The 111,950-nt window shown below is 55.3% G+C and carries 116 protein-coding genes and 1 other RNA gene (1 of these 117 running past the window's edge); 33 read left to right on the top strand and 84 right to left on the bottom strand.

Features of this window, described 5'->3' with window-relative positions; translation table 11 throughout:
- Nucleotides 1-116: 116 nt before the first annotated feature.
- The 26 genes from pqqF to ACFL9S_RS08365 form a co-directional block, all read right to left on the bottom strand.
- On the bottom strand, nt 117-2,501 hold the full coding sequence (pqqF, locus tag ACFL9S_RS08240; protein WP_405261364.1) for a pyrroloquinoline quinone biosynthesis protein PqqF: 2,385 nt from the start codon (nt 2,499-2,501) through the stop codon (nt 117-119).
- A gap of 3 nt (nt 2,502-2,504) precedes the next feature.
- Nucleotides 2,505-3,653 (bottom strand): pyrroloquinoline quinone biosynthesis protein PqqE, encoded by a 1,149-nt coding sequence (gene pqqE / locus ACFL9S_RS08245; RefSeq protein WP_405261365.1) that lies wholly within the window; start codon nt 3,651-3,653, stop codon nt 2,505-2,507.
- The gene (pqqD, locus tag ACFL9S_RS08250) at nt 3,640-3,897 is read right to left on the bottom strand and encodes a pyrroloquinoline quinone biosynthesis peptide chaperone PqqD (protein WP_238337039.1); all 258 of its coding nucleotides are present in this window, start codon (nt 3,895-3,897) and stop codon (nt 3,640-3,642) included. Before pqqD ends, pqqE begins: the two co-directional genes overlap by 14 nt.
- 20 nt (nt 3,898-3,917) lie before the next feature.
- Nucleotides 3,918-4,673 carry a pyrroloquinoline-quinone synthase PqqC gene (gene pqqC / locus ACFL9S_RS08255; protein ID WP_405261366.1) on the bottom strand — a complete coding sequence of 252 codons (756 nt, stop codon included), beginning with the start codon at nt 4,671-4,673 and terminating at the stop codon, nt 3,918-3,920.
- On the bottom strand, nt 4,670-5,581 hold the full coding sequence (gene pqqB, locus ACFL9S_RS08260) for a pyrroloquinoline quinone biosynthesis protein PqqB (protein WP_405261367.1): 912 nt from the start codon (nt 5,579-5,581) through the stop codon (nt 4,670-4,672). The genes pqqC and pqqB overlap by 4 nt, the downstream gene beginning before the upstream one ends.
- A 230-nt stretch (nt 5,582-5,811) precedes the next feature.
- The gene (gene pqqA / locus ACFL9S_RS08265; protein ID WP_072166356.1) at nt 5,812-5,883 is read right to left on the bottom strand and encodes a pyrroloquinoline quinone precursor peptide PqqA; all 72 of its coding nucleotides are present in this window, start codon (nt 5,881-5,883) and stop codon (nt 5,812-5,814) included.
- A gap of 199 nt (nt 5,884-6,082) precedes the next feature.
- Nucleotides 6,083-7,117, bottom strand: a complete 1,035-nt coding sequence (locus ACFL9S_RS08270; RefSeq protein ID WP_405261368.1) for a dipeptidase — start codon at nt 7,115-7,117, stop codon at nt 6,083-6,085.
- Between the two features lie 99 nt (nt 7,118-7,216).
- The gene (locus tag ACFL9S_RS08275) at nt 7,217-7,435 is read right to left on the bottom strand and encodes an ogr/Delta-like zinc finger family protein (RefSeq protein WP_405261369.1); all 219 of its coding nucleotides are present in this window, start codon (nt 7,433-7,435) and stop codon (nt 7,217-7,219) included.
- A gap of 112 nt (nt 7,436-7,547) precedes the next feature.
- Nucleotides 7,548-8,612: a contractile injection system protein, VgrG/Pvc8 family gene (locus ACFL9S_RS08280; RefSeq protein ID WP_405261371.1), complete on the bottom strand. Its 1,065-nt coding sequence runs from the start codon at nt 8,610-8,612 to the stop codon at nt 7,548-7,550.
- The gene (locus ACFL9S_RS08285) at nt 8,612-9,082 is read right to left on the bottom strand and encodes a phage tail protein (RefSeq protein ID WP_405261372.1); all 471 of its coding nucleotides are present in this window, start codon (nt 9,080-9,082) and stop codon (nt 8,612-8,614) included. The genes ACFL9S_RS08280 and ACFL9S_RS08285 overlap by 1 nt, the downstream gene beginning before the upstream one ends.
- A gap of 6 nt (nt 9,083-9,088) precedes the next feature.
- Nucleotides 9,089-10,570 carry a phage tail tape measure protein gene (locus tag ACFL9S_RS08290; RefSeq protein ID WP_405261373.1) on the bottom strand — a complete coding sequence of 494 codons (1,482 nt, stop codon included), beginning with the start codon at nt 10,568-10,570 and terminating at the stop codon, nt 9,089-9,091.
- A 2-nt stretch (nt 10,571-10,572) separates the two neighbouring features.
- A complete protein-coding gene (locus ACFL9S_RS08295; RefSeq protein ID WP_405261374.1) occupies nt 10,573-10,695 on the bottom strand; it encodes a GpE family phage tail protein in 123 nt (40 codons plus the stop codon).
- A 14-nt stretch (nt 10,696-10,709) separates the two neighbouring features.
- Complete coding sequence (locus ACFL9S_RS08300) at nt 10,710-11,006, bottom strand: phage tail assembly protein (protein WP_405261375.1); 297 nt, start codon at nt 11,004-11,006, stop codon at nt 10,710-10,712.
- A gap of 93 nt (nt 11,007-11,099) precedes the next feature.
- A complete protein-coding gene (locus ACFL9S_RS08305) occupies nt 11,100-11,609 on the bottom strand; it encodes a phage major tail tube protein (protein ID WP_405261376.1) in 510 nt (169 codons plus the stop codon).
- Between the two features lie 12 nt (nt 11,610-11,621).
- Complete coding sequence (locus ACFL9S_RS08310) at nt 11,622-12,791, bottom strand: phage tail sheath protein (RefSeq protein WP_405261377.1); 1,170 nt, start codon at nt 12,789-12,791, stop codon at nt 11,622-11,624.
- A 242-nt stretch (nt 12,792-13,033) separates the two neighbouring features.
- Nucleotides 13,034-14,080, bottom strand: a complete 1,047-nt coding sequence (locus ACFL9S_RS08315; protein ID WP_405261378.1) for a phage tail protein — start codon at nt 14,078-14,080, stop codon at nt 13,034-13,036.
- Between the two features lie 10 nt (nt 14,081-14,090).
- Complete coding sequence (locus ACFL9S_RS08320; RefSeq protein WP_405261379.1) at nt 14,091-14,618, bottom strand: phage tail protein I; 528 nt, start codon at nt 14,616-14,618, stop codon at nt 14,091-14,093.
- Complete coding sequence (locus ACFL9S_RS08325; protein ID WP_405261380.1) at nt 14,611-15,519, bottom strand: baseplate J/gp47 family protein; 909 nt, start codon at nt 15,517-15,519, stop codon at nt 14,611-14,613. Before ACFL9S_RS08325 ends, ACFL9S_RS08320 begins: the two co-directional genes overlap by 8 nt.
- A gap of 2 nt (nt 15,520-15,521) precedes the next feature.
- Nucleotides 15,522-15,869 carry a GPW/gp25 family protein gene (locus ACFL9S_RS08330; RefSeq protein WP_405261382.1) on the bottom strand — a complete coding sequence of 116 codons (348 nt, stop codon included), beginning with the start codon at nt 15,867-15,869 and terminating at the stop codon, nt 15,522-15,524.
- Nucleotides 15,866-16,456, bottom strand: coding sequence for a phage baseplate assembly protein V (locus ACFL9S_RS08335; protein ID WP_405261383.1), 591 nt, complete (start codon nt 16,454-16,456; stop codon nt 15,866-15,868). The genes ACFL9S_RS08330 and ACFL9S_RS08335 overlap by 4 nt, the downstream gene beginning before the upstream one ends.
- A 19-nt stretch (nt 16,457-16,475) precedes the next feature.
- Nucleotides 16,476-16,934 carry a phage tail protein gene (locus ACFL9S_RS08340; RefSeq protein WP_405261592.1) on the bottom strand — a complete coding sequence of 153 codons (459 nt, stop codon included), beginning with the start codon at nt 16,932-16,934 and terminating at the stop codon, nt 16,476-16,478.
- Nucleotides 16,867-17,181 carry an Rz1-like lysis system protein LysC gene (lysC, locus tag ACFL9S_RS08345; RefSeq protein WP_405261384.1) on the bottom strand — a complete coding sequence of 105 codons (315 nt, stop codon included), beginning with the start codon at nt 17,179-17,181 and terminating at the stop codon, nt 16,867-16,869. Before lysC ends, ACFL9S_RS08340 begins: the two co-directional genes overlap by 68 nt.
- Before the next feature lie 273 nt (nt 17,182-17,454).
- Nucleotides 17,455-17,964 carry a lysozyme gene (locus tag ACFL9S_RS08350; RefSeq protein ID WP_405261385.1) on the bottom strand — a complete coding sequence of 170 codons (510 nt, stop codon included), beginning with the start codon at nt 17,962-17,964 and terminating at the stop codon, nt 17,455-17,457.
- Complete coding sequence (locus ACFL9S_RS08355; RefSeq protein WP_405261386.1) at nt 17,948-18,175, bottom strand: hypothetical protein; 228 nt, start codon at nt 18,173-18,175, stop codon at nt 17,948-17,950. The genes ACFL9S_RS08350 and ACFL9S_RS08355 overlap by 17 nt, the downstream gene beginning before the upstream one ends.
- A 3-nt stretch (nt 18,176-18,178) precedes the next feature.
- Nucleotides 18,179-18,382 (bottom strand): tail protein X, encoded by a 204-nt coding sequence (locus ACFL9S_RS08360; RefSeq protein ID WP_405261387.1) that lies wholly within the window; start codon nt 18,380-18,382, stop codon nt 18,179-18,181.
- Between the two features lie 325 nt (nt 18,383-18,707).
- Entirely contained in the window at nt 18,708-18,896 is a 189-nt protein-coding gene (locus tag ACFL9S_RS08365; protein ID WP_405261388.1) for a hypothetical protein, read from the bottom strand.
- A 466-nt stretch (nt 18,897-19,362) separates the two neighbouring features.
- On the opposite strand from ACFL9S_RS08365, the gene ACFL9S_RS08370 reads away from it, so the two are divergent.
- Nucleotides 19,363-19,971 (top strand): phage repressor protein CI, encoded by a 609-nt coding sequence (locus ACFL9S_RS08370; RefSeq protein WP_405261389.1) that lies wholly within the window; start codon nt 19,363-19,365, stop codon nt 19,969-19,971.
- 57 nt (nt 19,972-20,028) lie between these two features.
- Here ACFL9S_RS08370 and ACFL9S_RS08375 read toward each other — a convergent pair whose 3' ends face one another.
- The 6 genes from ACFL9S_RS08375 to idnD all read right to left on the bottom strand — a co-directional run bounded on the left by ACFL9S_RS08375 (nt 20,029) and on the right by idnD (nt 26,837).
- A complete protein-coding gene (locus ACFL9S_RS08375; protein ID WP_405261390.1) occupies nt 20,029-21,507 on the bottom strand; it encodes a SulP family inorganic anion transporter in 1,479 nt (492 codons plus the stop codon).
- A complete protein-coding gene (locus ACFL9S_RS08380) occupies nt 21,504-22,127 on the bottom strand; it encodes a carbonic anhydrase (protein ID WP_405261391.1) in 624 nt (207 codons plus the stop codon). Before ACFL9S_RS08380 ends, ACFL9S_RS08375 begins: the two co-directional genes overlap by 4 nt.
- A 442-nt stretch (nt 22,128-22,569) precedes the next feature.
- The gene (locus ACFL9S_RS08385) at nt 22,570-23,565 is read right to left on the bottom strand and encodes a LacI family DNA-binding transcriptional regulator (RefSeq protein WP_405261392.1); all 996 of its coding nucleotides are present in this window, start codon (nt 23,563-23,565) and stop codon (nt 22,570-22,572) included.
- Nucleotides 23,566-23,652: 87 nt separating this feature from the next.
- Complete coding sequence (locus ACFL9S_RS08390; protein WP_405261394.1) at nt 23,653-24,972, bottom strand: gluconate:H+ symporter; 1,320 nt, start codon at nt 24,970-24,972, stop codon at nt 23,653-23,655.
- A gap of 59 nt (nt 24,973-25,031) precedes the next feature.
- Nucleotides 25,032-25,796 carry a gluconate 5-dehydrogenase gene (idnO, locus tag ACFL9S_RS08395; protein WP_405261395.1) on the bottom strand — a complete coding sequence of 255 codons (765 nt, stop codon included), beginning with the start codon at nt 25,794-25,796 and terminating at the stop codon, nt 25,032-25,034.
- A gap of 9 nt (nt 25,797-25,805) precedes the next feature.
- Nucleotides 25,806-26,837: an L-idonate 5-dehydrogenase gene (gene idnD, locus ACFL9S_RS08400; RefSeq protein WP_405261397.1), complete on the bottom strand. Its 1,032-nt coding sequence runs from the start codon at nt 26,835-26,837 to the stop codon at nt 25,806-25,808.
- A gap of 240 nt (nt 26,838-27,077) precedes the next feature.
- On the opposite strand from idnD, the gene ACFL9S_RS08405 reads away from it, so the two are divergent.
- On the top strand, nt 27,078-29,075 hold the full coding sequence (locus tag ACFL9S_RS08405) for an FAD-dependent oxidoreductase (protein ID WP_405261398.1): 1,998 nt from the start codon (nt 27,078-27,080) through the stop codon (nt 29,073-29,075).
- On the opposite strand, the gene ACFL9S_RS08410 is transcribed toward ACFL9S_RS08405, so the two are convergent.
- The gene (locus ACFL9S_RS08410) at nt 29,072-29,608 is read right to left on the bottom strand and encodes a YagU family protein (RefSeq protein ID WP_405261399.1); all 537 of its coding nucleotides are present in this window, start codon (nt 29,606-29,608) and stop codon (nt 29,072-29,074) included. The two genes, ACFL9S_RS08405 and ACFL9S_RS08410, sit on opposite strands and share 4 nt — an antisense overlap.
- 176 nt (nt 29,609-29,784) lie before the next feature.
- On the opposite strand from ACFL9S_RS08410, the gene ACFL9S_RS08415 reads away from it, so the two are divergent.
- On the top strand, nt 29,785-30,498 hold the full coding sequence (locus ACFL9S_RS08415) for a polyphenol oxidase family protein (protein WP_405261400.1): 714 nt from the start codon (nt 29,785-29,787) through the stop codon (nt 30,496-30,498).
- A gap of 63 nt (nt 30,499-30,561) precedes the next feature.
- Here the strand turns inward: ACFL9S_RS08415 and ACFL9S_RS08420 are convergent, their stop codons facing one another.
- The 3 genes from ACFL9S_RS08420 to rlmG form a co-directional block, all read right to left on the bottom strand.
- Nucleotides 30,562-30,888: a hypothetical protein gene (locus ACFL9S_RS08420; RefSeq protein ID WP_405261401.1), complete on the bottom strand. Its 327-nt coding sequence runs from the start codon at nt 30,886-30,888 to the stop codon at nt 30,562-30,564.
- A 3-nt stretch (nt 30,889-30,891) separates the two neighbouring features.
- Nucleotides 30,892-31,713, bottom strand: a complete 822-nt coding sequence (locus ACFL9S_RS08425) for an RNase A-like domain-containing protein (RefSeq protein WP_405261403.1) — start codon at nt 31,711-31,713, stop codon at nt 30,892-30,894.
- A gap of 260 nt (nt 31,714-31,973) precedes the next feature.
- Complete coding sequence (gene rlmG / locus ACFL9S_RS08430) at nt 31,974-33,101, bottom strand: 23S rRNA (guanine(1835)-N(2))-methyltransferase RlmG (protein WP_405261404.1); 1,128 nt, start codon at nt 33,099-33,101, stop codon at nt 31,974-31,976.
- An 82-nt stretch (nt 33,102-33,183) separates the two neighbouring features.
- Between rlmG and ACFL9S_RS08435 the strand changes: the two genes are divergently transcribed.
- Nucleotides 33,184-33,687: a M48 family metallopeptidase gene (locus tag ACFL9S_RS08435; RefSeq protein ID WP_200641806.1), complete on the top strand. Its 504-nt coding sequence runs from the start codon at nt 33,184-33,186 to the stop codon at nt 33,685-33,687.
- Nucleotides 33,688-33,706: 19 nt separating this feature from the next.
- Here ACFL9S_RS08435 and ACFL9S_RS08440 read toward each other — a convergent pair whose 3' ends face one another.
- The 3 genes from ACFL9S_RS08440 to ACFL9S_RS08450 form a co-directional block, all read right to left on the bottom strand.
- Nucleotides 33,707-34,639: a TPM domain-containing protein gene (locus ACFL9S_RS08440; RefSeq protein ID WP_405261405.1), complete on the bottom strand. Its 933-nt coding sequence runs from the start codon at nt 34,637-34,639 to the stop codon at nt 33,707-33,709.
- A 9-nt stretch (nt 34,640-34,648) separates the two neighbouring features.
- A complete protein-coding gene (locus ACFL9S_RS08445; RefSeq protein WP_405261407.1) occupies nt 34,649-35,263 on the bottom strand; it encodes a LemA family protein in 615 nt (204 codons plus the stop codon).
- A 76-nt stretch (nt 35,264-35,339) separates the two neighbouring features.
- A complete protein-coding gene (locus tag ACFL9S_RS08450; protein WP_405261408.1) occupies nt 35,340-37,040 on the bottom strand; it encodes a chloride channel protein in 1,701 nt (566 codons plus the stop codon).
- Nucleotides 37,041-37,172: 132 nt separating this feature from the next.
- Between ACFL9S_RS08450 and ACFL9S_RS08455 the strand changes: the two genes are divergently transcribed.
- The 3 genes from ACFL9S_RS08455 (at nt 37,173) to sstT (ending at nt 40,799) form a co-directional block, all read left to right on the top strand.
- Nucleotides 37,173-38,156, top strand: coding sequence for a Gfo/Idh/MocA family protein (locus ACFL9S_RS08455; RefSeq protein ID WP_405261409.1), 984 nt, complete (start codon nt 37,173-37,175; stop codon nt 38,154-38,156).
- Nucleotides 38,157-38,406: 250 nt separating this feature from the next.
- The gene (locus ACFL9S_RS08460; RefSeq protein WP_405261410.1) at nt 38,407-39,369 is read left to right on the top strand and encodes a TerC family protein; all 963 of its coding nucleotides are present in this window, start codon (nt 38,407-38,409) and stop codon (nt 39,367-39,369) included.
- Nucleotides 39,370-39,560: 191 nt separating this feature from the next.
- On the top strand, nt 39,561-40,799 hold the full coding sequence (sstT, locus tag ACFL9S_RS08465) for a serine/threonine transporter SstT (protein WP_405261411.1): 1,239 nt from the start codon (nt 39,561-39,563) through the stop codon (nt 40,797-40,799).
- Nucleotides 40,800-40,904: 105 nt separating this feature from the next.
- On the opposite strand, the gene ACFL9S_RS08470 is transcribed toward sstT, so the two are convergent.
- From ACFL9S_RS08470 to uxaC, 3 genes are read right to left on the bottom strand one after another with little or no spacing between them, the layout of a single operon-like run.
- On the bottom strand, nt 40,905-42,395 hold the full coding sequence (locus ACFL9S_RS08470; RefSeq protein WP_405261412.1) for a UxaA family hydrolase: 1,491 nt from the start codon (nt 42,393-42,395) through the stop codon (nt 40,905-40,907).
- The gene (locus ACFL9S_RS08475; protein WP_405261414.1) at nt 42,379-43,854 is read right to left on the bottom strand and encodes a tagaturonate reductase; all 1,476 of its coding nucleotides are present in this window, start codon (nt 43,852-43,854) and stop codon (nt 42,379-42,381) included. The genes ACFL9S_RS08470 and ACFL9S_RS08475 overlap by 17 nt, the downstream gene beginning before the upstream one ends.
- A 21-nt stretch (nt 43,855-43,875) precedes the next feature.
- Nucleotides 43,876-45,285 carry a glucuronate isomerase gene (gene uxaC, locus ACFL9S_RS08480; protein ID WP_405261415.1) on the bottom strand — a complete coding sequence of 470 codons (1,410 nt, stop codon included), beginning with the start codon at nt 45,283-45,285 and terminating at the stop codon, nt 43,876-43,878.
- A gap of 354 nt (nt 45,286-45,639) precedes the next feature.
- Between uxaC and ACFL9S_RS08485 the strand changes: the two genes are divergently transcribed.
- The 11 genes from ACFL9S_RS08485 to ACFL9S_RS08535 all read left to right on the top strand — a co-directional run bounded on the left by ACFL9S_RS08485 (nt 45,640) and on the right by ACFL9S_RS08535 (nt 52,868).
- A complete protein-coding gene (locus ACFL9S_RS08485) occupies nt 45,640-46,953 on the top strand; it encodes an MFS transporter (protein ID WP_405261416.1) in 1,314 nt (437 codons plus the stop codon).
- A 242-nt stretch (nt 46,954-47,195) separates the two neighbouring features.
- Nucleotides 47,196-47,972 (top strand): transcriptional regulator ExuR, encoded by a 777-nt coding sequence (exuR, locus tag ACFL9S_RS08490; protein ID WP_405261417.1) that lies wholly within the window; start codon nt 47,196-47,198, stop codon nt 47,970-47,972.
- A gap of 317 nt (nt 47,973-48,289) precedes the next feature.
- A complete protein-coding gene (locus ACFL9S_RS08495) occupies nt 48,290-48,964 on the top strand; it encodes a DedA family protein (RefSeq protein ID WP_405261418.1) in 675 nt (224 codons plus the stop codon).
- Between the two features lie 11 nt (nt 48,965-48,975).
- Nucleotides 48,976-49,353: an EnvZ/OmpR regulon moderator MzrA gene (mzrA, locus tag ACFL9S_RS08500; protein ID WP_405261420.1), complete on the top strand. Its 378-nt coding sequence runs from the start codon at nt 48,976-48,978 to the stop codon at nt 49,351-49,353.
- Nucleotides 49,354-49,526: 173 nt separating this feature from the next.
- Complete coding sequence (locus tag ACFL9S_RS08505; RefSeq protein ID WP_405261421.1) at nt 49,527-49,898, top strand: DUF1090 domain-containing protein; 372 nt, start codon at nt 49,527-49,529, stop codon at nt 49,896-49,898.
- A gap of 47 nt (nt 49,899-49,945) precedes the next feature.
- Entirely contained in the window at nt 49,946-50,251 is a 306-nt protein-coding gene (locus ACFL9S_RS08510) for a YqjD family protein (protein WP_133842500.1), read from the top strand.
- 1 nt (nt 50,252) lies between these two features.
- Entirely contained in the window at nt 50,253-50,645 is a 393-nt protein-coding gene (locus ACFL9S_RS08515) for a phage holin family protein (RefSeq protein ID WP_405261422.1), read from the top strand.
- Nucleotides 50,646-50,927, top strand: a complete 282-nt coding sequence (locus ACFL9S_RS08520; protein WP_200641817.1) for a YqjK-like family protein — start codon at nt 50,646-50,648, stop codon at nt 50,925-50,927.
- Between the two features lie 211 nt (nt 50,928-51,138).
- On the top strand, nt 51,139-51,528 hold the full coding sequence (locus ACFL9S_RS08525) for a DoxX family protein (protein ID WP_405261593.1): 390 nt from the start codon (nt 51,139-51,141) through the stop codon (nt 51,526-51,528).
- 77 nt (nt 51,529-51,605) lie between these two features.
- Nucleotides 51,606-52,592, top strand: coding sequence for a glutathione S-transferase family protein (locus ACFL9S_RS08530; protein WP_405261423.1), 987 nt, complete (start codon nt 51,606-51,608; stop codon nt 52,590-52,592).
- 141 nt (nt 52,593-52,733) lie between these two features.
- Nucleotides 52,734-52,868, top strand: coding sequence for a hypothetical protein (locus tag ACFL9S_RS08535; protein WP_405261424.1), 135 nt, complete (start codon nt 52,734-52,736; stop codon nt 52,866-52,868).
- Nucleotides 52,869-52,891: 23 nt separating this feature from the next.
- Here ACFL9S_RS08535 and ACFL9S_RS08540 read toward each other — a convergent pair whose 3' ends face one another.
- Complete coding sequence (locus ACFL9S_RS08540; RefSeq protein WP_133842505.1) at nt 52,892-53,794, bottom strand: LysR family transcriptional regulator; 903 nt, start codon at nt 53,792-53,794, stop codon at nt 52,892-52,894.
- A gap of 126 nt (nt 53,795-53,920) precedes the next feature.
- On the opposite strand from ACFL9S_RS08540, the gene ACFL9S_RS08545 reads away from it, so the two are divergent.
- Nucleotides 53,921-54,625, top strand: a complete 705-nt coding sequence (locus ACFL9S_RS08545; RefSeq protein WP_405261425.1) for a pirin family protein — start codon at nt 53,921-53,923, stop codon at nt 54,623-54,625.
- An 83-nt stretch (nt 54,626-54,708) separates the two neighbouring features.
- Here ACFL9S_RS08545 and ACFL9S_RS08550 read toward each other — a convergent pair whose 3' ends face one another.
- Complete coding sequence (locus tag ACFL9S_RS08550; protein WP_405261426.1) at nt 54,709-55,323, bottom strand: LysE family translocator; 615 nt, start codon at nt 55,321-55,323, stop codon at nt 54,709-54,711.
- Nucleotides 55,324-55,440: 117 nt separating this feature from the next.
- Here ACFL9S_RS08550 and ACFL9S_RS08555 point away from each other — a divergent pair, with 117 nt between their 5' ends.
- The gene (locus ACFL9S_RS08555) at nt 55,441-55,896 is read left to right on the top strand and encodes an Lrp/AsnC family transcriptional regulator (protein WP_405261427.1); all 456 of its coding nucleotides are present in this window, start codon (nt 55,441-55,443) and stop codon (nt 55,894-55,896) included.
- A gap of 16 nt (nt 55,897-55,912) precedes the next feature.
- Here ACFL9S_RS08555 and ACFL9S_RS08560 read toward each other — a convergent pair whose 3' ends face one another.
- The 4 genes from ACFL9S_RS08560 to rsmI form a co-directional block, all read right to left on the bottom strand.
- Complete coding sequence (locus ACFL9S_RS08560; RefSeq protein WP_405261428.1) at nt 55,913-57,037, bottom strand: JmjC domain-containing protein; 1,125 nt, start codon at nt 57,035-57,037, stop codon at nt 55,913-55,915.
- 91 nt (nt 57,038-57,128) lie between these two features.
- On the bottom strand, nt 57,129-58,664 hold the full coding sequence (locus tag ACFL9S_RS08565) for a methyl-accepting chemotaxis protein (RefSeq protein ID WP_405261429.1): 1,536 nt from the start codon (nt 58,662-58,664) through the stop codon (nt 57,129-57,131).
- Nucleotides 58,665-59,658: 994 nt separating this feature from the next.
- Nucleotides 59,659-60,038, bottom strand: an RNA gene (rnpB, locus tag ACFL9S_RS08570) — RNase P RNA component class A.
- A 32-nt stretch (nt 60,039-60,070) separates the two neighbouring features.
- Nucleotides 60,071-60,934: a 16S rRNA (cytidine(1402)-2'-O)-methyltransferase gene (gene rsmI, locus ACFL9S_RS08575; RefSeq protein WP_227535167.1), complete on the bottom strand. Its 864-nt coding sequence runs from the start codon at nt 60,932-60,934 to the stop codon at nt 60,071-60,073.
- A gap of 62 nt (nt 60,935-60,996) precedes the next feature.
- Here rsmI and ACFL9S_RS08580 point away from each other — a divergent pair, with 62 nt between their 5' ends.
- Genes ACFL9S_RS08580 through dolP form a run of 4 tightly spaced genes read left to right on the top strand, consistent with a single transcriptional unit; the run spans nt 60,997 to nt 64,569 of the window.
- Entirely contained in the window at nt 60,997-63,006 is a 2,010-nt protein-coding gene (locus ACFL9S_RS08580; protein ID WP_405261430.1) for a penicillin-binding protein activator, read from the top strand.
- On the top strand, nt 62,964-63,356 hold the full coding sequence (locus ACFL9S_RS08585) for a YraN family protein (RefSeq protein ID WP_405261431.1): 393 nt from the start codon (nt 62,964-62,966) through the stop codon (nt 63,354-63,356). Before ACFL9S_RS08580 ends, ACFL9S_RS08585 begins: the two co-directional genes overlap by 43 nt.
- 39 nt (nt 63,357-63,395) lie before the next feature.
- Nucleotides 63,396-63,986: a DnaA initiator-associating protein DiaA gene (diaA, locus tag ACFL9S_RS08590; protein ID WP_405261433.1), complete on the top strand. Its 591-nt coding sequence runs from the start codon at nt 63,396-63,398 to the stop codon at nt 63,984-63,986.
- 10 nt (nt 63,987-63,996) lie between these two features.
- Nucleotides 63,997-64,569: a division/outer membrane stress-associated lipid-binding lipoprotein gene (gene dolP, locus ACFL9S_RS08595; RefSeq protein WP_405261434.1), complete on the top strand. Its 573-nt coding sequence runs from the start codon at nt 63,997-63,999 to the stop codon at nt 64,567-64,569.
- Between the two features lie 90 nt (nt 64,570-64,659).
- On the opposite strand, the gene ACFL9S_RS08600 is transcribed toward dolP, so the two are convergent.
- The 11 genes from ACFL9S_RS08600 to pmbA all read right to left on the bottom strand — a co-directional run bounded on the left by ACFL9S_RS08600 (nt 64,660) and on the right by pmbA (nt 74,716).
- On the bottom strand, nt 64,660-66,570 hold the full coding sequence (locus ACFL9S_RS08600) for a BglG family transcription antiterminator (RefSeq protein WP_405261435.1): 1,911 nt from the start codon (nt 66,568-66,570) through the stop codon (nt 64,660-64,662).
- Nucleotides 66,571-66,668: 98 nt separating this feature from the next.
- Nucleotides 66,669-67,409: a KDGP aldolase family protein gene (locus tag ACFL9S_RS08605; protein WP_405261437.1), complete on the bottom strand. Its 741-nt coding sequence runs from the start codon at nt 67,407-67,409 to the stop codon at nt 66,669-66,671.
- Nucleotides 67,406-68,527 (bottom strand): DgaE family pyridoxal phosphate-dependent ammonia lyase, encoded by a 1,122-nt coding sequence (locus ACFL9S_RS08610; RefSeq protein WP_405261594.1) that lies wholly within the window; start codon nt 68,525-68,527, stop codon nt 67,406-67,408. Before ACFL9S_RS08610 ends, ACFL9S_RS08605 begins: the two co-directional genes overlap by 4 nt.
- Nucleotides 68,511-69,644 (bottom strand): amidohydrolase/deacetylase family metallohydrolase, encoded by a 1,134-nt coding sequence (locus ACFL9S_RS08615; protein ID WP_405261438.1) that lies wholly within the window; start codon nt 69,642-69,644, stop codon nt 68,511-68,513. The genes ACFL9S_RS08610 and ACFL9S_RS08615 overlap by 17 nt, the downstream gene beginning before the upstream one ends.
- Nucleotides 69,645-69,689: 45 nt before the next feature.
- On the bottom strand, nt 69,690-70,340 hold the full coding sequence (locus ACFL9S_RS08620) for a DUF4310 family protein (RefSeq protein ID WP_405261439.1): 651 nt from the start codon (nt 70,338-70,340) through the stop codon (nt 69,690-69,692).
- A 7-nt stretch (nt 70,341-70,347) separates the two neighbouring features.
- Nucleotides 70,348-71,124 (bottom strand): DUF4311 domain-containing protein, encoded by a 777-nt coding sequence (locus tag ACFL9S_RS08625; RefSeq protein ID WP_405261440.1) that lies wholly within the window; start codon nt 71,122-71,124, stop codon nt 70,348-70,350.
- A 91-nt stretch (nt 71,125-71,215) separates the two neighbouring features.
- On the bottom strand, nt 71,216-71,515 hold the full coding sequence (locus tag ACFL9S_RS08630) for a DUF4312 family protein (protein WP_405261441.1): 300 nt from the start codon (nt 71,513-71,515) through the stop codon (nt 71,216-71,218).
- On the bottom strand, nt 71,515-71,874 hold the full coding sequence (locus ACFL9S_RS08635; protein WP_133842519.1) for an SFCGS family glycine-rich protein: 360 nt from the start codon (nt 71,872-71,874) through the stop codon (nt 71,515-71,517). Before ACFL9S_RS08635 ends, ACFL9S_RS08630 begins: the two co-directional genes overlap by 1 nt.
- Before the next feature lie 84 nt (nt 71,875-71,958).
- Nucleotides 71,959-72,279 carry a glycine dehydrogenase gene (locus ACFL9S_RS08640; protein WP_405261442.1) on the bottom strand — a complete coding sequence of 107 codons (321 nt, stop codon included), beginning with the start codon at nt 72,277-72,279 and terminating at the stop codon, nt 71,959-71,961.
- Between the two features lie 617 nt (nt 72,280-72,896).
- Nucleotides 72,897-73,280: a cytochrome b562 gene (cybC, locus tag ACFL9S_RS08645; RefSeq protein WP_405261443.1), complete on the bottom strand. Its 384-nt coding sequence runs from the start codon at nt 73,278-73,280 to the stop codon at nt 72,897-72,899.
- Between the two features lie 95 nt (nt 73,281-73,375).
- The gene (pmbA, locus tag ACFL9S_RS08650) at nt 73,376-74,716 is read right to left on the bottom strand and encodes a metalloprotease PmbA (RefSeq protein ID WP_405261444.1); all 1,341 of its coding nucleotides are present in this window, start codon (nt 74,714-74,716) and stop codon (nt 73,376-73,378) included.
- Between the two features lie 163 nt (nt 74,717-74,879).
- Here pmbA and yjgA point away from each other — a divergent pair, with 163 nt between their 5' ends.
- Nucleotides 74,880-75,425: a ribosome biogenesis factor YjgA gene (gene yjgA, locus ACFL9S_RS08655; RefSeq protein WP_133842523.1), complete on the top strand. Its 546-nt coding sequence runs from the start codon at nt 74,880-74,882 to the stop codon at nt 75,423-75,425.
- A gap of 49 nt (nt 75,426-75,474) precedes the next feature.
- On the opposite strand, the gene mpl is transcribed toward yjgA, so the two are convergent.
- On the bottom strand, nt 75,475-76,827 hold the full coding sequence (gene mpl / locus ACFL9S_RS08660) for a UDP-N-acetylmuramate:L-alanyl-gamma-D-glutamyl-meso-diaminopimelate ligase (protein ID WP_405261445.1): 1,353 nt from the start codon (nt 76,825-76,827) through the stop codon (nt 75,475-75,477).
- A gap of 166 nt (nt 76,828-76,993) precedes the next feature.
- On the opposite strand from mpl, the gene fbp reads away from it, so the two are divergent.
- The gene (gene fbp, locus ACFL9S_RS08665) at nt 76,994-77,992 is read left to right on the top strand and encodes a class 1 fructose-bisphosphatase (protein WP_405261446.1); all 999 of its coding nucleotides are present in this window, start codon (nt 76,994-76,996) and stop codon (nt 77,990-77,992) included.
- An 88-nt stretch (nt 77,993-78,080) separates the two neighbouring features.
- Here fbp and ACFL9S_RS08670 read toward each other — a convergent pair whose 3' ends face one another.
- The 6 genes from ACFL9S_RS08670 to ACFL9S_RS08695 all read right to left on the bottom strand — a co-directional run bounded on the left by ACFL9S_RS08670 (nt 78,081) and on the right by ACFL9S_RS08695 (nt 85,363).
- A complete protein-coding gene (locus ACFL9S_RS08670; RefSeq protein ID WP_405261447.1) occupies nt 78,081-79,646 on the bottom strand; it encodes a methyl-accepting chemotaxis protein in 1,566 nt (521 codons plus the stop codon).
- A 396-nt stretch (nt 79,647-80,042) separates the two neighbouring features.
- Entirely contained in the window at nt 80,043-80,432 is a 390-nt protein-coding gene (locus ACFL9S_RS08675; RefSeq protein ID WP_405261449.1) for a hypothetical protein, read from the bottom strand.
- A gap of 115 nt (nt 80,433-80,547) precedes the next feature.
- Nucleotides 80,548-83,061 carry a fimbria/pilus outer membrane usher protein gene (locus tag ACFL9S_RS08680; protein WP_405261450.1) on the bottom strand — a complete coding sequence of 838 codons (2,514 nt, stop codon included), beginning with the start codon at nt 83,059-83,061 and terminating at the stop codon, nt 80,548-80,550.
- Nucleotides 83,062-83,185: 124 nt separating this feature from the next.
- Entirely contained in the window at nt 83,186-83,887 is a 702-nt protein-coding gene (locus tag ACFL9S_RS08685) for a fimbria/pilus chaperone family protein (protein WP_405261452.1), read from the bottom strand.
- Between the two features lie 73 nt (nt 83,888-83,960).
- On the bottom strand, nt 83,961-84,623 hold the full coding sequence (locus tag ACFL9S_RS08690; protein ID WP_405261453.1) for a DUF1120 domain-containing protein: 663 nt from the start codon (nt 84,621-84,623) through the stop codon (nt 83,961-83,963).
- A gap of 74 nt (nt 84,624-84,697) precedes the next feature.
- Nucleotides 84,698-85,363, bottom strand: a complete 666-nt coding sequence (locus tag ACFL9S_RS08695; RefSeq protein WP_405261454.1) for a DUF1120 domain-containing protein — start codon at nt 85,361-85,363, stop codon at nt 84,698-84,700.
- A 400-nt stretch (nt 85,364-85,763) separates the two neighbouring features.
- Here ACFL9S_RS08695 and ppa point away from each other — a divergent pair, with 400 nt between their 5' ends.
- Complete coding sequence (gene ppa / locus ACFL9S_RS08700; protein WP_133842529.1) at nt 85,764-86,294, top strand: inorganic diphosphatase; 531 nt, start codon at nt 85,764-85,766, stop codon at nt 86,292-86,294.
- Between the two features lie 71 nt (nt 86,295-86,365).
- Here ppa and ACFL9S_RS08705 read toward each other — a convergent pair whose 3' ends face one another.
- The 3 genes from ACFL9S_RS08705 to ACFL9S_RS08715 are packed head-to-tail and all read right to left on the bottom strand — an operon-like array spanning nt 86,366 to nt 92,201.
- On the bottom strand, nt 86,366-86,713 hold the full coding sequence (locus ACFL9S_RS08705; protein ID WP_405261455.1) for a gamma-glutamylcyclotransferase: 348 nt from the start codon (nt 86,711-86,713) through the stop codon (nt 86,366-86,368).
- A 2-nt stretch (nt 86,714-86,715) separates the two neighbouring features.
- Nucleotides 86,716-90,489, bottom strand: a complete 3,774-nt coding sequence (locus ACFL9S_RS08710) for a translocation/assembly module TamB domain-containing protein (RefSeq protein WP_405261456.1) — start codon at nt 90,487-90,489, stop codon at nt 86,716-86,718.
- Complete coding sequence (locus ACFL9S_RS08715) at nt 90,486-92,201, bottom strand: autotransporter assembly complex family protein (RefSeq protein WP_405261595.1); 1,716 nt, start codon at nt 92,199-92,201, stop codon at nt 90,486-90,488. The genes ACFL9S_RS08710 and ACFL9S_RS08715 overlap by 4 nt, the downstream gene beginning before the upstream one ends.
- A 575-nt stretch (nt 92,202-92,776) precedes the next feature.
- On the opposite strand from ACFL9S_RS08715, the gene ACFL9S_RS08720 reads away from it, so the two are divergent.
- Nucleotides 92,777-94,108: a hemolysin family protein gene (locus tag ACFL9S_RS08720; protein ID WP_405261457.1), complete on the top strand. Its 1,332-nt coding sequence runs from the start codon at nt 92,777-92,779 to the stop codon at nt 94,106-94,108.
- 44 nt (nt 94,109-94,152) lie between these two features.
- On the opposite strand, the gene ACFL9S_RS08725 is transcribed toward ACFL9S_RS08720, so the two are convergent.
- Complete coding sequence (locus ACFL9S_RS08725) at nt 94,153-94,359, bottom strand: DUF1107 domain-containing protein (RefSeq protein WP_133842540.1); 207 nt, start codon at nt 94,357-94,359, stop codon at nt 94,153-94,155.
- A 316-nt stretch (nt 94,360-94,675) separates the two neighbouring features.
- Between ACFL9S_RS08725 and ACFL9S_RS08730 the strand changes: the two genes are divergently transcribed.
- A complete protein-coding gene (locus tag ACFL9S_RS08730; RefSeq protein ID WP_405261458.1) occupies nt 94,676-95,233 on the top strand; it encodes a YtfJ family protein in 558 nt (185 codons plus the stop codon).
- Between the two features lie 71 nt (nt 95,234-95,304).
- Here ACFL9S_RS08730 and cysQ read toward each other — a convergent pair whose 3' ends face one another.
- Nucleotides 95,305-96,051 (bottom strand): 3'(2'),5'-bisphosphate nucleotidase CysQ, encoded by a 747-nt coding sequence (gene cysQ, locus ACFL9S_RS08735; protein ID WP_405261459.1) that lies wholly within the window; start codon nt 96,049-96,051, stop codon nt 95,305-95,307.
- Between the two features lie 340 nt (nt 96,052-96,391).
- Between cysQ and ACFL9S_RS08740 the strand changes: the two genes are divergently transcribed.
- Nucleotides 96,392-98,326, top strand: a complete 1,935-nt coding sequence (locus ACFL9S_RS08740; protein WP_405261460.1) for a bifunctional 2',3'-cyclic-nucleotide 2'-phosphodiesterase/3'-nucleotidase — start codon at nt 96,392-96,394, stop codon at nt 98,324-98,326.
- Nucleotides 98,327-98,485: 159 nt separating this feature from the next.
- Here the strand turns inward: ACFL9S_RS08740 and ACFL9S_RS08745 are convergent, their stop codons facing one another.
- Nucleotides 98,486-98,722 carry a hypothetical protein gene (locus ACFL9S_RS08745; RefSeq protein ID WP_405261461.1) on the bottom strand — a complete coding sequence of 79 codons (237 nt, stop codon included), beginning with the start codon at nt 98,720-98,722 and terminating at the stop codon, nt 98,486-98,488.
- A 260-nt stretch (nt 98,723-98,982) separates the two neighbouring features.
- Entirely contained in the window at nt 98,983-99,603 is a 621-nt protein-coding gene (gene fklB, locus ACFL9S_RS08750; protein WP_405261462.1) for an FKBP-type peptidyl-prolyl cis-trans isomerase, read from the bottom strand.
- A gap of 340 nt (nt 99,604-99,943) precedes the next feature.
- On the opposite strand from fklB, the gene ACFL9S_RS08755 reads away from it, so the two are divergent.
- Nucleotides 99,944-100,486: an OapA family protein gene (locus ACFL9S_RS08755; RefSeq protein ID WP_405261463.1), complete on the top strand. Its 543-nt coding sequence runs from the start codon at nt 99,944-99,946 to the stop codon at nt 100,484-100,486.
- Nucleotides 100,487-100,696: 210 nt separating this feature from the next.
- On the opposite strand, the gene rplI is transcribed toward ACFL9S_RS08755, so the two are convergent.
- The 5 genes from rplI to yjfP all read right to left on the bottom strand — a co-directional run bounded on the left by rplI (nt 100,697) and on the right by yjfP (nt 103,124).
- Nucleotides 100,697-101,149 carry a 50S ribosomal protein L9 gene (gene rplI / locus ACFL9S_RS08760; protein WP_405261464.1) on the bottom strand — a complete coding sequence of 151 codons (453 nt, stop codon included), beginning with the start codon at nt 101,147-101,149 and terminating at the stop codon, nt 100,697-100,699.
- 38 nt (nt 101,150-101,187) lie between these two features.
- Entirely contained in the window at nt 101,188-101,415 is a 228-nt protein-coding gene (gene rpsR, locus ACFL9S_RS08765; RefSeq protein ID WP_062745644.1) for a 30S ribosomal protein S18, read from the bottom strand.
- A 4-nt stretch (nt 101,416-101,419) separates the two neighbouring features.
- On the bottom strand, nt 101,420-101,737 hold the full coding sequence (gene priB / locus ACFL9S_RS08770) for a primosomal replication protein N (RefSeq protein ID WP_133842547.1): 318 nt from the start codon (nt 101,735-101,737) through the stop codon (nt 101,420-101,422).
- Between the two features lie 5 nt (nt 101,738-101,742).
- Entirely contained in the window at nt 101,743-102,138 is a 396-nt protein-coding gene (gene rpsF, locus ACFL9S_RS08775; RefSeq protein WP_034891402.1) for a 30S ribosomal protein S6, read from the bottom strand.
- A 236-nt stretch (nt 102,139-102,374) separates the two neighbouring features.
- On the bottom strand, nt 102,375-103,124 hold the full coding sequence (gene yjfP / locus ACFL9S_RS08780) for an esterase (RefSeq protein ID WP_405261466.1): 750 nt from the start codon (nt 103,122-103,124) through the stop codon (nt 102,375-102,377).
- Between the two features lie 198 nt (nt 103,125-103,322).
- On the opposite strand from yjfP, the gene ACFL9S_RS08785 reads away from it, so the two are divergent.
- Nucleotides 103,323-105,260, top strand: a complete 1,938-nt coding sequence (locus ACFL9S_RS08785) for a methyl-accepting chemotaxis protein (RefSeq protein ID WP_405261467.1) — start codon at nt 103,323-103,325, stop codon at nt 105,258-105,260.
- Between the two features lie 43 nt (nt 105,261-105,303).
- Complete coding sequence (gene bsmA / locus ACFL9S_RS08790) at nt 105,304-105,630, top strand: biofilm peroxide resistance protein BsmA (protein WP_405261596.1); 327 nt, start codon at nt 105,304-105,306, stop codon at nt 105,628-105,630.
- 38 nt (nt 105,631-105,668) lie between these two features.
- Here the strand turns inward: bsmA and rlmB are convergent, their stop codons facing one another.
- From rlmB to hflC, 6 genes are all read right to left on the bottom strand, one after another.
- Nucleotides 105,669-106,406 carry a 23S rRNA (guanosine(2251)-2'-O)-methyltransferase RlmB gene (gene rlmB, locus ACFL9S_RS08795; RefSeq protein WP_062745656.1) on the bottom strand — a complete coding sequence of 246 codons (738 nt, stop codon included), beginning with the start codon at nt 106,404-106,406 and terminating at the stop codon, nt 105,669-105,671.
- A gap of 124 nt (nt 106,407-106,530) precedes the next feature.
- The gene (gene rnr / locus ACFL9S_RS08800; RefSeq protein WP_405261468.1) at nt 106,531-108,981 is read right to left on the bottom strand and encodes a ribonuclease R; all 2,451 of its coding nucleotides are present in this window, start codon (nt 108,979-108,981) and stop codon (nt 106,531-106,533) included.
- A gap of 16 nt (nt 108,982-108,997) precedes the next feature.
- Nucleotides 108,998-109,441 (bottom strand): nitric oxide-sensing transcriptional repressor NsrR, encoded by a 444-nt coding sequence (gene nsrR, locus ACFL9S_RS08805; RefSeq protein ID WP_405261469.1) that lies wholly within the window; start codon nt 109,439-109,441, stop codon nt 108,998-109,000.
- 186 nt (nt 109,442-109,627) lie between these two features.
- Nucleotides 109,628-110,926 (bottom strand): adenylosuccinate synthase, encoded by a 1,299-nt coding sequence (locus ACFL9S_RS08810; RefSeq protein ID WP_133842553.1) that lies wholly within the window; start codon nt 110,924-110,926, stop codon nt 109,628-109,630.
- Between the two features lie 133 nt (nt 110,927-111,059).
- Nucleotides 111,060-111,260, bottom strand: a complete 201-nt coding sequence (locus ACFL9S_RS08815) for a DUF2065 domain-containing protein (RefSeq protein ID WP_405261470.1) — start codon at nt 111,258-111,260, stop codon at nt 111,060-111,062.
- 84 nt (nt 111,261-111,344) lie between these two features.
- Nucleotides 111,345-111,950, bottom strand: the 3' portion of a protein-coding gene (gene hflC / locus ACFL9S_RS08820) for a protease modulator HflC (protein ID WP_405261471.1). 399 nt of this gene lie beyond the right edge of the window; the window shows 606 of its 1,005 coding nt (coding positions 400-1,005); its start codon lies off the right edge, out of view; its stop codon occupies nt 111,345-111,347.

Here is a 111,950-nt window from a genome sequence, read left to right on the forward strand (position 1 = left end):
GGAGGACTCAGCCCGGTGGAGTACCGGACTGAGTATCAGGCGACTTGTTAACTAAACCGTCCAGGTTTTGGGGTTCAGTTCACGATGGTGGCCCGTTTTACATTACGTCATGCCCATCAGGATAGCGGCTGGTTAACCAGATACAGGGCGCGCTGACGGTCGGCCAGCAGGCGCTGATGAAATGCCAGCACGCCGCCAGGCGTCAGCGCCCGCAGGTCGTTGATGTCAGGCTGAGGGGGGATCTGCTGCGCACGCAGCCAGCGATAGCGGCTGGCCTCGAGCAGCCCGGCTGGCACCTGCTGCTGTTCCGCCAGCAACGCCTGACCTGTTTCCCACAGCGCCTTCGGGCTGAGTGCCGCCAGCTCGCTATTCATCTGCACTAAGAAGTGGTCAATGCGCGCCGCCAGCTCTGCCGTTGTCAGATGCGGAGATTGCAGCGCAAACAGGATGCCTGCCTGCCCCGCCGCCTGATAAAAACGACAGCTCACCACATAGCCAATATTCTGCTCCACGCGCAGGCGCTGGAAAAACAGCGGCGCATACATCATCGCCAGTAACTGCCAGGCGGCCAGACAAGCCGTGCTCTCTTCCACCAGCGGGCAGAAGCGCAGCAGTGCAGCTTCCGGGCTGCGTGTCGCCACCCGGTATTCAGCCTGAGGTGGCAAGGGTTGCGGCAGCGCACGTATCGCGGGATTGATCGCCGCCGGAAAGGCACTCAGCAGGCAGGCCAGCTGCTGGTGCAGCTCGCGGTCGCCGCCCTCCAGCACCGCCCGCCAGGGGAGATTAAGCGGCATCTGCTCCCCTGCGGGAGCGTGCAGCAGCTGCAACCGTTCCGGCAACGCAGCCAGTAGCGCCCGCACCGCAATATCATCGTGTAGCGCCTGCCGCTGGCGCAGAAACTCACGCTCACCACGTGCGATCGCCGCAGGCGGGATATCCGCCAGCAGCGCGTTGAGCGATGCCAGCGTGCTGACCATCAGCGCCGCCTCGCCCTGTATCTGGATCAGCCAGCGTCCCTGCGGGCAAGCGATCGCCAGCTCGCCCCCGTGATGGATGCAGCCCGCCGCCAGCGCCCGCAGACGAGCCTGCACCACCAGCCCCCAGTGTGCAGGCAGATCCCCTTCAGGGCTGAGCAGCAGCACAGCGGGAGCTTCATCACGGCGATGATGGGGCAGCGACACCTGACGCGCTGGCAGCGCGGGGCTGACAGACGCCTGCGGCTGCGGGAAGAACACCAATGCCTCACCCGCTGCATCCGGCTGCACCGCCGGACGCCTGCCCGGCTGGCAGGCCAGCGTCCAGCCCTGCACGTCGAGCAGCGCCAACGGGGCGCTATCCGTGATCGATAGCCGCGATAAGGGCGCGGCTAAAAGCTGCGTGAACAATGCAGCGCCGTCGTCGCCCCCGGTGCGGGCTGGAGCAAAACCAAAAGCCTTTTCACGCAGCTGATCCATCGCGGGCAGCTGCGCGAAGTGGCGGCTGGACAACTGCGCATAATGAGCGCGCTGCGCTGGCGAGAGCCGCGCCAGCTGTGCCAGCCAGTGATGCACGCGCGCTTCAACCCGATCGGCATCCCCGGCATCCACCAGCACCAGTTCAAGGGTGATTACCGTCTGCTGCGCGCTGCGGTACGGCAGTAGCAGGCGGGCACCGTCGCACCGTTCCTGCTCACGCAGCGTGGCCATCAGGCTGCCCGGCGCTTCATCCAGCAGCAGCTGGCGCAGCAACGCCAGCCCACTGTCGATCCGCTGATCCAGCAGAAAGGAGAGGCGCAGGCGTGGTGCGCCGCTGAGTTGCAGGGCGATATCGCGCTGAGCAGCAGGCACTACGGCGGGCAATTCGGGCGGCATGACCGCGCCCACCGGGAAGACGTCGGCAGCCTGTTGGGCCAGCTGCCACAGCGCCTCGATCGGCTGCGGTCCCTGCACCCACAGCGTCACGGCATACGCCTGGTAATAGCGCTGATGGAACTGTTGCAGCGCCGCGCGCAACGCGCCGTCATCGTTGCCGAAACCCGCCGCGTTGCCCGTCTGGAAGCGCTGCCAGGGATGGGAAGCGAAGGCGGCACTCAGCGCCGCATCACACAAGGTATCCTGATGATCCGCCAGCAGGCGGCACTCGGCATCAATGGTTGCCACTTCCTGGCGGATGGCGGTGGCAGACAGCAGCGGCGCCACCAGCATATCCGTCAGACGGGGCAGCGCTTCCGGCAGGTGTTCAGGGGCGCACTCGAAAAAATAGGCACTGCTGCTGCCGAGGGTGGTGGCGTTCAGCCGTCCTCCCCGCGCGGGCAGCCAGGCCATCAGCCGCTGGTCATCCTGAAAAGCCTGGCTGCCCGCAAACAGCAGGTGCTCAAGCAGATGCGCCAGCCCCGGCCAGGCATCCGGCTCATGATGGCTTCCCACCTCCACCTGCATCAACGCGGCGGCACGCGTGGCCTGCGGGTCTGAGATCAACTCAACCCGTAAACCGTTGTGCAAGCGCCGCTGCTGATGCTGCATGCGTCAGACCTTAAAGATCAGCTGGGCGTTAACCCGCTCAGAGTTGGCGCGGTTGCGGAACTGCAGCTGGCTGACCTGAATATTGGTGCAGTTGGCCTGTTCGCGTGCTGCCAGGATCTGATGGTGATGCTCTGATTTGCTGCACACCGGGTCGGCATTATCCGCATCGCCGGTCAGCATAAACGCCTGACAGCGGCAGCCGCCGAAGTCCTTCTCTTTTTCAGAGCAGGAACGGCAGGGTTCCGGCATCCAGTCAAAGCCGCGATAGCGGTTAAAACCAAACGAGTTAAACCAGATATCCTGTAAGCTCTGCTCCAGCACCGACGGGAACTGCACCGGCAGCTGGCGCGCACTGTGGCACGGCAGCGCCATCCCTTCCGGCGTCACGCTGAGGAAGATTGCTCCCCAGCCGCCCATGCAGCCTTTGGGGCGTTCTTCGTAATAATCAGGCGTGACGAACAGCAGGTTCGCGAGGTTATCGCTGGCGGCCATTTTCTCGCGATAGCGGTGTACCACGGCTTCCGCCCGCTCAATCTGGTCACGCGTGGGCAGCAGCCCTTCACGGTTGAGCTGCGCCCAGCCGTAGAACTGACAGGTCGCCAGCTCAACGTCGTCCGCTTCCAGTTCGATGCAGAGTTCGATAATCCGGTCGATCTGGTCGATATTGTGGCGATGCAGCACAAAGTTCAGCACCATCGGATAGCCGTGCGCTTTGACGGCGCGCGCCATCTCCAGCTTCTGCTGGAAGGCTTTCTTCGATCCGGCCAGCGCCGCATTCAGCACTTCATCGCTGGCCTGGAAGCTGATCTGAATATGATCTAACCCGGCTTCGGCAAAGGCATCGATCTTCTTCTGCGTCAGGCCGATCCCGGAGGTGATCAGGTTGGTGTAAAAGCCCAGATCGCGGGCGGCTTTGATCAGCTCAGGCAGATCCTTGCGTACCAGCGGTTCCCCGCCGGAGAAGCCGATCTGCACGGCACCCATCGCCCGCGCCTGTTTAAACACCTCGATCCACTGCGCGGTGCTCAGCTCTTTTTCCTGCTGAGCAAAGTCCAGCGGGTTAGAGCAGTACGGGCACTGCAACGGGCAGCGGTAGGTCAGCTCGGCCAGCAGCCACAGCGGCGGTTTTACGGCAGGATTAAGCGGGTTCACGGAAAATAATCCACTTCTGTTCACGCGCCGCAGCGAAGAAATCTTTCACATCATCATCCACGCCGCCCGCTTCCGGGAAGCGGGTGTTCAGTGCCTGGATAATCTCTGCCAGCGTGCGCTGCCCGTCCACCAGCTCCAGGATCATCGTGGCGCTGTCGTTCAGTTTTGCCATGCCTTCCGGGTAGAGGATCACATGGCAGCCCTGCACTTCTTCCCACTGCAGGCGGTAACCACGACGGAACATCGGGGTAGTTTGTTCATTGATCACAGCAGTTTTCCTTTGTGCCAGACCGGCTGATCCGTGACGGTGTGGTACGGCGGGCGGTTGAGGGCGTAAGCCATGGTCATGGCGTCCAGCATGCTCCACAGAATATCGAGTTTGAACTGCAGGATTTCCAGCATACGTTGCTGTTTTTCCACGGTATCGCAGTATTCCAGCGCCAGTTGCAGGCCATGTTCCACATCGCGGCGTGCCTGGCTGAGACGACCACGGAAATAACCGTAACCCTCTTCTTCAATCCAGGTGTAGTGCTGCGGCCAGCTATCGAGGCGCGACTGGTGGATCTGCGGGGCAAAGAGTTCGGTCAGTGAGCTACAGGCGGCTTCCTGCCACACCGCACGGCGGGCAAAGCTAACGTAGGCATCGACGGCAAAACGCACGCCGGGCAGTACCATTTGTTCAGACAGCAGCACATCGCGATCAAGGCCAACCGCCTCACCCAGACGCAGCCAGGCTTCGATGCCGCCATCGCTGTCACCCTGACCATCATGGTCGAGGATGCGCTGCACCCATTTACGCCGGGTCAGCGGGTCCGGGCAGTTCGCCATAATCGCCGCATCTTTCAGCGGGATGCTGGTCTGGTAATAAAAGCGGTTCGCCACCCAGCCCTGGATCTGCTCACGCGTCGCCTCGCCGTTATGCATGGCGATATGGAACGGGTGATGGATATGGTAATAGGCACCGCGATCGCGCAGCGCCTGCTCAAACTGTTCCGGGGTCATCAACGTCGGATGGATCATAGTTCAATACTCATGCCGTCATAACTGACCTCAATGCCACGCCGGGTCAGCGCCTGGCGCTCGGCTGAGGATTCATTGAGGATCGGATTGGTGTTGTTAATGTGGATCAGGATTTTGCGCTTCGCGGGCAGACCGCTGAGTACCGCCATCAGCCCCTGCTCTTCGCCCAGCGCCAGATGGCCCATATCACGGCCGGTATTACGCCCGACACCGGTGGTGGCCAGCTCATTGTCCTGCCACAGCGTGCCGTCGATCAGCAGGCAGTCGGCCTGCGCCATCAGCGCCAGCAGCGCGGCATCCGGTTCACCCAGGCCTGGTGCATACAGCAGCTTGCTGCCGCTGGCGGTGTTTTCAATCATCAGCGCGATATTGTGGCCGGGCAGCGGCCGCCCGCGATACGGCGAATACGGCGGTGCATTGCTGAGGATTGGGATGGCGGTGAAACGCAATGCCGGGCAGACGTCCACGGAAAAGGCTTCCGCAGGCGTGATGGCGTGATGCACTAATCCGCCGTTCCAGTGCTTCAGCATGGTAAAGATCGGGAAGCCGCTGGTCAGATCCGCATGCACTTCCGGGGTACACCACACGGCATGCGGGCAGCCTTCACGCAGGTTCAGTAATCCAGTGCAGTGATCGATCTGGCTGTCGGTGAGGATAATCGATCCAATCGCCGTGCCGCGCAGCACGCCCTGTTTATGCAGCTCAGGGTTGGCCGCAATCTGGTGGCAGATATCAGGCGAGGCATTACACAGCACCCAGTCGGTGCCGTTATCGCTGACCGCAATCGAGGACTGGGTGCGTGCGGTGGCCGGAATGCTGCCATCGCGCACACCCTGGCAGTTGGGGCAATGACAGTTCCACTGCGGGAAACCGCCGCCTGCCGCCGAGCCAAGAACTTTGATTTTCATGGGTAAACCGGGAGAAGGAGTAAAAATGCCTGCTACAACGCAGGCATCCACATTACTTGCCTGAATCGTTCGAGTTACAGTTCGAAGTATGATCATCAGGCTTAATTGCCTAAATAATTCGTGCTGTAACAAGGCGGCAACGCAGCACATCCCCGGGAGCTTACATTAGTAAGTGACCGGGGTGGGCGAGGAAAGCCAACGCAGTAACAGCGCGAAGTATGACGGCAATTTTAGCGGTTGGAGATATATAGAGTCACTTCCAGACCCAGACGCATATCGATAAAGGTTGGTTTAGTCCACATAGTGATGTCCTCAAGGTGTTTGAAAAACAGCCAGCACACTTTAGTTTCGGCAAGTGATCGGCATGTTGTCAAATTCTTCCCGTGTATTGGGAATGTATAAATTTGGCGGCACAGATGTTGCGCCTATGATAAATCGATATCAACCCTAAAATCTGCGCGGTTTATGCTATTTTGAACTATTTGGTTCAAAAATCAGGCGTTATTCTTTCCAGGTTTTTCGCAATACCCGCAGCCAGTTAGCGCGGCACAGTTTGTTCAGCAGCGCATCGTCATAGCCCGCCTGGCGCAGTGCGGCCAGCAGACGCGGCAGCCCGGTGACGTCACCCAAATCATCGGCCAGGTTAATGCCGTCGAAATCAGAACCGAAGGCGACGCGGTCTTCCCCCAGTTTCTCCAGCAGGTAATCAAGGTGCTGCACCATCACGCTGAGTGGCATATCGCCGTCACGTTTGCCATCGCTGCGCAGAAAAGCCGTGCCGAAGTTCAGCCCGACCAGCCCGTCACTGTCGGCAATCGCGGCCAGCTGGGCATCCGTCAGGTTACGCGGCTGCGGGCATAAGGCATGCACGTTGGAATGGCTGGCGACCAGCGGTGCGGTACTCAGCTGCGCCGTTTGCCAGAAGGCTTTTTCATTCATATGCGACAGATCGATCATCAGTCCGCGCTGATTACAGGCGCAGATCAAGCGTTCTCCCGCTTCCGTCAGCCCTTCGCCGGTATCCGGCGAGCCTGGGAAGCGGCCGTTGATCCCAAAGCCAAAACGGTTCGGCAGATTCCAGAACGGCCCGATGCTGCGCAATCCGGCCTGTTGCCAGCGATCTAACTGGCTCAAGTCATCATCCAGCGCTTCTGCCCCTTCTATATGCATCACCATCGCCAGCACGCCATTTGCCATGCAGTGTTCAATCTCGCTGACGCTGCGGCAGATTTTCGCCTGGCCTGCCGACCGGGCTTCCAGCTGCTGAAAAATGGCGATCTGCTGTTCGGTGATCGCCAGCGGGTCATGCGCTTCTGCCTGGCGCGTGGGGAATGTCGCCACGTAGTCAGCGGGTGGCACAAAGACGGCAAACAACCCTCCGGCAAAACCGCCCTCACGCATGCGCGCCAGGTCAAGATGGCCGCTCAGGCGCTGATGCAGAAAGGCATCTGCCGGTTTTGCAGGGTGATGCAGCCACAGGTGCAGCAGCAGGTCGTTATGGCCGTCGAAGATGGGGGTCGGAGAAGTGTGTGTCATGGGTGCGCCAGCGATGTCAGGAAGACGGATGATGATAGCGCAGATTAGCCGGGACCGGGGAATGCAAAACCAGGGCGGGCGTGAACCCGCCGCTGGCGGTTAACTTCCAAGACGGCTGGTGCGGGTTTTAGCCGGAGCCGCAGGCGGCGGCGTGGCCTCCAGCGGACGGGCAACAATCCCGGTGATACTCTCCATCGACTTAAAGGTGCAGCTACAGTTGAGGTTCTGGCACTGGTGGTAACGTTCCTTGGTTTCGCTGCTGAGAATCCGGCTGGAACGGGCGTGGCTGTTATGTTGGCAAATCGGGCATGGCATCATGGTTGACCTCCAATGGTCATTAGTTAAACTCACACTTTGTGAATAAAACTAATTATATTCACTTTAAGTGAATCATCAAGTTGTTTTTTCACTTTTGGGAAAGTTACTATGATTAAACCTGCATCTTCAACGTCACATCTAAGAGGAGCTCAAGCGTCACATTGGAGATTAACCCCCCGTCTGCATCAATGGTATGGTCCACATTGGTAATCACCCATGTAAACTTGTCTATCAGATCCTTAAATCCCTCAACGTTTACCAGCATTTCCGGGATCAGCTCCGGTCTTCCCCTGGCCAGCGTGAAGGTCAGCGTCGCACTCATCCTCTGGCTCTTTCTCCATTCAGCCTCCAGAGCTTGTATCGCTTCCTCCTGACTGGTAAACAGGGTCGTTAGCACCAGATAGCCTGATCCCCGTGTCTCAAACACCTTGCCAGGCGGCTCGAATACTGCATCCATCGTCACACAAAATGTAGTGGCTTTGTCGAGATGGTACCAGCTAGCCTTTGCGCCGATATAATCAACGTTTCCTTGATAAACAAAGTTATGCTTATCACCTTCACGGCGACGGATCGTTACCCGCTCCAGAGATTCACCCTGAGCGGTGGCCCCTTTACCCGGCCTAATCAGCATCAGTCGGTCATATTTGATGGTAGCAATCGCGTCGTAACGCTGTGCCAGCCGGGAAATAAACTGCAGATCGGTCTCATCGGTTTGATCAAAATGCACCACAGGAATGGCCGCCAGCTCTTTTGACAATAAGGGTTGCAGCCCATTTTTCTCAGCGATACGCTGCACAATCTCGCCCAGATTTTTCCCGTCATAGGATGTCGAGCGTTTCTCTTTCAGAGTGCCTGCCAGCTCAGTGCTGAATCCGGTCAGGGTCAGCGTATCAGGGGAGCCACTGTGGTGGATCCCGCCAATCTTAAATGTCCCTTTCTCAATCAGATCCTCACCGTGCCAGCCAATCGCGATACTCAGCGCACTCCCCCGCTGCGGCAGAATGATTTGCCCGTCACTGTCATCGAGGACCAGCGTAAAAGTATCCACTTCCAGGCTAAGCTTATCGTTAATCACCAGTCTTATTAGACGCGAACGAAAGTTTTCGGTGATGTCGTGATTATCTATTTCAATGCGAAAATCCGGCCCCATCTGTGAACCAATACCCACGCCGCTCATCACAAACTCCCTATCAGCTGCGAGGCGTTTTTACCGACTTGATTGATCACGTCCTCTGCCTGCTGTTTCAGGTCACCGAACATCTCCAACATCGATGGGTCCACACGCTTAAGCGTGATATCGAAGGTAATTTTACGTGCAGTACCGTTCTGAAGGAGATCGCTGTGCGTGCCGTTCACGCTGGTAATCACAAACATCCCGTAGGGGATGCCGTTGCCACTCAATAAAGGCCAGGCACGTCCTTGCGTTGCCATGATATTCAGCGCGAAGAGTGAAGCCACTCCTCCGGTGATTTCCGGACGCAATTCACCAGACAGCGTAATCGTCTCATCCCCCACGCCGAGAAATTGCTGTGACGGACGCGTGCCAATACGGCTGCCGCTGGCCCAGCGATAATCACTGGTTTGCTTCATCGTCTGATAGGGCAACGTTCGCCGTTCAAAGACCATCATGCCTAAAATCATCATCATGGTTTATTACCTCCACACGCTGCTGCGTTGTTTCAAATCAGCATTGAACTGTTCCTGCTGTCTGTTTTTTTCCATAATGGCCAGCACGTCAGCCTGGCTCATGCCGTCATGGGCGTTGATCACATAGCTGCTGTTAAAGGTGTTCTGCTGGCTATTGCTGATGCTGCCTGCCGTAACGGGTTTATAGCTGCCCCCCCCAAAGGCGACAGGGGAAGGGCCATCCGGCGAAACATAATCTGCGCCCCCGAGGAAAACCGAGGAACGTTGTGCTGGCGGATCGTCATTCACTGAGGCTTTGGCATCGGAAGATTTTTTGTCGACGATCCCGAGTTTTTCCAGCAACCAGACCACCTTACTGGTTAATGAGTTAATGATTTTTGTCGGCACCATAAAGGCAGATGCCAGCACTTTTCCTACAACTTCACCGACGAATGCGACTTTGTTCAGAGTCTCCCCTGTCAGAGTAACCGGCTCCAGGAGTTTCCAGAAAGCGTCGTACATTCCGCTAAGTACATTGCTGACGTTGTCAAAGAGCGCCCCGACCGGAGTAAACATCTCACCAACTGGGCCGAGGGTTTCACTCATCCCTTTCACCAGGCCCGCAAAGAAGGCACTGATCGGCTCCCAGTAGTAATAAACCGCCATCGCCGCACCAGCAATCGCAGCAATCACAATCCCGATGGGCAGCGTTATCGCCCCCAGAGCAGCAGCAATCGCCCCACCGGCAAAGGTAAACACGCTACTGAGGATCCCGGCTCCCGCCATCAGCAGATTCAGGCCGCTGAGTACCGGAACCACCACGGAACCGATCCCGCCCAGGGCCGCAATCAACAACCCGCCACCCGCCACCAATTGGGTAATCCCGCCCGCCAGCGTCGGGTTATCCTTAATCCACTCGTCAACGCCGCTTAACATCCCGGTGGCGGTCTGCGTTAGCGAACGCAGCGTGCCGTCCAGTTGGGTAAACACCGTCAGACTGATGCTGTCGATCGCCGAGTTAAGCTGGCCGATATCCCCTGCAAGGTTGTCAGCCTGCGGTGCCACAGCAGCATCTGCCGCCTCACTCACCTGAGCCGTGCCGGTCGCCTGCTCATAGCCCGGTTTCAGCAGTTTGGCCCCAAAAGAAGCCACGCTCATGGCCCGGCTGCTAACACTGCTCACTTTATCCACTACCGCCTTACCGGCCTGATAACGTTGGCCGACATTATCCAACCCTTTGCTAAGCGTCTGCCGCCGGGCGCTGGCCTGCTGACGCCGCTCGTCGGACCGCTGACGATCGATCTGCTGTAGACGCTCCTTGCTGGCTTTCAGCGCAGATTTGTCATTGCGTGTTTGTGCCCGCGCCCGATTGACGCTGGCCAGCAGTTCCACGCGCTGCTGAAACATCGCATTACCCAGGGATTTAGTTTCCCCCGGTAAATCATTGAGAAACAGATTCGACCGAATCACCGCTTTACGCAGGCCATCCAGTCCAAGATTAATACTCATCGCTATTCTCCACTCTGCATGCCGCTGCGCAGGATCGCCTTGTGCCGCCAGTCGATCAGTTCCACCAGCGACATGGGGTTCATTTCTGATGGCGGCCAGTGAAAAACGGTCGCAATGTCGGCCATCAGATCATCCACCGTCAGGTCGTCGGGCCAGCGGACGTGTCCGGCTTCGCGGATAAAAAACCAATCACCCTGCCACCCAATTCGATCAGATCAACCGGGTCCAGATTCAGGCATTCCGACTTTGTCAGGTTCGGCAATGTGATACGTGGCAGCACGGTGATCAGCGCTTCAACATCCGATCCGGCCAGATCCACCAGCCGGGTTCCGCGCAGTGCGCCTGCGTTAGGTTTGGTCACCTCGACGCTGTTAATCAGGGTTTCACCACGGGCAATCGGGGTCACCAGGGTGACCAGGTTATCTTGCTGTTGCATGAACTTTCCTTACGTTTAGAGAGAATGCGGGTCGGGCATGCCCGACCCCTACGGGTTGACCGAGATGGGGCGGGCAGGCCCGCCCCCTGCGGGTTACGACAGACCGATGTTCTGACGGTGCTGCGCCAGACGATCAACGCCGTTCACAATCTCAACCATGTTGATGGTGTCGATTTCGATCAGTGCCTTGCCGTTCCAGGTCAGCTTGTAGTAAGTGCATTTGGTGGTGATTTTGGTTTCACTCTCCTCACCCTGCTTGCTCTCACCGAAGTCGAACTGCTGGTGCTTACCGCGCAGTTCCACCTCGACCGCCACCGTTTCATCGGTGTCGTCACGCTGATAGGAACCCATAAAACGCAGCGGCACCGTTGCCCCGCCCCACTGGCTGAGAATGCGGTCATCCAGCCCGGCAATGGTCCATTCCAGATCCAGCGCATCGTCTTCCAGACCGTTATCAATGTGCGCCACGCCGCTCATACCGCCGCCGCGATACGGGTCGAGCTTGCGTGCCAGTTTTGGCAGCGTCAGCGACGTCACCACGCCCTGGTAGCTGTTGGCATCGTTAAACAAATTCAGGTATTTCAGTTTTTTTGGCAGTGCCATAAGTGTGTCTCCTTAGCTGTTTACAGAAGCGGCAAAGTTCGCCAGGTAGCTGTCAGTAATACGCTGACGCAGCGTCATATCTTCCAGCGGCGGCACCGGGGTGTAGTCGTAGTCGATAAACAGTTTGCCCGCCTTCAGGGTTTCCTGGGTGTTGGCGCTTTCGTCGTACCAGCAGTTGGCGCCCAGCAGATAACCGGCGTTGATCAGCTCGCGGAACTTGGCGTTGATGCCGGCAATAATGTCGCGCACCAGCGTCGGTGACAGCGGCTTATCGTTGGCCCACATATGCGCATCGGCCATCGTGTCGGCAATCACCTGCGCCGAGCGGGTGTAGTTTTCAAAGGCGAACAGCGGGTCATCGCTACAGGTGCGGTTGCCCCAGAAGCGGAAGCCGTCTTTGCGGATCAGCGTGGTAACGCAGGCTTCGTTCAGCAGGTCGGCATCGGTGCCTTCCTGTTGCAGATCCCAGAACACCGATGCGGAGACGCCCGTTACGCCGTTAACGCCAACGTTGGACAGGGTTTTATGCCAGCCCGTGTCGTTGTCGATTTTGGCGCGCAGGCCCAGCGCGCGTGCGGTGGCATACGCGGTATCCGCCGCGCTGGTGGTGGTGTTCCAGGCCACAAAGTCCGGCCAGATCACCATCAGCTCACGCTGGCTGAAGTTCTCGCGGTAAGCGATCGCCTCGGTAATGGTTTTGCAGCCGTACGCCGAGATATAACCGAAGGCGCGCAGCTGCTGGCAGACCGTTGCCAGCGCGGTTGCCACTTCAAGAGAGTCATGGCCCGGCACGCCGAGGATGCGCGGCTTAACGCCGAGATCGGTCTGCGCACTGAGCAGGGCTTTCATGCCGGTATAGCGGCCGTTGGCATCGCTGCCGCCGATGATATTGCTGGTCGTCTCGGCAGCATCTTTACCTTCCGCGACACGAACGACCACGGTGACCGGCTTGCTCTGGTCTGCAATGGCGCGCAGCGACTGTGCCAGCGTGCCTTTGGTGCCTGCTTTGCCCAGGGCGGCCAGCACATCGGTGATCAACACCGCTTTATTCAGCGGGAAGGTGTTGGCATCGGCATCTTCTGCGGTACAGATCATGCCGACAATTGAGGTGGAAACCGTTGAGATACTGCGGGTTCCGTCATTCACTTCTACGACGCGTACGCCGTGGTGATAATTAGCCATCTTTATTTCACTCCGTTGTTGGGGTGAGATAATAATGACAAGAATTTAATCAGCAGGCATGCGATGGGCGTTGTGGGGAGTAAGGGACAACGTGGAATTTAAAAAGCGTTTAAAAACAAATAATTAAAAAGATATAAAAATAAAAAAGACCTGATTTTACCTGTCAAAAAGCCAATAAAAAGGCTCCCCTGTGTTGCCAGCAGGGGAGCCTGATTTAAATCATCAGCTTTAGGTGAAATATATTATGCGCTGCGATACCAGCCCATGAGTTTAATAAATGAGTTAGTGACAGAAAATTCAGTCCCCCCCCCTACATTAGCCGTTGTTCCTGATATCGAGTGCGAGTGCGCTCCAATTCCAATAGTGTGATTATGTGCGCCTATGCCAACATTATGCACATGGGCACCAGCTGTAGATGTCGCACTTCCTTTGATGATGGTTTGCCAATTACCGCCAATATCAAAACCAGAACCGCCGCGAGGTATCACTTCATTATACGTGTGTGTGTGGTTGCCTTGTGTGTCAGTTTGTCTGGTTCCGTAATCGAAGGTACTCGTTGCCTTGCTACCATAATCAAACGAACTGCTGGTTCCCGAAAACGTATGACCATGCGCAGGTAAATTCGCCACAGATAGGCTGACCGTATCTGCTCCGCCAGTGGTGAAGATATCGCTGCCGTCCGCTTTTGCCAGGCGAATGGTTTTATTCTCACCGATATAGTTCCAGGTGGTATTGGGGAACAGCGTGTTCGGGTTTTTATTCTGCGCAAACCAGGTAACGATGCCGACAGGATAAATTTCATCAACAACATTTCTGGCAGCAACCTGCTGATTCACATACTCTTCTGTTGCGAAAACCAGGCTATCATCCAGCGTCAGCGCTATTGCCTCGCTGCCGCTGACGGCGATCACCATGCGCAGCGTTTGCGTACGGCCAGAACCCTCTTCCAGCGCAGGCTTATAGGTATCCGCCATATTACACACCGCCAGCAGCGTACCGTCTCCCGCCAGCAGCCCCAGCTCACGCATCCAGAAACCGCCTGCACTGGCCGGGATCATCACCTCCGTCACCAGCCAGTTTTTGTGCGTCTTATCCACTTTGACGGAGTTTACTGCCTTGCGATACACCTCATGGACCAGCGTGGTCTGGCTGGCGACGGGCGTGGTGGGCTGGCCGTTGCCATCACCCACCACCATTGTTTTGATATCGACCTGAGTGCCGCCCTGCATCGCTGCGGCGATACGTGCCTGCCCTGCCGTTGTCACGACAGATTTATATTTTACAGCCATTTAATACCTCTCAAGCGGGAAAAATAGTGACCGTTTCAGCGTCATACTGAACGGCGCCTGTCCAGACGACACCCTGAATATCCTGGGTGATCGTCAGGGCGGTTAAGTGACGGCTGACCGCTTTTGCATCCGCAATCAGTCGTTCCATCTCGTTAAACATTGCTTCATCAATACCGGAGTCCAGCACGCCGATATCCAGGCGGAAGGTGCCGGGTGACTCACCGGTTTGCCACCATTCATGCACGTTGATCACATACCCCAGCGGCTCCACCACGCGCCGGATCGCGGCGATCGTGCCTTTACGGCGGTGAACGAACTGCGAGGCGGCGACCACCGCGCGTTTTGTCTCCTCCGGCCAGGTTTGATCCCAACGGTCAACCGACCACGCCCAGGCCAGATAAGGCAGCAGCGCAACCGGGCAGGTTTGGGGGTTCCACAGGGTGCGCAGCGGCACCGGCAATTGCTGGAGGCTGGCGCAGGCTTCTGCGGCCGCCACTTCCAGCGCCGATGACCCGACGGGCAGCAGACGATCACTCATCGGAGCCTCCCACGCTGATCACACGCCCGGTGCACCAGCCCGCCTGGGTTTTATCCAGCACCACATCCTGCGCAGGCTGGGTCAGTTCCACGCGCTGCACCCCTTCCACATGCAGGGCGGCGAACAGCGCTGAGCGGCGGATATCACGCCCCAGACGGCTCTGCGCGGTGACAAAGGCCGCCAGCCGGGCTTCGGCTGCCGCACGGATCGGTTCGGCTTCCGGCCCCGGATAAAGGAACAGCGTGGCATCAACGCTGTACTCAACGATGTTGGCGGACTGCACGCTGACGCGATCGGCCACCGGGCGCACATTCTCATCGTTAAGGGCAATATTGACGGCGGAGAGCAGCCCGCCGCTGGCCTCCCCATGCCCTTCACGCGACAGCACGGTGATCAAGACTTCCGCCGGGGCCGGGCTGGTGGCGCTCACGTCAGCAATGCGGCCATCGGCACTGCGGGCATGGTATTCATAAGCCCCCGCCGGGCCAGCCACGCTCAGCCCTTCAAAGGCCTGGGCAATACGCAGGCGGAAATCCTCATCTTTTTCCATCACGGCGACGGTCGGCGGCAGCGTGCTGTTGTCGGCCGGGGTCAGTACCAGCCGGGTTACGCCGTTGTTCATTCCGAGCTGATCGAGATCCCCCCCGGTGGCCCAGGCCACCATCGTGGCTTTCGCCGCTTCATTAATGCGTTGCCGCAGGATCAGCTCGCGGTAGGTGTTCTCCTGCAACAGCTTGACGATCGGCTCCGACTCAAGCTCAAGGGTGCGGGTTATCGCCGCCTGCTGGTCAGCCGGGTAAAGCGCCACCAGCGCGGCTTTACGCGTCTGCAACAGGGTTTCATAATCCAGCGCCTCAACAACGTTCGGCGCAGGTAGCTGACTTAAATCAATCGTGGCCATAATCATTCACTCACTGGAATGGAAAGAGAAAAAGGGGACTGGCTGAGGCTGCCCTGCAGCGCCACCACCATGCTGCCGTCGAACCCGGGCTGGTAACTGATGCTGTCCAGCGCAATGCGCGGTTCCCACTGCAGCAGCGCCACATAACAGGCCGACATAATTTGCAGGCGCAGCGCCGCGTTTTGCGGCTGGTCGATCAGCATCGACAGCAGCGATCCATAGTTGCGCCGCATCACCCTGGTGCCCTGAGGGGTGAGCAAAATATCGCGTACCGACTGGCGGATATGATCCAAATCCGTCAGGGCCAGGCCGCTGTCACGCTGCATACCGAGATAGTTTTCTGTACTCATTGCGGCCCCGCTGTTTTGCTGCCGCCACTTTGCACACCCGCATGGACGTGGCTGTGAACGGCAATACCGTTAGATGACAGGCTGCCCCCGCTGTGGCTGATATTGCCCTTCAGGGTGCCGCCTTCGGCCAGTTCAAACGTCGCGGCTTTCAGCTTCTGCGTACACTCCACCAGCGGGGCATCAAGGGTGATGCTGACCGCCGCCGTGACACGCGCAGACTGAATGCCGCTGGCCGTCAGTACCCCGTTTTCCGGTTCATAGGCCAGCTGTGCGCCGTCGGGAAACGTCCAGTGCACCGCATTCGATGATGCCGAAGGGGCCGGAAAGGCGTCCGAGAAAATACCCGGCAGCACAAACGCGGTATTCAGCTCTCCGCCCAGGGCGAGCAGCAGTACCTGCTCACCGGGTGAAGGGGCATGCCAGCTGCGGACCTGCCCTGCACTGCTGCTTAACCAGGGCAGCCAGGTGGTGAGGTTGCCTTCGCTTTGCACCCGACAGCGTGCGCGGGCGGTATCCACCTCGCTGACGGTGCCAATACGCAGCAGGTTGTGCAGCTGGCGCCGGGTCTCTACGACAAATTCATTCATAACGTTTTCCTCCGTCTTCTCAGATAGCGGGCCATTCATGGACCAGTTGATGGTTGATATAGAGCTGCCACGGACGGGAAACGGCCTCCGGCGGCAGCGGTTCCGGGACGTGCGTGACGTGCAGCGCCCCGTCGTTTTCACTGACCAGTACCCGTTCGGTCAGCAGGATCACCACGCTGAAATCGCCGTTCAAACTGCTGCTGAACACCATGCCGTTTTCGCGCCGGGCGGGGGTGGTCATCAGGTCGGGCTGGTTCTCCCGCAGCCACAGCAGCAGGGAAACCACCAGGGCGTCGATGTCACCACCGGACTCGCTGAGGGTGATACGTAGCGGGTAACGATATTCAAAACTCAGTGAGGCGGCAGGCGTGCAGGCCACCGTTCCCTGTTCCAGCGAAATCGTTAGCCGTTCAGGGTGATCCTTGAGTTGCGGTACGCGGGCCAGTAACGCCTCGCGTAGCTGGTTGGGCTTTAACATCATGTTGCTCCTGACACTGTTTAAGGGTTTCGACTTGCAGGCCGCACGTCAGCAGTGCCTGCTCCAGTTGGCGGATCGTGTACAGCAGATCCCCCTGTGTTTCCGGCTGACTTGCCGGGATCGAACAGCTGCTGACGATCGGACAACCACGCCAGATAATCGTCGGGGGTGGCGAAGGCGGGATGCTGCTGCAACCGGATAATCCCGTCAGGCAAAGCAGCATCGCTCCAGTGTTGAAGTGCTTCATCGCTGCGTATCATCCTTTGGTCATTAAGTTGTTGTTTCATCGTGAGATCGCGGGCGTTCAGCAGTGACTGACGCAGTGTGCGTTCTGCCTCTGCCTGGCGGGCGATCTCGCCCTGAAGCTGCGCGAGCACCTCATCGCGCTGTGCCATTGCCGTTGTGAGCTGCGCGTTCGTCCGTTGCAGCACCCTCTGCTCGCTGTGCAGGTGGGTCAGATAGAGGGAGAAGCCACCCAGAATCCCCACCAACAGCAGGAGCAACGCTATCCACAGGCGACTCATTGCGCCCCCCTCAGGCACAGAGCGCGTTCCGCCGTGCGCCGCGTTTCAATGCCCTTATTGCGCACCCCCTTTACATAAACCCAGCGCATCAGCTGATCGCAGGCCGCCGGCCACTGCTGTTGATTGATCAGCCGGGCGTAAGTGGAGCGACAAACCGCGCCGACGCCGACGTTAAAAGCGAAAGAGACGGTGGCGTCATACACCCCCTGCGGCATGGCAACGGGCATACAGCGCGCAATACCGCTCTCCACCCGCTGCACGTCATCAATCAGATTTACCGCGATCTGCCGTTCATTCACCTCCGTCACCGGTGTGACGCCCCGGGTATGTCCAATTCCGTTGGTCCAGACACCGGCGCTGCACTGATACGGCGAGGTACGACAGCCTTCGGCGTTGGCCAGCAGCAACAATCCTTCGCTGGAGATCGTTAGCGTGGAGAACGATGGCAGTGAGATCGCCAGTGCCATCACCACCAGCACCGCACATTTCTTAGCTGTTGAATTCATCCACATTCCTGCCCGTTTGCCGCTGTTGCATCAGCCGCCAGGTCTTACGGCGGTAATGCCAGTTGATAAAGAAATTCGCGATGTTGATGCACAGCGTGATAACCGCCACCAGCGCACCCACCACAAAGGCGATGTCCTGCACCGTGTGACGCCCTGACCACATCATGATCGCGCTGACCAGGTACCCAATCAGGGAACTGCTTTTTTCCATCGGTCAGCTCCACAAATTCAACGTTTCATGCGTGGCTGAAAGCGAAAGCGTCGGCAGTTCTACCGGGTAACCATGAGGCAGCCGCCCCCCCTGTTCAGCCAGCCCGGGGTTAGCGGCATAAACCGATTCCACGACCTGCCGCGTGCGGCCATAGTGGCGAAAACAGATCTCGTCGACGCTGTCGTCCTGCAGGGCATAAATTTTCATGTTTCACTCCCCCGTAACGGGTATTGCGTTAATAGAAACGGCAAAGAGTGGGAACGGTTACCTCACCGCAATCTCACTCTGCCGGGTAAGCACAATCAGTGTGCGTTTTCGACTATCGCGGCTCAATCCGGGGCTGTTGTAGGGAAGGTGTGACAACGCAAGGCATCAGGCAGGTGAGGTGAAGCACCTCGGAACGGCGGAAAAAAGACAAAAAAAAACCCCCAAACGGGGGCATCAGCAGAACATCGCGCAGAGGGGGCGGAATCCGTTCCGGGTACGCGAGGGTCTGTACCTGCGGGAACCCTGTGTACCCGCCAGGGAAGCGTTACTGCTCGGGCGGCGGCGAAAAAACCACCGAAAATTGCGCGTTTTTAAGCTCGACGCCACGGGCAATATCGGCGATCAAATGCAGTGCTATCTCGCGGTCACGCTCCCGGCAGGTGCCTTCAGAGGTTAATCTTGCTATCAATTCCACGCGTTCCAGAATGACTCGTTCAGCTAATTCTTTGTCCACAACTCCCCCTCCATATCACTGTACATGCATACAGTATCATAGCGCTTAACAATAAGAAAAGTTTTTTACTTGTATCGCATGTAATCATTATCACCATGATAATTATCAAATTATTGTGATTACTATAAAGAAGGAACCTGACATCGCTGGCCGGGTTTATGTCTGGCCGGCATGTCCGCCATTGGGCTTTCAGCGTATAAAAATGGCGTTTGTACGGGCTAAATAAATTAGCGTTCCTCACGTTATGCGAGTGCGGGCGGGCTTTTTATCCCCGGATCAGCCCGACTATTCACTAAAGATGAATGTTATGACCGGGATGGCAAAGACAACGGGTTTTCAGGTTGTAAAAACGCCCATCATCGGGCAAAATCTTTGATAATTGATGTGCTCGCCGTCCTGATGTGCCCATAAAGCTACAATTCAAATTGCACACTCCCCAAAAAATGAAATAACCAGGAGTTTGAGCGTGAGCCTAAAAATTGATTTTCAAAGCGGTGCAAAAGAGGTGTTGGATCGCGTGCTCCAGGCCTACGGATTTACCACAAAGCTGGCGCTGGCTGAGCATTTAGGTATTGCCAGCAGCAGCCTGGCGAATCGCTATTCGCGCGGCTATTTCCCTTCCGATATTGTGATCCGTTGCATGGCCGATACGCAGGCCTCCTTGCAGTGGCTGGCAACCGGAGAGGGCGAGCAGCCGGGCCAGGCAGTAAACCGCGCGCAATCCCCGTCAAATGCGCAGATCCAGACGCTGGCCCGCCAGCGTCTGGACGGCGGAAAGCTGACGGAACTGACCCGCATTGTCGTCGACGCCGCGTTCTTTGAGGCCTGGCCCAGCGCCATTGAGCAGCCGCTGGTGATCGTTGAAGGCCATCAGCAGTTTATTGCTGAACAGGCATTCAGTGAGATCCTGGATGGTGACTGGCTGGTATCACTGGAAGGCCAGGTGAGTATTCGCAGCCTGACGCGTATTCCTCCCGGACGCGTGCGCGTTGCCAACGGCCAGCAGCAGTTTGAATGCGGCCTGAATGAGTTGACCCCGCTGGCCCGTATCGTGATTACCTGCACGCCGGTGTAGGCAGCCCGTGCGTAAAAAAGGCCACATCCTGTGGCCTTGTTCGAAAAGCCACGCGGATTACGCCAGTTTAACCGGCCACTGATTCAGCTGTATCCCGCGTTTTTTCGCTCCCTCGCCGAAGTCCTGCAAGATCGCTTCCACATCAGGATCGATGTACTCAGCATTATCGTGGTCCACAATCACCACGCTGTTCTCCGGGATCTGCGCCAGTAAGCCTTTGAGGCGCAGGTTATGCATAAAAGTCAGATTCTGCTGAAAACTCAGTACATAGTGATCGTCATAGCGCGTCAGCAACATCGCATGACGATGGCTTTTATAGATGCTGAACAGGATCTGCGTTGCCAGACCCAGAGCAATCCCCGCCAGCATGCCGAAAATCAGGATACCGCCGATGGTGGCGATAAACGGCACCCACTGCGGCGCGCCCTGGCGGATCTGCAACACGAATACCCCCGGCGAAGCCAACTTATAGCCGGTGTACAGCAGCACCGCCGCAAGGCTTGCCAGTGGGATCGCATTCAGTAATCCGCTGAACCACAAACCGCACACCAGCAGCAGCACGCCGTGGATCAAGATAGAGATCTTACTGCGCGCACCCGCGCTGACGTTGACCGAACTGCGCACGATCACGGCGGTGATCGGCAGTCCCCCCAAAAAACCGGACAGCAGGTTACCGATGCCCTGAGCGCGCATCTCTTTATCCGGCGAGGGTGCCGGGTTTTGCGCACGCAGTTTCTTCAGCGCTTCCTGACTGAGCAGGGTTTCCAGGCTGGCAACAATCGCCAGCGTGGCGGCAACGATATAGACCGCAGGATCCTGCCACGCCAGCCAGTCGGGGCGTTCCAGCTCCCCGGTTAACGCGGCAATGCTGTCAAAGGCGGGCAGCGAGATACGCGGCAGGTGGCTGGCGATATCCGGGAAAAAACGCCCGCTAAACACCGTCGCCAGGCATCCCAGTAGCACCGCCACCAGCGGGCCTGGCATCCATCCCAGCCAGCGATTCCGCTTGATGGCTGGCGTGGTCCACAGACCAAGCACCAGCAGCCCGGCAAAGGCTACTCCTACCGCAGGGAGTGACACATTGATCGCCCCTTCGTGCAACAGCGATGACCAGCCCTCTTCACCCGCCGCACCCAGCGCCACCGGGATTTGCTGAATGATCAGCAGGATACCTATGGCGGCCAGCATCCCTTTGATCACGCTTCCTGGCACCAGCGAGATAAATCGTCCGGCACGCAGTGCGCCCAGCAGAAACTGCAACACCCCGGCGATCATCAGCGCCAGCAGCAGTGCCGGGAACGATCCCAGGGTTTCGATGGCCCCCGTCACAATGGTCACCAGGCCCGCCGCAGGGCCACTAACCGCAAACTTCGACGGGCTGAAGGTGGTGACCACCAGGCCGCCGATCACGCCCGTCAGCAGCCCGACGAAGGGGGGCAACCCGCTGGCCTGAGCTATCCCCAGGCACAGCGGTAGCGCCACGAGGAAGACCACCAGGCCCGCAGGGATGTCCTGACGTAAGGTGTGCAGATTCATACGCAGCCCTCTTCTGCCTGCTGGATTAATTCCTTCAGATGCCCGCTGTGCAGATCGTAAACACAGCCGAATATCCCCAGCGCCACACCTTCACGCCAGGCTTTGAGTACCGGGCCGGTTTTCACTAACTGGCTGAACTGTCTCAGAACATTGGCTTCCACCAGACGATTAAGATGCTCCTCAGGTTCTTCTTGCTCATTCAGCAGCGCGAGTTCGGAGGCGATGCCGTGGCGCAGCTGTGTGATGCGCCGCGCCAGCGCGGAGTTTTCATCACCCAATGGAATATCCGGCAGCGTCAGCGCCGCCTGCACGCCGCCGCAGCCGTAGTGACCACAGAGAACAATGTGCGAAACCTTTAGATATTCAATCGCATACTGCAATACGCTCATAAAGTTGTCGTCATTGCTGACCACCATATTGGCAATATTGCGATGAACGAAAAGCTCGCCGGGGTGGGCGCCGGTCAACACCTCCGCCGGTACACGGCTGTCCGAACAGCCAATCCACAAAGAGTGGGGTTGCTGCCCGTCCACATTTTGCCGGAAATAGTGCGGATCACGCTGGCGTCGCTGTAAAGCCCAACTGCGGTTTTTAGCTAACAGGGGTTTGAGTGTCGTCAAAATAGAATATCTCTTCCGTGAAAACTGGGAATAAGTTCTGACATCTTAGTCAACCGGAAGTGATTAAGACTAATTATCCAGCGATGATAAATAACTGAAATGTAAAGTTAATTAAAGATGCTTTATTAAATCTGGTTAAACAGGAATTAAAATGAAATAAGATAAAATTATCACAGAATAAGAATAGGGTTAAAAAATAAAAATAAGCCTAGTTATCATAATGCTAGATAAAAACAGAAGCCATTAGTTAAAAAATAAAATAAAGAACACGCGTCTGGTTTAAATACTTAAATCTCTTTAAGTGCCTGATGGAATCAATGCTAACCCAGGAGTGAGTCAGGAGAAATAATTATCCCCCTGCTTCTGTTCTAGTTTATTGATGAGTGACGCCATTTATCAATTACTGTCAGCGAATATGGCTTTATTTAATCTTATTTACACTTCAGATCGTTTCACCCATGAAAATCTGGTAGCTCAGATCTACCGAGTCCGCCGAAAAACGACTGTCGCCAATCTTTTTCAGCAGCAATTCCGCCGCGGTATACCCGATGGCGTAACGCGGGGTAATCACACTGGCCATAGTCGGGTACATTTCGCGGCTGATATCCAGCCCGTGGAACCCGGCAATCGCAATGCGACCAGGAACAGCGATACCCAGCCGCTGGCAGTGCAGCAATGCGCCAAGTGAAAGGTCATCGTTGGTACAAAAAATCGCATCGAGATCGGGAAACTGTTCCAGCGCGCTGGCCAGCATCGCCGCCCCCAATTTCTGTGACGAGATAGCCTTCGGGTTGACCCGATGACCGCGGCCACCCCGTTCCTCCATTGCCTGACAGTAGCCGCGATAGCGAAACTCATCACGCCGATCGTCCTGGGAACCGAAGTAGATCACCCGTTTACGCCCCTGATCGAGCAGCGTGCGCGTCATATCGTAACCTGCGCTGAAGTTGTTAAATCCCACCTGCATATCCAGGCAACTGCCCTGGGTATCCATCACTTCGACAATCGGGATCTGCGCCGCCCGCAGGTACTTCACAGCACGCAGAGTATGATCCTTTTCGCTGAGGATAATGCCGTCAATATTGTACGAGAGCAGATTGATAATCTGCTCCTCTTCAGTCTGTTTGTCGTAGTTGTAGTTGGCGATCAGCGTCTGGTAACGCCCTTCTTTGGTGGCCGCCTCTATCCCGCTGAGGAGATCGGCAAAGATCTGGTTTTTAAACGAGGGGATCAGTACGCCAAGGGTGTAACTCTTCGAATTGAGGAGCATCTCCGGCGCACGATTGGGAATGTAGTTTATCTCTTCGATAATTTGCGCGATTTTCGCCCCGGTTTCCGGCGACACGCGATCGGGTGTGCGCAGGTAGCGGCTGACGGTCATTTTCGTGACGCCAGCAAGCGTAGCGATGTCCTGGAGCGAAATACGATGCGCGCGCATGGAGGTTCCATTTAAACGTGAAAAAGGGCCAGGCATGCCTGGCCCCTGATAAGGGTAACCTGATAGCCGGGCACGCCCGGACTGATATTAATGAATAATGGCGTTCAGGATCAATACGCCTGCCAGACCAAGGAAGGAGATCAGCGTTTCCATCACCGTCCAGGTTTTCAGCGTCTCAATCACGCTCAGGTTGAAGTAGCCTTTAAACAGCCAGAAGCCCGGGTCATTGACGTGGGAAGCGATCACGCTGCCCGACCCCACCGCCAGCACCATCAGCGCCGGGTCGGCGTGGGTAATGGCGATGATTGGCGTGACGATACCGGCAGTGGTAATCGCCGCGACGGTCGCAGAGCCGAGCGCAATACGCAGCATGGCCGCCACTGTCCAGCACATCAGCAGCGGAGAAAGCGATGAGCCTTTCATCATGTCAGCAATGTAGTTGCCCACTCCGCTGTCCACCAGCACCTGCTTAAAGGCACCGCCACCGGCAATGATAAAGACGATCATGGCGATAGCCGCAATGGAGGAGCTGCACATCTCCATCACTTCTTCCATTTTACGCCCGTTGCGCAGGCCGAGCGTGAACACCGCAATCACGACTGAAATAAACAGCGCGACCGCCGGGTTACCGATAAATTCGAAGAACTGGCGCAGCACATTCTCTTTTGGCGTGGTCAGCTCGAACACCGCCGCTACCGCCATCAGGATCACCGGGATAACGGCCGCGAAGATACTGGTCCAGAAGCCCGGCATTTCATGATCTTCAAAGATTTTCGGGTTATACAGCCCTTCCGGTGGCGATTTTTCGAAACCTTTCAGGAATTTCGAGAAAATCGGACCGGCAATAATCACCGTCGGAATGGTGATGATCATGCCGTACAGCAGCGTGGTCCCGAGGTTGGCACCAAAGATGGTAGCAATGGCGGTCGGCCCCGGATGCGGTGGCAGGAAGCAGTGGGTAACCGACAGCGCGGCCACCATCGGCAGGCCGACATACAGCATCGGCATCCCTGAAGCCGCCACCACGGTAAACACCAGCGGCAGCAGCAGCACGAAGCCAATCTCGTAGAACATCGCCAGACCAACGATCAGCCCGGTGACCATGAGCGCCCACTGCACGCGCTCCTTACCAAAGGAGGCAATCAGCGTGGTTGCCACGCGCTGGGCCGCCCCGGTGTCGGAAACCAGCTTACCGAGCATCGCCCCGAAGCCAAGGATCAGCGCCAGGCTGCCGAGCGTGCCGCCCACGCCTTTCTGAATCGATGCGATAACCGCCAGCGGCGTCATCCCTTCGGCAACCCCGACCACGGCAGAAACAAAGACTAATGCGATAAAGCCGTTGACCTTGAAGACGATCATCAGCAGCAGCAGCAGGATTACGCCAATAGCTATTATTGTAATGGGCATAAAGCACTTCCTATAAAAGTAGAGGTACAGGTGTTGTTAATGACTAAGGGTATAGTTGTTTAAACCGCGACGCGCATGCCACCATCGACAAAAAGCAAGTGTCCGTTCACAAAATCAGACGCTTTCGAAGCCAGGAACACCGCCGCCCCGATCAACTCCTCCGGGTTACCCCAGCGTGCCGCAGGCGTGCGCTTGCATAACCAGGACGTGAAGGCTTCATCATCGGCCAGTGCCTGGGTCATTTCGGTTTTGAAATAGCCCGGCGCGATGCCGTTGACCTGAATATTATGGCGAGCCAGCTCCACGCACATGCCGCGCGTCAGCATCGTTACTGCCCCTTTTGAAGCAGCGTATGGGGTGATGGTGTCGCGCCCCAACTCGCTCTGCATCGAACCGATATTGATGATTTTGCCTTTCTGACGCGTCACCATCTGCCGGGCCACCGCCTGAGAGACAAGGAACACCGCCGTCTGGTTTACCGCGATCACATCGTTCCAGTCCTGCTCCGGGAACTCCAGGAACGGGCGGCGACGCTGAATACCGGCGTTATTCACCAGCACATCGATAGGACCGATTTCACGTTCAATCTTCTCAACGGCGGCATTCACCTCCGCCGACTGCGTGACGTTAAAGGCCACGGCATGGGCTTTGAAGCCCTGCTCTGTCAGCTCGGCAGCCGCTTTATCGGCACCTTGCTGGGTGGTGGCGTTAATAATCACTTCGGCCCCGGCCTGTGCCAGGCCTTTCGCCATCAGAAAACCAATGCCACGGCCAGAGCCGGTGATCAATACCCGTTTGTTTTCGAGCGAGAAAAGCGTCGTCATGGTCATCCCTTAAAAAGTCAGCTGCACTTTGGCAGCCTGGGTTTTGTCACCGGCAAACTGCAGCGCAGCGTCAATGTTCTGGTAGTCGTATTCACCGCTGAACAGCGGCAGCGGGTTGACGGTGCCGTTGCCCAGCCACTCCACGGCGGTGTTGAATTCAAAGGTGAAGCGGAACGAACCGACCAGTTTGATCTCTTTGGCGATCAGCATCATGATCGGGAAGCCCGGCACATCGCCGCCCATCCCCACCTGCACCAGCGTGCCTTTTGCCCGCGTCACTTCCAGGCAGCGCGTCAGCGAAGACGGGTGACCGGAGGCTTCAAACGCCACGTCGAAATAGCCTTTGTCGGCCAGGTAGGGAGTGAAATCACCGTTGGCAGCGTGGATGATGCTGGTGGCACCCATCGCCGTTGCCATCGCCAGCGAACGCTCGCTGACGTCGGCACAGACCACTTCTGCTGCACCTTTCGCGATCGCCGCTGCCGCAATCAGGCAGCCGATTGGGCCAACGCCGGAGATAAAGACTTTTTTGCCCTGTAAATCGCCGCCCTGGTTAGCCGCATGAATGCAGACCGCCAGCGGTTCAGCAAACACCATCACTTTATCGTCGGCAGCATTGTCGAAAGGAATGCACTGGCTGCTATCCACCACTTTGTACTGGGTGAAACCGCCATCCACGTGCGGGTAATACATCGCGCTGCCGAAGAAACGCATGGTGGTGCACTGGTTCTCTTCATCCGCCAGGCAGTATTTGCAGTCGCCGCAGGGTTTTGACGGGTTAACCGCCACTTTCTGGTTCTCTTTCAGCGCCGGATTATCGCTTTTAACCACATGGCCGATCACTTCATGACCGAGGATCATCGGCATTTTTACCGCGAAGCTGCCCACTTTACCGTGCTGGTAGTAGTGCAGATCTGAACCGCAGATGCCGCCGCGCGTAATGCGCACCAGCGTGCCTTCGCCCTGGTAATTGACCTGCTGGCTGATGACTTCAACCTGCTCTTTGCCGTTAATCATGCAGGACTGCGTGGTGGTGCTCATGGTGTTCTCCAGTACGTGTCAGCTCATGGCGCCTATCAAATCGATGTTTAACATGCAAAACTGTGAATCAGATCACTAAAATTCATGTTACTAAATCAATGTTACGCATAACGTGAACCACGTTGCCCTTTCTCCCCAACGTATTCAGTGGCATTCATCACAAACCGATTAACTGCACTTTCATCGCGGTCATTTGATCGCTACAGTTGACTCATCCGACCACTTCAGAGATCGCTTGCGATGAGCCTGTCACTGTTCACCCCGCTGGACCTGGGTTTTACCCAACTTAAAAATCGTTTTCTGATGGGTTCGATGCATACCGGGCTGGAAGAGCATCCTGATGGCGCCCGCCGGCTTGCCGCGTTTTATGCAGAACGTGCTCGCGCCGGGGTGGCACTGATTGTCACGGGCGGTATTGCCCCTTCACCGGAAGGCGTGGTGAGTGCAGGCGCATCGGTGCTGAATGATGAATCACAGCTGGCTCATCACCGTCAGGTGACGGAGGCCGTGCATCAGGCCGGTGGGAAAATTGCCATGCAGATCCTGCACGCCGGGCGCTACAGCTATCAGCCCGCGCTGGTCGGGCCTTCTGCCATCCAGGCACCGATCAATCCCTTCTGCCCGCGTGAGCTGACGCATGACGAGATCCTGCAACTGATTGCTGACTACGCGCGCTGCGCCCGTCTGGCACAGCAGGCAGGCTACGATGGCGTGGAGATTATGGCCTCTGAAGGCTATCTGATTAACCAGTTCCTGGTGGCACATACCAACCAGCGCAGCGATGAATGGGGCGGCAGCGAGGCACATCGCCAGCGCTTTGCCCTCGCCATTCTGAGCGCGGTACGGGAGGCGGTGGGCCGCGAGTTTATTATTATTTTCCGCCTGTCGATGCTCGACCTGGTGGAACAGGGCAGCACGCTGGAGCAGACCATTCGTCTGGCGCAGGCGGTCGAGCAGGCCGGGGCCACGCTGATCAATACCGGCATCGGCTGGCATGAAGCGCGTATTCCGACCATCGCCACGGCGGTGCCTCGCGCTGCGTTTGCCTGGGTGACGCAGGCGCTGAAAAAACACGTCAGCATTCCGCTCATCGCCACCAACCGCATTAATCATCCTGATGTCGCCCAGCGCGTACTGGATGAAGGCTGCGCCGATATGGTGTCGATGGCACGCCCGTTCCTCGCCGATGCTGAGTTTGTGCTGAAAGCGCAGCAGGGTCGCAGCGATGAGATCAATACCTGCATCGGCTGCAATCAGGCCTGCCTCGATCAGATCTTCGCAGGCAAACTGACCTCCTGCCTGGTGAACCCCCGCGCCTGCCATGAAACTGAAATGACGCTGACGCCCGCCGCACAGGCGAAAACGCTGGCAGTGGTCGGTGCCGGTCCTGCCGGGCTGGCCTTTGCGGTGAACGCCGCTCAGCGCGGTCACCAGGTGACATTGTTTGATGCGCGGCCAGAGATCGGCGGCCAGTTCAATATTGCCCGTCAGATCCCCGGTAAAGAGGAGTTCAGTGAAACGCTGCGTTACTTCAGCCGCCAGCTTGAGCTGCACCGCGTCCCGCTGCGGCTGGGTCATCGTGCCACCGCAGACGATCTCACCGCGTTTGATGAGGTGGTGCTGGCGACCGGTATTTTACCGCGCACTCCGCCCATCCCGGGCATCGACCACCCTTCGGTGCTGAGCTATCTGGAGGTGATCCGCGATAAGAAACCCGTCGGCAAACGCGTGGCGATTATTGGCGCAGGCGGCATCGGGTTTGATACGGCTGAGTATCTGGTGGCTAACGTGCAGGATCTCAACGCGTTCTGCCGGGAATGGGGCATTGACCGCAGCCTTACCCGGCCGGGCGGGCTGTTGCCGCCGGAGCGTCCGGTGAGTGAGCGCCAGGTATGGCTGTTACAGCGCTCCCCCGGCAAACCGGGTTCCGGGCTGGCAAAAACCACCGGATGGATCCATCGCGCCAGCCTGCAAATGCACGGCGTGCAGATGTGGGGCAGCGTGGAGTATCTGCGGATTGATGATGAAGGCTTGCACCTGCGGGTTAACGGCGAACCACAGCTGCTGGCCGTGGATAACGTGGTGATCTGCGCCGGACAGGAGCCGGATCGCACGCTGGCTGATGCGCTGGCCGTACGGGGGAAAGTACCGCATATTATTGGCGGCGCGGATGTCGCCCGGGAGCTGGATGCTCGCCGGGCGATTGCTCAGGGTACGGCGCTGGGGCTGGCGATTTAGTTCATTGCTGGCTTTTGCCTGGCACCTTTCCGGATGCAACGGCGGCGCAGATCGCGGCGGAAAACCTCAATGGTCCACATCCAGAGGATATGCCCGAAGGTTTCCGACAGGATTTCATCCATCGGTAACCGCCAGAACGGGGGAGCCCATCCGCCGACGGGCAGCGCAATGCCGTGGAATATCACGGTAATCACCAGGGCAAATCCCACGCCCTGCCACAGGGTGATCCTCGGGAAAATCTCGGCCAGCCCGCAGTACAGCATGGCAAAAAAGAGTGAAAAAAGATGATGCACTCCCGCCACGCCCCAGTTTACGAGGTGGCCGGAATAGTGGTAGATCATGTTGCTGACGTGAAAACCAAAGTCATGCAGCATTTCAGCAGGCGGAATAGCCCGATCGGCCATTCGCGGCGGGAACGGATTCTCCGTGCCCCATTTCACAAAGCTGGCGACATTCCCTCCGATAAATCCGGCAAACAGTGCCGCAGAGTAATAACGTTGGGATGCCGGGTTAATTTCGGGCAAGTGACTCATATTGTTGACCATCCTTTGGCAGTGAGTAAATCAAGTTCCTGCCGCAGGATAGCCTGGCTGTCCATCATTGCGGTAGTCAGATAACAACGAAAAATGCTTTTTAATGAACAGCTTAAAAATGTAGCATCCTGCCTGTAAACTCCATCATCATAGAATCCGCGACTGAGGACACCACCATGCAGCAGGTTTATCGCTCCACGCTACTCTCGCGCTTTGACTGGCTTGACCACGCCTTTATGGCCGCAGGTGAGCGCCCACCGGAAGGTACGCGCTACAATCAGCAACGCCATAGCGCCCGGGTGATCCCCGACGTTGATGCCCTGCCTGTAAAAAGCCAGGAAGCGGATGGACTGATTGGCACGGGCAAGGATGCCGTGGCGATCTACACCGCTGACTGTCTGCCGATCCTGTTAGCCGATAGTCGTCAGCAGCAGGTGGCGGCGGTACACGGCGGGCTAAAAGGGATTCTCGGTGGGGTGCTGATTAACGCGATAGCACAACTGTGTGAACGCGGGGCAACGCCGGACAGTCTGTTTATCGCCATCGGCCCGGCGATTGGTCCCTGCTGTTATGAGCTGGGGCAGGATGTCATTACCCAGGCAAAACAGGATGATCCGCACCAGCTGGCCGCCCTGATGTCCTGGTCTGCCAGCCCCTGGCCTAATCCGGCCTCGGTACGCCCACAGGCGCAGGGAACCACCGCAGGCGTATGGTTTGACCTGCCGCTGCTGGCAAAACGCATTGCATTGCGTGCGGGTGTGCCGGAAGCACAGATTGAGCTGTCGCAGATCTGCACCTACTGCATGGCGGAAGAGCAGGCGAGCTATCGCCGCAACAGCCATTTTCAGCACGGATATGAACAGCGATTTTCGTGGATTGCAAAGCGGTGATAGCGGGGGCAGAAACGCCCCGGCATGGGATAAGCGCCCCACAAACATGTGGGCCGCTGCCTGTTATTTAGCGTGATATTCCTCACGCTTCTGCTTCAGAGTGGCAGATAGCCACGCCAGAAAATCAAGAAGTGTTGGTGTGTAACATCGCGTATTACCCGCAGACCCTCCGGTAAGTTCATTCAGGGCAACAGCCGCGGACTCATTGTCCGGGTAAGTCTGACGAAAATCATCGATATTAGTGATTAAGTTATTAAGATAATTACCCCCATCTTCGACATAAATTTTAAAAGCAGAATCGACGATTTCGGGATAGCTATCACCATATTCATCGCTATCCTGTCCGAAGAAAACGATAAAAAAGGTACTGATAGTTGTGAACTTTTCCATTGATTAAAGCACCGGGTAAGCTGTTGCGATGTAATAGGGTTTATTATTATACTGTTTTTTCCTCAGGACAACTTCGATTCTTGTTGAACTGACTGCACTGGTAGCATCATATTTAACAACAATGCCCACATTGGTTCCTGTTCTAAATTTAAAATTTAGATAACTATTATTATCCGGGCTATTACTCTTTGCCCATTGGCGGATTTTAGCTCTATTAGCCTTAACGGCTTTGCTTATAGCCTGTTCAGCAATATTCAGAGAAGTGAAAGAGCTAGCAGAGTGTCCTTCTTTGAATGAACCTGACTGTATACCCCTTTTGACCTTTTCCAGTAATTCACGCTCAGATTTTCCCACATGCTTTCTTAAAGTATGCCCGCCCCCCGCAAAGCCTTTAACCGCCTCGTGCTTCATCAGATTAACCTGCCCCATTCTGACCGACGCCACACGAGCCGCACCCGCGACAGAGAACGGGAGGATCACATCGACGGCGATACCAATCTGGTCAGCAGTGGACCCATTTGCGCCCAGCTCTCTGGCGATACCTGCCGTAGCGCGTGCTGTCATTGAGGCCGTGGGTTTACCAGAATACACCTGATAGGCTGAAGAGCTGATCCCATCCAGACTGTGCGCACCCACAATAATGCATCCCGCTTTCGTCACGCCGGTGGGTTCCGGCACCAGGCAAAGGGCGGTGGCACTGGCAAGCTCCAGCACACTACCGAGAAACCCGATACTGCCCCAGATACGCTCAGTGAGCACAGATTCATCCGCCATGACGGCTGCCAGCTGGACCGGGGTCATGGCAATACTAAAACCGTTTTCCATAACATTTCCTTGTTATCAAATAATCCAGAATTGATAGTAAGGGAGTGGGATGGACAGGTAAATATGACTTTCTGCACCGTTGCTATTTTAAGAAAAACGCTGAGTGGTCAAGTATTCAATTATTACGAAGATTGTTGCAGATAATAATGACGTTCGATAAATAAAAGCCGACGTTGAATTAAAAATCAACGTCGGCAATTTTCGTGGATAGCAAAGCGTATTCCGTCGGGGACGGGTACGCCCGTCCGCAGGCTGACGGATTAAGGCATTTTCACCGAACGCAGCACCACAAATTTCTGGTTACTTGCCACGGTGGTGCAGTTACCAAACAGCTTTTTCATTTTGTGGTAGTTGTCGAGATGACGGTTACCGACAATACGCAGTTCGCCGCCATCTTGCAGGCAACGGCGCGCATCACGCAGCATCTGCCAGGCAATATGGTCGGTGACCGCACTCTGCTGGTGGAACGGCGGGTTGCACAGCACCGCATGCAGGCGGTCTGACGGGTAGCCTGCCAGCGAGTTATTGACGTGGAACGTACTGCGATCCAGATCCTGCGGGCTGTTCACTTCAATGTTCATCCGGCTGGAGGCGACCGCCATATAGGACTCATCGACAAAATGGACCTGCGCCAGCGGATTCTGCTGTAACGCCATCAGGCCAATCACGCCATTGCCGCAGCCAAGATCGGCAATCTCACCTTCCAGGTCGGACGGCAGATGCTGTAAGAAGAAGCGCGCGCCGACATCCAGCCCGCCACGCGAAAAGACGTTGGCATGGTTGTGGATTTCATAGGGCGTGCCGTCCAGCGGCCAGCTGGCAATCACGTCGCTTTCCTTCAGCTCCGGCGCGCTAAACGTACCGAAGATCAGGCGGGCTTTTTTGCGTGCCAGCGAGGTGGTGGTTGGACCCAACACTTTTTCAAATAGCTGTAACGTCGAGGTATGGATATCCTTCGCTTTACCGGCAGCAATAATCTGCGTTTCCGGGGTCACGACATCACGCAACGCGCGCAGCTGGTATTCCAGCAGGGCGAGGGTTTTCGGAACTTTAATCAGAACGCGTGCCGGTACCGCAGGGAGCGGGCTGATGCTGTCGATCAACTGTACATCGGCTTCGTCGAGGTGGTTCAGCGCCAGATTCTGACGGGTCGCCTGCTGGTTCAGCCAGGAATCGCTGATGCTGTAGACGCCCTCGCCTGCCAGCGCACAGGCCAGCGCGCCAAAGGTATCATTGAAGATCAGCGTTGGGCCGCTGACCGGGGCATCGCCCAGATGCTGCAACACATATTCGTCGGCCGCATCCCAGGCCTGCAACGGGCTTTCTTCGCGCATTTGGGGAAAACGATGCAGCGTCAGCATGCGGTTGCTTAGTTCGAGTTGGCTCATGGGATCACCTTAGTGGTAAAATTCCCGCGTTTTATCCCCTAAAACGGGCGCACAGTAAACGTTTTTCTTCACCGGAGTCTGCATGTCGTCGCTTATTTATCTTCAAGGTTACCCTGAATCGCTGCTGTCACAGGTGCGTACGCTGATTGAACAACAGCGCCTGTCGGAGGTGCTGAACCAGCGTTATCCCTCCACGCACAGCATCACCAGCGACAAAGCGCTGTACGACTACGCACTGGATTTAAAGAACCAGTCGCTGCGCAATGCGCCGCCGCTTAACAAGGTGATTTATGACAGCAAGATTAAGGTCATGAAACATGCGCTGGGGTTACACACGGCGATATCGCGCGTGCAGGGCGGCAAGCTGAAAGCCAAAGCGGAGATCCGCGTGGCGACGATTTTTAAACAGGCCCCGGAGGCGTTTCTGCGCATGATCGTGGTGCATGAGCTGGCGCATATTAAAGAGAAAGACCACAACAAGGCGTTTTACCAGCTCTGCTGCCATATGGAGCCGCAGTATCATCAGCTGGAGTTCGATACGCGCCTGTGGCTGACCGCACAGGCGCTGGAAGGGCGTGAGGGATAAACCCTCACCCGCCAGAGCGTTACCATTTCCCCGATGCGCCACCGCCGCCGCTGCGGCCGCCGCCACCGCTGAAGCCGCCGTCACTGTTGTCGGAATCCCGGCTGCGGCTGGAGCGGGAGTCAGAACTGTCGTCAGAACGATCGCGGCTGCCGCCGCCACCCAGCAGGGTGCCAATCAGCGATGAGATAAGCATCTGTACCATCAGGCTGCCGCCAAACAGCAGGCCCACATTATCGCCGCTAACGCTCTCCGCACCGGAGGTCACCAGCGTGCTAAGTGCCGAAATACCGGTGACAATCCCGCTGACAAAAAGCGCCCTCAGCAGCGGGTTGCGACGCAGGAAGAAGAACGGCAGGATTATCATGCCCAGCAGCCAGAGACCAACGCTGCCGCCGGACAGTGTGATGGCGTCATTAGATACTGTCGGAGCAGGCTCAGCCAGCGGACGCGGTGCCACAGCAGGGGCATCGCCCTCCACCGGCACACCCAGCTGGCGAGCAATACTCTGCACGCCTGCAACGAGTCCTGGCCCCATTTCCCCCTGTTTAAAGTGGGGGATGATGCTGCCGTTGATCACGCGCGCAGCCTGCACATCGGTGAAATCCCCTTCCAGCCCGTAGCCAACCTCGATGCGCACGGTGCGGTCGGTTTTCGCCATCACCAGCAGCAAGCCGTCATCGCGCTGCTTATCACCCAGTTTCCAGGCGTCGAATACCCGCGTGGCATACTGCTCAATGCTGTCATCCCCGGTGGTATCAACGGTCAGCACCGCCAGCTGGTGGCCGGTTTTTTTCTCCAGCGCCACAATCTGCGTGGTGATCTGCTGGACATCCGTGGCGTTCAGCACGCCCGCTTCATCCGTCACGCGCTGCTGTAATGTCGGTACGGCCACGGTTGCGGCCAGACTGGCAAAGGGCAGCACCGCCAGCAGGATCAGGGTGAAAAATCGCATGGTCATCCCTTATTTCGCGCTGGCAGGCTGAGAGAAGTCCACTTTCGGGGCGGTAGAAATCTGCGCCACGTTTTCCGGCTGGAAGTTCTCTTTACGCTGGTAGCCCATGACTTTGGCGGTCAGGGAGCTGGGGAATTGACGGATCAGCAGATTGTAATCCTGCACCGCACGCACATAGCGCTGGCGCGCCACGGCAATGCGGTTTTCCGTGCCTTCCAGCTGCACCATCAGGTTGTTAAACATCTGATCCGCTTTCAAATCAGGATAGCGTTCGCTGATCACCAGCAGGCGCGACATGGCGCTACTCAGCTCTGACTGCGACTGCTGGAAAGCCTGCATGGTTTGTGCATCTTCCGGGGCATTTTGTACCTGAGTCAGGCTGCCGATTTTGGCGCGAGCGTCGGCGATGCTTTTAAACACCTCGGCTTCATGGCTGGCATTGGCTTTTGCCGTTGCCACCAGGTTCGGGATCAGATCGGCACGGCGTTGATACTGGTTCAACACTTCTGACCATTCAGTGGAGACGGCTTCGTCGCGCTGCTGGATTTGGTTATAGTCGCAGCCGGAAAGCCAGAACATCACCGGCAGCAACAGCAGCCAGCGAAAACGTGCAGGGAATGACATGACTTCGTCCTTAAAATGTAAAAGTAGCAGGCGGCATTATACAGATGCCGCCTGATATCGTTGTTACTGCCTGTATTTATATGAAATCTTTCGCCTGTTGGATCAGACTGGTCTTCGTCAGCGCTCCCAGATATTTCCGCTCCAGCGGATTATTCAGCACCGGCAGGCGCTCCAGCGTGACGCGGGCGAACGCTTCCCAACCCTCTTTAATCGTCTGGTTCTCGTAAACCGTGGGGAATTGCGTGTCGACCACACAGCTAACCGGGGAGGTCAGGGTGATCTCTTTATCCAGTACCTTATGCGAAATATCGTGGATCGACACCGCGCCGATAAACTCCCCCTGCTCGCCAATCACATAGACAAAACGTTCACGCTTAAGTGAGCTGACCGCCAGCGCTTTGCCGACGGAGTCCTGTGGCGTCAGCGCCGCGCCAGAGACGATAAACTGCGAAATAATGCCGTTATCAAAATCAAACTTGGCATCGGAGCGGCTGAAGTGGCGGGTCATCACCGAGTAGGTGCTGATGGAGTGCAGACGGTAAACCGTCATGGAAGCCAGCACGCTGGCGATCATTGCCGGGAACAGCAGGCTGCTGTTGAGCGTCATCTCCAGCACCATCAGCATTGCCATCAGTGGTGCCTGGCTGACAGATGCCAGCACCGCGCCCATACCCACGGCGGCAAACACTTCGGCATTTCCAATGGGCAACCCGGCAGCAGCAGCCAGCAGCGCCACCATTTCGCCCATCAGCGCACCAATCAGCAGGGCCGGGGTAAACAGGCCGCCGACGGCATTGGAACCCACGGAGATCGCCGTGGCCAGCATCTTCAACAGCAGCAGTGCCAGCAGCATCGGCAGCAGGAAATCCCCCGCCATAATACGCACAATCACTTCGTAACCGTTGCCGAGGATCTGAGTGCTGCCAATCGCCAGCCCGCCCACCAGCAGCCCGCCAAGGCCGAGGCGCAGCGGCAGGCTGCGAATGGGCGCGAAGCAGCGCTTACTCTGACCAATCAGCCAGAGCATGCCCCATCCCAGCAGGCCCGCCAGCAACCCGATAACCACGGTCAGCGCAATGCTGCCTGGCGTCAGGTCAAACTGGCTGTGGGAAAACGGGTACATCGCCGAACGGTGCCCGAGCGACCACATGGTCAGCACCGCGACGCCGGCAGCGATAATCAGGGGGATCAGGCGCTGCATGGCGGAGATACCGAAAGCGATCTCCGCGACAAAAATCGCTGATGCCAGCGGCGCGTGGTATACCGAGGCCAGCCCGGCGGCGGCAGCCATCGCCACCACGTCGCTGTTTTTCAGCGGCAGCGATGTAAACCACCAGCGCCCCATCAGGCTGCCAGCCAGCGCCGACAGCTGCACCATCGGCCCTTCGCGGCCGATAGACGCGCCGCTGCTGATACTCGCCAGCGATGACAGCCCGCGAAACAGTGAGGTACGCGCGGGCACCGCATCCAGCTGGGCATTAATGACTTCCAGATAATCGGTACGCACCGTCTGCTTTTGCTCAATGGCAGTGGCATAGCGCAGCAGGAAACCGGCAATCAGCCCTCCCGCCCCGACAATCAGCGGCCAGCAGTACCAGGGGTAAACGCGCATCGCCTGAGTAACATCGGTTTGGCCGTTGAACAGCAGGCCATCAATCAGGTTAATGGCCTCACGAAAGCCCAGCGTCACCAGCGATGCGACCAGCCCGACCGGGATAGCCACCAGAATGCTGGTCCAGTTAAGTGCATGTTTGCTCTGTGGGCTACGAACGCTCATCGGGTTCCCTCGGGATGATTTTCCCTATCGTGCGAGAGGTGGGCTGAAAAATCAAATATCCTGCATCCGCCATTGCCCTGGAGGATTGGCGTGATAATCTGCTTTTCCGCTAATCAGCCGAACAGGAATACTATGATTCGCTTTGCCGTCGTTGGAACCAACTGGATCACCCGTCAGTTTGTCGATGCTGCTCATGAAACCGGAAAAATGAAACTGACGGCCGTTTACTCGCGCTCGCTGGCGCAGGCAAAGACCTTTGCCAGTGATTATCCGGTGGAACGGCTGTTTGATTCCCTGGAAGAGATGGCCGCGTCAGATGCCATTGATGCGGTGTATATCGCCAGCCCCAACGCCCTGCACTGCCCGCAATCACTGCTGTTCCTGCGCCACCGTAAGCACGTTATCTGCGAAAAGCCGCTGGCCTCGAATCTGCGTGAAGTCAACGCGATGATAGCCTGTGCCGCCGAGCATCAGGTGGTGCTGTTTGAAGCCTTTAAAACCGCCAGCGTGCCGAATTTCCTCGCGCTGCAACAGTCGCTGCCGAAACTGGGCACGCTGCGCAAAGCCTTTATTAATTATTGCCAGTACTCCTCGCGCTATCAGCGCTATCTGGATGGCGAAAACCCCAATACGTTTAATCCGGCGTGGTCTAACGGTTCGATTATGGATATCGGCTATTACTGCCTCGGAACGGCAGTGAGCCTTTGGGGAGAACCCGCCCGCGTTGTTGCCAGCGCCAGCCTGCTGGCGAGCGGCGTCGATGGTCACGGTACGGTGATCCTCAACTACGGTGATTTCGACGTGACCTTACAGCACTCCAAAATCAGCCAGTCCACGCTGCCGAGTGAAATTCAGGGGGAAGACGGATCGCTGGTGATTGAGCAGGTGTCTGAGTGCCAGCGCGTCAGCTTTATCCCGCGCGGCGGCAAAGCGCAGGATCTCACGCAGCCGCAGCATATCAATACCATGCTGTATGAAGCGGAAGTGTTCGCCCGCCTGGTGGAGAATAATCAGGTGGATCACCCTGGGCTGGAAACGTCACGCATCACCGCGAAGCTGCTGACGGAGATCCGCCGCCAGACCGGCGTGATCTTCCCGGCCGATGCCGCTGTGTAAATATTTCTAAATATTACTGAAGAAGATTGACCTGCGGCGGCGGCACGCCTATCTTTTGCAACAGCAAAGGGGAGTAACTTCTTCGTCAGTTAATCGTCAATACGACATCCACATGATGTCCGGTTACTGAGCAACCAAATCCTGGTTGTAAGTGAGACCTTGCCGGAAGGCGAGGTTTTGCTTACAGCGACAAAAATAATGTGGCTGGCGTCTTCCGACGTTGGCCATTTTTGTTATTGGGATACTCGAAATGAATACTGTCGGCACGCCATTACTCTGGGGCAGCTTCGCTGTCGTTGTCGTGATTATGCTGGCGATTGACCTGCTGTTGCAGGGCCGTCGCGGCGCGCACACCATGACCATGAAACAGGCGGCTGCCTGGTCGCTGGTCTGGGTCACGCTCTCACTGCTATTTAACGCGGCCTTCTGGTGGTATCTCACCGGCACCGCCGGGCGCGAAGTCGCGGATACCCAGGCGCTGGCCTTCCTCACCGGTTATCTGATTGAAAAAGCGCTGGCCGTCGACAACGTGTTTGTCTGGCTGATGCTGTTCAGCTATTTCGCCGTTCCGGCCGCCTTGCAGCGTCGGGTGCTGATTTACGGCGTGCTGGGCGCGATTGTGCTGCGTACCATTATGATCTTTGCCGGAAGCTGGCTGGTGACCCAGTTTAGCTGGCTGCTGTATATCTTCGGTGCGTTCCTGCTGTTTACCGGAATCAAAATGGCGCTGGCGAAGGAAGATGACAGCGCGATTGGCGATAAACCGCTGGTGCGCTGGCTGCGTGGCCGTATGCGCATGACCGACAAAATCGAAGGGGAACGCTTCTTTGTCCGCAAGAATGGCGTGCTGTTTGCCACACCGCTGCTGCTGGTGCTGATTATGGTTGAACTGAGCGACGTCATTTTCGCCGTCGACAGTATTCCGGCCATCTTCGCGGTGACCACCGATCCGTTTATCGTGCTGACGTCTAACCTGTTCGCCATCCTCGGCCTGCGTGCCATGTACTTCCTGCTGGCAAACGTGGCAGAGCGCTTCTCAATGCTGAAATACGGCCTGTCGGTGATTCTGGTGTTTATCGGTGTGAAGATGTTGATTGTCGACATCTTCCATATTCCGATCGCCATTTCACTCGGCATTGTGGGCGGTATCCTGGCGCTGACGCTGATCATTAATGCCGTGGTCAATTACCGGAACGACCAGAAGGTATCCTGATCGCAGCGGGACGACCGGAAAAGGCCGTTCCATACGGTGAATGTTGTTGGGGCCAATCGTCTTTTTCGATTGGCCCTTGTGGTCTGAATGGCATAACAACACGCACTTTTCCCTTCCCCTGTCAGATGATTTCCTTATACTCCCCTGCGCAAACATCCCAGAAACATCGATAACGATAGTGATTTTAAAATATGCGTACAGAAAACAGTGACCGTGGGCTGGTTCAGCGCCTGCTGCAGGGCAGCCTGGTAACACAAATTATGATTGGGCTGGTGGCCGGTATTGCCCTGGCCTGGTTCTCAAAGAGCAATGCGCTGGCGGTCGGCCTGCTGGGTGAGCTGTTTGTCAGCGCGCTGAAAGCCGTGGCGCCATTGCTGGTACTGGTTCTGGTGATCTCCTCGATCGCTAACCATCAGCAGGGGCAAAAAACCAACATTCGCCCGATTGTGATGCTCTATCTGCTCAGTACCTTCTTCGCCGCCATGGTGGCGGTGGTCGCCAGCCATCTGCTGCCGCAGAATCTGACGTTGCAGGCCGCCAGCACCGAGATTGTGCCACCGTCCGGGATTCTGGCCGTGCTGCACGGTCTGCTGATGAGCATGGTCGCCAACCCGATTGAAGCCCTGATGAAAGCCAACTATATCGGCATTCTGGTGTGGGCTATCGGCCTCGGTTTTGCGTTCCGCCACAGCAGCGACACCACCCGAACGTTTCTCAATGATGCCTCCGATGCCGTGACGCGTCTGGTGCGTCTTGTGATCCGCTTTGCGCCCATCGGAATTTTCGGTCTGGTAGGATCGATTCTCGCCTCGACCGGTTTTGATGCGCTGTGGGAGTATGCCAGCCTGCTGGTGCTGCTGCTGGGCTGCATGCTGCTGATGGCGCTGGTCTTTAACCCGTTGCTGGTGTGGTGGCAGATCCGCCGCAATCCGTATCCGCTGGTGTTTACCTGCCTGCGTGAAAGCGGCGTAACCGCCTTCTTCACCCGCAGCTCCGCCGCCAATATTCCGGTGAATATGGCGCTGGCGAAAAAGCTGGGTCTGGATGAAGACACCTATTCAGTTTCTATTCCGATTGGCGCCAATATCAGTATGGCGGGCGCATCGATCACCATTACCGTGCTGACACTGGCAGCGGTAAATACGCTGGGTATCCATGTCGATGTCGGCACCGCTATTCTGTTAAGCCTGGTGGCGTCGATTTGTGCCTGCGGGGCGTCGGGTGTGGCGGGCGGCTCGCTGCTGCTGATCCCGGTGGCGTGTAATATGTTCGGGATACCGAATGACGTGGCGATGCAGGTGGTTGCTGTGGGCTTTATTATCGGGGTCTTGCAGGATTCAGCCGAAACCGCGCTGAACTCCTCGGCGGATATTCTGTTTACGGCTGCGGCCTGTATGGCGGAAGATCGCCGGGTTGAACAGAACGCGTAAATTACCCCCGGGCGAGGCATGCCTCGCCCCTACGTCGCTCTGTTGTAGGGGTCGGGCATGCCCGACCCAGTGCCCAACCAAACCAGTGCGAGACATAACTCGCCCCTACAATGTCACCCCGCTTTTAAAAATCGCCAGTTCCCGGAAATCATTCACTTCATTACGCGTCTGTCGCCCGTTGGCAATGGCCACGATAGTGTCGACAAACTGCGCCAGCAGTGCGGGCATCTCCACGCCGTGGATCAACTGCCCGGCATCAAAATCAATCCAGTGCGGCTTCTTCGCCGCCAGTTCGCTGTTGGTGGCTAACTTCACCGTGGGAACAAAACCGCCGTAAGGGGTGCCGCGTCCGGTACTGAACAGCACCATATGACAACCTGATCCAGCCAGTGCGCTGGTAGCCACCGCATCGTTCCCCGGTGCGCTGAGCAGGTTCAGCCCGGGCTGCGTCAGCCGCTGCCCGTAGTTCAGCACATCCACCACCTGGCTTTGCCCGGCCTTCTGCGTGCAGCCCAGTGACTTCTCTTCCAGGGTGGTGATCCCGCCTGCTTTGTTGCCCGGTGACGGGTTTTCATAAATCGGCTGGTTGTGGGCAATAAAGTACGCTTTGAAGTCGTTGACCATTTTCACCGTTTTACTGAAGGTGGCTTCATCGCGGCAGCGGCTCATCAGAATGCGTTCGGCCCCGAACATCTCCGGCACCTCTGTCAGCACCGTGGTGCCGCCGTTGGCGATCATCTGGTCGGAGAAACGCCCGAGCAGCGGATTGGCAGTAATGCCGGACAAACCGTCCGACCCGCCGCACTCCAGCCCGAACTTCAGTTCGCTAAGACGCCCAGGCTGACGCTGGTCATGGCGCATCGCTTCGTACAGCTCATGCAACAGTGCCAGCCCGGCTTCCACCTCATCATCCTGCTGCTGGCAAATCATAAACTTCACCCGCTGCTCGTCTGTCTCACCCAGCGTCTGGCGGAAAACATCCACCTGATTGTTTTCACAGCCAAGGCCGATCACCAGCACCGCCCCGGCGTTGGGATGTTGCACCATATTTTGCAGCATGGTGCGGGTGTTCTCGTGATCCTGCCCCAGCTGCGAACAGCCAAACGGATGGCTGAACAGGTGTACGCCGTCAATATCAGCCGCCTCCGCCGTCTCTTTTAGAAAACGTTGCAGGATCTGGCGGGCAATGCCATTGACGCAGCCCACGGTCGGCAGGATCCACAGCTCATTGCGAATGCCGACTTCACCACTGCGGCGGCGGTAAATCTGCACCTCACGGTCTGCAGCCTGTTCCGGCAACGTGGCAAACTCCGGCTGATACTGGTACTCATCCAGATCGCTGAGGTTGGTGCGCGCATTGTTTGAATGAATAATTTCCCCGGCGCTGACGGGCTGCGTGGCGTGACCGATCGGCAGACCGTATTTCATCACCAGCGCATTCACTGCCAGCGGTTGCAGGGCAAATTTATGTCCACGCCCCACCGCCTGCTTCAGCACCAGCTCCTCTCCGGCAACGCTGACGCGCTCCCCTTCCTCCAGGTCACGCAGGGCCACTGCCACGTTATCCAGGCTGTGAATTTTAATGATGCTTTGCATGGTGCCCACCTTCGTTAATCTGCGCCAGTGCCGCACGCATACCGAGCTGGACGATCTGTTGCAGCTGCGCCGTCACGCCCTCACTCAGCCCGGCCAGCTGCGTGAGATCCTGCCCCCAGTGTGCAGCGTCGCTCAGCACCTCATCCACCAGCTGGCGCAGGGAAATATCATGGCAGTCAACCTGCGGCCATAGCGTGGCAAAACGCTGTAACCAGTGCGCATCGTCCTGCAACGGATAACGCTGGCCGTTGCGCTCGCCCCGGTAGTACGCCAGCAGCGCCGCAAGGGCAAAGCTCAGGCGCGGCGACGGCGCCCCCAGCTCTGCGTGCTGCCACAGCAGCGCAGGCAGCAGACGGGTGCGGAACTTCGTCATCCCATTGAGGGCAATCGCACTCAGCTGATGGCGGATAAACGGGTTACGAAAACGGTTAAGGACTTCGTCCGCAAAAGCATTCAACGTGGTCGCGGGCTGCGTCAGCGTCGGAATAATTTCCGTGCGCAGCGTGCCGTCGACAAACGCCGCCACCTCCGCATCAGCCATCGCCTCCCCGACCGACTCCAGCCCGGCAAGAAATGCCACCGGCACCATCGCGGTGTGCGCGCCATTGAGGATCGCCACCTTGCGCTCTTTATACGGTTTGATGTCATCAACCAGCAGGATATTCAGCGCCAGCTGGTCAAGGCAGAGTTCTTGCGCCACCGAAGCCGGCCCCTGGATCACCAGCTGGTAATACACCTCCCCCGCCACCAGATAGTCATCCTGGTAACCGAGCTGCTCTTCCAGCTCGCGGGCATCGTCGGGGTAACCCGTGACAATGCGGTCCACCAGCGTTGAACAGAAGGTATTGTGCTGCTCCACCCACGTCACAAAGGCAGCAGGTAACTGCCAGGCCTGCGCCGTTTGCAACACCCGGGCGCGCAGGGCGTCGCCGTTATCGTCGATCAGCTCGCAGGGCAGCATCAGCCAGCCTTTGTCAGGCGCGCCGTTAAAATGCTGCCAGCGTGCCAGCAGCAGACGGGTCAGTTTGGCCGGGAAGCTGACCGGAGGTGTGGATTCCAGCGTATCTGCCGGGTCAAAATAGATCCCCGCTTCCGTGGTATTGGAGAAGACAAACCGCAGCTGTGGGTCAATCGCCAGCGCCATAAACGCGGCAAAATCCTCCGCAGGCTGGATTTCGCGATTGACCGAGCGGATCAGCCGCGGCTCGCTCACCACCTCACCCTGTGCATTGAGCCCGCGGATCACCGTGGTATACAGCCCGTCCTGGCTGTTAATACTACGTGGGCTGCCGCCGCTGAGTGGCCGCACCACCACCACGCCAGCGTCCAGCCTGGTATGCTGGTTTAACTGATCGATCTGCCAGTCGATGAAGGCACGCAGAAAGTTACCTTCGCCGAACTGGATGATGCGTTCTGGCCAGGCAGGCCCTGGGAAGTCGTTTCGGTTCAGCTTGCGCATCTCATATCCTCTCTGATTGCTCTACAGCTCAATGGCAAAGTAGTCGCGTGCGTTGTTAAAGCAGATGTTCTGCACCATGTTGCCCAGCAGCGCGATATCGCCTGGCGCTTCGCCTTTTTCCACCCAGCGCCCGATCATCTGGCATAGCAGACGACGGAAATATTCATGGCGGGTGTAAGAGAGGAAGCTGCGGCTGTCGGTGAGCATGCCGACGAAGCGGCTTAGCAGCCCCATCTGTGCCAGCTGGGTCATCTGACGCTCCATGCCATCTTTCTGGTCGTTAAACCACCACGCCGAACCAAACTGCATCTTCCCGGCTTGCCCTTCTCCCTGGAAATTCCCGGCCATCGTCGCCAGCACTTCGTTATCGCGCGGGTTCAGGCAGTAAAGGATGGTTTTTGGCAGCGCGTTGTCCCGGTTCTGCGCATCCAGCAGGCGTGACAGGGGTTCAGCCAGCGGACGGTCGTTGATGGAGTCAAAGCCCACATCCGGCCCCAGCAGCTGTAACTGACGGCGGTTGTTATTGCGTAGTGCGCCAATGTGATACTGCTGCACCCAGCCACGACGCGCATATTCCGCGCCCAGCCACACCAGCACGGCGGTTTTAAACTGCGCCACCTCGCTTTCCGGCGGCAGAGTTCCCGCAAGACGACGTGCCAGGATGGCATCCAGTGTGGCGTCATCCGCTTCACCGTACAGCACCACGTCCAGCGCATGATCCGACACCTTGCAACCGTGGGCCGCAAAGTGATCAAGCCGCACGTTCAGCGCACGCCGCAGGTCGTCAAAACGGGTGATATCGACGTTCGCCACCGCTGACAGCGTTTGCAGATAGTCGACAAATCCTTCAGCTTCAATGTTGAAGGCTTTATCCGGCCGCCAGCTTGGCAGCACTTTCGTCGTGAAGCTGCCATCCAGTGCCAGCGCGCGGTGATGGCGCAGATCGTCCACCGGATCGTCCGTGGTGCCGACCATTTTGACGTTCATCTGCTCCATGATGCCGCGGGCGCTAAAGGCCTCCTGCGCCAGCAGTTCGTTGCACTGGTGCCAGATCGTGTCGGCCGTGGCGGGTGACAACAGCGTATTGGTGATGCCAAACGGACGGCGCAGTTCAAGGTGGGTCCAGTGGTACAGCGGGTTTCCGATGGTATCCGGCACCGTGCGCGCCCAGGCATCAAACTTTGCACGATCGCTGGCATCACCAGTACAAAGCGCTTCCGGCACACCGTTGGAACGCATCGCCCGCCATTTGTAGTGATCGCCCTTCAGCCAGATGTCATACAGATTGTTAAAACGGTAGTTTTCCGCAATCTGCTGCGGCGGCAGATGGCAGTGGTAGTCGAAGATGGGCTGGTCGGCAGCGTAATCATGGTAAAGCCTGCGGGCGAACTCACTGTCCAGTAAAAAGTCTTCACTCATAAAGCGTGACATACGGTCTCTCCTGCATTGTCTCAATGCCAGTAAAGTTATCATACCAATTATGAGTAGCGCTGAAATAATAGTGAGAACCCGATCACAAAAACATCACTATTTATGCGTGAATTATCCTGCAAGCCATGCAATCAAACGCTATCCACCTGTCTTTAAAGCCCTTTTATTATCCCCCATTATAAAAATGGTTTTTGTGATGGCTCTCAACTTTTAAATCTGTATGACAAGTTATCGTGGCGGCGGTTGAGATTTAGCAGGCAAGGTTCGTTAAAGACAGGGCGAGAACGCAATTGCGCCCTTTACAGATACACACCGGCGGTGTGGCATCAATAATAATGACGGGAAGAGGTTTAGATGCGTAAAATTAAAGGGTTACGCTGGTATATGATCGGTCTGGTGACCATCGGTACCATTCTGGGTTACCTGACGCGTAATGCAATTGCCGTGGCGGCACCGACGTTACAGTCCGATCTGCACATCACCACGCAGCAATATTCATACATCATTGCTGCCTATTCAGCCTGTTACACCATTATGCAGCCCGTCGCGGGCTACATTCTGGATGTGCTGGGCACGAAAATCGGCTATGCCATGTTCGCCATTCTCTGGGCGATATTCTGTGCCGCTACCGCGCTGGCGGGAAGCTGGGGTGGACTGGCGCTGGCCCGTGGTGCGGTGGGTGCCGCCGAGGCCGCAATGATCCCGGCGGGTCTGAAAGCCAGCAGCGAGTGGTTCCCGGCAAAAGAGCGTTCGATTGCCGTGGGTTATTTTAATGTCGGCTCATCGATTGGCGCCATGCTGGCACCGCCGCTGGTGGTGTGGGCTATCGTCGCTCACAGCTGGCAACTGGCCTTTATTATCACGGGTGTACTGAGCCTTGTCTGGGCACTGTGCTGGCTGATGTTCTACAAACATCCTAAGGATCAGAAAAAGCTCGATCCTGAAGAGCGCGAATATATTCTTTCCGGGCAGGAAGCCCATCACCAGACGAACAACGGCAAAAAGATGTCTGCCTGGCAGATCGTCCGTAACCGCCAGTTCTGGGGGATCGCCCTGCCGCGTTTTCTGGCGGAACCCGCCTGGGGCACGTTTAACGCCTGGATCCCGCTGTTTATGTTTAAGGCCTACGGCTTCAATCTGAAAGAGATTGCGATGTTTGCCTGGATGCCGATGCTGTTTGCCGATCTCGGCTGCATTGTCGGCGGTTATCTGCCTCCGTTCTTCCAGCGCGTGTTTGGCGTTAACCTGATTGTCTCGCGCAAGATGGTGGTAACAATGGGTGCCGTACTGATGATTGGCCCTGGCACCATTGGCCTGTTTACCAGTCCGTATGCAGCGATTGCCCTGCTGTGCGTGGGCGGGTTTGCCCATCAGGCACTGTCCGGTTCCCTGATCACCCTCTCTTCTGACGTTTTTGGCCGTAATGAAGTGGCGACCGCCAACGGCCTGACCGGGATGGCGGCCTGGACAGCCAGTACGATGTTCGCACTGGTGGTCGGGGCGCTGGCGGATACGATGGGCTTTAGCCCACTGTTTGCCGCACTGGCGGTGTTTGATTTGTTAGGCGCGGTAGCTATCTGGACCCTGCTGAAAAACAAACCGATTTCAGAGCTGGAACAGGAGAAAAAGAGCAAGGTGATTGCGGCAGCGACGCAACACTCAGCGTGATTCTGCGACAGTGCAGAATATCAACAGGGGTTGATCGAAAAAGATGATCGGCCTCTACGAAATGTGAACATCTGACGCCTAATGGCTGACCTGCTGTTTCGGTCAGCCAGAAAGGTGGAGATCATCAGCACGGAAAATCGTGATGTCGCGGGGGTTTTAACCCCAGTGAGGGTCGACCCGCCACCGTGAAAAGTGGTATAACAAATTCCATTCTCAGAGTGTTCTCAACGGGAGTCTGGAGCATGGAACTAACAGAGTCGCGCCGCCTTTATCAACAACTTGCCGCCGAGCTGAAGCGCCGCCTTGAGCAGGATATTTATCAGGTGGGTGATAAATTGCCCGCTGAGCGTTTTATCGCCGAAGAGATGGGCGTTAGCCGCACCGTGGTGCGTGAAGCGATCATCATGCTGGAGGTGGAAGGCTACGTCGAAGTGCGTAAAGGTTCCGGTATTCACGTCATTTCTCAGCGCCAGCAGAACCGCGTCACCGCCAGCAGCCAGCTAGAGTTCGCCAATTTTGGCCCGTTTGAACTGTTGCAGGCCCGCCAGTTAATTGAAAGCAATGTTGCCGAGTTCGCCGCCACCCAGGTGACGCGCCAGGATATTCTGCAATTAATGGAGATCCAGACGCAGGCACGCAAAGAAGACCGCTTCCGTGATTCCGAGTGGGATATGAAGTTCCACGTACAGATTGCGCTGTCGACGCAGAACAGTGCGCTGGCGGCAATTGTGGAAAAGATGTGGCTACACCGACTGCATAATCCTTACTGGCTCAAACTGCACGAACATATTGACGACAAATCGATTGAGAGCTGGTGTGAAGACCATGACACCATTCTTAAAGCCTTGATGCGTAAAGATCCGGCCGCCAGCAAATTGGCTATGTGGCAGCATCTTGAAAACACCAAACAGATGTTGTTCCATGCCACGACGGATGACTTTGAATTCAACGTTGACCGCTATATGTTTGCCGAAAATCCTGTCGTGATGCCAGATACCGTCTCGAACGACGAAAAATAGCACTCTTCATTCAGGCTGAATGCACTCATTAAGTCAAAATACGGTCAATAGTGTCAGCCTGTGTAAAACTCCTTCCAGACAGCCTGTTCCAACGGTAAAACATCGTTGGACTTGCGTTTCTTCCTGTCCAGGCTAACGTAATTTTGTTACAGTTATGTGCTTATTTTTATCCTTCCTGCGTGGGTAACAACAAGCTGTGATATTTACCCGCAAAGCTGTTCAGCCGCCCGTTAACTGGCTAAAACGCACCGATAAAACGATCAATTAAGCGTGCGAAAAACCGTGAAACGAGCCAACTTTGATGTTCAGGACGACTAATGGATATTTTCAAATCCCTGGTGCACGCCCTCTGGCAGCAGGATTACGCCACCCTGGCGGATCCCACGCTGGTATGGGCCATCTATTTCATCTTGTTTATGATTTTGTTCCTGGAAAACGGCCTGCTTCCCGCCGCCTTTCTCCCCGGTGACAGTCTGCTGATTCTGGTCGGCGTGCTGATTGCTAAAGGCACGATGAATTTCGCGCTGACCGTTTGTGTACTGACCACCGCCGCCAGCCTCGGCTGCTGGGTCAGCTACATTCAGGGACGATGGCTGGGGAATACCGTCACCGTACAAAAATGGCTGTCTCATTTGCCCGCACAGTATCACCAGCGTGCCCACCAGATGTTCCACCGTCATGGGCTTTCCGCGTTGCTGGTTGGCCGCTTTATCGCCTTTGTCCGCACGCTACTGCCTACCATTGCCGGGCTTTCCGGCCTGAGTAATGCCCGTTTCCAGTTCTTTAACTGGATGAGCGGACTGCTTTGGGTGCTGATTTTGACCGTGATCGGCTACGCACTGGGAAAAACCCCCCTTTTCCTCAAATACGAAGATCAGATGATGTTTTGCCTGATGCTACTGCCGCTGGTGTTACTGGTGTTCGGCCTGTTTGGCTCGCTGTATGTTCTTTGGCGTAAAAAACAGTCGACGAATGAGAAAGGAAACTCATGATGCCTGGTGTTATGAAATTATCCACGCGTACGCTGCGGCTTATCCCGCTGGTCGCACTGGCAACACTCGCACTGCTGGCGCTGGCGTTTATGCCTGCTCTGTTCCGCAGTGAAAGCGCCTTACAAATCCGCGCATCTCGCCAGGGAATTAGCCTGCCCGATGGGTTTTACGTCTACCAGACGCTGAACGCTCAGGGCATTCATATTAAAAGCATTACGCCGGAGCAGAACGCTCTGGTGATCAAATTCGACTCACTAGAGCAAAGTGATGCGGCCGAAAAAGTGCTGCGCAAGCTGCTACCTTATGGTTTTGATATTGCGCGCCAGGAGAACCACGGCGCGTCAAACTGGATAAACCGCATCAGCCTTAGCCCTCAGTCTGTCGGCTAGCGGTGATCTGCTCTGCCCATCGTCAAGGCGGGGCTATCTCTAAGAATATTCTCTGTTTTTGAGCTTTCCCTGTTTTCTGTCTATGCTTCATAAGCAGTAAAAATGCACCAAACCTGTTTCAGGAGTACGATATCTTTACAACGGTATCCACGCAAAGGAAGGTCACGATCACCATGAAATATCAGATTATTTTCGGCATCAGTCTACTCACCCTGGCGACTTTCGCCCAGGCAGATACGCTCTGCCAGCAGAAAGTACGCTCTATTCAGCAAGAAATCGATATTGCACAGAAGCACGACAACCAACGTCGGGTGAACGGCCTGGAGCGGGCGTTAACCGAGACACGTGCCAACTGTAGCGATGCCGGGCTGAAAGAAGCACATCAGGAAAAGATTAAAGAGCACGAGAATAAAGTGACTGAGCGGGAACAGGAACTGAAGCAGGAAAAAGCGGAAGGTGACGACCGCGAAAAAATTGCAAAACGCGAAAAAAAGCTGGCTGAAGCCCAATATGAGCTGAAGGAAGTGCAGGCTGCGCCGTATTAAGGCGAAAAGCTGCCAACGTCATTAAAACTAAATTTAAGGAGTTTTCAATGTCTAAAGACACCACATCAGAACATCTGCGCGCCGAGCTGAAAAACCTGGCTGATACGCTGGAAGAAGTGTTAACCACCTCCGGTGAGAAATCGAAAACCGAGCTGGATAAACTGCGCAGCAAAGCACAAAGCGCGCTGAAAGATACCCGTGCCCGCCTGGGTGACTCCGGTGACCGCATTGCCCAAACCACCCGTGAAGCGGCCGACCGCGCCGACGTCTACGTCCGTGATAATCCGTGGACCAGCGTGGGTATTGGCGCCGCCGTTGGCGTAGTTCTAGGCGTGCTGCTGACCCGTCGTTAATATGGCAGAGCATCAGCAAAGCCACGGCCCCGGCAAAGGGGTCATTAATATCGGGCAACGCATTGTTACTATCCTGGTCGGGATGGTGGAAACGCGCGTCCGGCTGGCAGTGGTGGAGCTGGAAGCTGAAAAAGCCAACCTGATTCAAATGCTGTTGATGGTTGGCCTGACGATGCTGTTTACTGCCTTCGGCCTGATGAGTCTGATGGTGCTGATTATCTGGGCAGTCGATGCGCAGTATCGTTTGATGGCGATTGCCATTACCACCGGTGTATTGTTCGCGCTGGCGCTGATTTTTGGCCTGTGGACATTGGCGAAATCGCGCCGATCTACGCTGCTGAGCGCCACCCGCAGGGAGCTGTCGGAAGACCGCAAGCTGCTGGAGGATGAGTAAATGAGCCGTAAACGCGATTTGCGCAAAGCGGAGCTGTTACGTGAGATCCAGCAGCAACGGCTGGATCTCAGTGCCGGGCGTAAAGCCTGGCTGGATACCACTGCACGCTACGATCACGGTTTTCTGGCGCTTCTCAGTGCCAAACGCTGGCTGACCGTCGGCAGCGGCGTGATGGCTATCTGGTCCGTGCGTAATCCGCGCTTTATGGGCCGCTGGGCCAGACGCGGCCTGGGTGCCTGGAGTACCTGGCGCATGGTGCGTAACTATCTGCCTCGTCGTTAATCCTCTGTACGATACAGCCGTGCTCGAATGGCGGCTGCAACAACCCCCAGATTTCTTGAACATCTTCGACAGTTTATCTCGCTTACAATGTTTTCCTTCCCCGACTATTATCTCCAACAACGAACGGCACTGAGCGCTTAAGACGCGTCAGACCTGAGTAAACTACGGTCGGGCCTGTAGCGCGACGACAAATTCTTGTTTGGAGTTAATGATGAAAAAATTAGAAGATACCGGTTTTGTTTTGGCACGCATCCTGATGACCATTCTGTTCATCGTTGCTGGCTGGGGTAAACTGACTAACTACGAAGCGACCCAGCACTATATGGCCTCAATGGGCATCCCGGCTCTCTTCGTACCATTGACCGTTCTGCTTGAGTTCGGCGGCGGCCTGGCGATTCTGTTCGGTTTCTTTACCCGTACCACTGCGCTGATTACTGCCGTCTTCACCGTGCTGACCGCGATTCTGGCGCACAGTAACTTTGCCGTTGACGGTACCACCATGTTCCTGAAAAACATCAGCATTGCCGGTGGTTTCCTGCTGCTGGCCGTCACCGGTCCAGGTGCATTGAGCATCGACCGTCTGTTGGGTAAGAAGTGGTAAGTTAGCTATACTGATTTATCGGGGGTGAGGATCATATCCTCACCCCTTTTTTTATTTTAAGGACAGGAGAACAGAACATGGGACAACTGATTGAGGGTGTCTGGCACGATCAGTGGTATGACACCAACGCCACCGGAGGCCGTTTTAAACGCTCCGAATCTGCTTTTCGCAACTGGGTCACCGCCGATGGTGAAGCTGGCCCGAGCGGCAAAGCGGGTTTTCGCGCTGAAGCTGACCGTTACCATCTGTATGTTTCTCTCGCCTGCCCCTGGGCGCACCGCACGCTGATTATGCGCGAGTTGAAAGGGCTAACCGATCTGATTTCCGTTTCGGTCGTCCATCCGCTGATGCTGGAAAACGGCTGGACCTTTGATGAAGATTTCCCAGCCGCCACCGGCGACAGCCTGTATCAGAACGAATATCTTTACCAACTCTATCTGCATGCCGATGCGCAGTACAGCGGTCGCGTGACCGTTCCGGTGCTGTGGGATAAGCATCAGCACACCCTTGTCAGCAATGAATCGGCCGATATTATCCGCATGCTGAACAGTGCGTTTGACGGAGTGGGCGCGCGCGCCGGGGATTATTACCCGCAGGAGTTGCACGAAGAGATTAATGCGCTGAACGGCTGGATCTATGACACCGTGAACAACGGCGTGTACAAATCAGGGTTCGCCACCAGCCAGCCCGCGTACGATGAAGCGGTGAACGCGCTATTCTCCTCGCTCGACCGCCTGGAAACACTGCTGGGTAAACATCGCTACCTGAGCGGTGACCGACTCACCGAAGCCGATATCCGCCTGTGGACCACGCTGGTGCGCTTTGATCCGGTGTACGTCACCCACTTCAAATGCGACCGCCACCGTATTGGCGACTACCTGAACCTCAGCGGTTTTCTGCGCGACCTGTGGCAGACACCTGGCCTGGCTGAAACCGTCAACCTCGAGCATATTCGCCATCATTACTACTGCAGCCACAAGACGATTAACCCCAGCGGCGTGATCTCTCTTGGCCCGGCATTTAACTGGGAAGAACCCCACGGTCGCGACAGACACTTCGGTTAATTTTGTGCATCCAGGGCTGTTTCCCCCTCGCCCCGGATGTTCCGCACCCTTTTTTGATCTGGCACAACTTCTCCCGTTTCGCGCTTACGTATCTTCACTGATGTAAACACCTAAAAACGAAATCAATACGGGGATGGAGCCATGATCAAACCTATCGCAATCTGCCTTGCCGTTGTTATGCTCTGCTACGTGGCCTTTGTCGGCCATTATTACTATCAGACTTTTTCAACCTTCAGCAGTGTTGAGCATTCTCAGGACATGAATGCTTCCCAGTAGTCTTCTATCGGTTCTGCGGGCGGTTACCCCTGGCGTTTCGCCAGAAGTTTTGGGATCTCCCGCAGGCACCAGGACTTTGCTTCTCCCATGCTGTCGCGCCGCCAGGCCATAATAATATCCACTTCACGCGTATATTCCGGGCTGACCACACGCAGCCGTCCTTCCGCGATGTCTTTTTCCACCATCGGATACGGCATGGTGCCAACGCCTAAGCCCGCGAGCAACGCACGGTGCTTATCTTCAATGGTGCTGACCGTCAGGCGCTGCTGCTTGTCGAGCAGGGTCACCGTCAGTACCGGGCGCTCACGGGCGGTATCCGCCACCGCAATGCCGCGATATTTAACGCGTGTGGTTTCCGACAACGGTTCAGGTTCCAGGTGGATCGGGTGTTCCGGGCTGGCCACATAGACGCTCATCAGCGTGTAGAGTTTGCGCGTGTTGATCTCGGACGAGGCGCGGAAATGCATATCAGGGGCGATCACAATATCGGCACGCCCCTGCTCCAGACGCTCCCATGCCCCGGCCAGCACTTCGGTCATCAGCGACACCTGGGTATTGGCTTTATCGGCCAGCTTCCCGACCAGCGGAAACAGCAGTTCGGTGGAGACCAGCGCTTCGGTGGCAATTGTCAGGTGGGTTTCCCAGCCGCGCGCCAGCGCTTCCGCATCCGTGGTCAGCTTGTCGGCCGCTTCCAGCAGCACACGACCACGCTCCAGCAGCATACGCCCGACATTGGTGAATTTGGTGCGGTGACCGGAACGGTCAAACAGCACGACATCCAGTTCTTCTTCCAGTTTCTGCATGGTATAGCTCAGAGCGGAGGGCACACGGCCCAGCTCATCCGCCGCGGCAGCAAAGCTACCGCGACGATCGATAGCATCCATTACCCGCAGCGCTTCCAGCGTCAGAGCGCGATCTTTAGCCATAGTGATTCTCTGTCAGGAAATTTGAATATTGCCAGCAGATTAACTGGCTAACAATCCGGCGTCCAGAAACTTACCATAACAGGATAATAAACGGCCGGGATCTCTCAGGCCGATAAGGAGAATCCTATGATAACCAGTCGAACCGCAGAGCAGTGTGGCAAAGCCGATTACGGCTGGCTGCAGGCGCGCTATACCTTCTCCTTTGGTCACTATTTTGATCCCAAACTGCTTGGCTACGCATCGTTGCGCGTGCTCAATCAGGAAGTGCTGGCACCGGGTGCATCCTTCCAGCCCAGAACCTACCCGAAAGTGGATGTGCTGAACCTGATTTTGCAGGGTGCGGCCGAGTATCGCGACAGCGAAGGCAACCACGTACAGGCGCAAGCCGGGGAAGCACTGTTGCTGGCCACCCAGCCTGGCATCAGCTATTCAGAGCACAATATCAGTAAAGAGAGCAGCCTGACGCGCATGCAGCTGTGGCTGGATGCCTGCCCGCAGCGGGAAAATGCGTCCGTGCAACGGATGCCGGTATCTGAACATCAGCGTTATACGTTGCTGGCATCACCGGACGGCAGCGCAGGTAGCCTGCAACTGCGCCAGCAAGTGTGGATCCATCAGGTGGTGCTGGAGCCGGGCGAGCGTTACAGCCTGCCACTGCATGGCACACGCGCCTATCTGCAATCGATTCATGGTTCGCTGAAGGCCGTGGCGCACTCGCAGCAGCAGGAAGCCCTGACCTGCGGCGACGGGGCTTTTCTGCACGAAGAGCAGAGCGTCACACTTGAGGCGGAAACCCCGTTGCGAGCGCTGGTGATTGACCTACCCGTTTAAGCCGATCCTGCCATTATTCCCGGTAGCCATGCTCTGCTGCCGGGAACATTCCCTGAAATCTCCCCCTGCCATTTTTATCGCTGTCATAAGAACGGTTCTGCGAATAACAGCACCGCGATAACACACATCACGATGCCCGAAATCTGACTGACGTACCGTGCGGCACGCGGTCGGGTTTGCAGTACCTTGCCGGACCCAAATCCCACCAGCAGGTAAACCAGGCCGCAGCTGACAATATGTAAACTGCCCAGCGCGAGGATTTGCAGGGGAACAGGCCAGGTGCTGGCAGGATCGGTAAACTGGGGCAGCAGAGCCAGAAACAGCAGAAAAACCTTGGGATTCATGCCGCTGACGCAGACGCCCTTTACCAGCCAGAGAAACCAGGAGCTGGTGGATGCCGCCTTCCCGGCCGCAGGAACTGACGGATGCCTCACCATATTAATGCCAAGCCACAACAGGTAGAGCGCCCCCGCCACGGTCAGCAGCGTCAGCGCCGCCGGGTTTTCAGCCACCAGTGCACCCACACCCGCCGCCACGACCAAAGTGGCAATCAGATGGCCCAGCAGTAAACCGGCCACGGCTGGCGTCACTGCACGCTTTCGCATGCCCGCCGACATGGCATAGGCCCAGTCCACGCCGGGTGTGATAACAAAAAGAATGGATACCGCCCAGAAAGAGGCAAACAGATGTAACGCCAAAATAGTCTTCCCACAGAGTTCAGTGCCAATCAGAAGATGGAAAGAATATCCTTCTGTCGTTAAAATGTGCTGCTAATGTTGACCCGAAAATCGGCGCTGAAAGAGAGAATTTTCTAAATGGATAAGATTGACCGCAAGATCCTTGCTGAACTGCAAATTGACGGGCGACTTTCTGTTACCGATCTGTCCGAACGGGTTGGGCTGAGCCTTTCTCCCTGCCATCGTCGGGTACGGGCGCTGGAGCAATCCGGTGTGATCCAGCATTACCGTGCGCACCTTGACCCTGCGAAGCTGGGCTTCACCTTTTCAGCGATTGTGTTTGTGACGTTGCGCGAAGGAGACAGGCATGCGGTGGCCGCGTTTGAAGCGGCAGTGGTGGAGATCCCGCAGATCGTTCAGGCACAGCGCCTGTTTGGCGATCCTGATTATCTTCTGCATATTCTGACGCAGGACCTCACCGCTTTTCAAAAGCTTTATGACGAGCAGCTTTCAGGGATGCCAGGCGTGCAGCGCCTGACCTCAACCTTAGTCATGAAGACAATGATTCAGAACCGATCACTTCCGATTTATTGAAAGTGATCCATTGTGGCTACTCTTCGTCAAAGAACCAGTAACCCTGATTCACCAGCGCGGTTAGCTCAGCGACAAACGCCGGGTTACGCAGCGCCTCACCCAGCTCTTTTTTACCGAGGATGGTGTAACGACAGAGTGCATCAGCGGCTTTCGCATCAACCGTTTCCAGCCGTTCACTGTTGATAAAGAAACTGTCACCGACCTGCAATACCCTCAACCCACTCAGGCGATTCAGAACATCACCGCCGTTCAGGGCCTCGAGGATCTCCTCCGGCTGCCAGACGGGTTCGGCGGGTGCAATATCCAGTTCATGGCGCGGCGTGGTGACAAAACGACCAAACCACTGCGTGAAATCCCCCGGCTGATTGATCATCTCGATCATCATCTTACGGACGCGATCGAGTTCGTACTCTTCAACCCGTCCAGGATGCTCACGGCAGGTTAAATCAGCGTCGCTGTAATGCTCACCGCCGAGATCGTTTTCCAGGGCGTAATCTGCAAAGCTGCTGATGAGATCGCGGCCATTAGGCCCACGGAAACCGACAGAGTAGTTGAGCGCGGTTTCAAAGGTGAAGCCGTCGTGTGGGAAGCCCGGTGGAATATACAGAATGTCACCCGGTGCCAGCTCTTGATCAATGATGGGCGTAAAAGGCTCCACATGCAGCAGCGCAGGGTGCGGGCAGAACTGTTTCAGCGGCAGTTTATCCCCCACACGCCAGCGGCGGCGGCCCATGCCCTGGATGATAAAGACATCATACTGATCGATATGCGGCCCAACGCCGCCACCCGGTACGGAATAAGAGATCATCAGGTCGTCTAGACGCCAGTCCGGCAATACGCGGAACGGGCGCACCAGCTCAGCTGCGGGTGCGTGCCAGTGGTTAACCGCCTGCGCCAGCAGTGACCAGCCGGTTTCACCCAGGCCATCAAAGTGCTCAAAAGGCCCGTTGCTGGCCTGCCACTGGCCGTCGGTATAACTGACGAGGCGGCTGTCGACTTCCGGCTCCATCGCCAGCCCAGCCAGTTCGTCCGGCGAAATAGGATCGACAAAGTTCGGCAGCGCATTTTTCAAAACAACAGGTTGTTTTTGCCAGTATTTTTCTAAAAATTCGGGCCAGTTTAGATCAAGCTGATAAGCCATAGGTTCACACCAGTGAGAGACAAAACGGCCGCCATTATAAAGATCCTGCCTGCCAGCCGGCCTTGTCATGCATCAAGGCCGGACCGACTAATCAGCCACCATAGACATGAATCGCGTTAGTCAGGCGTATTGCCTGATGATGGAGGTTTTCCGCCGTCTCTACCGATTGCAGCACCATTTCAGTGTTGCTCTGGGTCATCGTTTCAATTTCAGTGATCGACTGATTGATCAGCGACAGTGCCGAAGTCTGCTCCTGAGCCGCCAGAGAGGTCTCGCGGATCATGGTGGACACCTGCATGACTTCATTGACGATGGTCGCAATATGCCGGCCCGCATGTTCGACCATCTGTTCGCCAGATTTTACGCTGCGGACGTTGTCATCAATCAGTGCCTTGATTTCACTGGCGGCAGAGGCGGAGTGCAGAGCCAGCTGGCGCACTTCCGCAGCAACCACGGCAAAGCCGCGCCCCATTACACCGGCTCTGGCGGCTTCGACGGCGGCATTCAGGGCAAGGATATTGGTCTGAAAAGCAATGCTGTCAATCACACTGATAATATCAACAATTTTATGACTGGCAGTGGAGATGGACTCCATCATCCCGATGGTTTCGGCCATCATATCGCCACCTCTGCGCGCCGTCTGGCTGGCGGTTTCCGCTAATACCGTCACCTGAACGGCCGTTTCCAGACTTTGTTGCACGGCCACCGTGATTTCCTCAATCGCGGTCGCGGTTTGCTGCAAATTGGCCGAGGTTTCTTCGGTACGCACATTCAGTGCCACATTATTGTCAGCCAGCTGCTGGCTGACATCCATCATGCCCTGTACCTGGGCTCCCACATCGTCAACCAGCGAATTAAGGTTGAGAGAGAACTGGTTAATGGATCGCATCAGTAAGCCAATTTCATCAACACGGTTGAAATGAATGTGCCCGGTTTTACGGCCGGAAACTACCTTCTGTGCCTGCTGCTGCATAATGTTAAGTGGGCGGCTGATCTGCTGATGCAGAAACACATCGCAGAGGAGCAATAAGAGAGCCATGATCAACGCGATAACACCGGGATTAACATTACCTGCGGCCAGCAATACTGGGGCCAGGGCGAGGAGAAATAACGGGCAGCGCATGCGCCAGCGGACCGAAAGACGTTGCATCAGCGATAATGGTGAAAAGAATCCGCTGCGTACCACAAGGCCTTTATAAAAACGGCGTGTCCCTGCCTGTTTATTTTTTACGGCAGCGTAAAGCGGGGCGGCAAAATTTATTTCCCCGGCCGAGGGGGTATTACGCACCGAAATATAGCCGGATAACTTATCGTCATGATAGACCGGGGTGACATTGGCACGCACCCAATAGTGATCACCACTTTTACGTCGGTTCTTGACCAGCCCTGTCCAGCTGTCACCTTGCTGTAAGGTGTACCACATATCGGCAAAAGCCTCAGCGGGCATATCCGGGTGACGCACCAGATTATGTGGCTGAGAGATCAGTTCAGTATCAGAGTATCCGCTGACCCGGATAAAAGCGGAATTGGCGTAAGTAATATTGCTCTGTGTATCCGTCGTGGACATTAATGTTGTATCCACGTCCAACAGATACTCCTGTTGCGTAACAGGTGCATGGCTTTTCATTTCGAATCCCGGTGAGAGTTATTGAGGATATCAATTTAAAAACGTTATTTATTTGTTTGTTTTTTATTAAATTACATACTAAAAAAAATCTCAGCCAGAATAGGACATAAAGGCACCAGTAGTACGCTGAATTTATGACGAGGTGCTAACACTGTCAAATCATTATTAATTTTTAAGAAAAAAAACAAGGAATCATTAAGGGTGATGATGTTATCAATTATTTTAATTAAGACTATTTATGTGATGATATACATTTATTTAGCGAAAGTATGTTAAACAGTTGATTATGTTTTTCTCATTTTAGGGTGTTATTGCACAGGCGCGGTGATTTTTCTGGTGAATGTGACAATAAGATTAAAACAACAAAAAATAAGCCATCAGCACAATGATTAGCGCTGAAGCTGCCTTATAAAACAAGACAGGCATAGAGCCGAAGTGGCTGACCCTCTGTTTCGGTCGTGTAGTGGACGACCACTGAGGGATCCCCACAAAAATGAATGGCTGGCAGTCTGGCTTCAGGTCCGGTGCCAGTTTGAGCACGCCGGAACGGCAACGGCCGCATCCATGCGGGCCTCGGCACGCGGCGTCCCTGCCGCGTGACGTCCGGCTTATCTCAAACTGGCCCCATCCCCGCAGAACCGTTGCTCGCTATGAGTTTTAAAAACCCGACGCCATTGCGATCGGGTACTTTATGGGGATACCTCAGTGGACGACCATTTGTTTCGGTCGGCCAGCAACGCGCACCATCAACACGGGTCGATCGGAAAAGATGATCGACCCCTACGGTTAATTGCATGTCGAGGACAGTCATTCATCGTGCCGTTAAATACTGAAAAGCAAAAAACCCGCCGAAGCAGGTTTTTATACTGAATGAGTTCGAAGCTGACCGGTAAGCCGCCTTCCTGTCATAGAGAGTGTCGTGGACAGTCATTCATCCCGCCGTTAAATACTGAAAAGCAAAAAACCCGCCGAAGCGGGTTTTCATACTGAATGAGTTCGAAGCTGACCGGTAAGCCGGGTTCTGTCGTGGACAGTCATTCATCTAGGCCAGCAATCGCTCACTGGCTCAAGCAGCCTACCCGGGTTCAGTACGGGCCGTACCTGGTGAACCCCTATTTGGCCTTGCTCCGGGTGGAGTTTACCGTGCCACGAACTGTTGCCAGCCGCGCGGTGCGCTCTTACCGCACCCTTTCACCCTTACCTGATCCCACTTGCGTGGGCCATCGGCGGTTTGCTCTCTGTTGCACTAGTCGTGGGCTTGCGCCCCCCAGGCGTTACCTGGCACCCTGCCCTATGGAGCCCGGACTTTCCTCCCCTTTGTCTGTCTCCCCCGAAGGAGGACGGCAACAAAGCGGCGACTGTCTGGTCAGCTTCGGCGCGCAGTGTATAGGGTTTTCTACGACTTGTCACTCACCCTGCTGTTCCAGCGCATGCTTATACAGTGCATTTTTCTTCACGCCGTGAATTTCGGCGGTGAGTGCAGCGGCTTTCTTCAGGGGAAGCTCCGCCTGCAACAGGGCCAGGGTTCGCAGAGCTTCCACGGGCAAAGCCTCTTCAACAGCGTGATAACCTTCAACAATCAGCACCATCTCACCTTTACGGCGGTTTTCGTCTTCCAGCACCCACGCCAGCAGTTCACCCACTGGCGCGCCAAAGATCGACTCCCAGGTTTTGGTGATTTCACGCGCCAGCACCACATAACGATCGGGGCCCAGCACAGTGACCATATCTTGCAGGCTATCCAGCAGGCGATGCGTGGACTCGTAGAAAATAATGGTGCGGGGTTCCTGCTCAAGTGCGCGTAAGGTGTCACAGCGCCCTTTACTTTTCGCCGGCAGAAACCCTTCGTAGCAGAAACGGTCAGACGGTAATCCGGCAGCGCTTAATGCAGTGATCGCTGCGCAGGCACCGGGTAACGGCACGACACGGATGCCCGACTCGCGGCACAAGCGCACCAGATGGTAGCCGGGATCATTAATTAACGGCGTGCCAGCATCGGAAACTAACGCTATGCTTTGACCTTCGCGCAGCTTCTCCAGCAACACCTCGGCCTTCTGCTGTTCATTATGATCGTGCAATGCGAAGAGCCGCGCATTGATGGCGAAATGTTGTAGCAACAGCCCGGTATGACGTGTATCTTCCGCAGCGATCAGATCGACGCTCGCAAGCACCTTCAGTGCCCGCTGGGTGATATCGCCCAGGTTACCGATTGGTGTTGGAACGATATAGAGCGTGCTGGCAGAAATATCTGCCCGATCGTGTTGTTTCATTGTTTGATCCGAATTGCCGATTTAATATTGAGCATCTTGAAAAAAACATCACTGGATACAGTATGCTTCCTTCGAAAGTAGTTCACTGCAAAGCAGTACGCACCATGCCGCTGCTGCTGGCCGCCCTGATTTTTGCCGGTTGTACCGGCCAGGCTCCGCAAACGCCTCAGGCGAATGTACAGGGGGCCGCCACCGGCACCTCTGACTATTATCTGCAGCAGGTGCAGCAAAGCTCAGATGATAACAAGGTTGACTGGCAATTACTTGCAATCAGAGCGTTGTTGAATGAAGGGAAGGCTCCTCAGGCCAACGATCAGCTGACGCAACTCCCTCAGGATCTGAACGCGACCCAGCGTCAGGAGCAGTTACTGCTTCAGGCACAGCTGAGTGTGGCGCAGCAAAACCTGCCGGATGCGGCTGAGAAACTGAAGCAAATTGATACCAACGCCCTGTCGAAGGATCAGCAGGTACGTTATTTCCAGTTGCAGATTGCCACCAGCCAGGGTCGCCCTTCGCTGGATGTTCTGCGCGCCTGGATTGCTCAGGAACCGCTGCTGACCAATCCGGCCGATAAGCAGAAGAATATCGATGCCACCTGGCAAACGCTGACGCAGTTGACCCCGGATCAGATGAACAGTCTGACCATTAATGCCAATGAAAATGTGTTGCAGGGCTGGTTAGATCTACTCGGTGTGTACCGTGCGAACGTCAGCGACCCGGATATGCTGAAAGCAGGTATCAGTGACTGGCAAACGCGTTATCCGTATAACCCGGCAGCCAAAATGCTGCCAACGGCGCTAACGCAGGTGCAGAACTTCCAGCCTGCTTCCACCGGAAAAATCGCCCTGCTGCTGCCGTTGAGCGGCCAGGCACAGGTGTTTGCTAACGCCATTCAGAAAGGGTTTAACGACGCGAAGAACGGTGTGCTGGCTCAGAGCAGTGCCCCAGCCGTTGCCGCTCCGGTGCAGGCTCCTGACGCTGTGCAGGCTGCACCCGATGCGGTGGTCAGCCCGTCCGCCGACGCAACCACGGCTCAGCCTGCTGACGTTCAGCCGCAATCGGTCCCGGCCAACAGCGTAGAAACCGCTGCGCCATCCAGCAACACCCAGATTCAGGTGTATGACACCAGCACCCAGCCCATCGAACAGATCCTCACCCAGGCGAAGAATGATGGCGCCACGCTGGTGGTGGGACCGCTGCTGAAAAATCACGTTGAACAATTGGCTAACAGCCAGACATCACTGAACGTTCTGGCCCTGAATGAGCCTGAATCCTTCCAGAACCGTCCGAATCTTTGCTATTTTGCGCTTTCTCCTGAAGACGAAGCCCGTGATGCCGCGCATCATATGTGGGACCAGGGCAAACGTACCCCGCTGTTGCTGGTACCACGCAGCTCGTTAGGCGACCGCGTAAACAAAGCCTTTGCCGCTGAGTGGCAGAAACTGGGCGGTGGCACGGTGTTGCAGCAGCAGTTTGGTTCGAAAACCGAACTGAAACAGAGCATTAACAGCGGTGCAGGTATCCGCTTGAGCGGCTCGCCGATCACCGTACAGCCTACGGCTGCGACAGGAGTCACCATTGGCGGCCTGAACATTCCCGCCCAAGTCGATGCCCAAGTCAGTAGCGGCAGCGGCAGCGTGGATTCCGTGTATATTGTCGCCACTCAGGACGAGCTGACGCTGATTAAGCCGATGATCTCCATGCGTGTGAGCAGCCGTGATAATGTGGGGCTGTATGCCAGCTCACGCAGCTATCAGGCAGGAGCAGGCCCTGACTTCCGTCTTGAGCTGGACGGTTTACAGTTTAGCGACATCCCGCTTCTCTCTGGTGCGAATCCGGCACTGATGCAGCAGGCGGCGAAGGCGTTTAACAATGATTACTCACTGGTTCGTCTGTATGCGATGGGCATTGATGCCTGGACGCTGGCGAATCACTTCAGCGAGATGCGCTCACTGCCAGGTTTCCAGATTAAAGGCGATACCGGCAATCTGAGTGCAAATCAGGACTGCGTCATTAACAGGAAGTTAGTGTGGAGCCAGTATCGTCAGGGCCAGATCGTCCCGGCCAGCTGAGTCGACAACAGCAGGGGGCGGCCTGTGAACGTCAGGCCCGTCACCTGCTGGAAACATCAGGTTTGAGTTTTGTCGCTGCGAATGTGCGTTACCGCGCAGGCGAAATCGATCTGATTATGCGCGATAAGCAGGTGTGGGTTTTTGTTGAGGTGCGCTATCGACGCAATGACCGCTTTGGCGGCGCAGCAGCCAGTATTACGCGCAGTAAACAGCAAAAGCTGTTGCGCGCTGCGGCGTTGTGGCTCAACAGTCGTGGACAGAGCTTCGACACGACGGACTGTCGTTTTGATGTGGTCGCGATCACCGGCGAACAGGTAGAATGGTTGCCTGATGCATTTACAGCAGAATAAGAGCCTGTTTGAAAAGGCTAAACTAACCAGGTGAATGACGTGCTGGAAAGAATTAAAGTCTGTTTTACCGAAAGTATTCAAACGCAGATCGCAGCTGCAGAAGCGCTGCCGGATGCCATAGCACGCGCGGCGATGACCATGGTGCAGTCACTGCTGAATGGCAACAAAATCCTGAGCTGTGGCAACGGAACCTCCAGCGCCAATGCCCAGCATTTTTCTGCCAGCATGATCAACCGTTTTGAGACCGAGCGCCCGAGCCTGCCAGCCATCGCCCTGAGCGCAGACAATGTGCTGCTGACGGCGATTGGTAATGATCGCCTGCACGAAGAGATTTATGCCAAGCAGGTGCGGGCATTGGGCCACGCCGGTGATATTTTGTTGGCCATATCAACCCGCGGCAACAGCCGTGATATTGTCAAAGCCGTAGAAGCAGCGGTCACGCGTGATATGACGATTGTTGCGCTGACCGGCTACGACGGCGGTGAACTCGCCGGTCTGCTGGGACCACAGGATGTGGAGATTCGTATCCCCTCGCATCGCAGCGCGAGAATTCAGGAAATGCATATGTTAACCGTGAATTGTCTGTGCGATTTAATAGATAACACTTTGTTTCCCCACCAGGATGTTTAAAGGAGCTTAAATGAAGGCATTATCTGCATGTGCAGTTATCCTTACCGCGTTGATGTTACAGGGCTGTGTGGCTGCGGTTGTTGGCAGCGCGGCGGTCGCAACGAAAAGCGCCACCGATCCCCGTTCCGTAGGAACTCAGGTGGATGATGGCACCTTAGAGCTGCGCGTAACGAACGCGCTATCCAAAGACGAACAGATCAAACAAAACACCCACATCGTTGCCACCGCCTATAAGGGCAAAGTGCTGCTGACCGGTCAGGCAACGAGCAGCGACCTGTCATCGCGCGCGAAACAGATCGCCGTTGGTGTGGATGGTGCAACCGAGGTGTATAACGAGATCCGCACCGGCAGCAAAGTCAGCTTCGGCACGGCATCTTCTGATACCTGGATCACCACCAAAGTGCGCTCCCAGCTGCTGGGTAGCGATCAGGTGAAATCCTCGAGCGTGAAAGTCACCACTGAGAATGGCGAAGTGTTCCTGCTGGGTCTGGTGACGGATTCAGAAGCGAAAGCGGCAGCAGATATCGCCAGCCGGGTGAGCGGCGTGAAGCACGTCACCACCGCGTTTACCATTCTGAAGTAAGAAAGGGTCAGGCGTGCCTGACCCCTACAAAAACCGCAATACGTTCAGATATCCGTAGGGGTCGGGCATGCCCGACCCGCTGCCACCGCATTACAACCTGCTTAAACAATCCATTGCTACCGCTTTAAAACTGGCAAAGTCTTTGCTATCCCGCAGTCGCGTCATTGCCCGCTCACGCATAAAGGTGACAAACAGGTCGTAAATGGCCATCGCCTCTTCATACTCTGTTTTGCTGATCGCCAGCAGGAAAATCACATAGGCGGTTTCATCACCCCAGGCAATGCCCTCAGGTGCCAGCACGGTGTAAACGCAGGTTTTCTTTGCCAGTAAGCCAAGCGAGTGCGGCAACGCAATCCCTTCCCCCAGCATAGTGCTGACAATCGCCTCACGCTCTTCCACCGATGGGTAAAACGTCTCATCCACCCTCCCTTCTTCTTCCAGCCGATCGCATAACTGACGGAACAACTCAGAACGATCCATCGGGCGGTCGAGAATCAGGAAGTGGCTGGCATCAAAGAAGCGCTCCAGCATGTAAGGCCGGGTGCGATCGAGCAGCACCAGTTTGCCGATCTGCTCAAGCTGATAGTCAGTAGGGAACGGTGACATCACCACTACCGGCTTATCTTTATCGCTAAGGCGTACAGTGGAGATCACAAAGTCCTCCTCTACGCTCTCTTTCCGTTCGTATTCTCGTAGCGAGATAGTGTCACTCACGACGATCTGCGGATATTTCCGCAGCAGCATGGCTTCGATCATACGCACGGTAGAATTGCCGGTATCACACACCAACAGGATCTGCGGATGACGCTGATAGCCCACGTTGTAGTGGCGCTCCAGCCCGACGCCAATATGCAGTACCAGGAAACCGATCTCATTTTCACTGATGGTGTACGGCGAGTATTTCCCCCAGCTGGAGACTGCTGCCAGCGTCACATCCCAGGCCATCGGATAGTGCTGTTTAATATTCGACAACAACGGGTTAGGGATCTGGATCTGGTAACGCACCCGGGTGATCATCGTTTTTATGTGCGTCAGTAGATCGGCATGGAGCTGCGGATCGTTTTGCAGGTTAAAATTGTAATGGGTGTTAATGTAACTCAGGATGTAGTCCACCAGCGAGTCACCGTCATCCGGGCTGATCACGCTGGCAACGCTGTCCTCAACCCGGCGGGCGGCGATATTCACACGTAAATAGGCCTCTTCCGCAGGGGAGATCGCTTTACCCGTCATCGGTCTCATCAGATTCACGATATGGCGCGCCGCATCACGCACGTCGTCATCCACATCTTCCGCAGAGAAATCGGTCAGCGGGTAGCCTTCGCTAATACGACGCACCGCCACGGCACAGTAAAGGCGAAGATAAAACTCCCCCTCATCGGTCAGCCGGATCGTAAAGCGCGACAGGCACTGTTGCAACAGCGGTTGCAGGGTATCCAGCGTGCCGCTGTTCAACGCCTCCAGCCTTAATAACGGGCTGTCGATGTCCTCCTGGGCAATCTGATACAGCAGGTCCGTGAGGCAGGTGCGCATCGCCACTTCCGTCCCGAACAGCTTCATGCCGTAGCGGGGCTTGGTTTCAATCGCCAGCTGATAGCGCCCCAGCCATTCTCTGACTTCAGCCATATCACTTTGCAGCGTGGTGCGGCTGACAAACCACTCATCTGCCAGGTCTTCCAGCTTCAGGGAAAACGCCGAGGTGAGAAAACGGGTGAGCAGGTAGTGCACGCGTTCCGGTGAGGTGCGTGGGACGCGCAAATGAGAAGGTGATTGCTGTAGCAACGCGGTATAACGCGGCAGGTCCTCAATTTTCAGCTGGTAGCCCGCACCGCGATTCAGCACCAGGCTGGCACCGTGATCGGCCAGCAGTTCATTGAGGACATTGATATCGGTACGCACCGTGCGCGTCGAGACAGCGAAACGTCGCGCCAGCTCATCCTGCGGCAGCGTTTCGTTTTGCAGTAAATCAAACAACTGAGCCAGTCGTTGGTTAGGGAATCTCACGGGGGCACCACTTTTAAGCTGTTGACCAAAAGGAAAACTAACTTATTTTGCGAAGAAAAAATAGCACACCCCGGATAGTCCGGGGTGCAGGGACGAGATTAACCCACTAACTTTTTGGTTAATGCCAGTAACGTTGCCACATCTTCCGGGCGGGTCAATCCGGTGGCACTGTCAATAATGGAGCTGTAGATATGCGGAATGATTTTGCTGACGCCCGCTTCCAGCGCGATGCGCATAATCGTCTCATAGTTATCCAGATCGATACCGCCCGTCGGTTCCAGCCAGAAATCCTGCTCTGCACAGGCTTTTGCCACCGCTGTAAACTCGTCGATAGCCTTCAGTCCACCCATCGGGAAATACTTCACTGAGCTTCCGCCCATATCCTTCAGCATCGCAATCGCGGTGGCTACCGGCACAATACCGTCTGCCGCCTTTGAACTTTGTGGTCCGGTCGAGATCTTCACTTTTCCCGGCTGGCCGGTTGGCGACACCAGCCCGTTCACCACGGTCTGCGACTGCCCCAGCAACGCGCGGCTGGTGCCTACACCGGTAAAGACTTGATTAACATGCTGTGGCTGCACCTCAGCGGAGATGGCACTCACCATCAGCGACTGGTTCGGATCGCCCGCGCCCAGCCCAACGGACAGCGCGTTATCAATCAGCGCGGCGTACTCACGCATGTCCGCCACGGCGGTCGCCACATCGAGATAGTTTTTAGACAGCACGCCCACCAGAACGTGGCCTTCGGCCGCCAGCCAGATATCACGGGCGTTCTGTTTTGATCCGGCCAGGACATTCAGGCATACCCGGTCACGGTAAAATTTTGGTATCAGCGTCATGCGTGTTTCTCCCTGGTTAACAACGTCTGAATACAGATAAAAATGGTGTGCAGCTGATCCGCAGACACGCTGCGCACGTCCACTTCAACAATCCCTTCGTTGGCTTTATAGCCACGGAAATAGATGGCGATATCGCCGGTTTTGAGCGCCTGAACCACTTCCCCCGTCGTACGGCCAATGGTCGCTTCGTCAAAATGGATCTCAGCACGGGCGATATCGCGCCCGGCCGCATCCCACACCACGCGAGCCTGAATGCCGGACAGCTGGTTCAGGTTGTCGATAAATGGCGTCATTTTTTCCACCATCTGCGTTCCTGTTACCTTCTCCAGACGCTGGAAGTTTTCAATCGCCTGAGTCAGCCCAAGAATGCCCTCTTTGCCGACTTTCATCGCCCGACCAATGCCCTGCGACTGACGTTTTACCCATTCGACGTACTGCATTTTTCCGGTGACCAGCCCGCTGGTGGGTCCTTCAATGGCTTTGGCACCGCTGTAGATCACCAGGTCCGCCCCCAGCGCGTAATAGATCTGCAAATCTTCTTCGGCAGCGGCATCCACAATCAGCGGTACGCCGTGTTTCCGGGCGACCACTGCCGCCTGCTCGACGCTGAGATGGCTTTTCTGCACGCTGTGGTGCGATTTGATGTAGAGAATGGCTGCCGTTTGCGGCGTGATGGCCGCCGAGAGCTGTTCAGGTGAACATTCGTTGGCGTAGCCTGCTTCCACAAGGCGCCCGCCTCCCAGCGTGACCATCGTGCCGACGGGCGCGCCAAAGTTCACGTTGTGGCCCTTTGGCAACACGATATCGTGTGGCACGCTCAGCGGTGCGGCATGGAGGTTTTCCAGCAGCCAGTCGTTATCTTTGACGATCACCGCCGCCACAGACTGCGCGATCCCTGCCGATGCGCAGGAGACCACCACCGCCGCTTCACAGCCCAACAGTCCGGCAATATAAGCGCCGGTTTTGTTAACCAGGTCTTTCATTTCAAAGTAGTGATTCAGACCATCATTCACCGTCTCCACCACATCCGCGCTCGGGGTCGACACACCAAGAATGGTCATGCGGCCCGAGGCGTTAATCACCTGCTTTAAGCCATATTTTTCATATACTGAAGTCATCACGTTTTTTCCCTTCGTTAGTCACGAATGCCTGTCCGCCCACCACAGCAACCAGCGGCACCAGGTGTGTTTCGCCAGACAGCGTTTGTCCATCAGAATCACTGAACAGGCAGGTTTCCTGTTTCACCTCAAAGACAGTCAGATCAGCATCCTGTCCCGGCACAAGGCGCCCTTTACCCGCGAGCCGCAGCCCATCAGCGGCATGGCGGGTCACGCAATCAATCACCTGCGTCAGCGTCATACCGATGTTTAAGAATTTGGACATCACATGCGCCAGGGTATACACCGGGCCATTGAGACGGTTGCGGCAGTAGATATCCGAGCTGATGGTATGCGGTAAAATGCCCTGGGCGATGGCGGCCTGTGCCACTTCAAAACTGAAGCTGGCAGAGCCATGCCCGACATCCAGCCGCACACCGCGCTGCAACGCGCGGGTGATCGATGCGCGAAGCTGCCCTTCCGCCGTGAGGATGCGGTTCGGTTTGCCGTTATAGCAGTGAGTAATCATGTCGCCGGAGGTCAACAAATCGGCGATATCATCAAGATTCGGCGGGTTGTTACCGATGTGCACCATCAACGGCAGTTTGCCGTTTTCCTGCTGCATCGCTTTGGCACGCTCCAGCGGCTTGATACCGTTTTGTTCCACCACGCTGCTGCTGATACGGGCTTTCAAGCCGAGGATAAAGCCCGGTAAACGCTGCACCGCTGCGCGTACCGCAGGCCCGTCAATGCGTGCCATATCCGCCAGTTCATTCTGCGTCAAAATGCCACTGCGGGCGATGTTGAGCAGCGCATAGACGCGGGTGCTGGCGCTGCGGGTGAGCTGATAGAAATCATCAATATCGTCAGCACCGGTACTGCCCGCATCCACCACTGTTGTGACGCCCGTGTCCACACCAATGCGGTCGGCTTCATCATGGTAAATCGGGGATTTCGGGTAGCAGTGAACGTGCGAGTCAATCCAGCCTGCGCTCAGCCAGTAACGTCCGGCCAGGTCCCACTCGCGCATTGCCGGGCCCTCGACCAGGCCTGTCGCCGCAATTTTTCCGTCATTGATGGCGACATCGCTGAGAGTACCGTCGCTGAGACGGCCCCGCCGGATAATCAGATCAAACATTGCAGGCTCCTCAGCGTGGCGACATCAGGCCGCCACGCAGGTTAGTTACAGCGCAACCGGGAAGATCGCACCCAGCGCCATCGCCCCCAGGATCGCGCCACCGGTAATCGGCTTGTTCCACAGGTAGAACAGCAGCGACCCCGCCAGCGCACCCAGCCCGATGGGAATCGATGCCGCCATCGCAGACAGGATAATCAATGGACCGAGGAAGCGGCCGGAGGTATTCCCTGCCCCCATCATCACGTCGGCACCGTAGGTCGAGTCGCTGTTGTTGATGGTGAATTTACGCGCGAGAATAATCAGATATCCCACCGCCAGGCCCAGCGCCAGGCCGGTCACCAGCGAGGCGGCAAAGTTCGCCACAGGGAAGATAAACCCAGCTCCCAACAGCAGTGCAGGCACACCCAGACCGATCCCGGTCTGGATCGCCCCACCGATATCGAGGATCCCGACCAGCGATCCTTCAATGATGCGCGCAAACAGGAAGCTGGCACCGAAGGCCGCGACTGCGCCGTACACGCCCGTTTCCATTCCCGCACGCAGCATGGAGACGAAGGCCACTTCGTTGAAAGCCCCCAGCCCGTAGACGTAATACATATGCGTACCGGCGAATACACCGGAAGAGAGCAGCCCGACAAAGATCGGGAACGACCAGTCGGCATACCAGAAACCACTTTTTGTATTTTCCATTACCATCGTCCTCTTATTTGCCGCTCAGGGAGTTGTGGATCATATCCAGCCAGCCAGGCACGCCCAGATGGAAGGACTCCAGCAGCTTCATATCAAAGCCACGGAAGAAGCCGCTAAGAACGAACAGCAGGACGATGGCAATCATCATCACTTTGGTCACACGGTTCCAGCCTGCCTCTTCAACCCCTTTACCAATCAGGATGCCCAGTACCAGGCCCGGTACGGCGTTCCCCATGATCAGCTGCGCCAGCCCGCCAAAAATGGTGGCCCAGAAACCCGATTTTTTACCGGCATCAATCGCAGCCAGCCAGAAGATCACCGGCATCACGGTATTGACCAGCAGGTTGGCCGCAGGCACCAGCACTTTCACCGCCGTAACCTGTAAGGCTGCCGGTACCGCTGACGCCGTGGAGTTCAGGAACGCCACCACGATCATGCCGATGATGCCGCAGGCAATCGCCATCTTTTTCGGGTTGTGCAGGGTGTCTGCCACGTTGCGGTTTTTAACCATCAGTGCCGCCGCACCCCAGTTAGGGATAATGCGGTGGTCAACGTCCTGGGTAAAAGAACCCGCCGCCACAGACGATGCCCAGGCGTTAAAGAAGAAGCCCAGACCGAAAGAGAAGTGAGAGGCCGGATCGCCCTCACAGGAATTCAGTTCGCCCAATGTACGAAAAGCGCCCATGCCCTGGGTGGTAGGAGCATGGAACATGCGTGCCGCTCCTGCGCCGACACCGACACCGACAAGGCCGCCAATAATCAATGATTTAAATAAGATAATGAGGAACATCGGTCTTTCCTTTTGTTATGACCTCTCCGTTTCAGGCGGCAGAGAGACTGCCGCAGCTGAACGCGTGAAGGTATGCGCCCTGATGTTTTTTTTAGTGGGAAACGGTGAAATCCACGTTGTCTGTGTCCACCACCACGACGTTAACGGTGATCGCCAGATCGACGCTGTAGAGTCGCCGTTCACGCGCCAGAAAGAAGAACAGAAACTTTTCCGTTTTGACGCGCACCCCGGCCCGCAACACCTTGACATCCACCGGCTCAATGCGCAGAAGAATTTTGCTGGTGGACTTCAGTATCGTGTTTTGTACCCGGCTCAGGGCATCAGCAAAGGCTTTGCCTTTGCTGTCACCCTTACCGCTAACGTTCACTGTGGTGGTGAATTGTTCTTTCATCAGCCGTGCTTCTTCTGCCACGCCAGCACCAGACGCTCACCCAGCTCTTCTTTATCCATAAAGCCGAAGCCGAGTACCGTGGCACCTTCATTGATGGCAGTCACACCTTCATCAATGGAGCGCATACCGTGTTTGGCTTTGTAGCCGTATTTGTTCTGGGCGGTGATGGCACCCGCGCCGCCGCTGCCACAGAAGGAGATGCCGAAGGTAGCGTTTTCCGCCTTCATCACATCACCCAGTTTCATATCTGCCGCCACGCCCGGCACAACAATCGCTTTACCACCGGCTTTTTCGATCCCGGCGGCCACTTTCTGGCCTTTACCTAAACGGTCGCCAATCACTACGATAATTTGAGACATGCTGTGTTCCTTATTAATGGTATCGGGCGGGGCATGCCCCGCCCCTACGGATTGTCGTAGGGGTCGGGCATGCCCGACCCAGGTTTATTCGTTTTCTTTGGCTACTTCGAAATGAACGGAGAGCAACCAGGCTTCTTCTTTTGGCAGGTTGCCGAACAAATCAACCACCTGCTGCGCCAGCGTCATCGACTCAGGTGAAATATCCTCAAACAGTTCTTCTTCTACTTCTGGCAGCGTTTCTCCGGTCAGAGAACGCAGCGCCATTGCGCGCACATGGGAGGTAAGCATTTGCTGCTGAACAGGGTTAGGTTGAATATTTCGGGCGGCAAACATGTCGGTGATTTGTGTCATCACCTGTGCAGCCAGAGACTGAATGTCATTATCCTGTTCGGTTACCGCGCTCATTGGCACTATTCCATTACTCACGTTCGTCCCCTCTTAATTAACGATGAGAATAAATTACCTCCACGTTACCTTTCTGTGTAGAACGACTTTTTCCACATCGAAGCGGAAATAAACGGATGGCACCAGACTGATGTCGCAAAAAACGTTAATCCGTGCAGAAAAACCATTAAACTGAGATATTAATTGCAAAAATACAGCGTTATTTGCTTATTAAGCGCATGGGAAGGGATATATGAGGGGTAAAACATTTCAATAATCGCAGAAATAGAAGTAAAACTTATGATGTAAAAGCAGGCTGGGGATTTAAATGGTAGCGCCTGCTCATCCCGGCCACATAACCTTTTATGTTACCGGGATTCGCGGGTTTACCAATTTTTTCAACTCAATTATTAGAGGGTATTAATAATCGGAAATATTATAGATCACTTTTTATGGTGAAAACTCTCGCATTTATCTCCCGCACAAGGGAAGTCAGATAAAGATTCCGAACAATAAAAAATCGCGAGATATTCTCATTACCTACCATGTTGTACTCAGTGATTTTACGAAAAAAGGCGATGGTGTTATCTATCGCCCCTCAGATTGAACCTGAAACGGTGCCGCTCAGGGTTGCGTCTTTAGCGAAACTTCTTATGACCGGCATCTCGGGTAGCGGAGAAGTTCTTCGCCTCTTCCTTTGCACCTGCCAAATCACCGCTTGTTGCCAGCTTCAGGCTGGCATCAATCTGGCCAACCAGCGTATCCAGCTCTGCACGGTAATCTTTCATTCCGGCACTGTCGGCCGCCTGGCCTTTTAACTGATCCGGCGCCTGGGTTTTCGCATTCTCAGCGGCGGCACGCATATCGGTTAAGGCTCTGACCATTTCCGCCTTATCGTTGGTCTTCTGCACCGTGCGATAAGCACCTTTCAGGATATCCATATCGCCTGCCAGGTCCTGTGCCATCACGGAGGCACTTAACATCAGGGTCGTACTCAACATTGCAATCAATAACTTACGCATATCAGATCCTATTTTTATAAATGGGTATCATTCGGGCCTTAAAAAAGGCGGCTGTGTTCACAGCCACCTTTTCAGCATACGCGTAAATCTGTAAATTACTGCCCGGCAATCTTCATTTCTGGTAACAGAACGGATCCGCACTGGATATTACTGCGCGTTTCAATGTCGCTGCCGATGCTGACCATATTGCGCCACATCTCTTTCAGGTTACCGGCAATGGTAATTTCACTAACCGGATACTGGATCACGCCGTTTTCCACCCAGAAGCCCGATGCGCCCCGCGAGTAATCCCCGGTGATACCGCTCACGCCCTGGCCCATCAATTCGGTCACCAGCAGCCCGGTGCCAAGCTGTTTGAGCATCGCGTCAAAGCTGTGGCCTTGTCCGGCGATGCGCCAGTTATGAATGCCTCCGGCATGTCCGGTGCTTTGCAACCCCAGTTTGCGCGCGGAGTAACTGGTCAGCAGCCAGTTCTGCAACACGCCCTCTTTGATGATGTCGCGGCGCTGGGTACGGATGCCTTCACTGTCGAACGGCGTAGAAGCCAGTCCTTTCAGCAGATGCGGATGCTCTTCAATGGTCAGCCACTCCGGCAGGATTTGCTGGCCCAGTGAATCAAGCAGGAACGTCGATTTCCGGTAAACACTGCCGCCGCTGATGGCGCCCACCAGGTGGCCGAATAAGCCCGTCGCGACTTCAGCAGCAAACATCACCGGCGCTTTCATGGTCGACAGCTTGCGCGGAGAAAGACGTGACAGGGTACGACGGGCGCACTCTTCGCCCACGGCTTCCGGTGACTTCAGGTCTTCAATGGCACGACCAATGGTGTAAGCGTAATCGCGTTCCATATCCCCGTTTTCTTCCGCGATCACACAGCTGGAAAGCGAGTGGCGGCTGGAACAATAGCCTTGCAGCATCCCGTGGCTGTTACCGAACACTTTAATCCCGACGTGGCTGTTAAAACTGCCGCCTTCGGTGTTGGTAATACGTTTATCCACTTTCAGTGCAGCCTGCTCGGCGCGAGCCGCCAGTTCGATAGCGCGGTCGGCGTCGATCTCCGCCGGGTGAAACAGGTCGAGATCCGGCGCATCAAACGCCAGCAGCTCACGATCGGCCACGCCCGCATAAGGGTCGGGAGAGGTGTAGCGGGCAATATCCAGCGCGGCCTGCACGGTGCGCTTTATCGCGTCCGGGCTGAGGTCGGTTGAAGAGGCACTGCCTTTACGATTCTGATGATAAACGGTGATGCCAAGCGCACCATCGCTGTTGAATTCAACATTTTCCACTTCGCCATAGCGCGTACTCACGCTGATGCCGGTGGTTTTGGTTACCGCGACTTCTGCTCCGTCGCTGCTGGCCTTTGCCAGTTCGAGTGCTGTCGCTATCGCCTGTTCCAGGATTTTACGCTGTTCTGCAACTTGGGAGAGTAATTTCATCGACCTGCCATATAATTAATAGTGCGATTTTTCGGTGGCTTACCGCGCTGGCGAAACCACACCAGGGGGATAAGGCTTCATTTCAGTCTAACAGACTCAGAGAACAATTTCGCAGTAGCCTCGTAACCTGATAGCATTAGCCTCTTTTTCAGGAGCCGTACCAATGACCAAGCAGCCCGACGACTGGCTCGATGATGTACCCGATAACGAAGAAGAAGAAGATGATGAGATTATCTGGGTCAGTAAAAGTGAGATTAAACGTGATGCCGAGGAGCTAAAACGCCTTGGTGCTGAACTGGTGGAACTGGGGAAAAACTCCCTGGACAAAATCCCACTGGATGAAGATCTGCGTGCCGCCATTGAACTGGCGCAGAAGATCAAGAAGGAAGGCCGCCGCCGCCAGATGCAGCTGATCGGTAAAATGCTGCGTTCACGCGATGAAGAGCCGATCCGTACTGCACTGGATAAGCTGAAGAACCGCCACAACCAGCAGGTTGCGCTGTTCCACAAGCTGGAAGTGCTGCGTGACCGTCTGGTGGAGCAAGGTGATGATGCCGTGCCAGAGGTGCTGAACCTCTATCCTCATGCCGACCGCCAGCAGCTGCGTGCGATGATCCGTAACGCGCAGAAAGAGAAAGCGACCAACAAACCGCCGAAAGCTTACCGCCAGATTTTCCAGTATCTGCGTGAGCTGGCCGAAGCGTCGTAAGGATGACTGTAGGGGCCGATCCGTTGTTTCGATCGGCCCCTGCTGCAGATTACGCCAACCGCTCTAGCAATTTCTGATGGATCCCACCAAAACCACCATTACTCATCACCAGGATGGTATCGCCCGGCTGGGCTTTTTTAGCGATCATTTCTATCAGCGTATCGAGATCGGCGCTCCACTGTGCTGGCTGAATGCAGGCCTCTGCTACTTCAGCGACCTGCCACGGAATGTGGTGCGGTTGATACAGGAACACTTCATCAGCGCGCCCCAGCGCCGGGGCTAAATCGTCCTTACTGATACCCATTTTCATGGTATTCGAACGGGGCTCCAGCACAGCCAGAATGCGCGCAGTACCACCGACTTTTCCGCGCAGCGCTGCCAGCGTCGCGAGGATTGCCGTTGGGTGATGGGCAAAGTCATCGTAAACCTTGATGCCGTTACTCTCCCCACGCAGCTCCAGACGACGACGCGCGTTGATAAAGTCGTTCAGCGCACGGCCCGCATCTTCCGGTTTCACACCAACATGACGTGCCGCAGCAATCGCCATCATGCCGTTATGCATGTTGTGCTCACCCACCAGCGACCAGTTCACTTCCGCCACACGCTCACCGTCCAGCAGCACTTCCCAGTGCGAGGCATCTGGCGACAGTTTCTTCGCCTGCCAGCGGCCGTTATCGCCCACAGTTTCCTGCTCGCTCCAGCAGCCCATCGCGATCACCTGTTTCAGGTTAGCATCATGTTCTGGAAGGATAATTTTCCCCTGGCCTGGCACGATACGGACCAGATGGTGGAACTGCTTCTGAATGGCACGCAGATCGTCAAAAATATCCGCATGGTCGAATTCGAGGTTGTTCAGGATCAGCGTGCGCGGGCAGTAATGAACGAACTTCGAGCGCTTGTCGAAGAACGCACAGTCGTACTCATCCGCCTCAATCACAAAGAATGGGCTTTTTCCTAAATTCGCAGATACCTCGAAGTTTCCAGGCACACCACCGATCACAAAACCGGGTTCATAGCCGCAGGCCTGTAAAATCCACGCAGCCATGCCCGCTGTGGTGGTTTTCCCGTGGGTTCCGGCTACCGCAATCACCCAGCGATCGCGCAGCACAAAGTCATGCAGCCACTGTGGGCCAGAGAGATAAGGAATATTGCGCTCCAGTACCGCTTCCACACAGGGATTTCCCCGGGTCATCGCGTTACCGATGATCACCAGGTCCGGTGCGGGATCGAGCTGAGAAGCATCATAACCCTGAATTAAATCAATACCCTGCTTTTCCAGCAACGTGCTCATTGGCGGGTAAACGTTAGCATCAGAGCCGGTGACTTCATGGCCGAGCGCGCGGGCCAGCATCGCCAGTCCCCCCATAAAGGTGCCGCAGATACCGAGGATATGAATACGCATAAAAGGTCCGTTTCGTAAAAGGTCGGCCTTAGTGTAACGCCCTCATCGTGCGGAAGAAACGGATTTGCCCTATGTTCTTTAGCATTCAATCGGCTAAACTGCGTACGCATACGTTGGCAGTTTGTGAATCAAGCTGCTACTCAACCGCAGATTCAGGGATTGTGTTATGAAAACGTTAGGCGAATTTATCGTCGAGAAGCAACACGACTTTCCGCACGCAACGGGTGAACTGACCGCTTTGCTCTCCGCGATCAAGCTGGGCGCGAAGATCATCCACCGCGATATTAATAAAGCTGGCCTCGTCGATATTCTGGGTGCCAGCGGCGCTGAAAATATTCAGGGCGAAGAGCAGATGAAGCTCGATCTGTTTGCCAATGAGAAGCTAAAAGCCGCACTGAAGGCCCGTGGCATTGTTGCCGGTATCGCGTCTGAAGAAGAAGATGAGTTCGTGATCTTTGAAGGCGCTGAAAACGGCAAGTACGTGGTGCTGATGGATCCTCTCGACGGCTCCTCGAACATTGATGTAAACGTTTCGGTCGGAACAATTTTCTCCATCTACCGTCGTCTTACCCCTCCGGGTACGCCGGTCACCGAAGAGGACTTCCTGCAGCCTGGCAGCCAGCAGGTTGCCGCCGGTTACGTGGTTTACGGCTCTTCCACCATGCTGGTTTATACCACTGGCTGTGGCGTACATGCCTTTACTTACGACCCGTCACTGGGCGTGTTCTGCCTGAGTGCGGAACGTATGACCTTCCCAGAAAAGGGTTACACCTATTCCATCAACGAAGGTAACTACATCCGCTTCCCGCAGGGTGTGAAAAAATACCTGAAATTCTGTCAGGAAGAGGATGCCGCCACCCGACGCCCTTATACCTCACGCTACATCGGTTCACTGGTGGCAGACTTCCACCGTAACCTGCTGAAAGGCGGGATCTACCTCTACCCAAGCACTGCCAGCTACCCGAAAGGTAAGCTGCGCCTGCTGTATGAGTGCAACCCGATGGCGTTCCTCGCGGAACAGGCAGGTGGTAAAGCCTCTGACGGCAAAAACCGTATTCTGGATCTGGTGCCAGAAAGCCTGCATGAACGTTCACCGTTCTTCGTCGGCAATGACCATATGGTCGATGATACCGAACGTTTCCTGCGTGAGTTCCCGGATAACTAAGCAGTAAACGTAATGACTTCCAGGGGCGGACCTTTTTTCAGGTCCGCCCTTTGTCATTGCGGAACAAGCGAAAAATCATCCCGGCAATTTATGCCACCTGGGCCACCTTAAATAGTGCCATTGTTTGCACTAACTGCTGAGACTGCTCTTCCAGCGACTGGGTGGCGGCGGCGGCTTCTTCCACCAGCGCGGCGTTCTGCTGCGCGACTTCGTCCATTTGCGTCACCGCCTGATTGACCTGCTCAATACCGCGACTCTGTTCCTGCGAGGCGCTGGAAATTTCTTTCATCAGCGTGGTCACTCGCATCACTTCCGTTGAGATTTCATCCATAGTTTCACCGGCTTTGGTCGCCATATCGGAACCTTCGTTGACGCGGATCTGCGACTCGCTAATCAGCGTACGGATCTCCTTCGCCGCCGTCGCACTGCGCTGTGCCAGGTTACGCACCTCCGTCGCAACAACGGCAAAACCGCGTCCCTGCTCACCGGCACGCGCCGCTTCTACAGAGGCATTCAGCGCCAGAATATTGGTCTGGAAGGCGATACCGTCGATCACACCAAGAATGTCGCCAATACGCTGTGAGCTGTTGGAGATTTCCCCCATTTTTTCCATCACGTAGCACACCACTTCCGCACCGCGATCGGCGGTATCAGAGACGGCGCGAGCCAGAAGGTGTGCCTGCTGGGCGTTATCCGCATTCTGCTTCACCGTGGCGGTGAGCTGCTCCATGCTCGCGGCAGTCTGTTCCAGTGATGCCGCCGACTCTTCGGTACGCTGAGAGAGGTTAAGGTTGCCCGAGGAGAGTTCGCGGCTGCCGATATCGATTTGCAAACTGGCATCGCGTACCAGGCCTACCGAATGCTGAAGCGACTGCTGCATTGCTCCCAGGGCAGCATTTAAACGGCCCAGTTCATTGTCACCACTTTCCGGTGCCGTTTGCGTCAGGTCTCCGCCCGCCACATGTTCCAGATGCCTGATGGCGTGATCCAGTGGCTTCAGCAACAGCATGCGCAGGATCCCCCATGCCAGCGCCACCAGCAGCAATGTCAGCGCACCACTCACCACAATCAGAACGGTCATCATGGTTTGACTGCGTGCCGCCTGAGCCATCTGCGTTGCGCTGACTTCGTCAGCATAAGTACCGAAATCCGCTACTGCGCCAGAGAATTTGCCCGCAACATCAGAGAGATTACCTTCCAGCACGCTGTAGTAATCATCGACATTCTGTTTTTGCAGCGCATTCATCAACGGCGTGATGCCATTGACGAGGTAATCCTGATGGGCTGCCACCACGGCTTCCGCAAGAATTCTGCCATGTTCCGTCACGGTTCCGGCATCAATGAATCGTTTCAGCTCCTGTTGCGATAAAGCCACGTAACTGGCGGAGCGTGTGGCTATTTTTGCCGCTTCATCCGGCAGGCCAACTTCCATTTTATGCACTGCCAGCGCAGCGGTGGCGCGGGTACGCAACAGATTGCCATTGCTCATATACAGCGCGTTCAACTCAATGCCCTGGATGCGATTGATGACATCCAGTGAGCGATTTCCCTTTTGAATCGCGATAATACCCATGACGCTAACCACTAAAAGCAACAGCGTCATCATGGCAAGTAACGACAATAAACCCGTACGTATTGAGATTCTCTTAAGCATGATCATTTCCCGATAGTGTGAAGTCTGGTCAATTCTGGTCCTTAAAATCGACGAAGTTATCGGCACTAACGGGAATTATCTTTAACCAAATTGGATAATGCATGATTTAGCACATCAAAATAGTGAATATTTTCCAGAAAAAAACCAGAGAACCCCACTCACTAAAATCATTAATAAAAAAAACAAATACAATAAGTTGAAGTATTTTCATTCAATGAAACAAACACCGATAGCGATAAACTCATCAACTAAAGACAAAACAGGACGCCACAAAAAAGAACATCTGGAGAGTGCAGAAAAAAAATGACCATGAAAAACTAATGTTTTACATTAAGCCAAACTACACCCTGCCGTGATCAAGGGACGCCCTGCCATAAGCAGAAGAACTCACCAAGACTAGTCGTCAACGCTCACCGTAATATCGCTGCTGATTTCCTGTAGATCGCTAATGGAAAACAGTCCGTGGTTAAAGATGGGCCGCAGGGTCAGTTTGAAATTAAGGTGCCTGCCCACATCTGCCGTGACAATCTGGCTGCCTGGCTGCAGGCTGGTCATCTGCTGGCGACGGTTGCGCTCTTCACTGCGGGTAAAGTCCAGAAACGAAATAGCCCGGCCGTCCATTGTCAGCCCTGAAAGACGGACATCCAGCTTACCGTCACGGCCAAAGGTAAATGCCTGCGGATCGCTGCTGCCAAAACGCAGACTCATCACCTGCGCATCGTCACAGTCAACATTGACCTGCACTTCACGTGCTGCCAGAACTTGCTTCCCAGCCGATCCGCGCATGATATGCTCATTAACGCGGCCATAATTAATGGCCGATGAGCCGGTCGTAATGCTGCATTCCGCTGCTACCAGTGACGGGCAGAGGGCCAATACCAACGCGACAAAAAAACCGTACTTACAAGCATTTAGTGGTAACTTTTTCATATAATACATTCTCAGATTCCTGATCTGTCGTGTCATAACTGAACGAACAACGTTTATCCATGCCGGCAATATCAGCAAACAGCGTGGCTTTTTTTGGTGCACTGGAAAGAAACACCACGCCATCATCAATGACGGCGGCAAGAAAGTTTTTATGCTCATCCCATATCCGGCTACCGCGCGGTAATAATTCACCATTGGCCAGCGACAACTCCAGCAAGAGTCGGTTGGTGGTGATAATGGCATAGCCCAGCGTTTTCACCGTTCCTCGCGCCAGCGTGGCGCTCTGATGACCGTTGGCAACATCAATTTTCTTCGGCAGACTTTCGGTATTAATATCAATGCTGTTGTTACGCCACGGGCTGAGGGTGGGCGCAATAGCCCGCCCGGTGAAATCGGTCCAGGCTTTGCCGCCTGGTGTACTGATCTCAACCCCGGCAATTTTTTCATTCAGCTCAATAATGCCGAAAGTATCCCCCACCGCATTCGGCGAGAACGTCAGGCCATTACCATGCAGCACCATGCCCCCGCTGGCTCCCAGCGAGTAGCTTTCCGACCGGCTGCCGTTGCGGGTCGCCGCCGCTCGCATGCTGGTGTAATGCAGGTTGGCGTTCACGCCGCCGCTGAGCGACTGCTCCTGACTGACCATATCCCGGTCCGTTGACAGTCGATAACCTGAGTTCTCACTGAGCGAGCCTGAGAGCTGGCTGCCATAGCGCCCGCGCCCATTGGCACTGCGGTAATAATTGCTTAACTGCTGGCGGCCCAGCGGCAGACTGAAGTTCACCGCCAACTGCTGATTACTGCCGCTATAGCCCCCACCGCGTGAGGCACTGACGTTCATCTGTACCTTACCCAGACGTTTGTTCCAGCTCAGCATGTCATAACTATACTTCCCCGACTGACCATAGCGGTTGGACTCACTGTGGCTGAAGGAAAAGGTCCCCAGATTCCAGGGTGACCAGGCCAGCGACAGGCTGTACTGTGTATTTGCATTGCTGAAATTCTCCGGCTGACGCTGACTGGCTTCACTCAGCGAGGCAAAATCTGGCGAACTTTTCGTTACACCTGCCCCAAGAGTCAGCGATCCCGACAGCTGGTAGTTCGCACTCAGCGACATCTGGCTGCTGCGGATTTGGTTGTAGTCATCTTTTGCCACCACCATCTGGCTGTTAAGCTGTGCCTGTGGGAATGGCACGATGGTCGCCGCCGCCGCCAGCGACTGATATTTCTCTGATAGCAGCACACCGCTCTGCAATGAAAGCCAGGAAGCGGGCTGCCACTGCTGGGTCAGTGTCGCCAACATCGGTGCAACGCCATTATCGTTATAGCGTTCATTCACCTTGCCCAACGCCAGTGAGTACCCCTGGGGACGGGTGAGGTTATCTGCCAGCATCTGGCTGGCTGCCACCGTAAAGTGCTGTACCTGACCATCGGTTTCATAGACGGATACTTCAAGGTCAGCATTGCGGTTTTTGATCGGCACGTTATCCAGCGTAAAGGCCCCGGCCGGCACCAGCGTGCTGTAAATCAGCATCCCGTACTGTCGAACTTCAACCCGTGCCTGCGGCGTGCTGGCCATCCCGGTCACCACAACGCCGGAACCGCCAGCGCTGTTGATCAATCCCTGGTCCGGAGTCAGCTGTATTCCTTTGATGTCGCTGACCTGGAACAGGCTGTTGCTGACCGAGATCTCACCCAGCTGAAATATTTTATTAATGGCTGGGAAAAATCGTTGTACATAAATCGAACTGATTTCGCCGCTCGTACCGCTCTCGCTTTGCTGAAATTGCTGGCGGCTGCGCAGCAGCCAGTTATTGACGTTAACGCCACTTTGCAGAGATAAATAGCTGTAGCGACTGCTGCCCATCGTGCTGCGGTTCATGACGCTAAAATAATCATAATTGACAATCGCCGCGCTACCGCCCTCTTCCCCTTTCAGTTCAGCCCCACCCACCAGTAGCATCGACTGCGGCACGGCAAGACTGACCGCCAGCACTTCAGGTTCATATTTAATATTAATATCCGGCGCCTGCTGCGCCCAGTTATAGCACTCCGCATCCTCAGTGTCGGCCAGCGCATCAGGCGTCACCAGGTCGAGCTGAGAAAACAGCGCGGCGTTAAAACACAGTTGCCCCTGTGGATTAAAATGCACTTTAAACGCGCCTTTAAATTCACCGTTCACGCGGATATCGACCACACTGTCGCCACCAGGGAAACTGTTCTGTCGATCGAGATTTTTTAACAGCTCAGGATCCAGGCCGCGTCCCTTCAGACTTTGCAGACTGTAAACCGCCGGTTTCGCAGACGGGGCTGCGTGATGCTCAGGTACCGGTGCGGGGCCAGGCAACGTCGGGGGCTCGAGCGAATTAAGAATATCCGGATCGATACCGCGATTAATCAGGCCCTGCTTATTATAGTCAGCGGCTACCGGAGAGACGGCAAACAGCATCCCTGCTGTTAACAGAGCAATATCAGCACTACGCATTTTATTTTTCCGCGCTACCTTGCGACACAGTGATGCTAATTAATTCAGTGATATATCCATATCACTGAATTAATTATTAAATCGGAGAGGAACCAGCAGAACACCAGAGGAAATAAATATAAACTCAGTCATTATGACTTAATGGTAATTTAAAGTCGCCGACCAGGTAACCATATTTAGACAGACTGGTAATCTGTATCTCGCTGCTATTTTTTAACGCTGCGGCATCCGCTTCGCTGACCTTGATTTTTTCCCCGGGAAGAATATAGGTTTTCTCCAGCTTCGTTTTTTTGAAGGAGGGGAGCAGTGTCACTTCCTGGGCAAGACGCACCACATAAGCACTGGGGTTGGCGACGTTTAGCACCCCCCCATCCACCGACCATTCGAGTAACTTCCATGGATCCGCCAGCACTGGCAGGCCCTTCGGATGAATAATAATGGGAATATCCTGACGAATATTCAGTCCGATGGTGTTTTTGGCGCTGCCATTCTGCGGCGGGATACCTTCAATCATCACGCGTTTCATATGCTCGCGGGTCAGCGGTGCGCTGGTGTTCAGAACAAAACGTACACGCTGTACCTGCCCGGCGGCCACGCGGGTGACCGGCTGGGTGACCAGCAACTGTGGCTGTTTATCGTCCGGCAGATCATAGATCTTAACATACAGTAATGACTCACTGTCGCTGGTGTTGGTAACATTAATACTGCCACCGCCATCCTCTTCCTGAATAAGCACCATTGAGGTTTCAGGTTTCATGACCGCCGCTGCGGGCAATGCCAGCAACAGCGCCAGCATGGCGCAAAATGTGGATTTAAAATTTAACATGGACACTCCGTAAAAAAATCAACAGGAGTATCGCCATATATTCATAGCGATACTCCGAAATAATCAGAACGTATTAGAGATAAACAAGATCGAAGGTGGTATTACCCGCCAGAGTGACTTTATCACCACTCCCCAGGTTAGCTCGCGGAGCAATATATGGAGTCACAGCGATATCCATCACAACAGATTTGGCAGCCGATGGCAGCGCTGCAGTACCCGCCGTTACTGCAATCAGCTGTGGACCATTACTCCAGATTTTTTTAGGTACACTGCTCCAGCTCTCACCGTTGTCAAAGGAAGAAACAACCCGGGTAGCAGCAACGCCATCGACCAGACTTTGATCTTTATTGGTTTGCACCCTAAATGCACCAATGCTTTTCCCTTCTGATGTCGCACCCAGCGAGAAGTTATAGGCCTCGACTTTACCATCAATAGGCGCTTCACCCGCCAGCTCTGCGGTATCCGTGGCTTTAATCGCAAACAGCGTTGGCGCACCACAGCTGACGTTTAGCTTAGTAGCTTTAGAGGTCAGAGCAGTTGATTTATCTGCAGACAGACTGGCGCTGTTGATTTCACCAAAGTCCATCTCAGCACCGCCGTCAAAGTTAATGTCGCAGGACGGTGGCTTCATGGTGCCAGTGACGTTCAGGGAGGCCTGGCTGGCCGCCATTGCGGTAGTGCTCAGGCCAAGGGTGGTCAGCATTGCTGCTGCCAGGGTGATTTTGTTCAGTTTCATTGTGCTTGTTCCATCAGGCAAAAAAAAAGGATGACATTCCTACCGCCGCGCTTGCACGCCAGCGGGTGGTGACATTACAGATAAACGAGATCGAAAGTGGCATTACCCGCCAGGGTGATATCGTCCGTCGAGCCCAGATCTGAAGCCGGTGAGATATACGGGGTTACCGACATACCAAAGCTGACATTTTTAGCAGCAATTGGTTTTATATCGGTGCCATTAGCAACAGCCATAAGCTCAGTACCTGAATTCTCCCATGAGTGCTCAGCACCTTTTGTCCAAGTCTGTGCATTATTAGCTGAATAGGCAAAACCAGCCGCGGCTGCGCCATCTACCTGCGTTCCCGGAGCAGTGGTATTGATGTGATAGGCACCAATCAGTTTTCCGCCGTTCGTGGCGCCCAGACTAAAGTTAACGCCCGCATTTTTACCGTTAATCAGCGCTTCACCGGCCTTTTCTGCCACGTCCGTTGATTTAAGGGCAAACAGCGTTGGCGAATCACAGCTCACATTCAGCTTGGTGCTCTTTGTCCCCAGCGAGGTTGATTTATCCGCAGACAGCAGCTCCGGGTTGATTTCACCAAAGTCCAGTGCGCCGCCGCCGTCAAAGCTGATATCGCAGGACGGAGGTGTAATGCTACCCGTTACAGTCAGGATTGCCTGGGTGCCAGCGATGGCTGCAGTGCTCAAGCCAAAAGTGGTCAGCATCGCCGCTGCCAAAGTGATATTTTTCAGTTTCATTGCAATAATCCATTAAGAATAAAAACAACCGGTAACTTGTAAGAATAAGAACAACCGGTAACTTGCGAGACGTGCTAAGACGTCTTCGCCATCACCTGCTTCCAAAGCAGTGCAAACAGATTAAGAAGAAAAATGTAAAAAAGCATTGTTATCGGAATAATTTTACATCTATAGGTTTTTAATCTTCACTAACACAACTCAATAGATTTTTATTCTAACAAAACTGGGGGTCTGATGGCGCTGAGTCAGACGACATCAAAAATCCTCGGCCGACAGAGGCACTATTTTCTCCTGGCGAGGGGAAACACACACCGATTTTCAGACTAAAATGGGGGATACTTTCACGGTCAGTTGGCTATAATACCCGGCACTCAACCTAAGATGATTGAAGGAATTCACAATGAGCTTGAACCTGGTTCCCGCGGGTAAAGACCTGCCAGATGATATCTATGTCGTAATCGAGATCCCGGCAAATGCCTCACCGATCAAATACGAAGTCGACAAAGAGACTGGCGCACTGTTCGTTGACCGTTTCATGGCGACAGCGATGTTCTATCCGTGCAACTACGGTTACATCAACCACACTCTGTCTCTGGATGGCGACCCGGTTGACGTACTGGTGCCGACTCCATATCCGTTACAGCCTGGCTCTGTGATCCGCTGCCGTCCGGTTGGTGTGCTGAAAATGACCGACGAATCTGGCGAAGATGCCAAAGTTGTTGCGGTTCCACACAGCAAACTGAGCAAAGAGTACGAGCACATCCAGGATGTGAACGACCTGCCAGAACTGCTGCGCGGCCAGATCACCCACTTCTTCGAGCAGTACAAAGCGCTGGAAAAAGGCAAATGGGTTAAAGTTGACGGCTGGGAAGGCGTTGAAGCCGCTAAAGCTGAGATCGTTTCTTCCTTCGAGCGTGCTGCGAAGAAGTAAGCTGAGAGTGCGAAACGGTTCACCGTTATGCCAAAAAAAACACCGCTCACTGAGCGGTGTTTTTTTATGGGTTACTTTTTGCTCTCTCGCAGCAGCCAGTCGCCACTTTCAATGCGTTCCCTGCTCGCCACTGAACGCTGGTACACGTACAGCCAGGCGCTCCCGTAAGGGGTTTTTACCAGCTCACGCTTGTACTCACCGCCTTTGGTTCTGAGCGCATCCAGCTCGCCCAGCGTTGACGCATCAATCCGGTAAACCTCGCAATAGACCTGCCCCTCACCCGCCACAACTCCCGGGTAATGACCAAGACTGTAAAGTGCGTAGCCGTCGATCTGGTGATCGCCCAACCACTGCCCGTTCGTCATCCAGTGACTGTTACCTTGCTTACGCCGCAGGCTACCATAGACAATTATTCGCATTGCTAGAACTCAAACTGATAGAGCACATCCAGTGCCTGATCAATACCAGACACGGCTTCCAAATAGAGTTTGGGCATCAGGCGGTAACGCAGCGTTAACGTCGCCAGTGAATCAAATATGCCAACACCGTATTTTACCTGTAGACCCGGCAGCACATAGCCGCTGACCTGCACTTGCTGGCTGTCGCCAACCCCTGCAGTATCCAGCGCCAGATTACTGACACCAAAGGTCTCACCGATTTTACCCACAACCTGACCACTTTGTGCAACCCCCAATCCAACGAGAGCTGAAGTTAATGCATCACTATCGCTGCCGGTGGCCCCTAATCCCTGTCCACGCAGCAGATAAGAGAGCGCTTCCTGCTGTGATTTCGCCGGGTCGGAGAAGATTTCCACCTTAGGCTCATCTGCCAGTCCGGTCACGCGCACCCCGGCCGTCACATCGTCTTCGGTGGCTTCCGGGTTACGAATCGCCTCAATGTTCACATAAGGCTGGTCTGGTGGGCCGGAGAATTGCAGCTCACCTTTACGGACGATCAGATCCTGACCGTAGGCATGGAAGCGGCCGGAGGGGATATTAATCTGGCCATTCAGCCCCAGACCGCGTTTATCCTGCGCCAGTTTCAGATCGCCGTTTAGTTTCGCTTTCAGGCCAAAGGCGCTCAGCCGCACATTGTTGCCGACGTGGATAACCAGATTGCTGTTGATCGGAATACCGCTGGTTTTTGGCGCAACAGGTTTCAGATCTTTATCCAGCAGCACTTCATCAGAAGAAACACCCACGGCACTCTCCGGCACTTCCTGCACGGTGATGCGCGCCCAGGGTATATCCACGCGACCATCCAGATTAAACAGGTCAGGCGTAGCTTCAAACACCAGGTCCGGTGACACGTCCATCCGCACCATCGGCGGCACGGTCACACGCACTTTATCGCCTTTCGCCGCAATACGCGCACGCCAGGCATTGAGCTGGTTCCAGTCGGCATCACCATTAAGCGTGATTTGCCCTTGCGAAGTCTGGATCACCCCTTCAAGCGTCGAACTCATGCCGTTGAAGGCCATCGTCAGATTTGCGGTGGTCAGGTCAACCGGCATAAAGCTGCCTTCAACGTCCACGCCACTCAGCCCAAGCTGGCCGAAGACCTGCGGTTTTTGCAGATTACCGCCCAGGCGCAGATTACTGCTCAGCACCCCGGTAATTTTCTCCCCTTTCATCAGCGCCGGGTTCAGCATTGCCAGCGACAGGCTGGTGATATTCACGTTACCGGACAGGGTGCGTCGGCCTGCGGGATCGGCAATCTGTACATTGCCATCCAACTGACCGTTATTGGCAATGCGGATCAGCCAGTCGAGTTGTGCACGGCCATTTTTCAGGGCCGCATTCAGGTTCAGCGTGCTGAAGGCAATGGGCAGCGTATTGCCCTGCACATCCTGCTCCACCTTCACGCCATTCCCTTTCAGGGACACGCGCCCCGTGGGCAGCGCTCCATCGGCGGTCCAGGCGACATCGGCATCGCCGCTGAACACCCCGGTAAGCTGCGTGGCTTCAGGCATGAAGGGCTTGATCATCGCCAGGTTAAAGCGATTGAGCATCACGCGCGCATGACCTGATGGCCCGGCTTCAATCGTGGCAGGCACACACAGCTCAGCATTTGGGTTCTGCCAGCAGTGCGCGCCGATACTGACGGTCTGCTTCGCATTGAGGTAATCCAGCGCGATGGCGCGCGTTAAGCGCCACTCACCCACTGGCGTGTCAAAGCGGGTGTTATTCAGGTTGCCCTTCCAACGTTGGGCAGCACGGTCAAAGCTACCGCTGAGCGCTAACTGACCGGAGACCGGTTCACCCTGAACGTTCAGCTTCAGCTGATGCTGTTTTTCCGTGCCGCTGGCATCCAGCGTCAGCAGATTCACTGCCAGCGCATCCTGCTTCAGTTGTTCAACGCGCAGTTTCAGTTTGCCCTGAATCTGTTCGCCCGAACTGACGTCCCCCTCCAGTTTGATGCGGGCAATGCGCATCGCCTGCCAGTGCAACCCTGTGGCGGTAAGATCGGCCAGCAACTGCGGTGTTTTCAGGTCGCCACGGGCACGGAGGGTGCCTTTGGCAACCCCGCCCAGACCCGGCAAGGCATTATCCAGATGCTGTGCATCAATGTCAGCATCCAGGTTCAGCTTATCGCCCAGCGATCCTTTCAGATTGACGTTGTTACGCCCCAGTACCAGTTTAATACCGGGAATATCCCACTGGTTGTAACTGTTGCCGTACAAGGTTCCGTCAGCACTGACCGCGTTATTACGCACATTGCCCTTGAGCTTCAGCTCCGGCACACGTATCTGCCAGCTACCGCCGTACAGGCTGCCCCGCGTGGTAATTTTACCGTCCAGCTTTGCAGGCCAGTCCGGGTACTGTTTTGCCGTATTGATGCCGGATAGCGTCAATTCACTACGCCAGCTGATGGCTTTACTCCAGTCCACCAGCGCCGTCAGATCGGTATAGCCCTGCAAGGCGGCCAGACGCAGTTTATCCAGCGAGAACTGCTCGACGTTACCTTTGCCATTCAGCGTCAGCGTGGCAGGCGGGATGCCCTGCCCCTGAAGTGCCGCTTTCAGGGACATCACGTAGTCGGTGGCTTTGCCTTTAAAGCTGAAGTTGAAATTATCCGCCTGATACTGCGCCTGCCCATCCAGCGGCCAGCGCAGCTGCGGGCTTTGCAGCGTGATATTGAGCGGCAGACCGGCTTCTGCCAGCCGTGTATCCGCATCCAACTGCGCACGAACCGGACCGGAAAGATTCACCCCCAGCTTCAGCGTATCGCGCAAGCCTCCGCCCAACGTCATTTTGATCTTCTCGCCTTTGATCGGATCGACGTTAAGCTGGCTGTAGAGGGTAAGGTTGACCGGCCAGTTACCGCTCAGTGTCGCCTGGCCCTGAGCGGTAAGCTGCCCCTGTGGCGAGTCAACATCCAGCGCCAGCAACTGGAGCTGGTTATTTTCGGTTTTTGCTTTCAGCAGCAGGCGTTCTACGGCGATATCGGTATCACCCGTAATGCGCAGCTGCTCACCGAGCACTTCCTGCACATCCACGTCCAGCGGCAGGGAAAACGCCGGCAGATCCGGCAACAGAGGCTTGGCAAACATCGCTTTCAGCGTTTCACCCAGCGGTGGTTCATCGGCGGTGGGCTGCTGTACTTTCGGTTGGACAATCTGCTCGTTGGCCACTTTGGCGGCCTTCGGCAGCGCAATCAGCAGCCCCTGAATATGGGTCGGCGTCAGCGTCATGGCACGGTCCTGCCAGTGCAGTCCGCTGGTGAAATCTGCCAGCGAAATAGCCGTATCGTCGATTTTAAGATTGATGTTGTGCAGGGCCAGCCTGCTGAGCGTGAGTGGATACGGCGTGCTGATATCCCCGCCGCTGCTCTCTTCCTCTACGGGCGGATTGGCCGGAGGGGGCATCTGCTTGCTGTCCACCACCACGTTAACGTCCTTCAGTGAGAGGTCGTTGACGCAGAACGCGCTCTGTTTCAAGCAGCCGAGGCGCAGCGCCAGATGAAACTCACCCGCGTTGACCGTCACACCCGGCATCTCATACTTCACGCCACTCAGGGTCAAATCACGCCATCCGCCTTTCACATGCTGGATATCCAGCCCCGGCACCCAACGTGCAGCACCGTTCAGCACCAGATGCAGGCCAGTGGTGGTGCCGAGTAAGAAGGCAACGCCGCCAAACAGCAGCACAATAAAAATCAGAACGCCAATCAGGCCCTTTTTCCACCACTTCATAGTTCAGGCCCCAACCCAATGTAAAACTGAATATCACGATCGTCTTGATCGCCAATCGGGCGGGCGATATCCACTTTGATCGGCCCGACCGGCGACTGCCAGCGCACGCCAAAGCCCGCACCGGTTTTGAAATTACTCTGTTTGATGTCGTTGACTGCTTCACCCGAGTCAATAAATACCGCACCCCACCATTTACCGGTGACGTTGTACTGGTACTCCAGTGAACCGGTGGCGAGTTTGGAGGCCCCGGTCAGTTTGTCTTCATCGTCACGCGGTGAAATACCTTTGTATTTATAGCCACGAATACTGCGGTCGCCCCCGGCGAAGAAGCGCAGGTCCGGTGGGACTTTTTCGAAGTCGTTGGTTTCAATCCAGCCGAGGCCGCCTCGCACCACAAAGCGGTGTTTATCCTGCAATGTGCGGATCCACACGTTCTGAGCCTGAATCACGGCGAAGTCGATATCCGAACCCCAGGTGGTATCAGAGACATCCAGCGAGTAGCGCTGTGAATCGCCCCAAGTCGGCATCAGGCCACCGCGTGAGCGGGTACGGTTAACGCTGACGCCCGGATAAATCAGCATCGTGGTGTTGGTCACGCTGCCCTGGGTAAAGTGGTCGAGGCTCCAGCGCAGGTTGACGGCGCGCTGCCAGCCGCTGGAACTGTCCCAGTAGCGTGAGGCCGCGAGCGTGGTGGAGTCTGCTTTGGTATCGTTGAGGTCAGTGCGCTTCAGCCCGCCCTGCAACAGGTAATACTGCTCCAGCGGACTTTTACGCAATGGCATTTTATAGCTGAAATCTAACTGCTGCTCTGGTGCAGAGATGTTGGCGCTGGTGCTGAAGCTGTGCCCGCGGTCATTCACCCAAGGCTTTTTCCACGTAGCTTTGACGCGCGGGCCGACGTCCGTCGAGTAACCGAGGCCGGTTTCAATGGTGTTCCCGGTGCGCGGCGATACAACGCCATGCAGCGGCAGCATCTTGCTGTCACGTCCTTTCTCAAATTCGGGCGCCACCACCACCGAGTTAAACCAGCCGGTTGCGGATAAACGTCGGTTAAGTTCGGCTAAATCACGCGAATTGTAATAATCGCCTTTTTTAAAAGGTACCAGGTTCTGCAGGTAGTCGTCGCGGATCTGCGAACCTTCAAAGCTGACATCGCTAAAACGGTAACGTTGGCCACTGTCATAATCGAGATCCCAGAACGCCTCACGCCGTTCCACAGACACCCCCAGCTCGCTTTTGCGGTAATCACCGTCAAAATAGCCTTTACGCAGCGCCATGTTGCTCAGGGAGCCTTTAAATTTCTCATAGTCGCTGTGGTTGAGCACGGTTCCCAGTTTGGGCTTACCGTCCCGCACCAGCTTTTGGTAGTCTTCATCCGTGCGGGCACCCCCACGCAGAATCACCGTTTCTCCGGCGATTTTCACCGGTTCACCCGGCGTGACCTTCGCCAGTAACACCTGGCGTTTCCCGCCTGCAGGCGGTGGCTGCAGTTCAAATTCGATCTGCGGTTCGTAATACCCCAGCGCCTTCAGGCCCTCTTTTACTGCATCGCTGACGCGTGCACGAAAGCGACCATCGGAGGTAACTTCATCATTGGTAATAGTGGATAAACGCGCCCTGACGTTCTTCTGTAATTCCCCGGATAACCCTGTGACCTGCAAACGAACATTCGCAGCCTGTGTCACAGGCGCGACGATCAGCAGGCAGAACATGCCGTACACATGAATTCGTGGCACACTTACTCCCGTTTTTATTGCCAGCCCGCAATCCAATGGGCTTACTCTGGTAAAAATAATTCGCGAATCGTTCAAAGGGAATGCATTCGCATCACCTTACTTATTATTTACGCGCGATCAACCTGAACATAAGGCAAATTTTGTCATTATTCTCTACAACGTTACGCTGCGTTACAATACAGGATCGCGATTAGCCGTAAAAGGGGTGTAACGTGGTATCAGTATCAGACAAGTCTATCCCCATTTTCCACGTAGAGAGACCTGCTCACTCAAACATCGCTGCCACAATTGTAAGCGCTCGACGCCACAGCTATAATCTCTCCACAAGCCGCTCCGCGGCCTGATTACCCTTCTGCTCCGGCACTGGCCGAACCGCAGACATTTTTGGCACGGATAGCCCTGAATCGCTGTAATCCCTGATGTGATGATCGCAGAATAAACTGACTGCGCGCTGCCCAGGCCAAAAATGACAAGTGATTAACCCGGCCTTCTTCGTCTGCGCGATGGTGTTTCTGATTGCCCACTGAGATGAGCCAACTAATGGATGCTTTATGTTAGACAGCTTTCTTGTCATTGTACTGCTGATTGCGATCAGCTCGTTTTTCTCTCTTTCTGAAATCTCGCTGGCGGCTGCCCGCAAAATCAAACTGAAGCTACTGGCCGACGAAGGCAATATCAACGCACAACGCGTACTGAAGATGCAGGAAACCCCTGGCATGTTCTTTACCGTGGTGCAGATTGGCCTGAATGCCGTGGCCATCCTCGGTGGTATTGTCGGTGATTCTGCATTTTCTCCCGCTTTCCGCACCCTGTTCGAACGCGTTACAACGCCGGAAATGGCGGAGAGCATCAGCTTTATCTGTTCCTTCACGCTGGTCACCAGCCTGTTTATCCTGTTTGCCGACCTGTTCCCTAAGCGTCTGGGGATGATCGCGCCAGAAACTATGGCGCTGAAAATTATCAACCCGATGCGCTTCTGCTTGTTCCTGTTCCGTCCGCTGGTGTGGTTCTTTAACGGCGGGGCCAACATCCTTTTCCGCCTGTTCAAAATCCCGCTGGTGCGCAAAGATGACATCACCTCTGACGATATCTATGCGGTCGTAGAAGCCGGTGCGCTGGCCGGGGTGCTGCGTAAGCAGGAACATGAACTGATTGAGAACGTGTTTGAGCTGGAATCGCGTACCGTGCCCTCTTCGATGACATCACGTGAAAACGTGGTGTGGTTCGACCTGCACGAAGACGAGAGCAGCCTGAAAGAAAAGATTGCCCGCCATCCGCACTCGAAGTTCCTGGTGTGTAATGAAGATATTGACCATATCGTCGGTTATGTCGACTCAAAAGAGCTGTTGCTGCGCGTGCTGGGTAATCAGAGCATGACGCTGAACAGCGGCCTGCAAATCCGTTCGGCATTGATCGTACCGGATACGCTGACGCTATCAGAAGCGCTGGAGAGCTTTAAAGCCGCCGGGGAAGACTTCGCGGTGATCATGAATGAGTATGCGCTGGTAGTCGGCATTATCACGCTGAACGACGTGATGACCACGCTAATGGGCGATCTGGTTGGTCAGGGGCTGGAAGAGCAGATTGTCGCCCGTGATGAGAACTCATGGCTGGTTGAGGGCGGAACCCCCATTGATGATGTCATGCGCGTGCTGCATATCGATGAATTCCCGCAATCAGGCAACTACGAGACGATTGGCGGCTTTATGATGTTTATGCTGCGTAAAATCCCGAAACGCACTGACTTCGTGAAATTCCATGGCTTTAAGTTTGAAGTGGTGGATATCGACAGTTACCGCATTGACCAGCTGCTGGTCACGCGTATTGATGCACGCCCCACAACGCCAGCACTGCCGAAAGACCCGGAAGACATCGTTTCGTAAGCCAGGGGCAGGACACAAAAAAAGGCGCTTTCGCGCCTTTTTTGTCAGTTAAATTCGGTCTGTAATCTGAGGACCTGCCGGTTAACCTCCGACATCACGCTGTAGTGCTGCTTATCTTTGACGCGCGGGATAAGGATCTTGCCCTTATCAAACTCAAACGCACCGACATCCTTGATATACAACCGCCCACGGAACAGCGTTTTAACGTATTTAGCGACCTGTAATGGGTTATATCGCTGGAAGATCTTCATTCTCGTTCAACTCCTGAAGAGTAAGTACGCCTCGTCGTTGCCAATCTCGGCACGAACCAGTGAAACGCAAAGTGCCTGTACTATAGAACATCGTTTGCTTCCAATGTTCCTAAAATTGAATTTTTTTACTGTGTTTACACATCATGACAGAACTCTCTGTTACCTGACCGCACGCACACAGTATAAACCTTCAATACACGGGGATTTGTGCGGTGTGTTGCAAAGATGTTATCCCGATGCGACAGCAGCATCATCCGCGCATATTATTTCAGTAGCATGACTAACTGATCAGACCACTAAACACACAGGAGCGACCATGACAGGAATCCGTATTTTCACGGCAATGCTTTGCCTGCTGCTGCCCTTCACCACGCTGGCGCATAATATCCATGTTGGCGAACGCGTAGCCGCCGTTGGCGTCGCTGATAGAGGAGAGTTGTTGTTCAAAGAGCAGAAATTTAGCTACAAAAACTGGAACAGCGCGCAGCTAGCCGGAAAAGTGAGAGTGATCCAACATATTGCCGGTCGCTCTTCAGCAAAAGAGCAAAATGCCGCGCTGATAGAAGCGATTAAGGCCGCCAATTTCCCGCATGACCATTACCAGACCACCACCATTGTGAATACTGATGATGCAATCCCCGGCACGGGTATGTTTGTGCGCAGCAGCATTGAGAGTAATAAACAGCAGTTCCCCTGGTCGCAGTTTATCGTCGACAGCGATGGCGCAGTCCATCAGGCCTGGCAGCTGGCGGGGGGAGGTTCGGTCATTGTGGTACTGGATAAAGATGCGCGGGTACGCTTCGTTAAAGAAGGGGCGCTGACCCAGGAGGAAGTGAAAACGGTGATAGCGTTATTAAGAGAGTTGTTGCATTAACGCCGTGACACTGAAAAAGTCTCCAGGGGCCGATCTTATTCCGATCGGCCCTTTAACCGGTATCCCGTGAATCAATAGATCGAGACGCGGAAACCCGGGTTGAGGAAGGATTCACGCGGAGTGTAATCAAGGGTTTTCCCCTGCCAGTCCGTCACATGTGCGCCTGCTGCCAGCGCGACCGCGTGACCTGCACCAGTGTCCCAGATATTTGTGGGTCCAAAACGTGGATAGAGCTGTGCCTGTCCTTCTGCCACCAGGCAGAATTTTAACGATGACCCAATCGCGGTGGTCTGGTGCTCACCCATCTGCGCCAGGTACTCTTTCAGCTCTTCGTCAGACTTCGCATGAGAACGGCTAATGACCACCAGTGGCGGACGCGCATCCTGCACATGAATCTGCACCTTATGGCCGCCCTCCTCTTTCCAGGCTTTACCCTGTTCCGCAGAGTACATCACCTTCAGCACCGGCGCATACACCACGCCAAGCACCGGTTTTCCCTGCTGAATCAGTGCGATGTTAACCGTGAACTCACCGTTACGTTTGATAAATTCTTTGGTGCCATCCAGCGGATCAACCAGCCAGTATTGCTGCCAGTGCTGACGCACATCCCAACCTGCCGGATCTTCTTCTGACAATACGGGAATATCCGGCGTCAGCGCCGCCAGCCCGGCAACGATCACTTTATGTGCGGCAATATCGGCCGCTGTCACGGGTGAGTCATCCGATTTGTGCGCCACATCCAGCGGGGCCTCGCCATCATAGACTCGCATAATGGCATCGCCTGCTTCACGAGCCATCTGGCAAATTTTTTCTAACACTGTTCACCTCCTGATTGCCTGGCGTTATCACGGCCACCGCTGTGTAAACCTTAACGCCCCTCTATTGAGGATAGCAGTTCACTCTGTGAGTCGTACTACCGTGGGTAACGCACTGGGTTAGCCATTTGTTTTCAACAGCATAACTTACCTGCTGTGATGGAACACGCTTTCCTGCCATTTTCGACCAGATTATCCTGTACCGGGTAGTGCGCTGTGCCACATGCCCTCCAGGAGGCTAAATACGCGAGCATCATCACAATTTCCTGTCGTGACACGACACAATTTCACACTATTCTGAGAGGGTTACCAAAGTTTAAACCGGAACATAGAGGGAAATAACATGTTCAAGACTTGCCTCACGCTGACCGCGTTGTTTGTCAGCCATTCGCTGATGGCCGCCACGGTTGATTTCCGCATTCTGGAAACCACCGATCTGCACAGTAATATGATGGACTTCGATTATTACAAAGATCAGCCCACGGAAAAATACGGGCTGGTTCGTACTGCCTCACTGATTGCCAGCGCACGCCAGCAGGCCACCAATAGCGTACTGGTCGATAATGGTGATGTGATTCAGGGCAGCCCGCTGGGGGATTATATTGCGGCTAAAGGCCTGAAGGACGGCGATGTCCATCCGGTGTATAAGGCGATGAACACCCTCGATTACAGCGTCGGAAACCTGGGTAACCATGAGTTTAACTACGGTCTCGACTACCTGAGAAAGGCTATTCACGGCGCGCGCTTCCCTTATATCAATGCCAATGTCATCGATGTGAAAAGTGGGAAACCACTGTTTACCCCGTATCTGATTAAGGCGGTCGACGTCCGCGACCGTGACGGCAAAACACATACCCTGAAGGTGGGCTATATCGGCTTTGTGCCACCGCAGATCATGACCTGGGACAAAACCAATCTGACGGGCAAAGTGACCGTTGACGATATCACTGCAACGGCGAAGAAATGGGTGCCGCAGATGCGCAAAGAGGGGGCCGATGTTGTTGTCGCGATCCCTCACTCCGGGCTGTCCAGCGAACCTTATCATGCGCTGGCTGAAAACTCGGTTTACTACTTAAGCCAGGTGCCGGGCATCGACGCCATTATGTTTGGTCACGCGCACGCCGTGTTCCCCAGCGCAGACTTTGCCAGTATCAAAGGTGCCGACATCGCCCAGGGAACGCTGAATGGCATTCCGGCCGTGATGCCTGGCATGTGGGGCGATCACCTGGGCGTGGTGGATCTGGTGCTCAATAATGACGCGGGCCGCTGGCAAGTCAGCAGCGCCCGTGCTGAAGCGCGTCCGGTTTATGACAAAGTGGCGAAGCAGTCGCTGGCCCACGAAGACCCGGCGCTGGTCAGCGTGCTGGCGGCCGATCATGCTGCCACACGGGAATTTGTCAGCCAGCCCATCGGCAAATCAGCGGATGTGATGGCCAGCTATTTGTCGCTGGTACAGGACGATCCGACCGTCCAGATTGTCAACAACGCCCAGCGCGCCTATACCGAACACTTTATTCAGGGCGATCCTGACCTGGCGCGTCTGCCGGTGCTGGCCGCCGCCGCGCCGTTTAAAGCCGGTGGTCGTAAAAACGATCCGGCCAGCTATGTAGAAGTGGATAAAGGGCAGCTCACGTTCCGTAATGCCGCCGATCTCTACCTCTATCCGAATACGCTGGTGGTGGTGAAAGCGACCGGAGAACAGGTGAAGCAGTGGCTGGAGTGTTCTGCCGGGCAGTTCAATCAGATTGATGTTCACAACAGCAAACCGCAGTCACTGATCAACTGGGATTTCCGCACCTATAACTTTGATGTGATTGACGGCGTGGACTACCAAATCGACGTCACGCAACCTGCGCGTTATGACGCTGAATGCGGTTTGATCAATGATAAAGCCTCACGCATTCGCCATCTGACGTATAACGGTAAACCGATCGACCCGAATGCCACCTTCCTGGTGGCCACCAATAACTATCGTGCCTATGGCGGGAAATTTGCGGGTACCGGGGATAAACAGATTGCTTTCGCCTCGCCGGATGAGAACCGGGCGGTACTGGCAGCCTATATTGGCGCGCAAACAAAGGAACAGGGGGAAGTGAAGCCGCAGGCCGATAATAACTGGCGGCTGGCGCCGATTCACAGCAGCACGCCGCTGGATATTCGCTTTGAAACGGCTCCGGGAGAAAAAGCCGCTGCGTTTATTCGCAGTCATAAGCAATATCCGATGAAGCAGGTGGGAACGGATGAAATTGGTTTTTCTCTCTACCGGATTGAGCTGTAAAAATAATATCGGAACAGCGAGAGAGTCAATATCGTAAAAAAACCAGCCTCAGAGAATTGAGGCTGGTTTAACCCAGTATAATTCCGGCAGCAGGAGTCATGGCGGCAACTAAATTATACGGGGTATCACAGGAAAAATAGTCAATTAAGGGGGCTAACCTTAACGTGATTTTGCCCAGCTAATAATACCGCGAATACCTGTACTCATATTATTCACTGCATCGATGAATTTACATTCAAAGATATTACCAATACCTTTACCCAACAGACTGGCTGCTTCTGCGACCTTTGAGCTGACAGCATTACCGATCGCCAGACCTAAGCTCTGACCGTAATCGCTGAATGAAAAAGCACCGCCAGAGACGTTTGAAATATCGGTAGAATTTAACTCGCGCATTATTATTTCCCTTTAATTAAAAACACCCATCATTGGGTGATGGCGACGATACTACCCGCAGATTCATAATTAAGTCAAATAAACAATAGGAAACATTAGATAATAAACGGATTTATTCAGAAGGTATATAACAACAAAAAAACACGAACATTGATAATTAACTAAAAAAAACTTAAGGTATTACGCCATAAAATAAGGGCGAAGATAATAAATACCCCCGCCCTTATTTTCGGTACATTTATGCTATTCACACTTAATGTTTACAGAATTTCCAGCAGCTCCACTTCAAACACCAGGGTACTGAATGGTGGAATGGAGGCACCCGCTCCACGCTCGCCGTAAGCGAGGTTGTGAGGGATAACCAGCTCCCATTTGGAACCCACTGGCATCAGGGTCAGTGCTTCGATCCAACCAGGAATCACGCCGCTGACCGGGAATTCAGCCGGTTCGCCACGCTGTACAGAGCTGTCGAACACACTGCCGTCGATCAGTTTACCGGTGTAGTGTACGCGTACGCGGTCCTGACGGGATGGGATGGCACCCTCGCCCTGAGTGAGCACGCTGAACTGCAAACCTGTCTCGGTGCTGCTGACGCCTTCACGCTGCACGTTATCTTCCAGGAACTTCTGACCTTCAACTGCCATGGCCTTCTGACGTTCCTGACGGACCGCTTCAGCGCGCTCATGAACTTCACGCAGGGCACGGTGAACCACATCAACAGGAACGGACGGGGCATTCCCTTCCAGCGCATCGCGCAGGCCTGCCAGCAGTGCTTCCGGCAGCAAACCCTGCAAACCAGATTCCTGCAACTGTTGACCGACCTGTAAACCGATACCGTAACTTGCTTGCGCTTCAACGCTGTCAAAAGAAGGGGTTGTCATGGATTTTCCTTTCATCATTGATAAAACCGAAGGCGAAGCATAACAGCGCAGACAACAGGCGTAAAATCCCATCTTCCACTGGTGACTTTTCCCCGGGAAACAGAAACAATACCGCCTATCACTATTCAGCACCGCTATGGCTCTTAAGCCTATACTTTACGCTTACCCAGGATTGATACCCGGCGCTAGCTGCGTATCGGTTCAGCACATGTATTCAGAGGTTTAAATGGGCCAGATTGCCCGCAGGCGAAGGAAAAAGCCGCTTTTTGTTGCCAGTGTTAAGCAATGGCTGATGAAAAGCTTACCGATAACGCGAGGCTCGCGTCAGGAGAAAGAGGCAATGCCTAATGCATCGCTCATATCACGCTTACCATCCTGGCTTAACCGTCTCTGGCACCTGCCAGACCAGGTTCGCTGGATGGATCCACTACCACCGCGTCATCGCCGTGGCATTATTGCCGCTGCACTGGTGATACTGCTGGTCTTCCTGTGGCCCGCCCCGTCGCCACACCGCGCCGTGACGCCGATGCAGAGCGGTTCATCCGCCACCGAGGTGCCTTTACAGGCTGAGATCACCGATGCGCCACCGGCTGCCACTGCTACGGCGCAGCAGGACGATCAGGGCACCTGGGGTGAATACACCATTGCTCCGGGTCAGACGCTGGCGCAGTTGTTCCGCGACAATAATCTGCCCGTCAATGATGTGTTTGCGATGGCGCAGGTAGAAGGTAATGACAAACCCCTCAGCACCTTACATGCCGGACAGTCGGTGAAAATACGCCAGAACGCGCAGGCGGTGGTGACAGGGTTAACGCTGGAAGGGGCAAATGGCGAGATACTGTTTACCCGGCAGCCTGACGGGACGTTTTTAAAGGCTAATTGATTTAGTGATGAAAGTTGCCTGAGAATTTGGCGTTATTGGTGCAGCCAGTTTTGGCACGGACAGCGCGCAACAACCGGAGCGTACACACAGTACGTGAGGATTGTGAGCACTGCCCAGGCCAAAAATGGCAAATAAAATAGCCAAATTTCAGGCAACAAACAAAAACGCCGCCCCTGGGGGCGGCGTTCTTTCATGCGATACTAAGGCCGATTAAGCTTCAGCAACGATGTTTACAGTCAGTTTAGCGAAGACTTCGCCGTGAACCTGGAAGTCCACTTCGTGCTCACCGGTAGTACGCAGAACGCCGTTCGGCAGACGAACTTCGCTCTTAGCCACTTCAACGCCAGCCGCAGTTACTGCGTCAGCGATGTCACGGGTACCGATGGAACCGAACAGTTTACCTTCGTCGCCTGCTTTAGACGCGATGGTAACGGTGCTCAGTGCATTGATTTTCTCAGCACGTGCATTAGCTGCAGACAGAACGTCAGCCAGTTTGGCTTCCAGTTCTGCACGGCGCACTTCGAAGAACTCAACGTTTTTCTTGGTAGCAGGAACAGCTTTGCCCTGTGGTACCAGGAAGTTACGAGCGTAGCCCGCTTTAACGTTAACCTGATCACCCAGGCTGCCCAGGTTTGCTACTTTATCAAGCAGAATAACTTGCATTACCTTATCCTCTTAAAGTCGTTAATGGACAGTTGCCGTTACTGATGACGATCAGTGTACGGCAGCAGGGACAGGTAACGCGCGCGCTTGATAGCACGAGCCAGCTGACGCTGGTATTTTGCGCGAGTACCGGTGATACGGCTCGGTACGATCTTACCGCTTTCAGTGACATAATTTTTCAGCGTTGCGATATCTTTATAATCGATCTCTTGAACGCCTTCCGCTGTGAAACGGCAGAACTTGCGACGACGGAAATAACGTGCCATTTGGCTAGTCTCCAGAATCTATCAATTCAATCTGCTCGGCATGCAGTACGAGTTTGTTCAGGCCGTTGCGCCCTTGATGGCTGCAAATAAAACCCTGAACAGTTAGCTGCGTGCCGACCGTTATACTTTGAGTAATAGCCTGATGGGCTTTGCCGCTGATAATCACCGGCATACGGCACCAGGCTTGCCGGTTAAAACCGGCTTCCACCTGCTCTGAACGATGCTCAAGCACGAACTGGCAGTGTGGAATTCCTGACGGGCTGACTTTTCGCATTGGTGTCTTGCACACAGTGCCAGACAGCGTCAGTCGGTTAGCCGCCATGGAAATTACTCTTCAGAATCCCCAGCATCTGCATCATCAGAGGTTTCGTTAGCAAAATCTTCGCGACGATCACGACGCTCATCTTTCGCTTTAACCATCGGAGATGCTTCAGTTACCGCGTGCTTAACGCGCATAACCATGCTGCGGATAACGGCGTCGTTGAAGCGGAAGTTAGTTTCCAGCTCATCGATCGCTTCCTGCGGAGCTTCAACGTTCAGCAGAACGTAGTGGGCTTTGTGCAGTTTGTTGATCGGGTAAGCCAGCTGACGACGGCCCCAGTCTTCCAGGCGGTGGATCGTACCTTCTGCACCAGTGATGGTTGCAGAGTAACGCTCGATCATGCCAGGAACCTGTTCGCTTTGGTCAGGGTGAACCATAAATACGATTTCGTAATGACGCATCGAATTTGCTCCTTACGGATTATTCAGCCTCCTGTCGGGGTCAACCGCGGCCCATGGAAGCAAGGAACGTTATAAGCCGTGACCAAATAATACCGGGTCACAACCTGAGAATGCGGCTGAAAAATTGACGCGTAATCATACTTGCGGGGAGGGGATAACACAAGGCAAAGATCGGTATTCAACGCGGTATTTCGGGCGAACCGAAAAAATGTCCGCCCATACTCAATCATCAAAAATCACAAATGATGTTTAAAAAATGCCGTCATGGCGGTCAGCGCTGGCGGCGTGATGCGGTGCCCGATGCCTTTTTCCGTCAGGAAGGTCAGATTGGCGTTCTGCCCGCTTTCACGCAGCGCTTTCTCCAGCCTGACGCTTTCCGCAGCGGGAACCACATCATCCGCCTCACCATGCCACACCAGCAGAGGCCGGTTAGCCATCTTTTCTAGCTGATGGCTGACCTCATACTCATCCAGCGGTGCCAGCCGTTCAGCCAGCATTTTGCGCTCGTCCGGGCTACGCGCCACCAGCGGTGGAAAGAGTGTTTGTGCCAGCTGGCTGAAATAGCCTGATCCCATCATACAGGCCGCGCTGCGCAGCTGTGGGTAGCGCGCCAGCGCGCCCAGCGCAGTCATCCCGCCCATCGAGGCCCCGGCCACCGCCAGCCGCACACCGTCCACGAGTTTCTTTTCACGAAGCGCCCGTTCAATGCCCGGCAGTTCGTCAATATTGCTGCGCAGGATCTCCCAGAAGTGGGTCAAGCGCCGCTCCTCGTCACCGTTGTAACGCGCGCCGTGCATATCCGCATCGGGCAGAATGGCACGAAAACCCGCTTGCGCCAGTGCTACCGCAAAGTAGGAATAGACCTCTTTTGACGAGGTGTAACCATGATAGAACAGCACGGTGGGAAGGGGTTCCTGCATTTTTCCTGCCGGACAGGCATGTAAACATTCGATATTGGCGAAGATTTCTGTGTTCACTTCAATCATTACATCTCCTTGTCAAATTCAGCGCGGCACACTCTTTTTTCAGGAACATAGCACTGCTTTAAGCGTTAACAGTGCAAGAGCATTAATGTGATATTGCTCACAAAAAACCACGCAAGATTCCCATTTCGTTTATAGGGTAAATTTTACGACTCGCCTGCCGTTAACTTGAGTAAGACTCTAACAATGTAAGGCATAACAATGAAACGTCTCTCTCTTAAGACATGGAGTCTGGGCGTAAAACTTTCGGTACTGACCTCTTTGAGCGTGGCAGTGCTGTTTATTATTTTAACCCTGACACTGAGCCATAATGCAGCAAAACAAGTCCATACCCTGACACTGGCTGATATGGAAAACCAGGTGAATGGCATCGGCGATATGAGCAGCATGTTTAACACCACCCTGGGTGAAGAAGTCAGCAATTACACCGGATTATTCCAAAGCTTCCTGCCGAAACGCTTTTCTCTGGATGAATCACAGCAAATCGCGATCGGTGAACAACAGACACCCACCCTGCGTGCCGGGCTGCGCACCCTGAATCTGGATCAGGTACTGGTCGATGACTTCAAAGAACGTACAGGTGCTATCGCCACCATTTTCGTCCGTACCCAGGACAACGAATTTATCCGCGTCTCCACATCCTTGCGTAAAGAAGATGGTGAACGCGCAATTGGCACCCGGCTTGACCATAACAGCCCCGCCTGGCAACCGATACAGAAAGGCGATATTTTTCGCGGTATAACCTTGCTGTTTGGCAAACGCTACATCACGCAGTACCAGCCGGTACGTGATGATGCAGGCCGGGTCATTGCCATTCTGTTTGTCGGTGTGGACATCACGAAACAGTATGCGGTGATCCGCCAAAAAGTGCTGGCAAAGCATCTCGGCGACAGTGGTTCTTTTTACGTGCTGAACCGTGCACCGGGGAAACAGAATGGCCTCTACCTGTTCCACTCCTCCCTTGAAGGTAAAGTACCGGATCTGCCGCAGGAGACCCGGCAGCAGCTGTTAACTCAACCACAGGGAACACTGGAAGCCACTGATGGCAATGGGAAGGAACGGATCCTCGCCTGGCAATACTTACCAGAGTGGAACTGGGTCGTGGTGGGTGACGTCGACAAGACCAGCCTGCTGGGGCCAGTTCAGCAGACACGCAATCTGTTTCTGCTGATAGGTACTGCACTGGTCGTGCTGTTTGCCGTGATGTTCGTCTGGGTCACCCGCCGCTGGTTGAGCCAGCCACTGCAACAGGTGATCACGCTGGCACAACAGTATGCAGCCGGTAACCTGCTGGCGACGTTGAGTACCCAACGCCAGGACGAAGTGGGCCAGCTGATCGTGGCAATTAACGGTATCGGCGATGGGCTGGAGCGGGTCGTCGCTCAGGTGCGTCACGCCGCTGATGAGATTGCCAGCGGCACCGAAGCCATTGTCACCAGCAGCAGTAACATCAGCGAGCAGATCACCCGCCAGGCCAGCAGCGTCGAGGAAACATCCGCCAGTATGGAGCAGCTTGGCGCCACGGTGGAACAGAACGCCGGGAATGTCACCCAGGCGCTGCGCCTGGTCGGTGAAGCAGCCGACGCGGTCAGCCAAGGTTCAGCCACGGTTGGCCAGTCAGTGATCACGATGTCTGATATCAAGACGGCATCACAGGGCATTGCCGATATCACACAGGTCATCGAGTCCATTGCTTTCCAGACCAATATTCTGGCCCTGAATGCGGCAGTAGAGGCGGCACGCGCTGGTGAAAACGGCAAAGGTTTCGCGGTGGTCGCAGCCGAAGTGCGGGCGCTGGCTCAACGCAGTGCGCATGCGGCCAAAGAGATTGACCATCTGATTGCCGACTCATTACGTAAAGTGGTGCAGGGGCACGATCTGTCTGAACAAACCCGCCAGGCGATGGATAACATCACCGGGCGTATTGATCAGGTGAAAGCATTGATGAGTGAGATTAACGTTGCCTCACACGAGCAATCGACCGGCATCGGTCATGTGAACATTGCGATGGCACAAATCGGCCAGGCCACCCATCAGAACAGCGAGTTGGTGATGCATTCGGAGCAGACCGCACAGGAACTCAGCCGTAAAGGGCATCACCTTATCGAACTGGTGCAGGTGTTTAACGTCAAGTCATAAACTGGCGTACACTGAATCCAGGTATCGTTTTGAGATGATGACTATGCGCCCGGTAACCGTTTTGCTGTTTGCCCTGTTATTAAGTGGCTGTAGTGTGCTGAAGAGTACGCCGCAGCCTCCACCGCCGCCTGGCGTTCAGGCGGTAGAGATCAATCGCACGCAGAGTGGTGCTTTGCCGCGCCTCGGTAGTGCCAGCGTGACCGTACGTGGATCGCCTGATGATGCCGTGCGGGCACTGGCCGTGAAAGCCAATGCAGCCGGTGCGCGTTACTATCAAATTCTGCTGGTCAATGAAACGGTAGCACCCGGCTTGTGGTACGCCAGTGCGATTTTCTATGGGGCGGGTAGAACTGACAGTGACGTGAAGTAATCAGGGAATATCGGGGCGCAGAGCGCGCCCCGGATCATTTATTTCGCGCTGCGCTGACGCACCGCTTCAAACAGGCAAACACCGGTTGCGACCGAGACGTTAAGCGAAGAGACGCTACCTGCCATAGGAATGCTGATCAGCTCATCACAGTGCTCACGCGTCAGGCGACGCATCCCTTCCCCTTCCGCACCCATCACCAGCGCCATTGGGCCGGTCATTTTGCTCTGGTACAACGTGTGGTCAGCTTCACCGGCCGTGCCAACAATCCACACGTTCGCTTCCTGCAATACACGCATGGTACGCGCCAGGTTGGTCACTCGGATCAGCGGGATATGCTCTGCTGCGCCGCTGGCGACTTTTTTCGCCGTGGCATTCAACTGAGCTGAACGGTCTTTTGGCAGAATGATCGCATGCACACCTGCTGCATCCGCGCTGCGCATGCAGGCGCCGAGGTTGTGCGGGTCGGTTACGCCATCCAGAATCAGCAGGAACGGGCTGTCCAGGCTGGCCAGCAGATCCGGCAGATCGCCTTCCTGATACTGACGCCCTGGTTTCACGCGGGCAATGATACCCTGGTGAACAGCACCTTCTGATTTGCTATCCAGCACCTGCTTGCTCGCGACCTGAATCACGATGCCCTGCGCTTCCAGCGCTTTAACCAGCGTCTGTAAACGACGATCGTCGCGCCCTTTCAGGATAAAGACTTCCTGGAAACGCTGTGGATCGCTGTCGAGCAGCGCCTGTACGGCGTGGATACCAAAAACAATTTCACTCATGGTTCAGATACTCAACTTTCATATTCAGTGAGCGGGCTGACCGAAAAAGAAGGTCAGCCCCTACGGTAAGGGTATTTGCGGTGCAGCGTAGGGGTCGACCCTTTGTTACGGTCGACCCTGGCCGTTATGCGCCGTCGGTTTTCTTCGCACGCTTCGCGCGGGTAGCCGAAGCGATTTTACGGGTTTTATCCGATGGCTTGCGTGGTTTTTTCTCTTTGGCAGCAGCGTCAGCAGCAGGCGCGCTGTCAGCGGTTTTTGCCGGACGGAAAGCATTGTCCGGCTCAAAGTTTGCGCCTTTACGCGGAGCACGACGACGACTGCCGCTGTTCTTCGGTGCCGCACGTTTTTCGCGTTCGCGTTCGGTTTTCCCTTCGCCACGCGGTTTACGGCTGCTTGAGATCAGCGCGAAATCGATCTTACGTTCGTCCATATGCACCGCATCAACACGCACTTCCACCGTGTCACCGAGGCGATAAGTACGGCCGCCGGATTCACCAATCAGACGCTGACCAATCGCATCAAAGCGATAGTAGTCATTATCCAGGGTAGACACGTGAACCAGACCATCGATAAACAGGTCGGTCAGTCGCACAAAGAAGCCAAATCCGGTCACGCTGGAGATCACACCGGTAAAGGTTTCCCCAACCTGATCCTGCATAAAGTCACACTTCAGCCAGTCGGCAACATCACGGGTCGCTTCATCCGCACGGCGCTCTGTCATTGAACAGTGCTGGCCGAGTTGCAGCATCTGCGGCATTTCGTAGTGGTAGCCACCGGTTGGCGTCGTATTGCCCTCTAAAGTGCCTGCTTCTTTCGCCAGCAGATACTTGATGGCACGGTGTAACAGCAGATCAGGGTAACGACGGATCGGCGACGTGAAGTGCGCATAGGACGCCAGCGCCAGGCCAAAGTGGCCACGGTTTTCCGGGTCATAAACGGCCTGCTTCATCGAACGCAGCAGCATGGTTTGCAGCATTTCGTGATCCTGACGACCCGCGATCTGGCTCAGCAGTGCCGAGTAATCAACAGGCTGCGGTTTATCACCACCTGGCAGCGTCAGGCCCAGCTCATTCAGCACGGAGCGGAAGCTCTTAATGCTTTCATCGCCTGGACGATCGTGATCGCGGAACAGAGCCGGCTCGTTGTTTTTCTCAACGTAACGCGCCGAGGCAATGTTCGCCAAGATCATGCACTCTTCAATCAGCTTGTGCGCATCGTTGCGGGAAACCTGCTCCACACGTTCAATACGGCGATCGGCATTGAAGATAAATTTCGCTTCGTCGGTTTCAAACGAGATACCGCCACGCTGCTCACGCGATTTTTCCAGCGCCAGGTACATGCGGTGCAGCTCTTCCAGGTCTTTCACCAGCGGCTCATATTGCTGACGCAGCTCCTGATGACCCTGCAGAATATTCCACACTTTGTTGTACGTCAGACGCGCGAAGGAGTTCATCACCGCTTCGTAGTGCTTGTAGCCCGTCAGTTTACCGGTCGTGGAGATAGTCATCTCACACACCATGCACAGACGGTCAACTTCCGGGTTCAGTGAACACAGGCCGTTAGACAGCACTTCCGGCAGCATTGGCACTACCTGAGACGGGAAGTACACCGAGGTTCCACGGTTGACCGCTTCATCGTCCAGCGGAGTGCCGGGGCGCACGTAGTAGCTTACGTCGGCAATGGCTACCCACAGACGCCAGCCGCCGCCACGTTTGCGCTCACAGAATACGGCGTCATCAAAGTCACGCGCATCTTCGCCATCAATGGTCACCAGCGGCAGATCACGCAGATCAACGCGGCCCTGTTTGGCCTCTTCCGGCACTTCTTCACTCAGGTGAGCGATCTGTTTTTCCAGCGCTTCCGGCCATTCATGCGGAATATCATGGGTGCGCAGCGCCATATCCACGGCCATGCTGGTGCCCATATTGTCGCCCAGCACTTCAACGACTTTACCGACAGCTTTGCTGCGACGGGTTGGACGCTGAGTCAGCTCCACCACCACCACAAAGCCCATGCGTGCGCCCATCAGCTCCTCAGCCGGGATCAGGATGTCGAAGCTCAGACGGCTGTCGTCCGGCACCACAAAACCCACACCGGAATCAGTGAAGTAACGGCCAACAATCTGGGCATTACGCGGTTCAACCACGCGCACAACGCGCGCTTCGCGGCGGCCTTTACGGTCAGCGCCCATTGCCTGCGCGAGGATCATGTCCCCGTGCATGCACATTTTCATCTGTTCGGCAGAGAGATAGAGATCGTCTTTGCTGCCTTCAATGCGTAAGAAGCCGAAGCCGTCGCGGTGACCGATGACTTTCCCTTTTAACAGGTCCAGACGTTCTGGCAGCGCGTAGCACTGGCGGCGGGTAAACACCAACTGCCCGTCACGCTCCATGGCGCGCAGGCGGCGACGCAGCGCTTCAGTCTGCTCTTCTCCGCTAATCGCTAACTCTTCTGCCAGCTCTTCACGGCTGGCCGGTTTTTCACGTTTGTCCAGGTGGGCAAGAATGAATTCGCGGCTTGGAATAGGGTTTTCGTACTTTTCAGCTTCGCGTTCCTGAAAGGGATCGTGTGACATCGAGGTTCCTCCGTTGTCAGCTGCTCAGTGAAGGTCGTTCACTCAGCAAAATTTGGTAGAGCGGATTGTTGTTTTCAACCAGGTCGGCCAGGGTGTATTGATCAAGCTCGCGCAGAAAACTCTGTACGGCATCATGCAGCGCTTTTTTCAGGCGGCAGGCTGAGGTGATGTGACAAAAGTCACTGTGGCAGTTCACCAACTGCAGTGGTTCCAGCGCGCGCACCACCTGACCAATCACAATGTCTCTGGCGGGTTTACCCAAACGGATACCGCCATTTTTGCCACGCACTGCTGCAATGTACCCGGCACGACTAAGGTGATTGATAATTTTGACCATATGATTACGCGACACACCGTAGGTGTCAGTCACCTCACTGATACTGGTCATCTTACCTGCAGGTAGCGAAGCGAGATAGATCAGCGCACGTAAGCCGTAATCGGTAAAACTGGTTAGCTGCACAGTAACCTCAGAGATACAACCGCAGGTGAAGTTGTGATCCGCTCAAGAATTTGTATGGATAACAATGATAATAAACCAGCCACAGCTAGCCGGGCCAATTTATTTAAGGTGAGAACGGCAGAAGGGAACGGCAGGAAACCGGTACTGCATAAAAGCTGGCCGGGCAATGCCCGGCCTGAAACTGAATTATGCGTCAAACGGGTCGCGCAGAATCATGGTTTCGCTACGGTCCGGGCCGGTAGAAATAATATCAATCGGCACTCCGGTTACGTCTTCAACGCGCTTGATATAGTCAAGCGCTGCCTGCGGCAGACCTTCCAGCGTTTTCACACCAAACGTGGTCTCAGACCATCCTGGCATGGTTTCATAGATTGGCTCAATACCTTCCCAACCTTCTGCTGCCAGCGGGGTGGTAGTGACTTCGCGGCCATCTGGCATGCGGTAAGCAACACAGATTTTCACCTCTTTCAGGCCATCCAGCACGTCCAGTTTGGTCATGCAGAAGCCAGAAAGGGAGTTAATCTGAACGGCACGGCGCACAGCAACCGCATCCAGCCAGCCAGTACGACGACGACGGCCAGTCGTGGCGCCGAACTCGTTACCCTGTTTGCACAGGAACTCGCCCGTTTCGTCAAACAGCTCAGTCGGGAACGGACCTGCACCCACGCGAGTGGAGTACGCTTTCACGATACCCAGTACATAGTCAACGTAACGTGGACCGATGCCTGAACCCGTTGCTACGCCACCCGCGGTGGTGTTAGACGAGGTCACATACGGATAAGTACCGTGGTCGATATCCAGCAGTGTGCCCTGCGCGCCTTCGAACATGATCAGATCGCCACGCTTACGCGCGCCGTCCAGCAGTTCGGAAACGTCAACCACCATACCCGTCAGGATATCGGCAATCGCCAGAGTATCCGCCAATACTTTATCGTAGTCTACCGCTTCAACTTTGTAGTAGTTCACCAGCTGGAAGTTATGGAATTCCATGACTTCTTTCAGCTTCGCGGCGAAGGTCTCTTTGTTGAACAGATCGCCCACGCGCAGACCACGGCGAGCCACTTTATCTTCATAGGCCGGGCCGATACCGCGACCGGTGGTGCCGATAGCTTTTGCGCCACGGGCTTTTTCGCGCGCGACGTCCAGCGCCACATGATACTCAAGGATCAGTGGGCAGGCTTCAGAAATGAACAGACGCTCGCGTACCGGGAAGCCGCGATCTTCCAGACCTTTCATCTCTTTCATCAGCGCAGCAGGAGACAGCACAACACCGTTGCCGATGATGCTGGTCACGTTCTCACGCAGGATGCCAGATGGAATTAAGTGGAGGACGGTTTTCTCACCGTTGATGACTAGCGTATGGCCAGCGTTATGGCCTCCCTGGTAGCGCACAACGTATTTTGCACGTTCTGTCAGGAGGTCAACTATCTTACCTTTACCTTCGTCACCCCATTGGGTGCCCAGTACGACGACGTTCTTACCCATTTTTCAAAATCACCGATTGCTTAAAAAAGGATTCTACCATCGTCATTTCCCTCTTTCAGCAGTTTTAGCATACGATTGCGTACTTTTTTGCCAGTCAGCACTTTGTGCGGCGGGATCGCAGTGCGCGATATACTTAACCGCCGTTACCCCGGTTCACCATGTAATAGATCACCGCACCAGCAACCACCAGCCCACCACCCACGCGCCGCAGCAGGCCATCCGGCATCCGCGCCATCGTGATAATCATCCGCCGCCAGAGACGCGGATACAGCATCGGGCCTAATCCTTCAAATACCAGTACTAACCCCAGCGCCATCCACACTGTCGCGTTCATGTTGTTCACTCACTGTCTTTGCCGTTGAAAGAAACATAAAAAAAGGGCCGGAAATTCCGGCCCTTAGGGTGCGATAGTAGAGGATTAGCGCGTCGTGGTCGACGGACTCTTCATAAAGCGGAAGAAATCGCTATCCGGGCTTAGCACCATCACATCCTGATTGCTCTTGAAGCTGTTTTCGTAAGCACGCAGGCTACGGATAAAGGCATAGAAGTCCGGGTCCTGGCTGAATGCATTCGCAAACAGTTTCGCCACTTCCGCATCGCCTTCACCCTGAGTGATCAGCGCCTGACGACGGGCTTCAGCCAGCGTACGTTCAACTTCGTAATCTGCCTGAGCTCTCACCTTCGCGGCTTCTTCTGCACCCTGAGCACGCTGGCTACGGGCAACAGATTCACGCTCGGCACGCATACGTGCATAGATCGCGTCAGAGACTTCCGTTGGCAGGTTAATCTGCTTGATACGCACATCAACGACCTGGATACCCAACGCCGCCATACTGTTCGGGTTGATAGCCGGTTCGTTGCTGTTCGTCTCGCTTTCAACACGTTTCGCAACAGAAGCAATCGCATCATCTGCGGCTGGTGTTGCCACTTCATCATCCTTGCCTGCGCTACCGGTGTTCAGTGCATCACGCACATCTGTCGTCAGACGGCCACGTGAGTCAGTCACGATATCTTTTACATCCAG

It is taken from the genome of Erwinia sp. AnSW2-5, assembly GCF_045107195.1.
Lineage (GTDB): Bacteria > Pseudomonadota > Gammaproteobacteria > Enterobacterales > Enterobacteriaceae > Erwinia.

What these genes read in the sequence shown, in the direction of transcription:
- ACFL9S_RS08325 (WP_405261380.1), bottom strand. Translation starts at nt 15,519, where the DNA reads ATGGCCACGATTGATTTAAGTCAGCTACCTGCGCCGAACGTTGTTGAG.
- ACFL9S_RS08605 (WP_405261437.1), bottom strand. Translation starts at nt 67,409, where the DNA reads ATGACGCTGATACCAAAATTTTACCGTGACCGGGTATGCCTGAATGTC.
- ACFL9S_RS08705 (WP_405261455.1), bottom strand. Translation starts at nt 86,713, where the DNA reads ATGCGAATAATTGTCTATGGTAGCCTGCGGCGTAAGCAAGGTAACAGT.
- rpsF (WP_034891402.1), bottom strand. Translation starts at nt 102,138, where the DNA reads ATGCGTCATTACGAAATCGTATTTATGGTTCACCCTGACCAAAGCGAA.
- ACFL9S_RS08440 (WP_405261405.1), bottom strand. Translation starts at nt 34,639, where the DNA reads ATGCGATTTTTCACCCTGATCCTGCTGGCGGTGCTGCCCTTTGCCAGT.
- ACFL9S_RS08745 (WP_405261461.1), bottom strand. Translation starts at nt 98,722, where the DNA reads ATGCGCGAGTTAAATTCTACCGATATTTCAAACGTCTCTGGCGGTGCT.
- ACFL9S_RS08525 (WP_405261593.1), top strand. Translation starts at nt 51,139, where the DNA reads ATGAAAAAATTAGAAGATACCGGTTTTGTTTTGGCACGCATCCTGATG.
- ACFL9S_RS08295 (WP_405261374.1), bottom strand. Translation starts at nt 10,695, where the DNA reads ATGGCCGACATTGCGACCGTTTTTCACTGGCCGCCATCAGAAATGAAC.
- ACFL9S_RS08450 (WP_405261408.1), bottom strand. Translation starts at nt 37,040, where the DNA reads ATGAGCGTTCGTAGCCCACAGAGCAAACATGCACTTAACTGGACCAGC.
- mzrA (WP_405261420.1), top strand. Translation starts at nt 48,976, where the DNA reads ATGAAATTATCCACGCGTACGCTGCGGCTTATCCCGCTGGTCGCACTG.
- ACFL9S_RS08635 (WP_133842519.1), bottom strand. Translation starts at nt 71,874, where the DNA reads ATGTCTCAAATTATCGTAGTGATTGGCGACCGTTTAGGTAAAGGCCAG.
- ppa (WP_133842529.1), top strand. Translation starts at nt 85,764, where the DNA reads ATGAGCTTGAACCTGGTTCCCGCGGGTAAAGACCTGCCAGATGATATC.
- ACFL9S_RS08305 (WP_405261376.1), bottom strand. Translation starts at nt 11,609, where the DNA reads ATGGCACTGCCAAAAAAACTGAAATACCTGAATTTGTTTAACGATGCC.
- ACFL9S_RS08360 (WP_405261387.1), bottom strand. Translation starts at nt 18,382, where the DNA reads ATGAAAATTTATGCCCTGCAGGACGACAGCGTCGACGAGATCTGTTTT.
- ACFL9S_RS08535 (WP_405261424.1), top strand. Translation starts at nt 52,734, where the DNA reads ATGATCAAACCTATCGCAATCTGCCTTGCCGTTGTTATGCTCTGCTAC.
- mpl (WP_405261445.1), bottom strand. Translation starts at nt 76,827, where the DNA reads ATGCGTATTCATATCCTCGGTATCTGCGGCACCTTTATGGGGGGACTG.
- ACFL9S_RS08470 (WP_405261412.1), bottom strand. Translation starts at nt 42,395, where the DNA reads ATGCAAAGCATCATTAAAATTCACAGCCTGGATAACGTGGCAGTGGCC.
- ACFL9S_RS08615 (WP_405261438.1), bottom strand. Translation starts at nt 69,644, where the DNA reads ATGTTTGATCTGATTATCCGGCGGGGCCGTCTCAGCGACGGTACTCTC.
- pqqD (WP_238337039.1), bottom strand. Translation starts at nt 3,897, where the DNA reads ATGTTCCGTCGTGGTTACCGCCTGCAGTGGGAAGAAGTGCAGGGCTGC.
- ACFL9S_RS08410 (WP_405261399.1), bottom strand. Translation starts at nt 29,608, where the DNA reads ATGAGTCACTTGCCCGAAATTAACCCGGCATCCCAACGTTATTACTCT.
- ACFL9S_RS08810 (WP_133842553.1), bottom strand. Translation starts at nt 110,926, where the DNA reads ATGGGTAAGAACGTCGTCGTACTGGGCACCCAATGGGGTGACGAAGGT.
- rnr (WP_405261468.1), bottom strand. Translation starts at nt 108,981, where the DNA reads ATGTCACACGATCCCTTTCAGGAACGCGAAGCTGAAAAGTACGAAAAC.
- ACFL9S_RS08565 (WP_405261429.1), bottom strand. Translation starts at nt 58,664, where the DNA reads ATGAAAAGCCATGCACCTGTTACGCAACAGGAGTATCTGTTGGACGTG.
- ACFL9S_RS08625 (WP_405261440.1), bottom strand. Translation starts at nt 71,124, where the DNA reads ATGTTCCTCATTATCTTATTTAAATCATTGATTATTGGCGGCCTTGTC.
- ACFL9S_RS08485 (WP_405261416.1), top strand. Translation starts at nt 45,640, where the DNA reads ATGCGTAAAATTAAAGGGTTACGCTGGTATATGATCGGTCTGGTGACC.
- rlmB (WP_062745656.1), bottom strand. Translation starts at nt 106,406, where the DNA reads ATGAGTGAAATTGTTTTTGGTATCCACGCCGTACAGGCGCTGCTCGAC.
- ACFL9S_RS08560 (WP_405261428.1), bottom strand. Translation starts at nt 57,037, where the DNA reads ATGGCTTATCAGCTTGATCTAAACTGGCCCGAATTTTTAGAAAAATAC.
- ACFL9S_RS08455 (WP_405261409.1), top strand. Translation starts at nt 37,173, where the DNA reads ATGATTCGCTTTGCCGTCGTTGGAACCAACTGGATCACCCGTCAGTTT.
- rplI (WP_405261464.1), bottom strand. Translation starts at nt 101,149, where the DNA reads ATGCAAGTTATTCTGCTTGATAAAGTAGCAAACCTGGGCAGCCTGGGT.
- rpsR (WP_062745644.1), bottom strand. Translation starts at nt 101,415, where the DNA reads ATGGCACGTTATTTCCGTCGTCGCAAGTTCTGCCGTTTCACAGCGGAA.
- ACFL9S_RS08405 (WP_405261398.1), top strand. Translation starts at nt 27,078, where the DNA reads ATGAGCCTGTCACTGTTCACCCCGCTGGACCTGGGTTTTACCCAACTT.
- ACFL9S_RS08315 (WP_405261378.1), bottom strand. Translation starts at nt 14,080, where the DNA reads ATGGCTGTAAAATATAAATCTGTCGTGACAACGGCAGGGCAGGCACGT.
- ACFL9S_RS08725 (WP_133842540.1), bottom strand. Translation starts at nt 94,359, where the DNA reads ATGAAGATCTTCCAGCGATATAACCCATTACAGGTCGCTAAATACGTT.
- ACFL9S_RS08310 (WP_405261377.1), bottom strand. Translation starts at nt 12,791, where the DNA reads ATGGCTAATTATCACCACGGCGTACGCGTCGTAGAAGTGAATGACGGA.
- ACFL9S_RS08515 (WP_405261422.1), top strand. Translation starts at nt 50,253, where the DNA reads ATGGCAGAGCATCAGCAAAGCCACGGCCCCGGCAAAGGGGTCATTAAT.
- ACFL9S_RS08610 (WP_405261594.1), bottom strand. Translation starts at nt 68,527, where the DNA reads ATGACTTCAGTATATGAAAAATATGGCTTAAAGCAGGTGATTAACGCC.
- ACFL9S_RS08270 (WP_405261368.1), bottom strand. Translation starts at nt 7,117, where the DNA reads ATGACACACACTTCTCCGACCCCCATCTTCGACGGCCATAACGACCTG.
- ACFL9S_RS08350 (WP_405261385.1), bottom strand. Translation starts at nt 17,964, where the DNA reads ATGAATTCAACAGCTAAGAAATGTGCGGTGCTGGTGGTGATGGCACTG.
- ACFL9S_RS08710 (WP_405261456.1), bottom strand. Translation starts at nt 90,489, where the DNA reads ATGAAGTGGTGGAAAAAGGGCCTGATTGGCGTTCTGATTTTTATTGTG.
- ACFL9S_RS08715 (WP_405261595.1), bottom strand. Translation starts at nt 92,201, where the DNA reads ATGTTCTGCCTGCTGATCGTCGCGCCTGTGACACAGGCTGCGAATGTT.
- ACFL9S_RS08675 (WP_405261449.1), bottom strand. Translation starts at nt 80,432, where the DNA reads ATGCGCGGATCGGCTGGGAAGCAAGTTCTGGCAGCACGTGAAGTGCAG.
- pmbA (WP_405261444.1), bottom strand. Translation starts at nt 74,716, where the DNA reads ATGAAATTACTCTCCCAAGTTGCAGAACAGCGTAAAATCCTGGAACAG.
- ACFL9S_RS08280 (WP_405261371.1), bottom strand. Translation starts at nt 8,612, where the DNA reads ATGAGCGGCGTGGGTATTGGTTCACAGATGGGGCCGGATTTTCGCATT.
- exuR (WP_405261417.1), top strand. Translation starts at nt 47,196, where the DNA reads ATGGAACTAACAGAGTCGCGCCGCCTTTATCAACAACTTGCCGCCGAG.
- ACFL9S_RS08620 (WP_405261439.1), bottom strand. Translation starts at nt 70,340, where the DNA reads ATGGTAATGGAAAATACAAAAAGTGGTTTCTGGTATGCCGACTGGTCG.
- ACFL9S_RS08685 (WP_405261452.1), bottom strand. Translation starts at nt 83,887, where the DNA reads ATGTTAAATTTTAAATCCACATTTTGCGCCATGCTGGCGCTGTTGCTG.
- ACFL9S_RS08755 (WP_405261463.1), top strand. Translation starts at nt 99,944, where the DNA reads ATGCCTAATGCATCGCTCATATCACGCTTACCATCCTGGCTTAACCGT.
- ACFL9S_RS08420 (WP_405261401.1), bottom strand. Translation starts at nt 30,888, where the DNA reads ATGGAAAAGTTCACAACTATCAGTACCTTTTTTATCGTTTTCTTCGGA.
- ACFL9S_RS08580 (WP_405261430.1), top strand. Translation starts at nt 60,997, where the DNA reads ATGCTTCCTTCGAAAGTAGTTCACTGCAAAGCAGTACGCACCATGCCG.
- ACFL9S_RS08530 (WP_405261423.1), top strand. Translation starts at nt 51,606, where the DNA reads ATGGGACAACTGATTGAGGGTGTCTGGCACGATCAGTGGTATGACACC.
- rlmG (WP_405261404.1), bottom strand. Translation starts at nt 33,101, where the DNA reads ATGAGCCAACTCGAACTAAGCAACCGCATGCTGACGCTGCATCGTTTT.
- ACFL9S_RS08695 (WP_405261454.1), bottom strand. Translation starts at nt 85,363, where the DNA reads ATGAAACTGAAAAATATCACTTTGGCAGCGGCGATGCTGACCACTTTT.
- sstT (WP_405261411.1), top strand. Translation starts at nt 39,561, where the DNA reads ATGCGTACAGAAAACAGTGACCGTGGGCTGGTTCAGCGCCTGCTGCAG.
- ACFL9S_RS08425 (WP_405261403.1), bottom strand. Translation starts at nt 31,713, where the DNA reads ATGGAAAACGGTTTTAGTATTGCCATGACCCCGGTCCAGCTGGCAGCC.
- ACFL9S_RS08300 (WP_405261375.1), bottom strand. Translation starts at nt 11,006, where the DNA reads ATGCAACAGCAAGATAACCTGGTCACCCTGGTGACCCCGATTGCCCGT.
- pqqF (WP_405261364.1), bottom strand. Translation starts at nt 2,501, where the DNA reads ATGCAGCATCAGCAGCGGCGCTTGCACAACGGTTTACGGGTTGAGTTG.
- fklB (WP_405261462.1), bottom strand. Translation starts at nt 99,603, where the DNA reads ATGACAACCCCTTCTTTTGACAGCGTTGAAGCGCAAGCAAGTTACGGT.
- ACFL9S_RS08545 (WP_405261425.1), top strand. Translation starts at nt 53,921, where the DNA reads ATGATAACCAGTCGAACCGCAGAGCAGTGTGGCAAAGCCGATTACGGC.
- fbp (WP_405261446.1), top strand. Translation starts at nt 76,994, where the DNA reads ATGAAAACGTTAGGCGAATTTATCGTCGAGAAGCAACACGACTTTCCG.
- ACFL9S_RS08330 (WP_405261382.1), bottom strand. Translation starts at nt 15,869, where the DNA reads ATGAGTACAGAAAACTATCTCGGTATGCAGCGTGACAGCGGCCTGGCC.
- ACFL9S_RS08785 (WP_405261467.1), top strand. Translation starts at nt 103,323, where the DNA reads ATGAAACGTCTCTCTCTTAAGACATGGAGTCTGGGCGTAAAACTTTCG.
- cybC (WP_405261443.1), bottom strand. Translation starts at nt 73,280, where the DNA reads ATGCGTAAGTTATTGATTGCAATGTTGAGTACGACCCTGATGTTAAGT.
- ACFL9S_RS08375 (WP_405261390.1), bottom strand. Translation starts at nt 21,507, where the DNA reads ATGAATCTGCACACCTTACGTCAGGACATCCCTGCGGGCCTGGTGGTC.
- ACFL9S_RS08555 (WP_405261427.1), top strand. Translation starts at nt 55,441, where the DNA reads ATGGATAAGATTGACCGCAAGATCCTTGCTGAACTGCAAATTGACGGG.
- idnD (WP_405261397.1), bottom strand. Translation starts at nt 26,837, where the DNA reads ATGAGCACCACCACGCAGTCCTGCATGATTAACGGCAAAGAGCAGGTT.
- pqqB (WP_405261367.1), bottom strand. Translation starts at nt 5,581, where the DNA reads ATGAAAATCAAAGTTCTTGGCTCGGCGGCAGGCGGCGGTTTCCCGCAG.
- ACFL9S_RS08385 (WP_405261392.1), bottom strand. Translation starts at nt 23,565, where the DNA reads ATGCGCGCGCATCGTATTTCGCTCCAGGACATCGCTACGCTTGCTGGC.
- ACFL9S_RS08320 (WP_405261379.1), bottom strand. Translation starts at nt 14,618, where the DNA reads ATGAGTGATCGTCTGCTGCCCGTCGGGTCATCGGCGCTGGAAGTGGCG.
- ACFL9S_RS08495 (WP_405261418.1), top strand. Translation starts at nt 48,290, where the DNA reads ATGGATATTTTCAAATCCCTGGTGCACGCCCTCTGGCAGCAGGATTAC.
- idnO (WP_405261395.1), bottom strand. Translation starts at nt 25,796, where the DNA reads ATGACGACGCTTTTCTCGCTCGAAAACAAACGGGTATTGATCACCGGC.
- ACFL9S_RS08435 (WP_200641806.1), top strand. Translation starts at nt 33,184, where the DNA reads ATGTCGTCGCTTATTTATCTTCAAGGTTACCCTGAATCGCTGCTGTCA.
- ACFL9S_RS08540 (WP_133842505.1), bottom strand. Translation starts at nt 53,794, where the DNA reads ATGGCTAAAGATCGCGCTCTGACGCTGGAAGCGCTGCGGGTAATGGAT.
- ACFL9S_RS08680 (WP_405261450.1), bottom strand. Translation starts at nt 83,061, where the DNA reads ATGCGTAGTGCTGATATTGCTCTGTTAACAGCAGGGATGCTGTTTGCC.
- ACFL9S_RS08275 (WP_405261369.1), bottom strand. Translation starts at nt 7,435, where the DNA reads ATGATGCCATGCCCGATTTGCCAACATAACAGCCACGCCCGTTCCAGC.
- ACFL9S_RS08340 (WP_405261592.1), bottom strand. Translation starts at nt 16,934, where the DNA reads ATGTTAAAGCCCAACCAGCTACGCGAGGCGTTACTGGCCCGCGTACCG.
- ACFL9S_RS08690 (WP_405261453.1), bottom strand. Translation starts at nt 84,623, where the DNA reads ATGAAACTGAACAAAATCACCCTGGCAGCAGCAATGCTGACCACCCTT.
- ACFL9S_RS08505 (WP_405261421.1), top strand. Translation starts at nt 49,527, where the DNA reads ATGAAATATCAGATTATTTTCGGCATCAGTCTACTCACCCTGGCGACT.
- pqqC (WP_405261366.1), bottom strand. Translation starts at nt 4,673, where the DNA reads ATGATCCATCCGACGTTGATGACCCCGGAACAGTTTGAGCAGGCGCTG.
- ACFL9S_RS08640 (WP_405261442.1), bottom strand. Translation starts at nt 72,279, where the DNA reads ATGAGCGCGGTAACCGAACAGGATAATGACATTCAGTCTCTGGCTGCA.
- ACFL9S_RS08520 (WP_200641817.1), top strand. Translation starts at nt 50,646, where the DNA reads ATGAGCCGTAAACGCGATTTGCGCAAAGCGGAGCTGTTACGTGAGATC.
- ACFL9S_RS08285 (WP_405261372.1), bottom strand. Translation starts at nt 9,082, where the DNA reads ATGATGATGATTTTAGGCATGATGGTCTTTGAACGGCGAACGTTGCCC.
- ACFL9S_RS08475 (WP_405261414.1), bottom strand. Translation starts at nt 43,854, where the DNA reads ATGCGCAAGCTGAACCGAAACGACTTCCCAGGGCCTGCCTGGCCAGAA.
- yjgA (WP_133842523.1), top strand. Translation starts at nt 74,880, where the DNA reads ATGACCAAGCAGCCCGACGACTGGCTCGATGATGTACCCGATAACGAA.
- yjfP (WP_405261466.1), bottom strand. Translation starts at nt 103,124, where the DNA reads ATGATTGAAGTGAACACAGAAATCTTCGCCAATATCGAATGTTTACAT.
- bsmA (WP_405261596.1), top strand. Translation starts at nt 105,304, where the DNA reads ATGCGCCCGGTAACCGTTTTGCTGTTTGCCCTGTTATTAAGTGGCTGT.
- ACFL9S_RS08730 (WP_405261458.1), top strand. Translation starts at nt 94,676, where the DNA reads ATGACAGGAATCCGTATTTTCACGGCAATGCTTTGCCTGCTGCTGCCC.
- rsmI (WP_227535167.1), bottom strand. Translation starts at nt 60,934, where the DNA reads ATGAAACAACACGATCGGGCAGATATTTCTGCCAGCACGCTCTATATC.
- lysC (WP_405261384.1), bottom strand. Translation starts at nt 17,181, where the DNA reads ATGAAGCACTTCAACACTGGAGCGATGCTGCTTTGCCTGACGGGATTA.
- ACFL9S_RS08630 (WP_405261441.1), bottom strand. Translation starts at nt 71,515, where the DNA reads ATGAAAGAACAATTCACCACCACAGTGAACGTTAGCGGTAAGGGTGAC.
- ACFL9S_RS08335 (WP_405261383.1), bottom strand. Translation starts at nt 16,456, where the DNA reads ATGAATGAATTTGTCGTAGAGACCCGGCGCCAGCTGCACAACCTGCTG.
- ACFL9S_RS08355 (WP_405261386.1), bottom strand. Translation starts at nt 18,175, where the DNA reads ATGGAAAAAAGCAGTTCCCTGATTGGGTACCTGGTCAGCGCGATCATG.
- ACFL9S_RS08390 (WP_405261394.1), bottom strand. Translation starts at nt 24,972, where the DNA reads ATGCCCATTACAATAATAGCTATTGGCGTAATCCTGCTGCTGCTGCTG.
- ACFL9S_RS08815 (WP_405261470.1), bottom strand. Translation starts at nt 111,260, where the DNA reads ATGAACGCGACAGTGTGGATGGCGCTGGGGTTAGTACTGGTATTTGAA.
- ACFL9S_RS08510 (WP_133842500.1), top strand. Translation starts at nt 49,946, where the DNA reads ATGTCTAAAGACACCACATCAGAACATCTGCGCGCCGAGCTGAAAAAC.
- ACFL9S_RS08720 (WP_405261457.1), top strand. Translation starts at nt 92,777, where the DNA reads ATGTTAGACAGCTTTCTTGTCATTGTACTGCTGATTGCGATCAGCTCG.
- priB (WP_133842547.1), bottom strand. Translation starts at nt 101,737, where the DNA reads ATGGCGGCTAACCGACTGACGCTGTCTGGCACTGTGTGCAAGACACCA.
- ACFL9S_RS08415 (WP_405261400.1), top strand. Translation starts at nt 29,785, where the DNA reads ATGCAGCAGGTTTATCGCTCCACGCTACTCTCGCGCTTTGACTGGCTT.
- ACFL9S_RS08445 (WP_405261407.1), bottom strand. Translation starts at nt 35,263, where the DNA reads ATGTCATTCCCTGCACGTTTTCGCTGGCTGCTGTTGCTGCCGGTGATG.
- ACFL9S_RS08670 (WP_405261447.1), bottom strand. Translation starts at nt 79,646, where the DNA reads ATGCTTAAGAGAATCTCAATACGTACGGGTTTATTGTCGTTACTTGCC.
- ACFL9S_RS08290 (WP_405261373.1), bottom strand. Translation starts at nt 10,570, where the DNA reads ATGAGTATTAATCTTGGACTGGATGGCCTGCGTAAAGCGGTGATTCGG.
- dolP (WP_405261434.1), top strand. Translation starts at nt 63,997, where the DNA reads ATGAAGGCATTATCTGCATGTGCAGTTATCCTTACCGCGTTGATGTTA.
- uxaC (WP_405261415.1), bottom strand. Translation starts at nt 45,285, where the DNA reads ATGTCACGCTTTATGAGTGAAGACTTTTTACTGGACAGTGAGTTCGCC.
- ACFL9S_RS08740 (WP_405261460.1), top strand. Translation starts at nt 96,392, where the DNA reads ATGTTCAAGACTTGCCTCACGCTGACCGCGTTGTTTGTCAGCCATTCG.
- ACFL9S_RS08460 (WP_405261410.1), top strand. Translation starts at nt 38,407, where the DNA reads ATGAATACTGTCGGCACGCCATTACTCTGGGGCAGCTTCGCTGTCGTT.